100 protein-coding genes, 3 pseudogenes and 1 riboswitch are annotated in these 115,343 nt (G+C 66.0%); of the genes and pseudogenes, 55 read left to right on the forward strand and 48 right to left on the reverse strand.

The genetic code is table 11. The features are described from left to right. Positions 1–145 precede the first annotated feature (145 nt). Positions 146–1,147, forward strand: a complete 1,002-nt coding sequence (locus E0E18_RS07880; RefSeq protein WP_130840093.1) for a glycerol-3-phosphate dehydrogenase C-terminal domain-containing protein — start codon at positions 146–148, stop codon at positions 1,145–1,147. 113 nt (positions 1,148–1,260) lie between these two features. Further along, the gene (locus tag E0E18_RS07885) at positions 1,261–1,947 is read left to right on the forward strand and encodes a hypothetical protein (RefSeq protein WP_066585350.1); all 687 of its coding nucleotides are present in this window, start codon (positions 1,261–1,263) and stop codon (positions 1,945–1,947) included. Positions 1,948–1,994: 47 nt separating this feature from the next. On the opposite strand, the gene E0E18_RS07890 is transcribed toward E0E18_RS07885, so the two are convergent. From E0E18_RS07890 to E0E18_RS07915, 6 genes and pseudogenes are all read right to left on the reverse strand, one after another. Beyond that, the gene (locus tag E0E18_RS07890) at positions 1,995–4,649 is read right to left on the reverse strand and encodes an acyltransferase family protein (protein ID WP_130840095.1); all 2,655 of its coding nucleotides are present in this window, start codon (positions 4,647–4,649) and stop codon (positions 1,995–1,997) included. A 14-nt stretch (positions 4,650–4,663) separates the two neighbouring features. Next, positions 4,664–7,129, reverse strand: coding sequence for an acyltransferase family protein (locus tag E0E18_RS07895; protein ID WP_130840098.1), 2,466 nt, complete (start codon positions 7,127–7,129; stop codon positions 4,664–4,666). 293 nt (positions 7,130–7,422) lie between these two features. After that, positions 7,423–8,614: pseudogene (locus E0E18_RS07900) on the reverse strand (IS3 family transposase). Positions 8,615–8,901: 287 nt separating this feature from the next. Continuing rightward, positions 8,902–9,174, reverse strand: a complete 273-nt coding sequence (locus tag E0E18_RS07905) for a hypothetical protein (RefSeq protein ID WP_130840101.1) — start codon at positions 9,172–9,174, stop codon at positions 8,902–8,904. A 5-nt stretch (positions 9,175–9,179) separates the two neighbouring features. Continuing rightward, on the reverse strand, positions 9,180–9,443 hold the full coding sequence (locus E0E18_RS07910) for a hypothetical protein (RefSeq protein ID WP_130840103.1): 264 nt from the start codon (positions 9,441–9,443) through the stop codon (positions 9,180–9,182). Between the two features lie 113 nt (positions 9,444–9,556). Beyond that, positions 9,557–10,120, reverse strand: coding sequence for a recombinase family protein (locus E0E18_RS07915; RefSeq protein ID WP_337189536.1), 564 nt, complete (start codon positions 10,118–10,120; stop codon positions 9,557–9,559). A gap of 198 nt (positions 10,121–10,318) precedes the next feature. On the opposite strand from E0E18_RS07915, the gene E0E18_RS07920 reads away from it, so the two are divergent. The 10 genes from E0E18_RS07920 (at position 10,319) to E0E18_RS07960 (ending at position 17,869) form a co-directional block, all read left to right on the forward strand. After that, positions 10,319–10,915: a hypothetical protein gene (locus E0E18_RS07920; RefSeq protein ID WP_130840108.1), complete on the forward strand. Its 597-nt coding sequence runs from the start codon at positions 10,319–10,321 to the stop codon at positions 10,913–10,915. Then, positions 10,912–11,046, forward strand: coding sequence for a hypothetical protein (locus tag E0E18_RS14325; protein ID WP_272914247.1), 135 nt, complete (start codon positions 10,912–10,914; stop codon positions 11,044–11,046). The genes E0E18_RS07920 and E0E18_RS14325 overlap by 4 nt, the downstream gene beginning before the upstream one ends. 405 nt (positions 11,047–11,451) lie before the next feature. Beyond that, a complete protein-coding gene (locus E0E18_RS07925; RefSeq protein WP_130840110.1) occupies positions 11,452–11,841 on the forward strand; it encodes an SdpI family protein in 390 nt (129 codons plus the stop codon). Continuing rightward, entirely contained in the window at positions 11,834–12,511 is a 678-nt protein-coding gene (locus tag E0E18_RS07930) for a sporulation delaying protein family toxin (RefSeq protein ID WP_130840112.1), read from the forward strand. The genes E0E18_RS07925 and E0E18_RS07930 overlap by 8 nt, the downstream gene beginning before the upstream one ends. A 6-nt stretch (positions 12,512–12,517) precedes the next feature. Then, positions 12,518–13,063, forward strand: a complete 546-nt coding sequence (locus E0E18_RS07935; protein WP_130840114.1) for an SdpA family antimicrobial peptide system protein — start codon at positions 12,518–12,520, stop codon at positions 13,061–13,063. Continuing rightward, positions 13,020–14,072: a sporulation-delaying protein SdpB family protein gene (locus tag E0E18_RS07940; protein WP_130840116.1), complete on the forward strand. Its 1,053-nt coding sequence runs from the start codon at positions 13,020–13,022 to the stop codon at positions 14,070–14,072. Before E0E18_RS07935 ends, E0E18_RS07940 begins: the two co-directional genes overlap by 44 nt. 271 nt (positions 14,073–14,343) lie before the next feature. Beyond that, positions 14,344–14,811, forward strand: coding sequence for an FAD-dependent monooxygenase (locus E0E18_RS14485; RefSeq protein ID WP_419866061.1), 468 nt, complete (start codon positions 14,344–14,346; stop codon positions 14,809–14,811). Positions 14,812–14,943: 132 nt separating this feature from the next. After that, on the forward strand, positions 14,944–16,281 hold the full coding sequence (locus E0E18_RS07950; protein WP_130840120.1) for an ISL3 family transposase: 1,338 nt from the start codon (positions 14,944–14,946) through the stop codon (positions 16,279–16,281). Positions 16,282–16,337: 56 nt separating this feature from the next. Continuing rightward, positions 16,338–16,973, forward strand: coding sequence for an ABC transporter ATP-binding protein (locus E0E18_RS07955; protein WP_130840122.1), 636 nt, complete (start codon positions 16,338–16,340; stop codon positions 16,971–16,973). Positions 16,974–17,365: 392 nt separating this feature from the next. Then, positions 17,366–17,869 carry a hypothetical protein gene (locus E0E18_RS07960; protein WP_130840124.1) on the forward strand — a complete coding sequence of 168 codons (504 nt, stop codon included), beginning with the start codon at positions 17,366–17,368 and terminating at the stop codon, positions 17,867–17,869. Between the two features lie 27 nt (positions 17,870–17,896). On the opposite strand, the gene E0E18_RS07965 is transcribed toward E0E18_RS07960, so the two are convergent. Beyond that, positions 17,897–19,369 carry a phytoene desaturase family protein gene (locus E0E18_RS07965; protein ID WP_130840126.1) on the reverse strand — a complete coding sequence of 491 codons (1,473 nt, stop codon included), beginning with the start codon at positions 19,367–19,369 and terminating at the stop codon, positions 17,897–17,899. Between the two features lie 629 nt (positions 19,370–19,998). Between E0E18_RS07965 and E0E18_RS07970 the strand changes: the two are divergent. Continuing rightward, a pseudogene (locus E0E18_RS07970) lies at positions 19,999–21,190 on the forward strand (IS3 family transposase). Between the two features lie 196 nt (positions 21,191–21,386). On the opposite strand, the gene E0E18_RS07975 reads toward E0E18_RS07970, so the two are convergent. From E0E18_RS07975 to E0E18_RS08015, 9 genes are all read right to left on the reverse strand, one after another. Next, the gene (locus E0E18_RS07975; protein ID WP_237559692.1) at positions 21,387–22,292 is read right to left on the reverse strand and encodes an amidohydrolase family protein; all 906 of its coding nucleotides are present in this window, start codon (positions 22,290–22,292) and stop codon (positions 21,387–21,389) included. Between the two features lie 667 nt (positions 22,293–22,959). Then, positions 22,960–23,916, reverse strand: coding sequence for an aldo/keto reductase (locus E0E18_RS07980; RefSeq protein ID WP_130840128.1), 957 nt, complete (start codon positions 23,914–23,916; stop codon positions 22,960–22,962). A gap of 135 nt (positions 23,917–24,051) precedes the next feature. Beyond that, the gene (locus E0E18_RS07985) at positions 24,052–24,243 is read right to left on the reverse strand and encodes a hypothetical protein (RefSeq protein WP_066585358.1); all 192 of its coding nucleotides are present in this window, start codon (positions 24,241–24,243) and stop codon (positions 24,052–24,054) included. A gap of 224 nt (positions 24,244–24,467) precedes the next feature. Continuing rightward, positions 24,468–25,349 (reverse strand): hypothetical protein, encoded by an 882-nt coding sequence (locus tag E0E18_RS07990; protein WP_130840130.1) that lies wholly within the window; start codon positions 25,347–25,349, stop codon positions 24,468–24,470. A 159-nt stretch (positions 25,350–25,508) separates the two neighbouring features. Continuing rightward, positions 25,509–26,924: an alkylhydroperoxidase domain protein gene (locus E0E18_RS07995; RefSeq protein ID WP_130840132.1), complete on the reverse strand. Its 1,416-nt coding sequence runs from the start codon at positions 26,922–26,924 to the stop codon at positions 25,509–25,511. Further along, the gene (locus E0E18_RS08000; protein WP_130840134.1) at positions 26,921–28,714 is read right to left on the reverse strand and encodes a dipeptide ABC transporter ATP-binding protein; all 1,794 of its coding nucleotides are present in this window, start codon (positions 28,712–28,714) and stop codon (positions 26,921–26,923) included. Before E0E18_RS08000 ends, E0E18_RS07995 begins: the two co-directional genes overlap by 4 nt. After that, positions 28,711–29,529 (reverse strand): ABC transporter permease, encoded by an 819-nt coding sequence (locus tag E0E18_RS08005; protein WP_174217087.1) that lies wholly within the window; start codon positions 29,527–29,529, stop codon positions 28,711–28,713. The genes E0E18_RS08000 and E0E18_RS08005 overlap by 4 nt, the downstream gene beginning before the upstream one ends. Beyond that, on the reverse strand, positions 29,526–30,482 hold the full coding sequence (locus E0E18_RS08010; protein ID WP_066585367.1) for an ABC transporter permease: 957 nt from the start codon (positions 30,480–30,482) through the stop codon (positions 29,526–29,528). Before E0E18_RS08010 ends, E0E18_RS08005 begins: the two co-directional genes overlap by 4 nt. A 2-nt stretch (positions 30,483–30,484) precedes the next feature. Beyond that, positions 30,485–32,203 carry a TIGR04028 family ABC transporter substrate-binding protein gene (locus E0E18_RS08015; RefSeq protein WP_130840136.1) on the reverse strand — a complete coding sequence of 573 codons (1,719 nt, stop codon included), beginning with the start codon at positions 32,201–32,203 and terminating at the stop codon, positions 30,485–30,487. A gap of 200 nt (positions 32,204–32,403) precedes the next feature. Here E0E18_RS08015 and E0E18_RS08020 point away from each other — a divergent pair, with 200 nt between their 5' ends. From E0E18_RS08020 to E0E18_RS08075, 12 genes are all read left to right on the forward strand, one after another. Further along, on the forward strand, positions 32,404–34,413 hold the full coding sequence (locus E0E18_RS08020) for an FAD/NAD(P)-binding protein (RefSeq protein ID WP_130840138.1): 2,010 nt from the start codon (positions 32,404–32,406) through the stop codon (positions 34,411–34,413). A 5-nt stretch (positions 34,414–34,418) separates the two neighbouring features. Further along, positions 34,419–35,075 (forward strand): DNA-3-methyladenine glycosylase, encoded by a 657-nt coding sequence (locus E0E18_RS08025; protein ID WP_130840140.1) that lies wholly within the window; start codon positions 34,419–34,421, stop codon positions 35,073–35,075. Between the two features lie 184 nt (positions 35,076–35,259). Beyond that, positions 35,260–36,654 carry an ATP-binding protein gene (locus E0E18_RS08030; protein WP_066585374.1) on the forward strand — a complete coding sequence of 465 codons (1,395 nt, stop codon included), beginning with the start codon at positions 35,260–35,262 and terminating at the stop codon, positions 36,652–36,654. A gap of 325 nt (positions 36,655–36,979) precedes the next feature. Then, complete coding sequence (locus tag E0E18_RS08035) at positions 36,980–37,789, forward strand: class I SAM-dependent methyltransferase (protein ID WP_227871125.1); 810 nt, start codon at positions 36,980–36,982, stop codon at positions 37,787–37,789. Beyond that, the gene (locus E0E18_RS08040; RefSeq protein WP_130840142.1) at positions 37,782–38,249 is read left to right on the forward strand and encodes a cupin domain-containing protein; all 468 of its coding nucleotides are present in this window, start codon (positions 37,782–37,784) and stop codon (positions 38,247–38,249) included. Before E0E18_RS08035 ends, E0E18_RS08040 begins: the two co-directional genes overlap by 8 nt. Then, positions 38,246–38,977 (forward strand): helix-turn-helix domain-containing protein, encoded by a 732-nt coding sequence (locus tag E0E18_RS08045; RefSeq protein WP_130840144.1) that lies wholly within the window; start codon positions 38,246–38,248, stop codon positions 38,975–38,977. Before E0E18_RS08040 ends, E0E18_RS08045 begins: the two co-directional genes overlap by 4 nt. A gap of 39 nt (positions 38,978–39,016) precedes the next feature. Beyond that, positions 39,017–39,775 carry an MTB12 C-terminal domain-containing protein gene (locus E0E18_RS08050; protein WP_130840146.1) on the forward strand — a complete coding sequence of 253 codons (759 nt, stop codon included), beginning with the start codon at positions 39,017–39,019 and terminating at the stop codon, positions 39,773–39,775. A 9-nt stretch (positions 39,776–39,784) separates the two neighbouring features. Continuing rightward, on the forward strand, positions 39,785–40,534 hold the full coding sequence (locus tag E0E18_RS08055; protein ID WP_130840148.1) for an ABC transporter ATP-binding protein: 750 nt from the start codon (positions 39,785–39,787) through the stop codon (positions 40,532–40,534). Next, positions 40,531–41,346 (forward strand): hypothetical protein, encoded by an 816-nt coding sequence (locus tag E0E18_RS08060; RefSeq protein ID WP_130840151.1) that lies wholly within the window; start codon positions 40,531–40,533, stop codon positions 41,344–41,346. Before E0E18_RS08055 ends, E0E18_RS08060 begins: the two co-directional genes overlap by 4 nt. A 314-nt stretch (positions 41,347–41,660) precedes the next feature. Next, positions 41,661–42,686 (forward strand): alcohol dehydrogenase AdhP, encoded by a 1,026-nt coding sequence (adhP, locus tag E0E18_RS08065; RefSeq protein WP_066585394.1) that lies wholly within the window; start codon positions 41,661–41,663, stop codon positions 42,684–42,686. Positions 42,687–42,850: 164 nt separating this feature from the next. Beyond that, positions 42,851–43,471 (forward strand): TetR/AcrR family transcriptional regulator, encoded by a 621-nt coding sequence (locus tag E0E18_RS08070; protein WP_161972255.1) that lies wholly within the window; start codon positions 42,851–42,853, stop codon positions 43,469–43,471. Further along, a complete protein-coding gene (locus E0E18_RS08075; protein WP_237559693.1) occupies positions 43,468–45,012 on the forward strand; it encodes an MFS transporter in 1,545 nt (514 codons plus the stop codon). The genes E0E18_RS08070 and E0E18_RS08075 overlap by 4 nt, the downstream gene beginning before the upstream one ends. A gap of 8 nt (positions 45,013–45,020) precedes the next feature. Here the strand turns inward: E0E18_RS08075 and E0E18_RS08080 are convergent, their stop codons facing one another. The 3 genes from E0E18_RS08080 to E0E18_RS08090 all read right to left on the reverse strand — a co-directional run bounded on the left by E0E18_RS08080 (position 45,021) and on the right by E0E18_RS08090 (position 47,606). After that, positions 45,021–45,326 (reverse strand): YdeI/OmpD-associated family protein, encoded by a 306-nt coding sequence (locus tag E0E18_RS08080; protein ID WP_066585401.1) that lies wholly within the window; start codon positions 45,324–45,326, stop codon positions 45,021–45,023. Between the two features lie 172 nt (positions 45,327–45,498). Further along, positions 45,499–46,341, reverse strand: coding sequence for a hypothetical protein (locus E0E18_RS08085; protein WP_237559694.1), 843 nt, complete (start codon positions 46,339–46,341; stop codon positions 45,499–45,501). Continuing rightward, positions 46,338–47,606, reverse strand: a complete 1,269-nt coding sequence (locus E0E18_RS08090; RefSeq protein ID WP_130840155.1) for a cystathionine gamma-synthase — start codon at positions 47,604–47,606, stop codon at positions 46,338–46,340. The genes E0E18_RS08085 and E0E18_RS08090 overlap by 4 nt, the downstream gene beginning before the upstream one ends. A gap of 245 nt (positions 47,607–47,851) precedes the next feature. Here E0E18_RS08090 and E0E18_RS08095 point away from each other — a divergent pair, with 245 nt between their 5' ends. Then, positions 47,852–50,206, forward strand: coding sequence for a hypothetical protein (locus E0E18_RS08095; protein WP_130840157.1), 2,355 nt, complete (start codon positions 47,852–47,854; stop codon positions 50,204–50,206). 101 nt (positions 50,207–50,307) lie between these two features. Beyond that, positions 50,308–51,078, forward strand: coding sequence for a nuclear transport factor 2 family protein (locus tag E0E18_RS08100; RefSeq protein WP_066585409.1), 771 nt, complete (start codon positions 50,308–50,310; stop codon positions 51,076–51,078). 38 nt (positions 51,079–51,116) lie between these two features. On the opposite strand, the gene E0E18_RS08105 is transcribed toward E0E18_RS08100, so the two are convergent. Beyond that, on the reverse strand, positions 51,117–52,577 hold the full coding sequence (locus E0E18_RS08105) for an aldehyde dehydrogenase family protein (protein WP_130840159.1): 1,461 nt from the start codon (positions 52,575–52,577) through the stop codon (positions 51,117–51,119). A 209-nt stretch (positions 52,578–52,786) separates the two neighbouring features. Here E0E18_RS08105 and thiM point away from each other — a divergent pair, with 209 nt between their 5' ends. From thiM to E0E18_RS08135, 7 genes and pseudogenes are all read left to right on the forward strand, one after another. Beyond that, positions 52,787–53,581, forward strand: coding sequence for a hydroxyethylthiazole kinase (gene thiM, locus E0E18_RS08110; protein ID WP_130840161.1), 795 nt, complete (start codon positions 52,787–52,789; stop codon positions 53,579–53,581). A gap of 18 nt (positions 53,582–53,599) precedes the next feature. Further along, on the forward strand, positions 53,600–54,943 hold the full coding sequence (locus E0E18_RS08115) for an LLM class flavin-dependent oxidoreductase (protein WP_066585423.1): 1,344 nt from the start codon (positions 53,600–53,602) through the stop codon (positions 54,941–54,943). 5 nt (positions 54,944–54,948) lie between these two features. Continuing rightward, positions 54,949–56,067, forward strand: coding sequence for a sulfurtransferase (locus E0E18_RS08120; RefSeq protein ID WP_130840163.1), 1,119 nt, complete (start codon positions 54,949–54,951; stop codon positions 56,065–56,067). Further along, positions 56,034–56,300 (forward strand): annotated as a pseudogene (locus E0E18_RS14490) (GntR family transcriptional regulator); the annotation flags it as partial. The gene E0E18_RS08120 and the pseudogene E0E18_RS14490, both read left to right, overlap by 34 nt. 63 nt (positions 56,301–56,363) lie before the next feature. Then, the gene (locus E0E18_RS14165; RefSeq protein WP_237559695.1) at positions 56,364–56,834 is read left to right on the forward strand and encodes an FCD domain-containing protein; all 471 of its coding nucleotides are present in this window, start codon (positions 56,364–56,366) and stop codon (positions 56,832–56,834) included. A 117-nt stretch (positions 56,835–56,951) separates the two neighbouring features. Continuing rightward, a complete protein-coding gene (gene phoA, locus E0E18_RS08130) occupies positions 56,952–58,520 on the forward strand; it encodes an alkaline phosphatase (protein WP_130840168.1) in 1,569 nt (522 codons plus the stop codon). A gap of 113 nt (positions 58,521–58,633) precedes the next feature. Further along, positions 58,634–59,884 carry a dicarboxylate/amino acid:cation symporter gene (locus E0E18_RS08135; RefSeq protein ID WP_130840170.1) on the forward strand — a complete coding sequence of 417 codons (1,251 nt, stop codon included), beginning with the start codon at positions 58,634–58,636 and terminating at the stop codon, positions 59,882–59,884. A 49-nt stretch (positions 59,885–59,933) separates the two neighbouring features. Here E0E18_RS08135 and lepB read toward each other — a convergent pair whose 3' ends face one another. Both lepB and E0E18_RS08145 read right to left on the reverse strand, forming a co-directional pair. Beyond that, complete coding sequence (gene lepB / locus E0E18_RS08140) at positions 59,934–60,761, reverse strand: signal peptidase I (protein ID WP_237559696.1); 828 nt, start codon at positions 60,759–60,761, stop codon at positions 59,934–59,936. Positions 60,762–60,771: 10 nt separating this feature from the next. After that, a complete protein-coding gene (locus E0E18_RS08145) occupies positions 60,772–61,584 on the reverse strand; it encodes an ABC transporter ATP-binding protein (RefSeq protein WP_130840175.1) in 813 nt (270 codons plus the stop codon). A gap of 239 nt (positions 61,585–61,823) precedes the next feature. Here E0E18_RS08145 and E0E18_RS08150 point away from each other — a divergent pair, with 239 nt between their 5' ends. From E0E18_RS08150 to E0E18_RS08170, 5 genes are all read left to right on the forward strand, one after another. After that, positions 61,824–63,104: an alkane 1-monooxygenase gene (locus tag E0E18_RS08150; protein WP_110480821.1), complete on the forward strand. Its 1,281-nt coding sequence runs from the start codon at positions 61,824–61,826 to the stop codon at positions 63,102–63,104. 1 nt (position 63,105) lies between these two features. Beyond that, the gene (locus tag E0E18_RS08155; RefSeq protein ID WP_187119896.1) at positions 63,106–63,540 is read left to right on the forward strand and encodes a hypothetical protein; all 435 of its coding nucleotides are present in this window, start codon (positions 63,106–63,108) and stop codon (positions 63,538–63,540) included. 56 nt (positions 63,541–63,596) lie between these two features. Next, complete coding sequence (locus tag E0E18_RS08160) at positions 63,597–63,764, forward strand: rubredoxin (protein ID WP_130840177.1); 168 nt, start codon at positions 63,597–63,599, stop codon at positions 63,762–63,764. Positions 63,765–63,865: 101 nt separating this feature from the next. Continuing rightward, positions 63,866–64,042, forward strand: a complete 177-nt coding sequence (locus E0E18_RS08165; protein WP_066586241.1) for a rubredoxin — start codon at positions 63,866–63,868, stop codon at positions 64,040–64,042. 12 nt (positions 64,043–64,054) lie between these two features. Next, complete coding sequence (locus tag E0E18_RS08170; protein WP_130840179.1) at positions 64,055–65,293, forward strand: FAD-dependent oxidoreductase; 1,239 nt, start codon at positions 64,055–64,057, stop codon at positions 65,291–65,293. Here the strand turns inward: E0E18_RS08170 and E0E18_RS08175 are convergent. Further along, entirely contained in the window at positions 65,274–66,113 is an 840-nt protein-coding gene (locus E0E18_RS08175; protein WP_110480819.1) for an MTB12 C-terminal domain-containing protein, read from the reverse strand. The genes E0E18_RS08170 and E0E18_RS08175 overlap by 20 nt on opposite strands. Before the next feature lie 204 nt (positions 66,114–66,317). Here E0E18_RS08175 and E0E18_RS08180 point away from each other — a divergent pair, with 204 nt between their 5' ends. Then, positions 66,318–67,883, forward strand: a complete 1,566-nt coding sequence (locus E0E18_RS08180) for a carboxylesterase/lipase family protein (protein ID WP_130840181.1) — start codon at positions 66,318–66,320, stop codon at positions 67,881–67,883. On the opposite strand, the gene E0E18_RS08185 is transcribed toward E0E18_RS08180, so the two are convergent. Next, entirely contained in the window at positions 67,864–69,288 is a 1,425-nt protein-coding gene (locus E0E18_RS08185; protein ID WP_237559800.1) for a dicarboxylate/amino acid:cation symporter, read from the reverse strand. The genes E0E18_RS08180 and E0E18_RS08185 overlap by 20 nt on opposite strands. 323 nt (positions 69,289–69,611) lie before the next feature. Between E0E18_RS08185 and E0E18_RS08190 the strand changes: the two genes are divergently transcribed. Beyond that, positions 69,612–70,394 (forward strand): CPBP family intramembrane glutamic endopeptidase, encoded by a 783-nt coding sequence (locus tag E0E18_RS08190; protein WP_078057173.1) that lies wholly within the window; start codon positions 69,612–69,614, stop codon positions 70,392–70,394. Between the two features lie 4 nt (positions 70,395–70,398). Here E0E18_RS08190 and E0E18_RS08195 read toward each other — a convergent pair whose 3' ends face one another. The 3 genes from E0E18_RS08195 to E0E18_RS08205 form a co-directional block, all read right to left on the reverse strand. Then, positions 70,399–71,523, reverse strand: a complete 1,125-nt coding sequence (locus tag E0E18_RS08195; protein WP_237559697.1) for a GmrSD restriction endonuclease domain-containing protein — start codon at positions 71,521–71,523, stop codon at positions 70,399–70,401. Then, the gene (locus tag E0E18_RS08200) at positions 71,520–72,983 is read right to left on the reverse strand and encodes a glycosyltransferase 87 family protein (RefSeq protein ID WP_130840185.1); all 1,464 of its coding nucleotides are present in this window, start codon (positions 72,981–72,983) and stop codon (positions 71,520–71,522) included. The genes E0E18_RS08195 and E0E18_RS08200 overlap by 4 nt, the downstream gene beginning before the upstream one ends. A gap of 89 nt (positions 72,984–73,072) precedes the next feature. Then, positions 73,073–73,576 carry a Dps family protein gene (locus tag E0E18_RS08205; protein ID WP_066585455.1) on the reverse strand — a complete coding sequence of 168 codons (504 nt, stop codon included), beginning with the start codon at positions 73,574–73,576 and terminating at the stop codon, positions 73,073–73,075. Between the two features lie 149 nt (positions 73,577–73,725). On the opposite strand from E0E18_RS08205, the gene E0E18_RS08210 reads away from it, so the two are divergent. Further along, on the forward strand, positions 73,726–74,547 hold the full coding sequence (locus E0E18_RS08210; protein WP_066585458.1) for a PaaI family thioesterase: 822 nt from the start codon (positions 73,726–73,728) through the stop codon (positions 74,545–74,547). A gap of 30 nt (positions 74,548–74,577) precedes the next feature. On the opposite strand, the gene E0E18_RS08215 is transcribed toward E0E18_RS08210, so the two are convergent. Then, a complete protein-coding gene (locus E0E18_RS08215) occupies positions 74,578–75,642 on the reverse strand; it encodes a CNNM domain-containing protein (RefSeq protein ID WP_130840188.1) in 1,065 nt (354 codons plus the stop codon). Next, positions 75,639–77,051 (reverse strand): hemolysin family protein, encoded by a 1,413-nt coding sequence (locus E0E18_RS08220; RefSeq protein WP_110480814.1) that lies wholly within the window; start codon positions 77,049–77,051, stop codon positions 75,639–75,641. Before E0E18_RS08220 ends, E0E18_RS08215 begins: the two co-directional genes overlap by 4 nt. 106 nt (positions 77,052–77,157) lie before the next feature. Between E0E18_RS08220 and E0E18_RS08225 the strand changes: the two genes are divergently transcribed. Then, positions 77,158–78,252, forward strand: a complete 1,095-nt coding sequence (locus E0E18_RS08225; protein ID WP_130840190.1) for an aldo/keto reductase — start codon at positions 77,158–77,160, stop codon at positions 78,250–78,252. A gap of 18 nt (positions 78,253–78,270) precedes the next feature. Here E0E18_RS08225 and E0E18_RS08230 read toward each other — a convergent pair whose 3' ends face one another. The 6 genes from E0E18_RS08230 to E0E18_RS08255 all read right to left on the reverse strand — a co-directional run bounded on the left by E0E18_RS08230 (position 78,271) and on the right by E0E18_RS08255 (position 84,698). After that, entirely contained in the window at positions 78,271–78,828 is a 558-nt protein-coding gene (locus tag E0E18_RS08230; RefSeq protein ID WP_066585474.1) for a type 1 glutamine amidotransferase domain-containing protein, read from the reverse strand. Between the two features lie 24 nt (positions 78,829–78,852). Next, positions 78,853–80,373 (reverse strand): acetaldehyde dehydrogenase ExaC, encoded by a 1,521-nt coding sequence (gene exaC / locus E0E18_RS08235; protein WP_066585479.1) that lies wholly within the window; start codon positions 80,371–80,373, stop codon positions 78,853–78,855. A gap of 265 nt (positions 80,374–80,638) precedes the next feature. Beyond that, complete coding sequence (locus E0E18_RS08240; RefSeq protein ID WP_066585480.1) at positions 80,639–81,073, reverse strand: DoxX family protein; 435 nt, start codon at positions 81,071–81,073, stop codon at positions 80,639–80,641. 152 nt (positions 81,074–81,225) lie between these two features. Next, a complete protein-coding gene (locus E0E18_RS08245; RefSeq protein ID WP_066585482.1) occupies positions 81,226–82,008 on the reverse strand; it encodes a class I SAM-dependent methyltransferase in 783 nt (260 codons plus the stop codon). Between the two features lie 95 nt (positions 82,009–82,103). Further along, a complete protein-coding gene (locus tag E0E18_RS08250; protein WP_130840192.1) occupies positions 82,104–83,783 on the reverse strand; it encodes an ABC-F family ATP-binding cassette domain-containing protein in 1,680 nt (559 codons plus the stop codon). Positions 83,784–84,215: 432 nt separating this feature from the next. Next, a complete protein-coding gene (locus E0E18_RS08255) occupies positions 84,216–84,698 on the reverse strand; it encodes an SRPBCC family protein (protein ID WP_110480811.1) in 483 nt (160 codons plus the stop codon). A 73-nt stretch (positions 84,699–84,771) separates the two neighbouring features. Between E0E18_RS08255 and E0E18_RS08260 the strand changes: the two genes are divergently transcribed. The 3 genes from E0E18_RS08260 to E0E18_RS08270 are packed head-to-tail and all read left to right on the forward strand — an operon-like array spanning position 84,772 to position 86,500. Then, a complete protein-coding gene (locus tag E0E18_RS08260) occupies positions 84,772–85,701 on the forward strand; it encodes an SDR family NAD(P)-dependent oxidoreductase (protein WP_130840194.1) in 930 nt (309 codons plus the stop codon). A 4-nt stretch (positions 85,702–85,705) separates the two neighbouring features. Then, positions 85,706–86,176, forward strand: a complete 471-nt coding sequence (locus E0E18_RS08265) for a MerR family transcriptional regulator (protein WP_130840196.1) — start codon at positions 85,706–85,708, stop codon at positions 86,174–86,176. Positions 86,177–86,194: 18 nt separating this feature from the next. Continuing rightward, entirely contained in the window at positions 86,195–86,500 is a 306-nt protein-coding gene (locus E0E18_RS08270; RefSeq protein ID WP_130840198.1) for a hypothetical protein, read from the forward strand. 313 nt (positions 86,501–86,813) lie between these two features. Here the strand turns inward: E0E18_RS08270 and E0E18_RS08275 are convergent, their stop codons facing one another. Beyond that, positions 86,814–88,649 (reverse strand): ABC transporter ATP-binding protein, encoded by a 1,836-nt coding sequence (locus E0E18_RS08275; RefSeq protein ID WP_130840201.1) that lies wholly within the window; start codon positions 88,647–88,649, stop codon positions 86,814–86,816. After that, positions 88,649–90,439 carry an ABC transporter ATP-binding protein gene (locus tag E0E18_RS08280; protein ID WP_130840203.1) on the reverse strand — a complete coding sequence of 597 codons (1,791 nt, stop codon included), beginning with the start codon at positions 90,437–90,439 and terminating at the stop codon, positions 88,649–88,651. The genes E0E18_RS08275 and E0E18_RS08280 overlap by 1 nt, the downstream gene beginning before the upstream one ends. 221 nt (positions 90,440–90,660) lie before the next feature. On the opposite strand from E0E18_RS08280, the gene E0E18_RS08285 reads away from it, so the two are divergent. Then, positions 90,661–93,108: an acyltransferase family protein gene (locus tag E0E18_RS08285; RefSeq protein WP_130840205.1), complete on the forward strand. Its 2,448-nt coding sequence runs from the start codon at positions 90,661–90,663 to the stop codon at positions 93,106–93,108. Positions 93,109–93,225: 117 nt separating this feature from the next. Here E0E18_RS08285 and E0E18_RS08290 read toward each other — a convergent pair whose 3' ends face one another. The 3 genes from E0E18_RS08290 to E0E18_RS08300 form a co-directional block, all read right to left on the reverse strand. Then, positions 93,226–93,789, reverse strand: a complete 564-nt coding sequence (locus E0E18_RS08290) for an NADPH-dependent FMN reductase (protein WP_066585518.1) — start codon at positions 93,787–93,789, stop codon at positions 93,226–93,228. A 106-nt stretch (positions 93,790–93,895) separates the two neighbouring features. Further along, the gene (locus tag E0E18_RS08295) at positions 93,896–96,508 is read right to left on the reverse strand and encodes an ABC transporter permease (RefSeq protein ID WP_130841339.1); all 2,613 of its coding nucleotides are present in this window, start codon (positions 96,506–96,508) and stop codon (positions 93,896–93,898) included. Positions 96,509–96,529: 21 nt separating this feature from the next. Next, on the reverse strand, positions 96,530–97,279 hold the full coding sequence (locus E0E18_RS08300; RefSeq protein WP_130840207.1) for an ABC transporter ATP-binding protein: 750 nt from the start codon (positions 97,277–97,279) through the stop codon (positions 96,530–96,532). Between the two features lie 301 nt (positions 97,280–97,580). Here E0E18_RS08300 and E0E18_RS08305 point away from each other — a divergent pair, with 301 nt between their 5' ends. Next, a complete protein-coding gene (locus E0E18_RS08305; RefSeq protein ID WP_130840210.1) occupies positions 97,581–99,167 on the forward strand; it encodes an aldehyde dehydrogenase family protein in 1,587 nt (528 codons plus the stop codon). A gap of 244 nt (positions 99,168–99,411) precedes the next feature. Beyond that, on the forward strand, positions 99,412–99,615 hold the full coding sequence (locus tag E0E18_RS08310; protein WP_130840212.1) for a cold-shock protein: 204 nt from the start codon (positions 99,412–99,414) through the stop codon (positions 99,613–99,615). Between the two features lie 137 nt (positions 99,616–99,752). On the opposite strand, the gene E0E18_RS08315 is transcribed toward E0E18_RS08310, so the two are convergent. From E0E18_RS08315 to thiC, 4 genes are all read right to left on the reverse strand, one after another. After that, positions 99,753–100,328, reverse strand: coding sequence for a 1-acyl-sn-glycerol-3-phosphate acyltransferase (locus E0E18_RS08315; protein WP_130840215.1), 576 nt, complete (start codon positions 100,326–100,328; stop codon positions 99,753–99,755). After that, complete coding sequence (locus E0E18_RS08320) at positions 100,235–102,367, reverse strand: heavy metal translocating P-type ATPase (RefSeq protein ID WP_130840218.1); 2,133 nt, start codon at positions 102,365–102,367, stop codon at positions 100,235–100,237. The genes E0E18_RS08315 and E0E18_RS08320 overlap by 94 nt, the downstream gene beginning before the upstream one ends. Further along, on the reverse strand, positions 102,364–102,741 hold the full coding sequence (gene cmtR, locus E0E18_RS08325) for a Cd(II)/Pb(II)-sensing metalloregulatory transcriptional regulator CmtR (RefSeq protein WP_066585531.1): 378 nt from the start codon (positions 102,739–102,741) through the stop codon (positions 102,364–102,366). The genes E0E18_RS08320 and cmtR overlap by 4 nt, the downstream gene beginning before the upstream one ends. Then, on the reverse strand, positions 102,735–104,618 hold the full coding sequence (gene thiC / locus E0E18_RS08330) for a phosphomethylpyrimidine synthase ThiC (protein ID WP_130840220.1): 1,884 nt from the start codon (positions 104,616–104,618) through the stop codon (positions 102,735–102,737). The genes cmtR and thiC overlap by 7 nt, the downstream gene beginning before the upstream one ends. Continuing rightward, positions 104,617–104,726, reverse strand: a riboswitch (TPP riboswitch). (Overlaps the previous gene by 2 nt.) A gap of 111 nt (positions 104,727–104,837) precedes the next feature. On the opposite strand from thiC, the gene E0E18_RS08335 reads away from it, so the two are divergent. The 3 genes from E0E18_RS08335 (at position 104,838) to E0E18_RS08345 (ending at position 108,480) form a co-directional block, all read left to right on the forward strand. Continuing rightward, the gene (locus E0E18_RS08335) at positions 104,838–106,049 is read left to right on the forward strand and encodes a trans-sulfuration enzyme family protein (RefSeq protein WP_130840222.1); all 1,212 of its coding nucleotides are present in this window, start codon (positions 104,838–104,840) and stop codon (positions 106,047–106,049) included. A gap of 143 nt (positions 106,050–106,192) precedes the next feature. Then, positions 106,193–106,594 (forward strand): ArsR/SmtB family transcription factor, encoded by a 402-nt coding sequence (locus E0E18_RS08340; protein WP_110480801.1) that lies wholly within the window; start codon positions 106,193–106,195, stop codon positions 106,592–106,594. Further along, complete coding sequence (locus E0E18_RS08345) at positions 106,594–108,480, forward strand: heavy metal translocating P-type ATPase (protein WP_130840224.1); 1,887 nt, start codon at positions 106,594–106,596, stop codon at positions 108,478–108,480. The genes E0E18_RS08340 and E0E18_RS08345 overlap by 1 nt, the downstream gene beginning before the upstream one ends. Here the strand turns inward: E0E18_RS08345 and E0E18_RS08350 are convergent. After that, the gene (locus E0E18_RS08350) at positions 108,428–109,408 is read right to left on the reverse strand and encodes a carbon-nitrogen hydrolase family protein (protein ID WP_078057176.1); all 981 of its coding nucleotides are present in this window, start codon (positions 109,406–109,408) and stop codon (positions 108,428–108,430) included. The two genes, E0E18_RS08345 and E0E18_RS08350, sit on opposite strands and share 53 nt — an antisense overlap. Positions 109,409–109,585: 177 nt before the next feature. Beyond that, positions 109,586–110,227 (reverse strand): RBBP9/YdeN family alpha/beta hydrolase, encoded by a 642-nt coding sequence (locus E0E18_RS08355; RefSeq protein ID WP_130840226.1) that lies wholly within the window; start codon positions 110,225–110,227, stop codon positions 109,586–109,588. A 66-nt stretch (positions 110,228–110,293) separates the two neighbouring features. On the opposite strand from E0E18_RS08355, the gene E0E18_RS08360 reads away from it, so the two are divergent. The 3 genes from E0E18_RS08360 to E0E18_RS08370 all read left to right on the forward strand — a co-directional run bounded on the left by E0E18_RS08360 (position 110,294) and on the right by E0E18_RS08370 (position 112,098). Next, complete coding sequence (locus tag E0E18_RS08360; protein WP_130841341.1) at positions 110,294–110,671, forward strand: MerR family transcriptional regulator; 378 nt, start codon at positions 110,294–110,296, stop codon at positions 110,669–110,671. Between the two features lie 53 nt (positions 110,672–110,724). Beyond that, positions 110,725–111,042: a hypothetical protein gene (locus E0E18_RS14170; RefSeq protein WP_237559699.1), complete on the forward strand. Its 318-nt coding sequence runs from the start codon at positions 110,725–110,727 to the stop codon at positions 111,040–111,042. A 198-nt stretch (positions 111,043–111,240) separates the two neighbouring features. Beyond that, positions 111,241–112,098 (forward strand): DUF4261 domain-containing protein, encoded by an 858-nt coding sequence (locus E0E18_RS08370; RefSeq protein WP_130840228.1) that lies wholly within the window; start codon positions 111,241–111,243, stop codon positions 112,096–112,098. Between the two features lie 33 nt (positions 112,099–112,131). Here the strand turns inward: E0E18_RS08370 and E0E18_RS08375 are convergent, their stop codons facing one another. Together E0E18_RS08375 and E0E18_RS08385 are read right to left on the reverse strand one after the other, a co-directional pair. Further along, on the reverse strand, positions 112,132–114,204 hold the full coding sequence (locus E0E18_RS08375) for a hypothetical protein (protein WP_161972256.1): 2,073 nt from the start codon (positions 114,202–114,204) through the stop codon (positions 112,132–112,134). A 590-nt stretch (positions 114,205–114,794) separates the two neighbouring features. After that, entirely contained in the window at positions 114,795–115,139 is a 345-nt protein-coding gene (locus E0E18_RS08385) for a ribbon-helix-helix domain-containing protein (protein WP_130840235.1), read from the reverse strand. Between the last annotated feature and the right edge of the window lie 204 nt (positions 115,140–115,343).

The following is a 115,343-nucleotide window of genomic DNA, read 5'->3' on the forward strand; positions in this document are numbered from 1 at the left end:
TGTCGCGCGTGCTGTTATAAAGTAGCTACTCTGAGAATGTATTGTTCTATATGTGCACAGATGCTGCAGATACATTTGTCTGGGCAGCGCCAGTTCTGTATAAGCTTGAGACTGTATTATTCGCAGGCAGCGTCAGAAGGTGCAGATGTGCATAAGAGACAGCCCGGGAGCAGGGACGGGTGCGGGTACGGGAGCAGGTACAACCGGGAGGCGTCCTCTGCCTGCCCGGATCCTCACCCTGTTCAGCGGGCACGGCATGGGGCACGGCATCGGGTACGGTGTGGGGCACGGTGTGGGGGCTGAAGCGGGGCACGGGTTGTTCCGCGGCGTCCGGCACGTCGACGACGGTCGCCTCGTCGCCGCACTCGCCCGCACCGCCGCCGGCTACGGTGCCCGGGTGCTGACGTACTGCGGGGCCACCGGAATCCACACCGACGGCACCGTCGCCCGCGTCACCCTGACAGACACCCTGCCCCCCTGCACCGACCCGGCACCGGAATCGGCACCGGATTCAGGACCGGGTTCGGGACCTGCCACGGACCTGCTGAGGGAGGAACTGAGGCACCCCCTCCCCGAGGTCTTCCAGGTCGAGGCCGGGGTGATCATCGACACGACCGGTGACGCGACCGGCTCCCGGATACCGGACCCGGGCAGGACGATCCCCGGAGAGAACTTCCCCGGCACTGTCACGGCCCCGGAGGTCGGACACTCCGGATACCGGCTCGTCGCCGAGAGAGCCGTCGACGCCGCGGCCCGGTTCCTCGCCGGATCCGGGGTGACCGCCGGTCCGTGCGTCACGGCGTCCACCCCGGTCGTCGGCGCACCGACCGCGGAATCCTCCGCCGGGGTCGACCCAGCGGACCTCGACGGCCTTCCCACGTCGATGGTCGGCAGGTTCGGCTGTGAAGCCCCCGAGGTCCTCCGGGACGCCACAGTGGACAATCCCCTCGACACCGTCGGCCACAGCACCCACGACATCGACGTCGTCCGGGCGGAACTGGAGTTCCACGTCACCCACGAATGCGCTCTGACGGTCAGTGACCTGCTCGACCGGCGCACCCGCATCGGACTCGTCCCCGCCGACCGGGCAGCGTGCGAGGAAACGGCGCGTGAGATCCTCCGGGAGGTGCTTCCCACGCTGGTGTGAACACCTGCGGCATACTGGGGGCATGATCATCTGCCCGGGCTTCACCGACCTTCCCGCACCTCCGGTACCGCACGGAACCCCGGCGCACCGCCACTGAACATCGGAGGCACACCATGACCGAACCCGCTACCGGCCCCGTCTCCCCCGGAGATTTCATCGCACAGGTTGTTTTCCGGCACAACCCCACCACCAGTCCGCAGTGGTCCTATTACGGGATCAACGCCCCCCTGGCGGGATCCGCCGCGAAACTCTCCGAGGCGAAGTTCGCCGCGAACAGGGACCTGCAGTTCCTCTCGGGCGATCCCTCCCCTGAGTTCCGCAGTTACGCGGAATGGGCGGTGGACCAGGAGACCCGCCCCGAGGAGTTCCTCCACCCGACGGCCCCCGTGTTCGTACGCACCCTCCAGGACGAGGACACGAACCTGCGACTGCACCGGCAGAATCTGGCACAGGCGTACCTGGAGGGGATCCGGTCGGCACCGGAGCTGCGTGTCTCACTGCCTGAGGTGGTGGGTGCCGTCGCCCCCGGTGACGGGGACGCCGACAGTTCCGCCGACGGGCCCACAGAGGTCATCCTCGTCACCCTCTTCCCCGACGACCTGCTCGGGGACGCCCTGCTCAACCTCACCGCGCAGGATTCCGTGGTCTTCTGCCTGCCCGACGGGGACTCCCTGAGTTTCCTGCCCGTCCACGGGGCCGACGTGTGGCCTGAGGAGGGTCCCGGAATGCTGGAGCAGATGGGGCTCGACGAATTCGCCACCGTCCGCGACCTCATGGAGGTCAGCGACGACGACTCCTGACGGGCTGCCGGGGGATTCCCGCCAGGGGATTCCCGCCCGCTCCGGCGTCAGTATCCGTATCCGTAGCCGTACGGGTTGCCGTAGTAGTTGCCGTAGTACGCCGGGTCCGCCACCCCGCCGGGGATCACCGCACCGGTGTAGTCGTCGTACCCGTCGTAGTCGTTGTCCACGACCCCGCCGGTTCCACCCGTGTCCGGCACCGGTGCAGGCTCAGGGGCAGGTGCGGGGGCAGGCTCCGGTGCTGCCGGCGGACGTGTCGGAGACTGCGACGCCGGGCGCGACGGTGCTGTCGATCTGCCCGCACCGGAATCCTCCTCCAGCAGGGAGGGGTCAGCTTCGGTGTAGCCGGGTTCCAGCGGCTTCGGCACCCGGCGCACGTCCTTCGGCGCAGGACCGTCGGTGGTGTCCCCTCCTCCGGTGGCTGAAGGGCCCCGGGTGGCGGACGCCGAACCGCTGATCGACCCGCCGTCGTACATCTGGCGGTAGATCTCCGGTGCCAGCATCGCCGCGAAAAGGTTCGTCAGGTGCTGGGCGTCGCGGTAGACCAGCACATTGCCGACCACTCCCGGGCAGCGGGTGTCCGTGCACAGGGCGTCCGTGACATCCAGTTCGGTGATGTCCAGACCACGGTAGGCGCTGACCGCCGGGTTCACCGCGCTGACCGCCTCTTCCCGGTCGATGCCGCAGTCTTTCGTGGCGTCCCCCGCGGTGTACCGGCCCTCGGCGACGCATACCCGCACATTGCCCTGGACGCCGGGGCTGCTCATCACCCAGGGGGTGTCACGCATTCCCCAGGTGTGGATCCCGGCGTCCGACAGCTTCCTCACCATGTCCACGTACTCGGCGGGGACCTGGTCTGGACCGTCGCCCTGGATGGTCGTGGGACGGGTGACGGTCATGAAGACCCCGTCGGTCGGCGGATTGTCGAGGATGTACTGCTGGGCCTTCCTGTCCCACTCCGCGCACTCCGGATACTCGGAACCGTCCCACTTCGGCAGGTCACCCATCCCGAGCACACAGCCCAGTTTGATGACGGGCACGATCTTCACGTGCCGTTCCCTGGCGATGAGGTCCAGTGCCGGCAGGAAATGCTCCGAATGCGACCCACCGGCCAGGTACATGGTGCGCGATGATTCCGTGTCACCGTACTCGCACGGCTCGTCAGTGGTGTTCGTCATCTTCGTGAACACCAGGTCAGTGGTGTCGAACAGTGCGACGCAGCCGTCCTTGAGAGAGTCCGCCATCATCGGGTCGGCGTTGATCGGATCCGGGAGAACCTCCCCGACCTGAGGAACCGGGGCGTCGTCGAGCAGGGCCGCCGGCCCCGGGTACAGGGACTGGTCCACGTCGGCGACGGTGAGGGCCTTCGTCCTGCTCTCGTTGGCCGCCCGCACCCACGGGCTGAAACCCATGACGCCACCGGTGACCACCGCGAGAAGTACCGCGGCGACCGCCTTCGCCCGGCCCTTCCCCGTCCGTAACGGCCCGGCCAGGTACCCCCGCCGGAACAGCACCCACGACCGTTGAGGCTTGCGCTGCTGCTGCAGCGGACGTTCCACGAAACGGTAGGTGAGCTGGGCGAGCAGGAGGGACAGGGCCATGACGCCGAGACCGACCAGTGTCCCCCGGGTGCCACCGAGGGAGGCGGTGATGCCGTGGAGTCCACCTGACGCCACCTCCGTGGTGGAGTCCGGGGAGCACAGGTACGTCGCCAGGACCAGCAGCGGCCAGTGCCACAGGTACAGGCTGTAGGAGATCCTGCCCAGGAACTGGAAGGGGCGGGTGACCAGCAGGGCCGGGACGCCGACAGGGGCGGTGGTACCGGCCCTTTCGGCACTGTCGGCGTTGCCCGCCAGGATCACCAGGGCCGCGCCCGCCAACGGGATGAGGGTCAACGGTCCCGGGAACTGCGCGGCACCGTCGAGGAAAAGGCCGGTACCGATGATCAGCACCACGCCGACCACCCCCGCCGGCACCCGGACCTTGCGGGGAAAAGGACGATTGAGCAGGTACAGGCCGAAAATCCCGCCGAGACCGATCTCCCAGAACCGGGTCAGGGGCGAGTAGTAGTTCAGGCCCTGGTCCGTGGCATGCAGGTAGGCGGCGTAGATGAAACTTGCCGCTGTCGCGACGATGAGGAGGCCACGGGCCGGTGATCCACCCGCCCGCTTCCTCCGCAGCGTGGAGACCACCCCCACCACGAGAGTGATGACCAGCAGGCTTCCCGCGTACACCTGCATCTGTGCGGACATGGACCAGATGTGCTGGTACAGGCTGACGTCGGAACCGATGGCGGAGTAGTCCTCCCCCTCGGACGCCAGATGCAGGTTCTGGTGGTACAGCAGGGACGCCACGGCGTCCCCGGCGGTGTGCTCCCACCGCACCCGGGCGAACACCGCCACCGCCACCGCCAGGGTGACCCCCACCACCACGACGAGAGCCGGGTAGAGGCGACGGAAAATGCGGAGGAACGCCTGGACCACGGTGAGGCCCGCCGGGTTCAGGGCGTTGCGGATCTGCGGACCGAAGAAGAACACTCCCCCGACAAGGAGGAACACGTCGACACCGGAGGAGACCCTGCCGACGAAGACGTGGAAGACGACCACCAGGGCGATCGCCAGTCCACGCAGGCCGTCAATGTCCCTGCGGTGCAGGAGACTGCGTCGGCGGGGCTCCCCCGGCCTGTCGAGAGTACTGATCATGGCGGTGACTGAGCCTACCGCGCGGAGCCGTCAACAGTGGACTGCTGTGCCGGCGGGCTCCCCTGTGAGGTGGTGGCGGAAGTGGTGGCGGTGCCGTCATCCTCTGCGGCGGTACCGGCGTCATAGCCTTCCACGTAGCCTTCCTCGCCCGGCTTCGGCATGCGGCGCACATCCTTCGGCAGCAATTCGCCCGACACACCGGACGTCCCGCCGTTGTCGGCGACCGCCTTCTCCTGTGCGCTCTTCATCGCGGCGACCGCATCCGGGTCGAACATCTGACGCTCCAGCTCCGGGCCGAGCATCTGGGAGAAAACGTCAGTGAAATGCTGCCCGTCACGGTAGACCAGGACATTGCCGACGACCGCCGGGCACCGGCCGTCGCGGCACATCGAATCCGTCAGGTCAACCTCGGTCACATCGAGACCGTCCAACGCCACCAGCGCCGGATTCACCTCGGCCATAGCCAGGTTCAGGTCGGTCCCGCAGTCCTGGCCCGGGCCGTCACCGAGCAGTCCCTCCGCCACGCACAGGCGTCCATTCCCCTGCTCACCCGGGGCCTGCATGTTCCACGGGGTGTCGCGGACGCCCCAGGTGTGGATCCCGGCGTCCGACAGCTTCCTCACCATGTCCACGTACTCCGTGGGCGTCTGGTCCGGGCCGTCGCCCTCGATGGTCGTCGGACGGGTGACCGTCATGAACACCCCGTCAGTCGGCGGATTGTCGAAAATGTACTGCTGGGCCCTGGCGTCCCACTCCGCACACTCCGGGTACTCGTCACCACCCAGCCGCGGCAGAGGCATACCCAGCACACACCCCATCTTGAGGATCGGGACAATGCGGATGTGCTGCGACTTCGCCACCACGTCCAACGCCGGCAGGTAATGCTCCGAATGCGAACCACCTGCCAGATAGATCGTTCGACGCGAATTCACGTCACCGTAGACACACGGTTCCGAGGAATCGTTGAAATCGTGGGTCAGCACGATGTCCGTGTCACTGAACCGGGCGTAACACCCGTCATCCTGCGTCGGAGGCAGCATATGCTTCTCACTGCTCAGATCGGGACGCACCGGGACGTCGGAAGGAACCGGGGCGTCCTCCAGGAAGGCCCGCGGGCCCGGGTACTGCGCCGGGTCAAGGTCCTCGGCGTCCATCGCCGACAGGCGGGCATTCTCCCGGTACTCCATCACCGGCCCCGTGGACACCACCGCGGCACTGACCACCACCGCCGTACCCACCACAGCGACCGCAGGCCTGCTCCGCAACGCCTCCCGTGACGCCGGCCACCACGACCGCGTCGGCTTACGCGCCTCACGCAGCGGAGTCTCGATGTAGCGCTGGGTCAGCCACGCCAGTGCCAGGGACAGGACGATGACCGCCACACCGACCGCGACGCCCCTCCGGGGGCCCAGGGTCGCGGTGATGCCCTGCACCCCGGCGGTGCGCGTCGGCCCCGTCACCGTGGAGAAATGGAACGTGGCCAGGACCAGCAACGGCCAGTGCCACAGGTACAGGCTGTAGGAGACCCGGCCCAGAAACTGGAAAGGGCGGGTCACCAGCACAGCAGAGACACCCACCAGGTCACCGGACCGGTCGGCACGGTCGGACCGGTCGGCGACAGGATTACCCGCCAGAATCACCAGCGTCGCACCCGTCAGGGGGATCAGGGTCAACGGGCCGGGGAACTGGGCCGCGCCGTCGAGGAACAGTCCCGTCGCAATGATGAGGACAACCCCCACGATCCCGGCGGGGACACGGAACCTCGCCACACCCGCAGGCAGTTCCCGGTTGACCAGCCAGATACCCAGCAGACCGCCGAGACCGATCTCCCAGAAACGGCTCACCGGCGAGTAGTAGTTCCACCCCTGGTCGACACTGTGCAGGTACACCGCGTAGACGAAACTCGCCGCCGTCGCGACGACGAGCAGCAGATGAAGGACAGTCACCGCGCTCACCGCACGCACCCCGGAACCGTCCCGACGCCACCTGCGGACAAGCCACGCGACAACGACGATGACCACCAGTGACGCCAGGTAGATCTGCAGCTGCGCAGACATCGACCAGATGTGCTGGTACAGGCTCACGTCACGACCGACCGCGGCATAGTCCTGCCCCTGGGACGCCAGGTGGAAGTTCTGACGGTAGAGGAGGGACGCCGCGGCGTCCTGCGCCGTCTGCACCCACCTCGGCCGGGAATACACCACCAGCCCCGCCACCATGGTCACCGTCACCACCGTGAGGAGAGCAGGATAGAGACGCCGCAACAGCCGCACCACCGACTGGACCAGAGTCTGCCCGGTGGGACTGAGGGCATTGCGGATCTGCGGCCCGAAGAAGAAGATGCCGCCGACGAGCAGGAAGACGTCCACGCCGGAAGACACCCGTCCCACGAAGACGTGGAAGATGACCACGAGAGCTATCGCCAACCCTCGAAGGCCATCGACGTCCCGACGGTAGGAGCGGGGAGCGGTCGAATTCATAACGCCCATACACTACAGATGTGCGTGCCCGGACCGAAGTCAGATGACGAACACCGATGTCAGCGGGGCCGTGACGGTCAGGGGTGATGCAGGGTGGCGCCGAAGTTGTGGCAGAGTGACCGGGGACTGCTGCGCGGATAGGTGACAGGGTGTAGTCACGCCGTCAGTGCGACGGTCGTGTTCATGATGGTCTCGAACTCGATGGGCGTCAAACGGCCCAGGCGTGCCTGTCTGCGGCGTCGGTGGTAGGTCCGCTCGNGGGGACTGCTGCGCGGATAGGTGACAGGGTGTAGTCACGCCGTCAGTGCGACGGTCGTGTTCATGATGGTCTCGAACTCGATGGGCGTCAAACGGCCCAGGCGTGCCTGTCTGCGGCGTCGGTGGTAGGTCCGCTCGATCCAGGTGACGATCGCGATGCGCAGCTGCTCGCGGGTGGTCCAGGCTCGGCGGTCGAGGACGTTCTTCTGCAGCAGGGCGAAGAACGATTCCATGGCGGCGTTGTCCCCGCTGGAGCCGACGCGGCCCATGGATCCGACCAGGCGATGACGGGCCAGAGCGCGCAGGAACTTCCTGCTACGAAATTGACTGCCCCTGTCGCTGTGGACGATGCAGCCGGCGACGTCGCCGCGCATCGAGACGGCGTTCTCGAGCGCCTGAACGGCCAGGCGGGACTTCATCCTCGAGCCGATCGAGTACCCGACGATCTTGCCGCTGCAGGCGTCTTTGATGGCGCAGCAGTAGAGCTTGCCGTCGGCGGTCTTGTGCTCCGTGATGTCGACGAGCCAGAGCTGGTTCGGGGCGTCGGCGGCGAAGACGTGCCGGGTCCGGCCGTGCTCGTCGATGACGGCGCAGAGGTCGTCGTGGACCGGCGGTCCCGGCTTCTTGCCGTTACGGCCCCGCTTCTTCCCGAACGCGGACCACCAGCCGTTCGCTGAGGCGATCCGCCACGCGGTCCGGTCCGACATCGCCTCACCCGCGTCGCGGGCCTCGTCGGCCAGCAGCCGGTGCCCGAATTCTCCGGTCGTCGCGGTGTGCGTCGAACAGCGCGTTCGCGCGATACGCCTCCACCACCTCGCTTGTGGTGATGGGGTTCGCCAGCCACCGGTAGTAGGGCTGACGGGAGAGCTTGAGCACCCGACACGTCACCGTCACAGGGATCTGCTTCGGCGAGCTCCGTCACGAGCGGGTAGAACCTTTTCCCGGCAGGTTCGCCTGCGACAGGTACGCCGCCGCACGCCGGAGGACCTCGTTCTCCTGCTCGAGGAGCCGGTTCCGCTTGCGCAGCTCACGGATCTCCGCAGCCTCGGTTCGGGTCGTTCCGGGCTTGGCTCCGGCGTCGATGTCGGCGCGACGCAGCCACTTCTGCAGCGTCATGGGGTGAACGCCGAAGTCTTTCGCGATCTGCTCGATCGTCACTCCGGGCTCACGGTTCCTCGCGACGCGCACGACATCGTCACGAAACTCGGACGGGTAAGGCTTGGGCACAGCAACATCCTTCCAGGCCCACCCCACGGCAAGCCAGATCAGATGTCACCTACTCGCGCAGCAGTCCCAAGGATGTCGGAGGCCAGGGACTGCATCTCTGCAGCGGTCTGCTTCCATCCCTCCAGGACGCTGCTGTGGGCAGCTCGAACAATCCGCTTAGCGTCTTCGTCGCTGACGCCGGCGAAGACGCTCGAGAACGCCTCCCGGTAGCCGTAAGTGCCCCTTCATTGTGCTGAAGTCGACCACGGTCTTTCCTTTCGCAGTGGCAGTGAAGCGTCCCACCACGGTCAGTCACACTCAGGGGCGGCCAACCCGCCGATGCGCAGGAACTCCTCGCGCATCAGGCGGGTGCGCAGGATAAGGTCGTTCCGGTCAGTGTCCACCGCGTCCCTGGTGAACTCAGGCAGGGCCAGCCGGCGGTTGTCCCACCACTGTTTTTCCGCCTCGGTGTCGGCGGCACGGACGCGGTTGGAGTATGCCGCGCGAAGGCTGGCGGCGACGGACTTCATCACGTCGAACTCGGCGAAATAGATGCGACCCTCAGTAGGCTCCAGGAACATAGGAATCAGTTCTCCGTTCGTGGCTCAGCTGTCGAAAGCTGGGAAACCAGCGCGTCAATTTCCTCGTCGGTCATCCAGCTCGGCCCATCGCGTAGAACACGATCGGCAACGCGCTGCACCGCGTCAGTGGACGGTTCCCAGCCTGACAGGACGCTGCTATGGACCGACGACACGACGCGCTTGGCATCGGCGTCGCTCATGCCGTCGAAGACGGTCGGGAACGCCTCCCGGTATCCGTCGATACCCCTCAGTGTATTGAAGTCGACCATGGTCCGCCCTTCCTGTCACAGTGGTGAGGTGAGTCCTGCGAACTCTACTGGTCTCTCGGACGGCGAAGTGGTCGCCAAGCCGACGATGTTCGACAGGGATCTGGCGCTCGGGCCTACCGGCGGTCAGGGGACTTCTCGTCAAGATGCTTGTAGAGCGTTGACCGGGAGATTCCGAGTTCCCGTGCTGCACGTGCTTTCGGCATGCCGCGGGCGATGAGCTGTTTGGCCTGTTCGATCTTCTCAGTCGGCACAGGTGTCCTCCCCTTGTAGACGCCGCGGGCCTTGGCCCGGGCGATGCCGTCAGCCTGTCGCTCCCGGATGATGGATCGCTCAAACTCGGCAACAGCTCCGAGCATGCTCAGGAGGAGCCGGCTGGAGGGGGAGGGGTCGTCGGAGTAGGTCTGTCCCTCCTGGAGGAACTGGACCCGGACCCCGGAGGCGGTGAGTTCGTCGACGAGGGTGTGCAGGTCTCGTAGTGAACGTGCGAGCCGGTCCATGCTCACCACGGTGAGGGTGTCACCGGCGCGGAGGTAGGTCAGAACAGCATCGAGGCCGGGACGGTCGCGGGTGGACCCGGTGATGGTGTCGGTGAAGATCCGTTGGGCGCCGGCGGCGGTTAACCGGTCAGTCTGTCGGTCGAGGTTCTGGTCGGTGGTGCTGACGCGGGCATAGCCCACGATCTGTCCGCCAGGGTCTAGTGATTCAGACTGAACTGTGCTTCTAGACATGGACCACACCCTATCGGACAGGAGCGTTGACGGCGTCCCGATATGTACGTCTGGGGTATACCCTATATGGACACCACGATGAAACAGGGTTTGCGTTTTTTCTTGCTGACCCGCCCGACATGGTCACTGACCAGGAAGGACACTGCGATGATCACGCGAGACGAGGTCCGGGACACGCTACGCAAAGCGTTCCCGGCGGTCACCGACGCCGAGGCCGACCGGTACTACGCCACGGTCGAGACGGCGGTGAGTGTCAGGTACGACCGGAAGTACCAGTGGCTGCGGGGCAAATACCTCAGTGGGTTTGTCCGGTGGCCGGAGGGGATGGATCTGCAGGACATCTTCGACAGGATCCACTCCTACGTCGAGGGACAGGTCCGTGCGGACTACCTGGACGAGCTGTTCATGGTGGACGCCGAGGTTGAACGGTTCACTGCCGATGAGGTGGTGGACCTGGAGCAGGATGTCCTCAAGTCGTCGCCGGAGGCGTGGAAGACCCGGGCGTGCGACATGTTCCTGCGGCAGGACATGGGGGATCTGGCCGAGGATCTGTGGCCGCAGGAGCGGCAGACACTGTGGTCGGAGAACTTCTACGACCTCGCCACCGCTCTGCTGACCTCGCTGGAGTACCGCGGACTCGCCCTGCCGCAGGACCAGGAGGACCCGCAGGCCCGGGAACTGTACGTCCAGATCTATGACGCGATGGCCGACGAACACAACCGGCAGGGCAGGAGTGCATCATGACCACCACTGTCACTGCGGCGGCGACCACCGTCCTGGCGGAGGGGCCGTTTCCTACCGGAGGCTTCTGGGGTCCGTTCTGGATCGTTGGCGCCGTCGTCATGGTCGACCCAGCCTCCGTCGGCCGGCTGTGATTGATGTCTGGCTGAGCCCGGCGTGTCTACCGGGACTCTAGGGAACGGTGTCCGAAATCGGCTCAGCGAGACTATAGACGATATTACGAACAAGAGAAGGACTGCGAACACTCCCTCCCCCAACACATCCTCAGCCCCCTCACCATCGTGTCCCAGCCCAAAGATAAAGGCTGGGCTAACAGCAGGGAAGCGCGACGGGTGCTCACCGAACCACAGCAACAGCCTGACGTCGGCGGATGCTCATGTCCACTAATCAATAAGAACCTTCGCAAAACCTCTTGACACGGTGGCGTCGATATGGTAAGTTACATCACCAAATAAAAATTAAGAAAGGATAGGATAATCCCTCACAAATACTATTCTAAATATCCGGAAAGTTCCGACCATGAGTGAGGAGCTTAATAAATGGTGTTAGCACCCTCGCTCATTGCTGCAGTAGGAATATTGCTGCTTGGATACTTAGTTATTGACGTGGCAGAGTCTTCCCTAAAAGGGAAGAATCCACGAAATGGATCCTACGGAATTCGAACGCGAGAAACCAAAAAATCAGATGTGGCATGGAGCGAAGGGCACAAAAAGGCGGCTCCAATCCTCAAATCCACCGGCATTGTTTCAATTGGAATAGCGGCCGTCCTGATAGTAGTGGCTATATTTTTGAATTCATATCCAATATTCGCGATCATAGTTGGCGCATTGGGATATATTGTAATCCTTGCTGGTCTGATACGTGCGGCTATAGTTGCAAATTCGGCGGCTCGCAGGATAAACGAAATGGAAGGTGTTAAGAATGACTAAAATTGGAAAAAGAATAACTGTTACGATCGTAGCTTCATCTCTGTTGGTCGGGTGTGGCGCTGCTCATGCTCAGGGAGTGGAAAAGGGATCAGAAAAAGCATCCGTCGAGTCGGTCGCCAATAAGCAGAGTGTCAACGATAAAGATCTAGTTATGCTTCTGTTGACTGGAACCGGAAGTCTTGCCGATTCGCACCCGAATGTAGTTCGTGATCTCGGGTTTTCCGACGATCGGGAAAAGCCAACTCCTGAAGCTGCTGGCGATTTCGCTGACTACTTCTTGGCCGAGCACTCAGATTTCCACGATGATGTGGCAGAACCAGTAATTTCTGGAGACCCTCGTAGGGTTGAGGAGGCGCTCAAAGACGTTACTTCTATGTCCCGTGCGACCATCGATCACGTAGACAGTAAGGTCGAGCAGCCTCAGGTATCTGACTACAAGTGGAAAGGCCATGTGGGCCTTTGGCATGACGCGATTACGGCTGCGGAAGCACTCGCAAACGGCGTGGTCTATGCAAACGTCGCAGTCGCAACCATGCTGGTAGTTGCAGGTGCAGCCGCTGCCGTCGCAACGGTGGTCCTTGCTTATAACTTCAACAGTGACAAGGTTTCAAAGTTTGATCGTGAGCAGCAAATCGCAAAGCTTACGCAAGAGCTAAAGAAAATGTCGTAGGGAACGATGGCTGACAGGAATCACCCCAGAAGAATTGCAGTAATAGTGTCTCTGTTGGTGGCATTCCTTTTCTTCTTGACGTCGCTATTTTTCACTCTACCGCATAATGTAATCTCTAATGGTGCAAACTCATCTCTTCGAACGTTTTTTGTGGATTTGGCGCCGCAGAATTGGGCGTTTTTCACGAGATCTCCGAGAGAGGAGGAGTACGTACCTTATTCAAATGAAGAGCATTCATACATACTTGAAACCCCGCAAAATAAGTCCAGTAACATGTTAGGAATTTCTCGGGACCAGCGGGCTCAAGGTGTTGAGTTGGGTGCAATCGTAAGGGGTATTGAATCCTGGAATGAGTGTTCGTCGGAAAGCGAGTGCATCTCCGCCGGTCAAAAAGGAAAGGTAGATAGCATTCCTAGCATTTCAAATGACCCGACAATCTGCGGGGATGCACTGATTATGTCAAGAGAAATAACATCTTGGTCATATAGGGAAATTCTAGACGAGGAATATGAATACAACAAAGTCGGGCATGTCAACGTTAAATGCTCTTGATCGGGTATACGATTACGTCTCCGGGTTTCGTATCGACTATCGTCGACTTCAAATCGGGCGTAGCATAATAGCCGCAGCGCATCTAACGGTTATTGTATTCACGGGCACGGGGAATATCTTCGCGCCCCAACTCGGACTTCCGGATTTCCCTCACTGTGACTCTTTTTCTCAGACGGCATCTCTCTACTGTGTTTCGCCAGCTGGAAATTCATGGAACAATGTAATAGCTTCAGTTGTTCTCGTGTGGGTAATAACGGGATTCCTTCCTAGATACTCCTCGATATTGCATTGGTGGATATGCCTGTCCATTGGTATATCATGGAGTCTTCCTGATGGCGGAGAGGCTGTTGCGCGAGTTATTACGCTTTTGCTCATTCCTGTGTGTTTCGGCGACCGTAGAATTTGTGCCTGGTCGAAGCATTCGAGATACTCGAGGGTCGGAATTGCAAACTTCGTTGGGTTTGTATTTATCTGGGCTGTTAGAATTCAGGTAGCATATATATACTTCGACTCAACAATCGCAAAATTCGGTGTTCCGGAATGGGTTGATGGGTCAGCTGAATATTATATTGTTCGAGGTTCTATGTTCGGAACGTCTGGGCCGGCAGAAAGCCTAGTCCTGTGGTTTACGTCGCAGCCATGGGGGACGATACTCATGTCCTGGGGTGCCCTTGCTCTGGAAATGGTTATTGCCATCGGGATACTATTTAGCGGAAGCAAGGTAATTCGAAGAATCGTAGTAATATGTGATGTAGTCCTCCATGCTGGGATTATCGCATTGATGGGTCTTTGGAGTTTTGGGATCATTATGATCGGGTCGGTCGTTGTTTGTTGTTTGCCGCTAGTGAAGCGTGAAGATGAATATGAAGAAGGTATCCCGGAATCCAATTCAAAGAGTATTGATCAGCAAGCGTCGTCCGACGTCGCTGATGGGGCTCGGCAGGGGTCGGGAGACGAGTTGACGCACTCTAGCGGGACGGAGAATCACGTAAGGGTAGTCGAAACGTAGGAAACATGGTAGTGTAGATTTCTATGCTCGAATGTTAGTTACTAGGCTGATCGAGGAGTAATGATATGAGCGCAAAGCAGATTGATGCAGTTGTGAACAGGATGTTCTCCGATGTTGGTTCGGGGCTACATTGCTCGTCGTCTGCGGGGAGGGTTAATGCTGGTGGCTTCGTTACCGTTATTGGCGGGGGTCCGGCCTTCGTAACTGGAGGCATTCCGACTATTGGTCTTACTGTTTCGTAGCTGGGCGATCATTGCTTGACGTGCTGGTGGTGGGCGGAGGACCTGCGGGATTTTTGCTGACTGGGGAATTGGCTTTGTGCGGGGTCTCCGTGGCGTTGACCGAGTCTCTGGACGAGGTGGTGGCGGTTCCACGGGGTGGGTTGATCCATGCCCGGACTCGGCAGGTGCTTGCGCGGAGGGGTCTGGTGAGTCCTGAGTCAACGCGCACTTCGTGGCCGTACCACTACGGGTGTGTGGAGGGAGCGCTTACTCTGCGAAGTCCGGAGCACGAGTACGGTGCTGAGCCTCAGTACTGGCCGCAGGCGGAGTTCGTTCGGATTCTAGAGCGCCGGTGTCTGGACCTTGGGGTGCGTGTGTACAGAAGGTGTCGTCTTCGTACCGCGAGTTCTACTGGGGACTATGTCGAATCGGTGTGTGAAACGGCTGTCGGCAAAAAAACATTCAGAAGTCGGTGGATCGTCGGGGCAGATGGGCTCTTCCGGCTTAAGAGTGCGTAGCGGGTGTGAAGCCCTCGAAGTGGGCCACCACAACATGTAGGGACCATTGATCCCCAGGGGCCGGGAACGTGAAAGGACCCTGCGGTGACAAGATGAAGGTGTCTAATCACCACCTCGTCAACCACAGGATCCATGTCTCACCCTACCGTCACCTCTACCCCTGCCCCGAACATCGTCGCCGATACGATCTGCCGCACCGCAGAACTCGGCCTGTCCATCGACAACGCCGCCGACGCCGGGGAGGTGACCCACCTGTTCTGCCGCCCGGTCGCCACGGCCGTGGACATCACCTGCCCGCAGTGCCACCACGACGGCCGGGTCCGCGACCACGTCGAACGCACCCTCACTGACCTTCCCATCGCCGGGCACCCCGCCCTGCTGCACATCCGGGTACCCCGCCTGCAGTGCACGAACGACGACTGTGAGGTGACGATCTACCGCGCGGGACTGCCGACCACCGCCGCCCGGCGATCTTCGGTGACCCGTCGGGTGACCCGCTGGATCCTGCAGCGCATGGCGATCGACAAGTTGAGTGTGAAAGCCTGCGCCCGCGCGCTGGGCCTCGGCTGGGACACGGTGAACACCCTGGCGGTGACCGCGTGCCGCGCCCTGGCCTACGGTGAGGCGTCGCGTATCGACCACGTCCGTGTCCTGGGCGTCGACGAGCACAAGTGGAAACATGTCCGTGGTGACGGCTCGGCCTCGTTTGTCACCGTCATTGTGGACCTGACACCACAGGTCGACGGGGTCGGCCCGGCACGACTGTTGGACATGGTGCCTGGTAGGAGTGCTGAGGTGTTCGGCGACTGGTTGGCCGCCAGGTCGGAGGGTTTCCGGGACACGGTGAAAGTCGCCACGATGGACGGGTACACCGGGTATGCGAAAGCTGCTGGTGAGCACCTTCACCGGGCCCGGACGGTCATGGACCCGTTCCATGTCGTCCGCCTGGCCGCCGACAAGTTGGATGCGTGTCGCCGGCGGGTACAGAACGCCACCCTGGGGCACCGGGGGCGTAAGGGCGATCCGCTGTACGGGATCCGGCGAACGATGCTCACCCGGATCAGCTTCGTGACCAGGAAACGGGCCGAGCGCCTCGATGAGGTCCTCACCGCCGAGGAACACGTGGCAGTACAAGTGACCTGGAAAATGTATCAGGACCTGATCGCCGCGTACCAGGATGAGGACCGGCGGGCGGGGAAACTGCGACTCTACAAGCTCGCCAAGCGGTTACGTAAGGGTGTGCCCAACGAGCTCACCGAGCTTCGTAGTCTGGGTCGGACGTTGTGGAGGCGGCTGACGGACATCCTGGCGTACTTCGACACCGGGGCGTCCAACGGTCCGGTGGAGGCCATCAACGGAAGGTTGGAGCACCTGCGCGGTATCGCGTTGGGGTTCAGGAACAAAGCCAACTACATCTTCAGGTCACTGATCCACTCCGGAGGGCTTAAGAACCGAATCAACGCACTCTAAAACCGGAAGAGCCGATTATCAGCACTCGGCTATAGCTCTCTGCTAGTATATGCACTATGCCTCACTCTCCTACCGCCAGTCTGTACTTGGACTGCACCTTCGGTCATAGTCAAACGATCGGTTCAATTTCTACAGAAATATACCCAGGCGATTTTGTCGTAGTTACGGGTGCTAATGGTTCTGGTAAATCTACTTTAATCGATACTATTGCCGGAGAATTAGAGACGATAGATGGGGCAGTTCGTGTATCTGCCAAGGTGGGTGACGCAGGTGAGCTTCGGTTCCTCGACCCGGCCTCTCCCGATTCTGCTGGTTTGGTAACCAGGATCGCAGACCCCTCTTTTTTCCCAGAATATACCCTGGGAGAACACTTGGACCTGATCTCTATCCGGACTAGCATCGATGTGAACGAGATTTTGGACAGAGTGCTCGTTTGGGAACTGGAAGACCTTCCTGATACTTTACCTGCGAGACTGTCCAGCGGTCAGCGCCAACGTGCAAACCTCGCTCTCCAACTTGCCGTAGCCGCACCCGTTATTGTTTTAGATGAACCCGAGCGACATCTCGACATTTCATGGATAGAGGTTCTATGTGACCAGTTGCGTTTGATGGCAAGTGAGGGTTTTACGATTATAGTGGCCTCCCACTCTGGCGCAATTATAAATTCAGCCTCCAGGACGATTGAAGTATAATGATGGATTCCCTTACCTTCATGGTTGTCGTTCGCGCTGTGGCTTCAATGGCCGCTATCATTCTTTTATCTTACGTGGCTGAACGAATGTTTCCCCTTCGATCCGTCTCTAGGGATAGGTGGGAGTGGGATCTCCGTCCTTCGAAAATGTTTCCTGGTATTCATAGTTCCGGGTGGTTGCAGATAGCTGTTTTCTCTGTTGTCGGACTTGGGATTGGTGGGATAATACGGTTTGTTATGGGTATTGTTCCTCCTCGTAGGCTTCCAGAGGTCTTGGATAATGGTGTTACGCGGACAATGACTTTGACTTCTCCGATTCTGTTTGACTCGGAGAGGTCCTCTGAAATATATTCCGCTTCTTGGCTGCGAAGTTCTTCGATTGTTACTCGCGGAATGCTTCGTCCGAAGGTTTTATCTTTGATGCTCAGGAGGATTCGCCGACGCGGGTATCTGCCGATACTAATGGTTGTAGTGTCGCTACTTTGGTTTTCCGTTGGTCCAGTTTGTGGCTTATTTGGCCGAGTCGTGTTTTTGATCGGTTGGGGAGTTATTTCGTCAGCCGTCTGGCGTGCCACTAGATTGGATTTGCCCGGTGAGATGGTTTGGCGTTGGGTTATTATCTCGATATTGGCTTTGACTGGTTCTTGTTTTCAGTGGGCGAGTGGTGTGCCGTACCACCCAGTTCAATCTTTGGCGTGGTCATTTGTTTCGATTGTGTACTGTTCTTTAGTCCGAGGAAGAAAGAGGGAGAATAATAATTTCCTCTCTGTTGATACGGGTATTGGGGCAGCTATCCCTGTTGGTATGATTAGCTATTGGTTTTCTGGTGGTATTTCCTTGGTTCCAGCTCTGATTGCTGCCATCGCCGGAGATGTAGATGTCGTAGGATTGCAATAGCGGGCCGCATGACATACGTTCTTTACCCTAGAAATACTCTAAAGAGTGTAGTGCTGCGTTCATTCCTCCCATAAAGTGTACTCCAGCGCCAGGGGCTGTTGACGATGAGCAGAGATAGATCCCTGGAACTCCAGTGTTGTACGGGTTGGTGCTGAATCGAGGTCGAGCAAATAATTGAACAAGATTGTTTGCGCCGCCAGAAATGTCCCCGTCGACATTGTTTGAGTTGTGGGACTCCACCTTCGACGGAGGAGATGCAATCTGACTAATGATGATATCACGAAATCCTGGGGCGTTACTCTCAATCTGAGAAGTCACCAACTCGTAGGTTTCCTGTTCAGTTCCGTCCCACCCGGAAGGCACATGAGCGTAGGCCCACAGTGGGTTAATCGGCTTTCCGTTCATGGTTGTTGACCGGGTGGGATCGGCGAGATACTGCTGGCAGACCAGGGTGAACGGCTGCTCGGGGAGCCGTCCTTGCCAGCAGTCCTTCTCTGCTGCGGCGATCTGTTCTGCGGTTCCTCCAAGGTGGACGGTGCCAGCGCACTGTGCATCAGGTCTCGTCCAGGGAACGTCGCCTTCGATGACGTAGTCAACCTTGGCAACAGCAGGGCCCCGACGAAACTTGTTCCATTTTCTCGCGATGTTGTCTGGAAGGGCATGGCCGAGGATGGAAGCTGCGGTCTCTATGGAGGTGTCGAGAAGGATGATGTCGGCGTAGGCGATTTCTGCCAGTTCAGTGACTCGTTGCCCGGTGACGACCTTGCCTCCGAGGGATCCGAGCAGACCGATTAGGGCGTCGGCGATCGCCTGCGAACCCCCTACAGCGACAGGCCAGCCGTACTTGTGTCCAGCGACGGCGAGCATGGTTCCTGGAGCTGCGGAGCCGGGCAGGTTCAACGGGGTGAAGGCGTGGGCGGCGATACCGGTGAACAGAGCGCGGGCCTCGGGACTGCGGAACCGACGTGCTGACCAGGATGCTGGGAGGCCGGCGTTGATCCCGAACCCTGCGAACAGTAGTGGATGCCGGGGCACGTGGAGCATCGGGCGGAGGAACTCATCGGCGATGTTGTCGGCGCGGTCAGCGAGCGGTCCGAAGGTGGTGCGCCAAGCGCGGGTGTCCCAGTAGTTGCTGAGATCATCGGCAGTGCGAGAGGCTGCATTGTGTAGTGCAGCACTGCGATGTTTGTCAAGGATATGAACCATGTCCACTTTGGCAGTGGTGAACCGTAGACCATGAGCAGTGAGTTGGTCGACGTAGCGGTGGTAGAAGGGGCTGGCTTGGGCCAATGGGTGGGCTGCAGAACAGATGTCATGGATCACGCCAGGGATCATGAGCTCAGCACTGCGGGTCCCACCGCCGATGGTGTCCGCGGCCTCAACAACGGTGACTGCCACCCCTGCATCGGCGAGGATCACAGCAGCCGCGAGTCCGTTGGGTCCGGATCCGACGATAGTGGCGGTGCGAGGAGCACGACGGGTTTTGTTGGAGAGTGCCATAGCGTCGACAGTAGAACACAGCGGTTCAGTAGGTCTTCTTGCCTTATTACGAACAACTGAAGGACCTCGGTGATCAGCCGGGGGGGTCCTTCAGAAAGGACGCGGTGCGGCATACCTACAAACTTCATCTCGGCAGCCCCTCTTCGAAGAAGAAGTTGATGATGCAGGCGAGGAGATGATCGGTACAGGTCAGTGAGTTCGTCGACGAGCAGGGTGAGGATCGGAGATTCTTCATCGGCGTAGGAATTCGCGCAAAATGCATGCCTACCTGCGTAATGACAATGGTGTAAGGTAGCTCTCAAGCGCAAAGAAAGAGCGCCACCCGGGTTGCAGCCCTGGTGACGCTCGCTGGCCCCACGATTACCCCTCGTGGAGAAAGCCTCGCCGATGAGCATACCCACAAACGGCCCGGATGTCCCATCCGGGACTGCTGCGCGAGTAGGTGACATCTGATCTGGCTTGCCGTGGGGTGGGCCTGGAAGGATGTTGCTGTGCCCAAGCCTTACCCGTCCGAGTTTCGTGACGATGTCGTGCGCGTCGCGAGGAACCGTGAGCCCGGANGGGACTGCTGCGCGAGTAGGTGACATCTGATCTGGCTTGCCGTGGGGTGGGCCTGGAAGGATGTTGCTGTGCCCAAGCCTTACCCGTCCGAGTTTCGTGACGATGTCGTGCGCGTCGCGAGGAACCGTGAGCCCGGAGTGACGATCGAGCAGATCGCGAAAGACTTCGGCGTTCACCCCATGACGCTGCAGAAGTGGCTGCGTCGCGCCGACATCGACGCCGGAGCCAAGCCCGGAACGACCCGAACCGAGGCTGCGGAGATCCGTGAGCTGCGCAAGCGGAACCGGCTCCTCGAGCAGGAGAACGAGGTCCTCCGGCGTGCGGCGGCGTACCTGTCGCAGGCGAACCTGCCGGGAAAAGGTTCTACCCGCTCGTGACGGAGCTCGCCGAAGCAGATCCCTGTGACGGTGACGTGTCGGGTGCTCAAGCTCTCCCGTCAGCCCTACTACCGGTGGCTGGCGAACCCCATCACCACAAGCGAGGTGGTGGAGGCGTATCGCGCGAACGCGCTGTTCGACGCACACCGCGACGACCGGAGAATTCGGGCACCGGCTGCTGGCCGACGAGGCCCGCGACGCGGGTGAGGCGATGTCGGACCGGACCGCGTGGCGGATCGCCTCAGCGAACGGCTGGTGGTCCGCGTTCGGGAAGAAGCGGGGCCGTAACGGCAAGAAGCCGGGACCGCCGGTCCACGACGACCTCTGCGCCGTCATCGACGAGCACGGCCGGACCCGGCACGTCTTCGCCGCCGACGCCCCGAACCAGCTCTGGCTCGTCGACATCACGGAGCACAAGACCGCCGAAGGCAAGCTCTACTGCTGCGCCATCAAAGACGCCTGCAGCGGCAAGATCGTCGGGTACTCGATCGGCTCGAGGATGAAGTCCCGCCTGGCCGTTCAGGCGCTCGAGAACGCCGTCTCGATGCGCGGCGACGTCGCCGGCTGCATCGTCCACAGCGACAGGGGCAGTCAATTTCGTAGCAGGAAGTTCCTGCGCGCTCTGGCCCGTCATCGCCTGGTCGGATCCATGGGCCGCGTCGGCTCCAGCGGGGACAACGCCGCCATGGAATCGTTCTTCGCCCTGCTGCAGAAGAACGTCCTCGACCGCCGAGCCTGGACCACCCGCGAGCAGCTGCGCATCGCGATCGTCACCTGGATCGAGCGGACCTACCACCGACGCCGCAGACAGGCACGCCTGGGCCGTTTGACGCCCATCGAGTTCGAGACCATCATGAACACGACCGTCGCACTGACGGCGTGACTACACCCTGTCACCTATCCGCGCAGCAGTCCCCCGCACGGTGGCTGCACGGTGGCTGCACGGTGGCTGCACGGTGGCTGCACGGTGGCTGCACGGTGGCTGCACGGTGGCTGCACGGTGGCTGCAGAGTGGTCACGGGTGACTGCAGATTGGTCACGGGTGGCGTCCCCCCTGCTTCTCTCTCCGGCCCACCGTCTCACCCCAGCGCCACCGCCACCCTCCGGCGCAGGGCGGCTACAGCCCTGACGTCCCGGAGATCCCCGGCCGTGACCCGCAGCACCCGGCCACCGTCACGCTGCAAAACCGCCAGGACCCTCGAATCATGGTCACGCTGCGCCCGGCGCAGATGGTGCACACCGTCATAGAACAGGTGCAGCCCCCTGTCCTCCCACGCGAGATCGGGGGTGGTCAGCAGGGTACCGTCGTCACGGAAAACCGGGCCCTGGCTGTGCAGCCCCGGGGCCAGACCCCCCACCGCCAGTCGCAGCACCGTCTCCGGAGGCGACTCCGCCCCGATATCCGTGTAGCCCAGGACACGGGCCGCGTCCGTGGCATCCACCCCTCCCGGCAGCCCGAGCGCTGCCGGACTGCCCACCACCGTCGCCCCCAGAGCCTGATGGAAAGCATCACTGACCTGCACGCACCTCAGAAACTCCCGGGTGAATCCCGGACGCACCGTCGACAGGTCAGGCACCTGCCAGCAGCGGTCACGGGTGGCGTCCGGCACCGACACCCTGCGCAGCATCCGCGACAGGGTGGTCCGGGGATCCGTACGCAGCAGGTAGGGACGGTCGTCGAGCACCGGCGACGCAGCAGCGCGGTGACGCTCAATGTACCTGGTGGGGCACAGGATCACGTGCGGTGGGCATGCCGACCGGCGGGTGCCTTTCGGCGCAAGGAACTCGAGCTGCTCACCATCGACGAAGTACCTCATGCCGTAGAACACCGCAGCCGCGAAAGAGGTCGCGATGCGACGCGGATGCCGGATGAGGTGAGCCAGCACCAAGGTCGCCGGGTGGATCCGACGCCCGTACACGGTAGAAGATGACGTCTCAGGGAACTGCTGTTCATCGCGGATGAACATGCCGTAGTCGACGCTCACCCACCGGTCCCGGAGGGTCGCCCTGGACACTCCGAGACGCGTGAGTTCGGCACGGGTGAAGGGCCGGCAGTCGGGAACGGGAGAAGGAAAGTTGGACCGGCGCCAGGGGATCCTCCTGATGTACCAGTCCGTCGGTGTGCACTCGCGGTGAAGCGGGAGGAGAGCACCGGGAGTGACCGGGCCCGGTGACTGTGGTGGCTGTAGTGGCTGTGGTGGCTGTGGTGGCTGTGGTGATTGTGGTGGCGTGCTGTGTGCAGTGCGTTCGCGGAACCCCTGCCGCGATTCTCCCCCGGAGTTCATGGACGCCAAGTCAACTGCACTCCCGACGTCCTGTCACACCCTGTGTCCACAGGCTCGCCGACCCTGCGCCCACCTTGTGGACTCTCTGTGGATTCCCTACAGAAAAACCTCAGTCAGGTCTCTTCAGATACTCTTCGGACGTTCATGCCGTTCCCGCGGACTCTCTACGCGCACTGCAGGTATGCAGGGGATCTGACAACGTGGCGTCCGCAGGTTGTGTCAGAAGTCCGCGGGTTGTGTCGCTTTTCGCCCAGAACCGACACAACCCGCGGACTCAGAGCACAACCCGCGGACGCCACGCCCGAAACACGCCGCGCCACGCAACATCACTGCATCACACGGCACCGAACCTTCACCGAACGGCAGGTCAGAAGTTGGCGGACACCGCATCCAGGGCTTCGACCTCGTCATCGTCAAGGACGAGCGATGCCCCGGCGAGCAGCGGACCGACCTGCTCCACCGTCCGGGCAGAGGCGATCGGAGCCGTGACACCCTTCGCCCGCAGCCAGGCGAGGGCGATCGTCGCGGGCTCCTGCCCGCGACCCTCAGCCACGCTGAGGAGAGTCGAGACAACGGCGAAGGGGTCAGCCACACCTGCCAGGTATCCGGAGACCATTCCCTCACGAGACGTTCCGGCAATGTCCCCGGCAGAACGGTACTTGCCCGTGAGCAGGCCGGACGCCAATGAGAAGTAGGAGAACACGGCGACGTCATGCCCGGCAGCAGCCTGCTCGGTGACCACAGGTGCGTAGTCCTTCTCATAACCGGACCTGGCCAGCAGACTGTACTGGGGCTGGATCGCGACCGGGGCGGCGGGCGAACCTGCGGCGATGCGGAAGAACTCGCGCATCCGGTCCGGCGTGTAGTTCGACAGCCCGATGTGCTTCACCCTGCCGGATTCGACCAGCGCAGCGGCGGTGGCGACCTGGTCTTCGACAGACACGGATTCGTCGTCGTAATGGTAGTAGTACAGGTCCACGACGTCGGTCTGGAGCCGCTTCAGGGAGTCGTCGAGGTTCCGGTCGACCACGCCGCGCTCCAGACCCGGCGCCGACTGGATCGCGCCGACCTTGGTGGCGAGCACCACGTCAGAGCGCTTTCCGGACGCCGCGAACCACTGCCCGAGCACCCTTTCCGACTCCCCGCCGGACAGTCCCTCACCCCACTGGGAGTACATGTCGGCAGTGTCGATGAGCGATCCACCGCCGGATACGAAAGCATCCAGGACAGCTTGAGATTCCTCGGCGTCCGAGGTCCAGCCGAAGGTATTGCCGCCGAGAACGACGGGCAGGGCGTCTGAGAACAGGGAGGTGGTGTCAGTCATGGCCCCAGGCTACGCCGGTGACCCGGAGTGCTTCAGAACTTCGCTGTACTCCGACCGACTCCGACCGGCCCCTCCGACCGGGCCCTCCGACCGGGCCCCGGGCCCGGCACCGCATCGACAACCCCTCACGCGCCCTCACGCGTCGATGAGAAGCCACTCTCCGATGGACATGAACAACACGACAGGGAACAGTGCCACGAGAACACCTGCAAGAAACAGTTTCCATATGTCTCGGAACCTCCCCACCGCAGGGCTCCGCACCGCCCAGGCAACCCAGGCCACGACATAGCCGACGAGCGGGACCGAACACAGGAGTAGCAGCAGCATTCCTTCACCCGTCAGCGGATTCCTTGATACCTTGACGTCTCGCCGATCAACCATACCAAAAACGCCCTCAAGAAAAATGCGATAGCGGTCACTCAGTAGATCAGATGCCCACCAGCCAATTGCCAGTCCGGTGCCGACAAGGACAACCGCCAAAACTGTCCACAGTGAGACCCGTGCATCGCGACGCCTGTCCGGGTCATCAAGATTGCAGAACCTCACCGTCCCTAGACTGCCCTAAAACCGGTCACAGGGGCACTCTCTCCCTGGACCTCAAATGGTTTAGCAATTCCAAGTCTCATACCCTCGTACGCAACATTCACCATGTTCTCCTGCCACGCCCCCCACCGAGTATCGTGGTAGGCAAAATCATAGTGATCGAAGTAATAGACAACCTGCTCAAATTGAACATAGGTGACGCCATTGGGGTACGGCCGTGCAATAACCGTTGTCAATGTCGAAGAACTATGACGCCCAAGAGAATGCACATAGTCGCCACTGATCCCGGCAGTCAATCTCCATCTGGAAGAGTACGTATATTTCAGCGATGCCCCCCGACCCTTCGCAATCTGCACCGCTCGATTTATCGCATATTCCCTGTCCATGAGAACCAGTGGCCCCGGTGGATCCACGAATTCTCCGGGGCCACCCCTGCCGTAGTCCGTATTCATCTCTACCATCCACTGGTCAACAACTGCACTCGATAACACGAAGAGTTCGCCAGTATTGCCGTAATAATGATCCCACAAGCCGGCAGCATTGTATTCATGCAGTCCGCGCTCCAAGAACTGAATGCCAGCTGCTGCCGCTAGGAAATTTGCCTCCTTGACGTTATTTCCTTCTCCGGAACGGACTCCGTATTCAGAAAAGTCCGGCGGCCAGTACGCTGGATGGATTCCGTTGTCGTAAGTCCGAATCTGCAGATCTTCCCAGTCGAGAACTTCAACTGCTTCTCCGGAGTGATCCTGCCCATCAGCCGCCCGCAGACCCCTCACCAGACCACCGTCACCAGAGGACAATTGCCCGTCGGCGACCAGTTCGACCTTTCCACGCAACAGGACCGGTACATTCCAGCCGTCCAACGGTTCCCACTCATCACGCGCAGCCATCCAGCCACTCCTGCCACCATCGAAAAGGCTTGTTTACCTAACCTTACATACCCGTCATGTGAAGGGCAACGACGTGAAACTACGAGCGGGGAGAAGTCATTCCCCCACCCAGGTACATGACTTCTCCCCGTAGTCGTTCCGGCCGGACTGCACCGACTATCAGCGGAACCGCTTCGGCAGTTCCGGCTCGCCCAGGGACAGCATCAGACGGTTCGCCCAGTTGAAGAAGGACGCCGCGTTGATGACGTCGATGATCTCGGCGTCCTCCAGTCCGGCGTCCCGCAGGGAGGCGACGTGGGAGGTGCCGAAGCGCACCGGGAAGGCGGCCAGTGCGACCGAGGCGTCCCGGACCGCATTCCACAGGTCCGAGCCCAGGTCGGCGGTCACCCCCTCGTCGCAGAGGCGTTGGACGGCGTCCGCTTTCTCACGGGCGTCACCGTCGGAGGCGGATTCTGCGATGGTCCGTCCGGTGTGCACTGACGCGCAGTACACGCAGCCGTTGAAGCGGCTCGTCACCGCGGCGGAGAGTTCACGTTCAGCTCGCCCGACTCCGTCGGTGACGTTGAAGAAGATGTCCCGGTCGGTCAGTGTGCGCGCCTCGAGGGAGTCAGGGTCGCGGGCGAGCAGCCGGAAGTAGGCGGACTTCGCGCGCAGCGGGTCGACGAGAGCCTCTTTCTGCCTGTCGGTGAGGTCGGCCTCCTCCACCGGCGGGACCCACGGCACCCAGCCGAGTGAGTGGGTGACGAACCTTGCGGGTCGCACCAGGTCAGGGTAGGTGATGACCTCGAAACCGGCGTCCACCCCGGTCCCCGGCGCGGGGTCGGCGTGCAGCGGGCGGTGGGGGGTGTCCGCCTGGCGTGCGCCGATTGTCATGCCCGGCTGCCGGATGTCACCCTGGGGGACGAACTTTGTGGCGAGGACGCCGAGACCGTGTGCGGTGCGGATCTGGAAGGTGAGGAAGGACACGAGCTGGGCGAGGCGCACGACCTCGGTCGGGGACCATCCCACCGCCGCGAGCGGTCTGAGGCGTTCCGCCCGGGAGTCGCGCGGGTGCAGGACGAGCACATGACTGAACTCGAGTGCCGCGGACAGTCGTGGGCCGAAGGTGTCCCGCTGGCGGTCGAGGAGGCGGAACTCGGGGCCGGGGGCCGATTCGGCGGCGAGATCCGGTTCACGGTACACGCCGTAGGGTGCGGTGACCCCTGAACCGTGGACGTGAGCGCGTGCATCGGAGACGACGGCTGCCAGGGTGGTGAGGAACTCGTCGGCCTGTTCCGGGGTGGCGTCCCCGTCCAGTTCGTCGACGAGAAGGTCGGTGTAGAAGCTCGCGGCCCGGGCGCCGGCGGTGGCGCCTCCGTGCAGACCTGAGACGAATGCTGCCACGGCATATCGTTCGGCGAGGGTGAAGTCTCCCGGGGTCTCCGGTTCGAACAGGGCGTGGAACGACTGCTGTGCATTGTCGCGGGCCTGGGCACGGTTGTGGCGGAGGCGGGCGACCTGCCCGGAGATCTCCGAGTCCGGGTCGAGGCCGGCCAGGAAGTCGATGATGTCCGCGGAGGCGGTGGTTTCGGTCATAGGCCCAGACTAAGCCCGTCGGGGCGGAAACGGCGTCCGGGAATGGCGGCGAGCAGGTCCCGGGTGAACTGTGTGCGGGGACTGCTGAAGATCTCCCCGGTCGGCCCGGTCTCCATCTGACGTCCGTGGCTCATCACCGACACCGTGTCGGCGATCTGGCGGACCACGGACAGGTCGTGCGAGATGAAGATGTACGTCAGTCCGAGGTCCTGCTGCAGTTCGTCGAGAAGGCGGAGGATCTGGGCCTGCACCGTGACGTCGAGGGCGGAGACCGCCTCGTCGAAGACGACCAGCTCGGGGTCGAGGATCAGTGCCCTCGCCACGGCGACGCGCTGCCTCTGACCACCGGAGAGTTCGGAGGGACGCCGTTGCGCGATGTCCCCCGCCCCGGTTCCTGCCCCGGTTCCTGTACCGGTTCCTGTGCCCAGTGCCACACGTCCGAGGATGTCCGTGACCTTCTCGCGGATCGCGTCGGACGACAGGTCGGTCAGGTTCTTCAGAGGTTCGGCGAGGATCCTGCCGACGGTCTGTCGTGGGTCGAGTGAACTGTAGGGGTTCTGGTACACCATCTGGACGCGCCGTCGCAGTGCGCGGCGTCCTGCCCTGTCGAGAGTGTCGATCCGCAGGTCACCCTGTTCGCCGTGGAGGGTCACGGAACCGGAGTCGGGGTGCTCGAACGCGGTGACGATCCTGCCGAGGGTGGATTTCCCCGACCCGGATTCACCGACGACGGCGTGGGTGGTCCCCCTGGCGACGGTGAAGGAGACCTCGTCGACGGCGGTGGTGGAGCCGAAGGTCCTGCCCACAGAGTCCACGGTGAGCAGGATGCCCGACTGCGGTGTGCCGGACTCCGGTGTACCCGAGTGCGGTGTGCCGGGTTCGGCACCCGGGCGGTGACGCCGTGACCCGCGCTTGACCGTCGCCCCGGCAAGGGACGGGGCGTCGGACAGCAGCTGCCTGGTGTAGGGGTCGCGGGGGTGGGTGAGAACTTCTGCGGTCGGACCGGATTCCCGGACCTCCCCGGCCTGCATGACGACGAGGTTGTCGGAGCGGTCCCCGGCCACGGCGAGGTCGTGGGTGATGAACAGGATGCCGAGGTCGAGCTCCTCCTTCATCCGGTCGAGCAGATCGAGGACGGCCCGCTGGACGGTGACGTCGAGTGCACTGGTCGGTTCGTCGGCGATGATGAGGTCGGGTTCGGTGGCCACTGCGGCTGCGATGAGGGCGCGCTGCTTCATCCCGCCGGAGAGCTGGTGGGGGTACTGGCTGTACCGCAGTGCCGGATCGTCGATGCCGACCTGGCCCAGCAGGTCGAGGACCTTCCTCCTCCTGTCGGCCGCGGACAGCCGTACGGCGCGGGGGGCGATGCGCAGGCCCTCACCCACGGATTCGCCGACGGTCTTGACCGGGTTGAGGGAGTTGTTCGGGTCCTGCGGGATCAGTCCGATGCGCCTGCCCCTGATCCTGCGCCATTCCCGTTCCGTCAGTCCGGTGAGTGACTGTCCGTCGAGCCGGACGGTTCCTGTGCCCTCGGCGTTGCCGGGCAGCAGGCCGAGGACCGCCATGGCGGAGGTGGTCTTCCCGGAGCCGGATTCACCGACGATGGCGGTGACCCTGCCTTTCCCCACGGTCAGGGAGACGTTCTTCACCGCCGGGACGGTGCCGCCCCGGGTGCGGTAGCTGACCGCGAGGTCGTTGATCTCGAGCAGGGGACTGTCCCCGGGGGTGCCGGGCGTGCCGGGCGTGCCGGGGGTGTGGGAGGTAAGGGGTGCACGGTCTGTGCCGGTCATCGGAGGACCTTCCCGTCGATGCGCCGGAGCGCCTGACTGAGGTGGTTGGTGGCCAGGACGACCAGGACGATCGCCAGGCCGGGCAGGACGGTCAGCCACCAGGAGGTGGCGATGAAGTCACGTCCCTCGGAGATGATGAGTCCCCATTCCGGGGTGGGCGGCGGGGCACCGTAGCCGAGGAAGCCGAGGGTGGACAGCTGCAGGATCGCACTGCCGAACTGCAGGGCGGCGAGCGCGAGGACCGGGGTGAGGGAGTTCGGCAGGATATGACGCCACAGCACCGACCAGGCGGTGCCGCCGGAACCGTAGGCCGCTTCCACGAAATCGGAGGACGCCACTCCCAGGACCTCTGACCTGGCGAGCCTGGCGAACATCGCGACGTTGGTGACTCCCACGGCCACGGCGGCGTTCACGGTGCCGTAGCCGAGCAGGATGATCACCGAGAGGCTGAGCAGCAGGGCGGGGATCGAGAGGAGGACATCGACGACGCGCATGATCACCGCGTCGACCCGGCCACGGAAGGACCCCGCGAGCAGTCCGAGGAGGGTACCGACGACCATGCCGACGGCGACGGCGACGAGGGCGCCGGACAGGGAGTGCCTGGCACCCCACACGACCCTGGTGTAAAGGTCTCGGCCGACGGAGTCTGTACCGAACCAGTGCTCGCCGGAGGGGGCGAGCAGGGGGGCCGTGGTGCCGGATTCCGTGGGGTCCCCGGAGGCGAACAGGCCGGGGACGACCGCCCAGGCCACTGCGACGAGGACGACGATGCCGGAGAGCCAGACCCCGGGGCGGATGTGTGCGAGTTTTCTCATGCGCGTGCCTTCTTCGTGCGCAGTCGGGCGTCCAGTACCGGGTACAGGAGGTCCACGACCAGGTTGATGACGACGTAGACGGCGGCGGCGAGGACCACCACCGCCATGAGGACGGGAGTGTCCCTGTTGGAGACGGCGTCCACGGTCATCGCCCCGATACCGGCACGGGAGAACACGGCCTCGGTCACGACGGCGCCGCCGACGAGTTCGCCGAAGGTCAGTCCGGCGACGGTCATGGCGGGCAGCACGGCGTTGCGCAGGACGTTGCGCCACAGCACCCAGGCGGGCCCGGCACCGCGGGCCCTGACCACGGTGACGAAGGGCATGGCGGTGACATCGTCGATGCTGCGCAGCAGGACCTGCGCCAGCGGTGCCGACAGGGGCAGTGCCAGCGCCACCGACGGCAGGATGAGCTGCTGGACGGTGGTGGCGTGGATGACGGGCACCCATTCGAGGGAGAAGCTGAACACCTGGATGAGGATGATGCCGAGCCAGAATGCGGGCAGTGAGATGAACAGCGGGGGCACGGACCGGATCAGACCCGACAGCCGGCGGCAGAACGGGTTGTCCGGCAGCGAGGTCGCGGTGACCGCCACGACCACGGCGATGACCACGGCGAGCAGGAAGCCGGTGAGGGCCAGGGCGAGGGTGCCGGGCAGGGCGTCGAGGAGGGAGTCGGTGACGTCGGCCCCGGTGTGCAGTGAGTTGCCGAAGTCCAGGTGCAGCACCCCGGTCAGGGAGTTCCAGTACCTGGTCAGGACGGGTTCATCGGAGCCGTAGGCGTCCCTCATCTCGGCGATCTCCTCGGGGGAGAGACCGAGTTCCGGGTCCGCGTAGCGGGTGGAGACGGCGTCACCGGGAAGGGCGGTGAGCAGGATGAAGGCGAGGGTGAAGCTCGCCCAGAGGACGAGGACCGCGGCACCGGCGCGCCGGAGGACTGCTGTGAAGGTCATCTCTACTTCTCCCCGTTCCCTGCCGTTGTGTCTGCTGCCGCGGCCTGTCCGGCGTCGACGCTGGTCAGGTAGAACCACGGTCGGCCGATGGCCTCGGCCCGGAAGCCGTGCACATAGGGCTGCACCCCGTAGACCTGGGGTTCCTCGAACATCGGGAGGATGTACGCCTGCTCGGTGAGGTAGTCCTGGACGTCACCGGAGGCGTCGGCACGGGCCTGCTCCGTCGGCGAGGACGAGACCCTGCGCAGCAGTTCCTCGAGATGCTCGTCCCCGATCGATCCGTCCGGGTGCATGTTGAGCAGCTGGTTCCGGTCGTCGGAGTAGTACTGCGACTTGATGACGTCGTAGTCCGCCCGCCCGACCATCGTCACGTTGAGCTGGATCGTCGATTCGTCGGTCTGGGCGGCCTTCTGTGCGGCGACGTCGCCCGGGTAGAGCTGGACGTCGATGCCGATCTTCCTGAGCTGTTCCTGCACCATGGTCACCACTTCCCTGGTGCGCGGCTGGGCGGCGGCGTCATTGGCGGTGAGGGTGAGCCGTCGGCCGTCCCTGACCCGGATGCCGTCGGCACCGGGGACCCACCCCGCGGCGTCGAGCAGTTGTTCCGCCCGTGCGGGGTCGTAGATGTAGGCGTCCTTCTGTTCCCGGTAGCCCTTGGCGGTCGCCGCGAGGGCTGAGGTGGCCAACGGGTAGGACGCCGAGAACAGGGAGGACAGGATGCGTTTCCTGTCGACTCCGGCGATGATCGCCTGCCGGACCCGGATATCGGACAGCAGCGGGTGACGGAAACGGAAGTCGATCTGGTTGTTCACCCCGGCGGTCGGTGCGGAGAGGATGCCGATCCCGGCCTCTTCCAGGTGCTTCTCCTCGGGGGCCTCGATCTGCCGGGCGACGTCACCCTGCCCGGAGCGGATCCCGCCGACGCGGACACTGTCCTCCTTGGCGACGACGATGTGGACCGTGTCAAGGTCGGGACGCCCCGTGTTCAGGCCGCGGCGTCCCAGCTCCGGGGGTGCCCAGTTGTAGTCCTTCCGGGCGGAGAGGGTGAGTTCGGTGTCCCGTTCCTCCCCGGTGATGACGAAGGGACCGGAGCCGATGACGTTGCGGGCGTTGCCCGGGGCGAAGCCCTCGTCGGTGAGCTTCAGGGTGGCGTCCGCCAGCAGTCCGGCGTTGAAGGAGCTGGTCGCCTGGGGGAAGCCCGGTTCGGGGTCGGTGAAGTGGAAGCGGACGGTGTGATCGTCGAGGACCTCACCGTGGTCGTAGGTGCTGATCTGTTCGGAGGAGGTCAGTTTGCGGCTCTTGTCGCCCTTGCCGAAGAGGTCGAAGTTCGCCACGACATTCTCCGCGGTGAGGGGGGTGCCGTCGGAGTAGGTGACGTCGTCCCGCAGGTGGAAGGTGAACTCGGTGGCGTCTCCGTTGACCTCCGGGAGATCGGTGGCGATCCACGGGTAGAGCTCGCGGGTGTCGGGATCCTGCCAGAGGAGACGGTCGGTGATGTTGTTGACCACGCCGCCGTTCGGGTAGTAGCCCGCTGTCGGCGGGTACAGGGTCTGGAACGGCAGCGACTCGAGGTAGGTGAGTTCGTGGGGGGTGGGGCCTTCGTCGGTACCGCAGGCGGTGAGGCCGACGGTGGTGGCGAGGGCGGTGATGACCGCGAGGATCTTCGCGGGGAACCTTCTGTGGCCCGGGGTGTGTGTCAATGGTCTTCCCAAGATGGTCATTCTGTCCCGGCCGTTCAGGCCGGTGGAGTCGGTCCGGTGCTCCGGGGTGTCCCGGAGAATTCCGGGCGAACAGGACGGACAGACCTGTCTGTTTCGATTCAGCCTGTCATCGTATCACCGTGCGGCGTCCCCGCGCGCCCCGAGCCGCCCGTGAAGCCTGTCACAGGTCTCACGGGCGGGGGCAACTAGCATGGACCTTCATGAGCACCATTGCGGTAATCGGGGGAGGACCCCGCGGCATCTCCGTTCTCGAACGCATCGCGGCCCAGCTGGAAGCCCGGTCCGGGACGCGACCGGAGGGACAGGTCACCGTCCATGTCGTGGACGACACCGAACCCGGGGCCGGGAGGGTGTGGCGCACCGACCAGACACGCACCCTGTGCATGAACACCCTGGCGGACGCCGTGACCCTGTTCACCGAACCCGGGTCCAGTGTCACCGCCCCGGTGCTCGAAGGTCCGACGATGTACGAATGGGCGGAGCTGCTCCGGGGCGACACCCTCCCGACCGACGCCGACCCCGACGGCGCCAAGACCGCCCTCTACCGTTCCCACCCGGCAATGGTGCGCGGAGAGTTCCACAGTGAGATCGCCGGGATGAAGCCGGAGTCCCACCCGTCGCGCGCCCTGTACGGCGAGTACCTGCGGTGGGTGTTCTCCGTGGTGCTCAGCCGCCTCCCCCGGCAGCTCGAGGTGAAGGTCCACCAGGCCCGCGCCACCGCAATCACTCCTGTGACCTGCCCCGACGGTGTGGTCCGCGACGAGATCACCCTGACAGGACAGACCAGCGGGGACGCCACCGGCCCCGGAGGGACGACAGTCCTCGCCGACGCGACGGTCCTGGCCCCGGGCTGGACAGCCAATGAACCTGATGCCCTGGAGGGGTTCACGGCGACATCGGTGCAGATGCACCCGGAGCTCACCTGGGTGCGCCCCGCCAATCCCGCCGACCAGGAGGTCGCCGACCTGCCTGCCGGGGAGGATGTCCTGGTCCGCGGCCTCGGGATGGGGTTCTTCGACCTCATGGCGATGGCCACCGTCGACCGGGGCGGCAGGTTCATCCCCGACCCCTCGACCCGGTCCGGACTGACCTACCATCCTTCCGGACGGGAGCCGCGCCTCGTCGTGGCGTCCCACCACGGATACCCCTACCAGCCGAAACCTGTTCTCCACGCTCTTCCGTCCCCGGCTCCGGTGCCCCGTTTCCGGGCCGCGCTGGCCCGGCTCCCCGAGGACGCCCCGGCCGACTCCGTCGATTTCGGCGCGGAGCTGTGGCCGTCGATACTCCGGGACGCGCAGGCGGCCTACTACTCCACCCTCTTCGGCGGCACCTGCCCCGGACACGACGCCGACCCGGAGAGACTGGCGGCGGTCACCTCTCTCATCGACGATCCTGCCGTGGACCCGTGGCGTCTCCATGAGCTACCCGAGCTGGCAGCTCTCGTCCCTGACCCGGCGGACCGGTTCAACCTGGTGTTCTACGCGGATCCGGTGGCCGCCTACGACAGGGACGCCGGTGACTTCACCGCGTGGATCGCCGACCGGCTCAGCGAGGATCTCCACGAGGCCCGGCTGGGTACGAGGTCGGCGGTGAAGGCGGGACTGAAGGTCATCGGCGCGGTCCGCAAGGCCGCCGCGGTCGCCGACGAACCCGGTCGGTTCACCCTGCGGTCCCGCCGCGCGGAGTACGCCGAGCTGCGCAGGGTGGGCCAGATGGTCGGGTCGGGCCCGCCGGCGTTCCGCACCGCAGAACTGCTCTGCCTGGTGGATTCCGGTCACGTGAGGTTCCTCGGCGCCCACCCGACGGTGGTCGTCGACCCGGAGAAGCCCGCTTTCGCGATGAGTTCCCCCACGACCGGGGACGAGGTCGTCCACGCACAGACGCTGGTGGACGCCTGGCTGCACAAGCCCGATGTCCGGACCTCGGCAGATCCACTGACCCGTCAGCTGCGCCTGGAGGGTCGTCTGCGTCCCTTCGCACTGACGGACGCCGCCGGTGGTCCGGTGACCTCCTCACCCGAGGTCGACCTCGCCTCCGGCAGGCTGGTTCATCCGGACGGTTCCCTCGACGCCAGGGTTCACCTGCTGGGCATCCCGCTGCTGGACTTCCGGGCGGACATGACCATCTCACCGATGCCGCACACTGATCCGCTGATGCTGCAGGAGACGGATGCCGCGGCGGTGTCGGCGCTGCGGATCGCCCTGGGGTAGTCACGGTGGCGACGTACCCGGATCTCACGGCGTCCCCCGAGGTCGTCGCACCCCTGCTGCTCGGTGCGGTGCTGCGCCGGGTGTCCCCCGACGGACGTGCCGTGGCCGTGCAGCTCACGGAGGTGGAGGCGTATCCGGGGGCCGGGGACGCGGCGTCCCACACGGCCAACGGGTGGACGCCGCGGTGTGCGACAATGTTCGGCCCGCCCGGACACCTCTACGTCTACGCGAGCTACGGCATCCACCGGGCGGGGAACATCGTGTGCCGCAAGGCCGGAACGGGCGCAGGGGTGCTGATGCGGGCGGGGCGTGTGGTCGAGGGGCCGGAGGTCGCCCGGGCACGGAGGACCAGAATGAAGGACGGTGTTCCCGTGGTCCCTGACGATGACGCCCTGGCCCGGGGGCCGGGGAACCTCGGCGCGGTGCTCGGGCTGGACCTGGACCTCGACGGAGCGACGCTGGCGGTGGTCGCCGGTGAGGTCGGCGCCGGTGGGGTCGGCGATCATGCCGCGGAATTCACCCTCACTCCCCCGGCGTCCCCGGTGGAGTATGTCAGCGGTCCACGGATCGGCATCTCGAAGAACGTCGATGCTCCGTTGCGCTTCTGGATCCCCGGCGACCGCTCGGTGACCTCACCGCGGGGGCGTCCGAAAGGTGTGTGAGCCCCTGCCTGTCTCTACTTGAAGGCCTACTTGAAGGGTTACTTGAAGGCCCGGATGACAAGTGAACACAAGCTCTGACCTGGGGATACGAGGCTACGCGTCGCCAGATGAAGGCCTACTTGAAGGGTTACTTGAAGGGTTACTTGATAGATCTATCAAGTAGAAGTCGGTAGAGTTCCGTTCCATGGACACGCCAGTGTGGAACTGCACCACCGTGATCAGCGCACCCGAAGACCAGTGGTTCGACCGAAAAAGCTACCGGATCAGCGCCAAGGATCTGGCGAAAACCATCATCGCCTTCGCCAACTCGGACGGAGGAACGATCGCCGTCGGTGTCCACGGCGGCCAGTTAGAGGGAGCCCCGACCGCAGATCAGATGAGCAGGCTCAGACAGGTGGGAATTGAGCACGTCAGCCCGACGGTCCGCTACGGATTCTTCGTACTCGACTGCACCGACTCATCAGGCGCTCCGGCACAGGTGTGCCTGATCGACGTCCCCGCCAGCGAACGGGTCCACGAAAGTACTGACGGCAACTGCTACCTGCGGGTAGGCGATCAGTCCATGAAGCTCTCTTTCGACGACAGGCTGGAGCTCCAGTACAGCAAGGGAGAGCGTCAGTTCGACTCCCAGCCGGTGCGTGGCGCCGAAGTGTCTGATCTCTCCGACCAGGCCCTCGCTACCTATGCGTCCAGCATCGGCGCCAGCAGCGCCGAAACTGCCCTTTCCGGACGCCACCTTCTCACGAGGAGCGGCGACGTCACAGTCGCCGCCGAGCTTCTTTTCGGAACAGACCCACAGGAGTTCTTTCCGAACGCCGCTATCCGCGTCCTGAAGTTCGACAGCCCCCGGCGCGAAACCGGTCAACGACAGAACCTCGTCGAAGACGTTCGGATCGAGGGGAATCTTCCCACGATGATCCGCGATGCCGTCACCGCTATCCGGCGACTTCTACCGCGTCGACGACACCTCGATACCGGAGGCGCGTTCACCTGGGAACCGGTTCTCCCCGAAGATGCCTGGTTGGAGGGGATAGTCAATGCCGTGCTGCACCGTTCCTACAGCCTGGCCGGGGACCATATCCGCGTCGAGTTGTTTCCGGACCGCATCGAGATCACCAGCCCGGGAAGGTTCCCCGGGCTCGCCGACCCACGGCATCCGCTGAGTATCGCGAGATTCGCCCGTAACCCTCTCATCGCCCGGGTCGCCATCGACCTCGGGATCGGACAGGAACTTGGCGAGGGAATCCGACGCATCTACGAGGAAATGCAGGCCGGCGGCTTCACCGAGCCGGAGTACCGACAGACCAGCGGTACCGTCACACTGATTCTCCGCGTCGAACAAGCCGTAGACCCTGCGGTCATGGACCGCCTCCCCAAGCATGCCGACGAGGTTCTCGGCGTACTCCGCGAAACCCGGGCACCGATGGGCACAGGAGACATCGTCAACAGTCTGTCCATCAATCGCCCTGCAGTTCAACAGGCACTGAAAGCACTACGGGACGAGGGACTGGTGACCTGGGACGGCCGGTCGCCCCGGGACCCGCGGGCCACCTGGTCTACCCCTGACCCGTTGCACTGAGCCCCTCCAGTACCCCGGAATCGACTCCTTACCAGCGTGTAAAGGCCTACTTGAAGGGTTACTTGAAGGCCCGGATGACAAGTGAACACAAGCTCTGACCTGGGGATACGAGGCTACGCGTCGCCAGATGAAGGCCTACTTGAAGGGTTACTTGATAGATCTATCAAGTAGATCGACAGGATCGAGGTCACTGCACCACCGCATCACCGCATCAGGTGAGGTATCCCACACTTAGGCTCGCCTGCCTTCATATCAGTTATTATGAGCATAATCATCCTCATAAATAGCCGGCCGGTGTGGTCGGCGTCCCCCACGGAGGTCCCCTGTGCCAGACACCCTGCCCATGCCGGAACGCCCCGTCGAAGACCTGCCCGGCCACTGGCTGCTCGCCCGCCTCGGCAAGCGCGTTCTACGCCCCGGCGGCCGTGAACTCACCGAACGGCTTATCCACGCGGCACAGCCCGCCGGGGCAGACGTCGTCGAACTTGCCCCCGGCCTGGGGAAGACCGCCCGCCTGCTGCTTGACGCACACCCGGCGTCCTACCGTGGCGTCGACGAAGACCCCGAGGCGGTCGTGCTGACCCGGCAGGTCGTCGGCTCCGCCGGAGAAGTCTCCGAGGGCGAGGCCTCCCGCACCGGTCTCCCCGACAGTTCCGCCGACCTCGTCATCGGCGAAGCCATGCTCACCATGCAGGGGGCCAGAGGCAAGGACGCCATCGTCGCCGAGGCCCACCGGGTGCTCCGCGACGGCGGCCGGTACGCCATCCACGAACTCTGTCTGGAACCCGACACTCTCGACGACGACGCCAAGACCGAGATCCGCAGAGCCCTCGCCCGGTCCATCAAGGTCAACGCCCGCCCTCTGACCACACAGGAGTGGACCGGTCTGCTCACCTCCCACGGTTTCGAGGTCACCTCCGTCGACCACAACGGCATGGAACTGCTGAAACCGCGCCGCAACCTCGCCGACGAGGGAGTGAAGGGGGTGGCCACCATACTGTTCAACCTGCTGCGTCACCCGGGCGCCCGCAGGCGTGTCCTCGCCATGCGGAAGGTCTTCAACACCTACAGCGACAGTCTGGCAGCCGTCGCCGTCGTCGCCACGAAAGTTCCCGCCGGTGATTCCCGTGGGTGAGACCGGCAGCGGGTGGACCCTCCTCGACGGTCTGCAGGACGCCCATCCCGGCACCGTCCCACTGGCCGGCGACCTGCCCCACCACCGCAGTGACCGGGCGACGCCGTCAGTGAAGAAGGTCGGACAGCCCGACGGCTTCTCAGTGGTCCGCATCGCCTTCCGGGACGGTGACGTCATGGCCGACCACAGGACGGCACGACCGGTGCTCGTCATGGGGCAGACCGGGCAGGTCGAGGTCACGGTGGCCGGAGGACCGGCCGGCGGTAGAGAAGGCAGAGGAGACGGAGGCGGAGGGCGGGGCTGCGACGCCACCGTCACCCTGGGTCCCGGTCAGGCCCTGGGCATCAGCGCGGGACGGGTGCACAGCCTCCGGGCCACCGGCCCGGCCACGGTCACACTGCTCATACCGGGCGGGCCGGTTTCCGACGACGGCCGGACAGGGGGCACTATCATGACATGAGTTCCGCCACTGAACCGTCACCCCGGGGCAGGGTCCTCACCGCCGTCGAGGAGCACAACACCCGGACCGGAGGGTCCGTCACCGCCGCAGAACTGGCCGGCCGGCTGGGACTGCATCCCTCGACCGTCCGGTTCCATCTGAGAAGACTGGTCGAATCCGGACAGATCGTCGAAGAGTCCGGAACCTCGCCCACGTCATCGGCCGGTACAGGTGCCGACTCCGGCGACGGCCGGGGGCGTCCCCGCAAGCAGTACCTCCCCGCCCCCTGCACCCCGAAGGATTCCCTGCTGGCGGCCCTGGTCGAAGCACTGGCCGACTCGGATTCCGAACGCGAGGACCGTGCCGCGCAGGCCGGCCGGATCTGGGCGTCCACCGTCACCGGCCAGCCCACCGCCCCACGGGACAGCGACGAGCCGGACGACCCTCTGGACGCCGCGACCCGGGTCCTCACCGCCCTGGGTTTCGAGGTCCGCGAGACGGGCAGCATGCTCGGCACCCGTGAGATCCGGGTGTGCTCCTGTCCGCTGCGGATCCTCGGCCAGCACCGTCCCGAGGTCGCGCGGGGTATCCAACGCGGAATCGTGGAACAGGCGCTCGCCGCGTACTCCGGACGGCCCACCGACTGGAAGGTGACCTCCCGACCCGACCCCCGCTACGGCGACTGCGAAGTGGCCCTGCGGTTCAACCCCGCCACACCCGCCGGATCCTCTCCACCCGCCACACCCTGACACCCCGGGCCCCGGTCCGGGAGAACGGAAACAGACACCATGCCCGGACCAGACCCCTCCCGCCGTTCCTTCGACCGGACGACAGTCCTGCTCTCCGTCGTCGGGGCGGTGCTCGCCAGTGTCCTCATCATCACCTGCGGCATCCTCGCCCTGCGGCACGCCGGCGGAGGCGGACAGACCGTCGTCCTCGGCGCGGACGGCCGGGTCACAGAGTCGCCGTCGGCGTCCCGGGGAACCTCCTCCACCGCACGCACCTCCGCCTCCCCGACCTCGTCGACGTCGCCGACCTCCCCGACGACCTCCTCCGGCGTCCCGGCAGCCGGCGTTTCAGCCGGCCCGGCGTCAGCCCCGGGACCCGGCTCAGCTGACGGGGCGTCGGCGGCGGGAGACAACGGACCCTCCGGCACCGAAGGCGGAGCAGACACAGACGGCGCCACAGACGGTGTCCCGACCCCGACAGCCGCCGAACTCACCGACATCGTGCACCTGCTCACCGCCACCGACGCGCCCGACGAAGAGAAGCAGCGTCACCTGGAGAGCCCGGACGCCGTCATCGTCCCGCAGACCGTCTACCGGGCGGGACTGTTCCGCGCGCCCCGCGGCGGTTCGGAGGTCACCGGACCGGTGGAGCGCGACGGAGACACCGCCACCGCCGAACTCCACGCATGGTCCCAGGGCATCCCTGACGTGACCCTCCCGGTCACCTTCGTCTACCGCGACGGGACGTGGCGGCTGTCCAGTGCCTCGGTCTGCACCGGGGTCCGGACTGTCGGACTTCCCGTCTACTGCAACGCCTGAAAGGTCGCCGTGATCACCGCCACCGATCTGACCTGTACTTTCCGGAACCTGTCCGGCAGACATCCGGTCACGCCGCTGCGGGGTGTCAGCCACACCTTCCCCGACTCGCACGTGACCTACGTCCTGGGGCTCAACGGCACGGGGAAGTCCACCCTGCTCCGGCTGCTGTGCGGGGTACGGCGTCCGACCTCCGGGCGCGTCCTCGTCGACGGTCCTGCACCGGGCGCACCGGACTCCCCGGATGCGCCGGGACGGGTGACCGGCATGTTCCTCGACACCACCGCCGTACACCCCGGGCACACGGGCCGGCGACATCTCAGGTGGCTCGCCGCCGCCTCGGGTCTGGACGCCGCGGAGGCTGACCGACGTCTCACCCAGGTCGGCCTCGACGCGGTCGCCACGGACACAGTGTCCGGCTACTCCCTGGGCATGCTCCAGCGTCTGGGCATCGCCGGCGCCCTGCTGGGTGACCCACGCAACGTGGTCCTCGACGAACCCCTCAACGGCCTCGACATCGCCGGCGTGCTGTGGCTCCGCCGGCTGCTCCGCGACCTGGCCGACAGCGGGCGGTGCGTCATCGTGGCCAGCCACCACCTCGCCGAGGTGGAGAAGACCGCAGATTCGGTGCTGCTGCTGGAGGCGGGCAGGGTTGCGGCGTCCGGGACGGTCGCCGAGGTCCGCGGGGAACATGCCTCACTGGAGGACGCCGTGGTCACCCTGGTTCCCCGTGCCGCCGGATCAGCGGAGGTGCGTAGATGACTGCCTTAGGACGCAGTGCCACGGCCGAACTGGTTCGTCTGGGAGGACGCCGCGGTCCCCTTCTCCTGGCGTCCCTCCCCCTGGGCCTGGTCCTGCCGTTGCTGGTCAGCCTCGCCGTGGCGGCGGTCGCGGAGACCCTGCACGGGGATTCCGGTGACGGGTCGGCGGGCATCGGCGAGGCGTTGATCCGGGTGCGTGAGGTCGGTACGACCAACTCCCTGTTCTGGGTCATCTCGCTGGGCGTCACCGTCCATGCGGTGGTGGCTGCGTACGCCCAGTCCACCTCGACCCGGGGCGCGGCCGGGGAACTGCGCCGGCACGTACTGCCGCGGACAGGTGCGGACCTGTGCGGACGGTGGCTGGTCACCGGGATCGTCGCCGGATGCTGTTCCCTGGCGGCGACCGTGATTCTGCTGCTGGTCCTGCCGCGGGTCTTCCCGGGGGTCTACGGGACCGTGGACGTGGCCTCGGCCGAGGGGCTCAGATTCCTGTGGGCGGTGCCGGCCTACGCGGTGGCGGCGTCAGGGATCGGGGTAGGGGTCGGCGCCCTGGTGCGGGTGCCTGCGGCGTCGGTGGCGGTGCTGACCCTGTGGTCGCTGCTGGTCGAGAGTGCGGTGACCTACATCCCCGGTGGGGCGGAGGCACTGGGCTGGATGCCCTTCCTCAACGGCCAGTACGCGACCGGGCAGGAGATAGCACTGGCCCCCGCGTGGGGGCCGGACGGTGCCCTGCTCTATGTGTTTGTCGTGGCAACGGTCCTGGTGGGACTGGGTGCGGTGCGACTGAGGGCGGGGCAGAAGATTGAACTGTAGATACAACTGTGTGGATATATCCACTGACCGATTCCAGCAATACCCCGGTTGATTCATCTTCAAAACCACCCCTGTTCACCCCCACGGTCCAACGACGCGCCTCCGCATCACCCTCCGGTGGCCGCCTCCCCGGAGCACCCCCGCCACCAGTGTCTTTCCTGTCGCGCCGGAGCGGACACCCGGTCGACGGACAGTCCCCACGGGCCGGAGACGGACACGCATTCCGGGGAGTCTCCGGAAAGTCATGGCTGTCACACCGGGGCTGCTGTTAGCGTGCAGGACACACCACCCACCCCGACCGGAAGGACAACCCCGTGACCGAGACTTTCACCGGAGCCGTCGTCGAAGAGTTCGGCGCCCCTCTCGTCATCGAAGATGTCGCACTGCCCACCCCTGACCGCCACCAGGCACTCGTGAAACTCATCGCCTCAGGCGTCTGCCACACCGATCTCCACGCTGCCCACGGCGACTGGCCGGTCAAGCCTGAACCGCCCTTCGTGCCCGGTCACGAAGGTGTCGGGGAAGTCGTCGCCCTGGGGCCGGGGTCGCATTCCGTCGCCGTCGGTGACCTTGTCGGCAACGTCTGGCTCTGGTCGGCCTGCGGTGAATGCGAGCAGTGCCGCACCGGCTGGGAGACCCTCTGCCCCGACGCCGAGTACGGCGGATACACCGTCGACGGTTCCTTCGGGACATACATGCTGGTCGACACCCGCTACTGTGCCCGCATCCCCGCCGGTTCGGATCCGCTGGAGGTCGCACCGATCCTCTGCGCCGGCGTCACCGTCTACAAGGGACTGAAGGTCTCGGAGACGAAGCCCGGACAGTTCGTGGTCATCTCCGGGGTCGGCGGTCTCGGCCACATCGCCGTGCAGTACGCCAAGGCGATGGGCATGCGTGTCATCGCGGTGGACATCGCCGACGACAAGCTGGAGCTGGCGAAGAAGCACGGGGCAGAGTTCACCGTCAACGCCGGCGAGGTCGACCCTGCCGCCGCGGTCCAGGAGTACACGAACGGTGGCGCGCACGGTATCCTCGTCACAGCGGTCCACCCTGCCGCGTTCGGCCAGGCCATCGGCATGGCCCGCAAGGGCGGCACCATCGTCTTCAACGGACTGCCCCCGGGAGACTTCCCCGCCCCCATCTTCGACATCGTCTTCAACGGACTCACCGTCCGGGGCTCACTGGTGGGTACCCGCCAGGACCTCGAGGAAGCCCTGGACTTCTACGCACGCGGGCTCATCCACCCCACAGTGCACGAGTGCCGTCTCGAGGACGTCAACGAGGTCTTCGAGAAGATGGTGAAGGGACAGATCGACGGACGCATGGCGATCCGTTACTGAGATCCGTCACCGGCCGGTCCCCCGACCGGACCAGAGGCCGTCCCGTTGTGCGGGGCGGCCTTTTTCTGCGTCCACGCAGGCAGTGTTGTCCCACTCCCCGGACTGATGTACAAATGTCCATGTACATATGTACGTGTACGTCTGTACATCAGCAGAGGGAGACCATGACACATCCTGAACAGACCCCGTCCCCCACACCCGGACGCCGGGACCCGGAAGGACGACGCGCCGCCATTCTCCGCGCCGCCGCGGAACTGATCTGCGAATCCGGCGTCCACGGACTGACCCACCGCGCGGTCGCAGCACGGGCAGGCGTCGCGGTAGGGTCCACGACCAGGTACTTCACCACGATCAACGACCTGCGTGCCGAAGCCCTCCGCACCCTCGCCGACGACAACGAGCGGGATCTCGCAGGCATCGCCGACCTCATCCGGGACGCCGACCTCACCGACATCTCCTCCCCCGCCACCCGGCAGGTCATCGCCGACTGCGCCGACGTGCTGCACGGCTTCCTGTCCAACACCAGACAGGTGCACGCGACCCTGGTGATGCTGGGCACAGCGACCACCGACGCCCCTCTCCGGACAATCGCACTGCAGTGGTCTGACCAGCTCAGTGACCTGCTCGCCGCACAGGTGGGCACGGTACGCGCCACCGCGGCCGTCGCCTACATCGACGGAGTGACGGTCCATGCCGCCCTCCACGACACCCCGGTCAGCCGACCCGCCCTCGCCGCCGCCCTCACCGCCATCATCGGAATGCCCCCCACACAGGAGGACCAGTGACCACGCCCCGGACCGACTCCCGGCCACACCCGTCAGCACACCTCTCTCGCACCGCCAGGTGGGCCGCCACCGGCGTCCTCACCGCCAGCCTGCTCGTCATCACGATGGACATGACGATCCTCACGATCGCGCTTCCTTCGATGGCCGCCGAGATACAGCCGACCTCCACACAGCAGCTGTGGATCATGGACGTCTACTCCCTCGTCCTCGCCGGACTGCTCGTCCCCTGGTCAGCGGTGGCAGACCGGTGGGGCCGCAAGAAGATGCTCATGCTGGGCTACAGCTTCTTCATCCTCGCCTCCCTGCTCGTCGTCGTCGCAGACAGTGCCGCAGAGGTCATCGCCATCAGGGCCTTCCTCGGCGTCGGAGGGGCGATGATCATGCCCCAGACCCTGTCGATGATCCGGGTTCTGTTCACCGACCTCAGAGAACGCGCCACAGCCCTGAGCATCTGGGCGGCCATCTCCGGCCTGGGATCGGCCCTCGGCCCCCTGGTCGGAGGCATCCTCCTGGAACACTTCAGCTGGCATGCGGCGTTCCTCATCAACGCTCCGCTGATGGGGGCGGCGATCATCGCCGGGTACTTCCTCCTGCCCGAATCCACGGTCGGTTCCCCCGGCCGATGGGACTGGGTGGCCGCAGTCCAGTCGATGGTCGGCATGGTCCTCCTGGTCTGGTCCGTCAAAGAGTTCGGCAAGGAGGCGTCCCTCGCCGTGCCGGAGGCACTGGCCGCCTTCGCGGCCGCCGTCGCGGTACTCGCCTGGTTCACCCTGCGGTGCCTGCGGAGCGACTCCCCCCTGCTGGAACTGCGCCTGTTCCGCAGCCGCCCGTTCACCGCAGGGATCATCGCCGCACTGGGGTCGACGTTCGCCATGATCGCAGCACTGCTTCTCCTCGCACAGTGGCTGCAGCTCGTCGACGGAGCGGGCCCGGTCGAGACCGGCGTGAAACTCATCCCGGTGGCGGTCGCCGCTGCTCTCGCCTCGGTGGCGGCACCGGTGCTCAGCCGCAGAATCGGATCGCGCGGAGTTGTCGCGGGCGGGATCATCCTCGCCGGTGCCGGAATGCTGTACATGGGACTCTCCCCGTCCGGAGTGAGTTACCCCGTGATCCTCGTCGCCATGCTCCTCGTCGGCGCGGGAGTGGGGTCACTGGCCGTCGCCTCCGCCATGATCATGGGCGGTTCACCCGAGGACAAGGCGGGCAACGCCGGAGCCCTCGAGGAGGCGTCCTACGAGATCGGGGGCGTCCTCGGCGTCGCCGTACTCGGCAGCATCTCCGCGCTGGTGTTCCGTGACCACCTCGCCTCTCTCGCCGGGGGACTGGGACTGCCGGAGGAGCTCACAGACCCGGCCGGTGAATCCCTCGGCGCGGCGATGCACATCGCCGGGGAGGCCGGACTTCCCGATCTGGCGTCATCGGCCGCGGAAGCGTTCACGGACTCGCTCCAGACCGCCGGAATCGCCGGCGGCCTGCTGATGCTCGCCGTGGGTGTGGCCGTCTTCTTCATCACCCCGAAGGGAACACAGGCGGCGCACTGAGCTGTGGATCAGGCGCCGGTACGCTCACGGTGCCGGCACCCCGGCCAGCAGCACGGACGCCGCTTCCCCTCCTCCAGCTCCTCGCAGGTCCGGCGGATACGTCGGGCCCGTGTCTTCGCCTGCTTCGCATCCTCGACCCAGCAGATGAATTCGTTGCGTGCCAGCGGCGTGATGTCCTCCCACAGTTCAATGACAGGCCGGGCCACCGCCGACGCGCCGTCGTCGCCGGGTCCACGGTCACCGCCGAGGATCGCGTCCCGCAGGTCATCGGGCAGTTCGTGGACGACGCCACCGGAGACGTTCACTTCATTCATGGGCACGACGCTACCTGGAACGACGGAAAGGGACACGGAAAAGGACACGGAAAAGGACACGGAACGCGCAGGATCGGCCCGCACGTATTCACACACATTCACACATCACTGCACGCGAAGGCCCGGCGTGCGATCATCCGCACACTGCGCCACCCGGGGACCGGGCCGCCGGTCACACCCGGAAGTGCTGCACCGCGGCCCAGGCCGGATCAACGTCGTCGACCAGAGAGGCTTTCCCGAGCTCCCACGTCGAGACTGTCGCCCGCAGGGTGTTGAGGACATGGTCCGGGTCCGCGCCCGGGGACCCGAGATAGTAGTGCAGGACCACGACGTCATCCGTGCCCTCCCCTGCTGCCGCAGTGATGCTCCCGTCCCCCGACAGCCCCTCACCCGACCGGTGCACCACCGCGACCGGCAGCCCCGCCCTGTTCTCCCGCACCGTCGCGGTCAGGGCGTCCTCCAGAGCGAGAACCGTGGACCGCACCTGCGCCCCGGTGAGGTCGGACGCCGAGACCGGGTCGACATGCAGGGACACCGCGACATGCCTGTCGTGACCGGGTGCGACCGACGGGGCGAGGGGCACCAGGGTACGGACCACGGCCGGCGCCCCGTCGAGATGCATACGGAGTTCAGTCCACTCCGGATCCCCGTCCGGGTCGACGGCGTCCGACGCCATGCGCTCGACCATGGCATGTAACCCGCCCATCGTGACCGCGTGCGCGGGACTGTGGTCGGTGACCTCGACCGTGCCGATCCAGGTTTCGGCGACGACACTGCCGAGAGCGGCGTCCAGCAGCTCCCGCGCCACAGAGACATCCGGGGCCACGGTCGTCCCGGCGCTCCCGAAAAGGCCGGACCGCAGTGCCGCGGTCTTCGCCGAGCCCCAGTTGGGGTGCCACAGGGTGACGTGGAGGAGGGTGTGCCCCGAGCGGACACCGATGCGGCAGTCCGCCGGGTCGTAGACCAGACCGTCAGGGCCGGTCACAGGGCCGGTGGCAGGGCCGGTCCCCGTCACAGTGAATCCAGCGCCTGTGCCAGGTCAGCCAGAAGATCGTCGATGTCCTCGATGCCCACGGAGATCCGCACCAGATCATCCGGCACCTCGAGGGCGGAACCGGCCGCGGACTGGTGGGTCATCTTCGCCGGATGTTCCAGGAGTGACTCCACACCTCCGAGGGACTCTGCCAGGCAGATGAGCCTGGTCGACTCGCAGAACCGGAGCGCGGCGTCCTCCCCTCCGGCGAAGCGGACCGAGACCATCGCCCCGAATCCGGTCATCTGACGTGCCGCGACCTCGTGCCCCGGATGCGAGGGCAGTCCCGGGTACAGCACGGTCGAGATCTCCGGACGGGACTGCAGGAAACCGGCGACAGCGGCAGCGTTGGAACAGTGCCGGTCCATACGCACACCCAGGGTCTTGATGCCCCGGTAGGTCAGGTAGGCGTCGAAAGGACCGGGCACCGCACCCACCCCTCCCTGCAGGAAGAGCAGTTCACTGTCGAGATCCTCGTCGTCGGTGACGATGACGCCGCCGACGACGTCGGAATGGCCTCCGAGATACTTCGTGGTCGAGTGCATCACCACGTCGGCACCGAGGCCGAGGGGCTTCTGCAGATAGGGGCTGGCGAAGGTGTTGTCCACCACCAGCTTCGCCCCGTGCCCGGCGTGCTTCAGAGCTGCGGCGGTCGCCGCAATGTCGGTGATGCCCAGCATGGGGTTGGTCGGGGTCTCCAGCCAGACCAGCCGGGTGTTGTCCTGCAGCGCCGCGGTCACCTCTGCAGTGTCGGCGGTGTCAACGATCGAGCAGGTCACCCCCCATTCCCGGTAGGTGGTGTCGATGAGCCGGAAAGTTCCCCCGTAGGCGTCACTGCCGAGAATGAGATGGTCCCCGGGGCGCAGCAGTGCGCGCAGCAGAGTGTCGGTCGCCGCCATACCGGAGCCGAAGGCCCGCCCGAAACGGCCGCCCTCCAGGGCGGCGACGGCCTGCTCGACCGCGGTGACCGTCGGATTGCCGCACCGCGAATACTCGAAACCGCCACGCAGCCGCGCCACCCCGTCCTGGGCGTACGTCGTGGACGCGTACACGGGGACGTTGACCGCACCGGTCTGACTGTCCGGGGCATAGCCGGCGTGGATCGCGTTCGTGTTGAAGCCGAAGGGACGCCCCGACGCATCGGCGAGCCGGGACGCGGTGGCGTGGGATGCCTCGCGACGGGCGGCGGTACCGGCGTCCGCCCGGTTGTCGTGCTCGGTGTGCAGGGAGGGGTCAGCGCTGTTCATGCAGGGTTCTCCTGGGGACGGTGTCGGGGGCGGCGGACTGCGGTTCCACGTCCGGCCATCCTAGTCCGGCAATCCTATCGAACCGTCCGGACCGCCCGGACCGCCCCTGCCGCGGACCGCCCCCGCCGTACCGGATGCTGAGAAAAAGTACGGGGGTGTTCCGCGGGGGTTAAGGTAACACTTCCCTGGGAAGAGGGTTAGTACCCGTGCCATCACCGTGACGGTACTGACGAAAGGTTCTTCCCATGGCCCCTGTCTCCGGTTCCACCGGCTCCACCACCTCACCCGGATCCCCCCGCTCCGACAGCACCCCCACCGGCCGCGAATCCGCCGGTCGCCACCGCCGGGCACAGGCACCCCGGACCCCACGCCGGAAGGCGTGGCTCGCCGGCGCTCTCGGCCTCGGTACCGCTCTCACACTCGGCGCCGGGACGCTGGCGATCCCGACCGCCGCCGCCCAACGCTCCCTCGCCGACAGCTTCAACCCCGCCCAGCTCGATGAACTGCTGACCAACGACCTCATCCTCGACTACCTCGAGGTGTGCCGCTCCACCCCGGCCACCGAGGACCCCGCCGGCGACGCCACCGACCCTGCAGCAACGCCCGCCGACACAGCCCCAGACACAGCCGCCGGCACCACCACGGACCCCGGTCCGGTGGCCGTCGCAGACTGCAGCGGCTCCGACGGCAACGGAACCGCCGTGGTCCTGCCGGACAACATCGAACTCGGCAGTGCCGCGGAGAAACTCACCGTGGACCTCGGCGACGACATCAACATTCTCGGTAAGAAGTACGAGCTCGGTGAGCGCAATCTCTTCGAGATTCTCAGCGCGGCCGCTCTCGGCAGTGACACGGTCAAGGACATCATCAACGCCATACCTATCGGCAACGGACAGCACCTGCCCCGGATCGACCCGTCGAAACTCGGGGAGTACAGCTCGTATGAACAGGTCAGGTCCGATGCGGCACTCCCGGTGGACGAGAAGACCGAACGGTACTGCGACGGCTTCGAGCTCTTCGGGAGGTGCATCGGAAGCTGGAAGGAGAGGACCTATGACGCCAACCTCAAAAAGCGGCAGGAGGCCCTGAAGATCGCCGAGTACCTCACCGGACACACCTATGACGCCTCCGCCCCGGTCACGCTGCCGGAACTCGGGGCGACCTCCCCCCAGGGCTCGGCGACCGTCTCCGGCGACGGCGTCCAGGTCGCCGCAGCGATGCGGAACGGTTCGGCAGTGGCGGAGGCGAGGAAGTTCTTCGGACTCCCCGCCGTCGCACTGGCCGGCGCAGACAAGGGGCGCAGCTCCATCGCCCATTCCGACCTGGGCATCAGCACCGCCCTGAACATGGACACCGACGAAATCGGACTGACCTGGTTCGGCCAGCCGATCAACTTCGACCGGCTGAAGGAGTCCGGCATCACCGACCTCGCCGGCGACGAGGCCTCCGGCCTGCTGGACACGGCGGAGAACCTCAGCCTTCCCGCACTCAAGGAAGTCTCCTGCTTCGGACTGTCCGCCACCGCCACGGCGGAGGGACTTGGCTCGTGCACCAACATCCTCGGAACCTTCGACACCTACGAGGATCTCCGGGACCCGGTTGTCGGGGAGTCGCGGCAGTCCCAGGTCGGGATCACCGACCTTTCGTCACTCGTCCTGGGCAATGACGCCCTGGTCAAGCAGCTCACCGGCAAGTCGGAGACCACCCCGTTCCTCGACGACCTGGCGGAGAACCTCACCAGTGAGGAAGGCCGACTGAAGTTCGCCAAGGACTTCGTCCGGTTCACCCGCGACGTCCGCACCGAAGAAGTTGACGTGCCTGTGCTCGACGAGGACGGGCAGCCTGTCCTCGACGAGGAGGGGAATCCGAAGACGGAGAAGTCCACCCGCGAAACCACCGCGGCATGGCTGACCTCCGACTACGGACTGCGTGAGCCCGTGACCGTGGAGTGGCTCGGCCACCGAGTCGTCTTCTTCCCCGCGGTGGAGGTCAACGGCACCGAGCGTCCGAACATCCTCGGCACCCCGGAGATCGAGAAGATCACCGAGGACGCCGATGCGGGTCTGCTCCCGAAGATCAGCCTTGTGACCTGGGACAATGCTTTCGGTCTCGGCACGGTGACCCTCGATGACCTCTCCCGGCCCGACCGGATCTTCACGAACTGGGCGGAAAGCGTCACACTTCCGGACGATCTGAAGTGGATCGCGGAACTGGCCGCCGGCGACGACAACGCCGAGGACGAGACCACCGGAACCACTGAACCTTCTGAGGCCACTGAAACCACCACGACGGGCACCGAGTCCACCACCCCGGCGTCCTCCACCTCCGCCACCCCGGCCGAGGCAGTCCAGTCCGGGACGGCCGGATCCGTCAGCTCCGAACCGGTCGAGGAGTCCGGGGCAACCCGTTCCGCAGCACCGTCGGAAGCACCGTCAGCGGCACCGTCGGCAGCTCCTTCGAACACCGGGGCGTCCGACCCGGAGGAGACAGCCGGGGAAACCTCCTCGCCTGTCCCGGCGGAATCTGCACAGTCCACGGCCTCTGACGTGACGGCCCCGTCGTCCACCACTGCCGCAGCGGCCACCGCCACCGACGAATAGGCTTCCTGCGGTCATCTCCGGGAAAGGGTAGACACGGTGGGGAATCGGCACGCACGCCGTGCCGGGCATTCTGACCACCACCACCTCCCAGGGAGACCACCATGTCAGGAACCTACGGACAACTCGTCCTCGACGCCCACACCGCGCTGTTCGACCGCGGTGACACCGGCGTCCTGGACACCGCCTTCTCCGAGAACTTCATCGAGCATTCACCACTTGTCGCCGGCGACCGTGACGGGCTCCGGACCATGGTCGAGGGAGCCGGGGACGCTGTCGGGTACACCAACGCGAGAGTTCTCGCCGACGGTGACCTCGTCGCCCTCCACGGCCGCTTCACCGGCCTCGACGAGACTGACCTGGTCGGTTTCGACATCTACCGGGTCGCCGACGGAAAACTGGTCGAACACTGGGATTCACTGGTCCCTGTCGCCGCGCCGAACCCCAGCGGGCGTACGCAGCTTGACGGACCGGTCAAGGTCGACAGCTCCGTCGATTCGGAGGCCAGCCGTGCCACGGTGACGGAGTTCTTCACCCGCACACTCATAGGCCGGGACTACGACGGTTTCCGCCGGTACACCCGCGACGGGGTGTTCCTGCAGCACAGTCCGGACATCGCCGACGGGGTGGACGCCGTGATCGGCTACCTCGAGGACCTGAAGGCGAAGGGTCAGGGTCTGGTCTACGACAGGATCCACCGCACTGTCGCGGACGGGCAGTTCGTCCTCACACACTCGGAAGGGTCAGTGGCCGGGGTGCGTCATTCCTATGCGGAGCTCTGGCATCTCAGTGACGGTGTGCTCACCGAGATGTGGGACGCCGTCACCGAGGTACCCGCCGATGCTGAGGCCCTGCACGACCACGGCATCTTCTGACCTGGTTTCCTGACCCCCGCTCCCCGTGCCCCTGTGGGTTATTTTTTTACGGAGTAGAGGCGTTTGTTGACGAACTCGTCGATACCCAACGGGCCGAGTTCACGACCGTACCCGGAGCGTTTCACCCCGCCGAACGGCATCCCCTCAGTCTCCGGGGCGGACTGGTTGACCCCGGTCATCCCGGCGTCGAGTCCCTCGGCGAACGCCTCGGCCCGGCCCGGTTCCACCGCGAACACCGTCGACCCCAGTCCGTACTGGGTGTTGTTGGCCAGGGCCAGGGCCTCGGCGTCCGAACCTGCCCGGTACACGGTGACCACCGGGCCGAAGAACTCCTCGTAGTAGATCTGCGAACCCACCGGAATCCCGGTGACCACCGCCGGGGAGACGTAGAACCCGTCGGCGAACGCGCCGCCGACGCGGGTGCCGCCGACATGCACCGTCGCCCCGGCGGCGACGGCCCGGTCAAGCTGGTCGAGCAGGCCCTGCGCCGCCCGCTGCGACGACAGTGGACCGTAGGCCCGCTCGGCGGTGTAGTCACTGATCTGCGCGGGATCGCGGGGGCTGAGCCCGGAGACGATGTCGACGGCGGCGTCGACGAACCGGTCGTAGATGTCGTCGGCGACGATGATGCGCTTGTTGGAGTTGCAGGCCTGTCCGGTGTTCTCCAGGCGTACGGCCACCGCGTCGGCGGCGGCGGCGTGCACGTCCGTGGTCGACAGGATGACGTAGGGGTCGGATCCGCCGAGTTCGAGGACGGCTTTGGTCAGCGCGGCGCCGGCCTGGGCGGCGATCGCGGTGCCGGCGCGTTCCGACCCGGTCAGTGACACCCCCTGGACCCGGGGGTCGTTGATGACGGTGCTGATCTGGTCGTGGGTGGCGAAGATGTTGGTGTACACCGCTTCGGGGTGGCCGGTGTCGCGCAGGGCCTGGTGGATGATCTTCTCGATGGCCAGGGCGCAGCCGGGGACGGATTCGGCGTGTTTGAGCACGATGGTGTTGCCGGCGACGAGGTTGGGGGCGACGAACCGGGCGATCTGGTAGTAGGGGTAGTTCCACGGCATGATGCCCAGCAGGACGCCGACGGGGCGGTGCTGGATGACGGTGCGGGAGGTGTCGGAGTCGTCGAGGACCCGGTCGGCGCAGAGGGTGGGGCCGTTGTCGGCGTAGTAGGTGAAGATGTCGGCGGAGAATTCCGCTTCGCCGACGGCTTCGCCGAGGGGTTTGCCCATTTCGGCGGTGGCGGTGTCGGCGAGTTCCCGGGCGTGTCGGCGCAGCAGGTCGGCGATGCGGGCGGCCACGGCGGCGCGGTGGGTGACGGGGGTGGCCCGCCAGGTTGCTGCGGCTGCCGCGGCGGTGTCGAGGATGCCGGCCAGTTCGGTGTCGGTGAGGTGGGGGTAGGTGGCGGTGGTGGTGCCGGTGGCGGGGTTGACGGCCCGGTACACCGGCCCAGACGACGCAGACGACGCAGAGGCAGCGGAGGCGGTGGAGGTCTCAGACATGGTGTTCTCCTGGTGGTGACGGTGACGGATGGTCGTGTCCGCGAGGATAGTCAGTCCCGGCCACAGGCGTCGCAGCCCCGACCGCACGGGGTGCGGTCGGGCCCCACGGCGGGTATTCGGATCACAGTGCACGAATCCCTGCACCACCCGAAAACTCAAGTGTATCCATGTGTATACACTTACCAACTCGCCCGCAGGAGGCACGGAAGATGCACTTCACCACATATGACGCCCCACAAGTGGCCGCCGACTACACCACGATCGCCGAGAAATCCCCTTTCGTGTACGGACTCACCAACTACATCGCCGCCAACCTCAGCGCCAACGTCGTCCTGGCTGCAGGCGCAGGACCCGCCATCGGAGCAGGCGCCGACTGGACCAGTACTTTTCCCGCCACCGCCCAGGGGGTGTGGATCAACACTGCGACGGTCATCAGCAACAGTGAATCCGAGATAAGGACCGCCGCGCAGACGGCACACCGAGCGGGGACGCCGTGGGTTCTCGATCCTGTCGCCGCCGGGTCCGCCCCGGAGTACGACTCCCTGGTGAAGTCACTGCTGGCCTACCGTCCGACCGTCATCCGGGGAAACGCCAGTGAGCTCGTTGCCCTGGCAGGAGGGGAGGGACACGGCAGAGGAGTCGAGACGACTCTGAACTCTGACCAGGCAGTGGGGCATATCGAACAGCTGGCCCGCGATACCGGCGCCGTCGTGGCTGTCAGCGGGCCCACCGACTACATCACGGACGGCACCGCCACGGTGGCGGTCACCGGTGGAGACAGACGCCTCACCCAGGTCACCGGGGCCGGGTGCAGTCTCGGCGCCCTGACGGCCGCAGCCGTGGCAGCGGTGGAGGATCCCCTGCGCGCAACGGTCGCCTCACACGCCGCCTTTGCCCGCGCTGCGGAGATCGCGGCGCAGACAGTGGGACCGCACGGAGGGACCGGATCATTCGCCGTCGCCCTGGTGGACGGCCTCCACACACTAGCGAACGCAGACAACTGAAGCTGAGGAGTAACCGGAATGCAGTTGGCAGCCTTTCTCAATGCAGGAGCACAGGGAACTGTCGGGTGGCGGCATCCGAATGCACCCACCAGTTTCCTCTCTGCCTCCCACTACGCCACCATGGCCAGAATCCTCGAAGATGCCGGCTTCGACGTAGCTTTTGTACCCGATTCACTGACAGTGCCACGCAGTCTCGGCGACTCGTTCGAGCCTGCCGTGAAGTGGGGGACGGGGACCCCCCGTATGGACCCGGTCCCCGTTGTCAGTGTCATGGCGGCAGTCACCACCCACCTCGGCATCGCCGCGACAGCTTCCACCAGCTACAACCAGCCGTACTCGATCGCCCGGACTTTCGCCACACTCGACCACCTCAGTGGGGGCAGGGCAGGGTGGAACGTGGTGACGAGTTTCCAGGACGCCGAGGCCCAGAACTTCGGCTCACGGAGCCTTGACGCCAAGAAGGACAGGTACGGACGAGCCGAGGAGTTTCTCCGGGTGGTCACCCGGCTCTGGGACAGCTGGGACGATGACGCCGTACTGCTCGACAAGGACAACGGAGTTTTCGCCCGCCCCGATCTGGTCGATGAGGTATCCCACCAGGGGAGGTACTACTCGGTGAGGGGTCCGTTGGGCGTTCCCCGGCCACCACAGGGTTATCCCGTCCTGTTCCAGGCAGGAGCGTCCGACGCCGGCAGAGACCTGGCGTCGAGGTGGGCCGACGTCGTCTTCTGCAGTCATGAATCAATGGAATCCGCACAGGACTACTACCGGGACATCAAGGAACGCGCCAGGAAATGGGGCAGAGACCCCGAACAGGTGAAAATTCTCCCGGCCGCGACCGTGGTGGTCGGCGAGGACGACAGCGACGCCCGGGCGAAGCATGAGGCTTTCGCCCGTCTGGTGACACCGGAGGCAGGTCTTTCAAGGATGGCCTACCACGTCAACGTCGACCTCACCCGGTACGATCTCGACGGGCCGCTCCCCTCACTCGAAGAGGTAGGTGTCGAGGGCCACTACAAGGAGATCATGGAGTTCTCGCGTCGGGAGAATCTCACCATCCGACAGATCGGAGCGTGGTACGGGGCACGCACTGAAGGCGGAATGGTGGGTTCTCCGGTCCATATCGCGGATACCATGCAGAAATGGCTGGACAACAAGGCCGCGGACGGATTCATGATACAGCCGACCCATGTCCCCGGTTCGTTCCGAGAATTCTCCGACAAGGTCATACCCGAGCTCAGGAAGCGGGGTCTGGTCCGTACAGAGTATTCGGGAACAACTCTGCGCGACAACCTGGGACTGCCACGGCCTGCAAGGAACGAATGGATCCACCGGGCGGCCGTGAAAACTGAGGGACAGTGAGCACGATGCAGAGTTCTGTTCAGCGCACCACCGGAGCTGCACCGCAGTCTCCCCTGGTTTCCGTGGAATGGCTGGCCCGGCAGACAGGAGGCCTTCCGGGATCCGGAGATCGCGCACCCGACCGACCTGATGTCCCGGTCATCATTGACGCTTCCGTTCACCGCGACCACTCCCTCAAGGGCACGGACCGGCACTACTCCAGCGGGTGGAGCGACTACCTCTCGGAGCACATCCCGGGGGCACTCTTCGCCGACCTGCTCCTGGATTTCTCCGATTCAGGTTCCGGTTTCCTCTTCACCCGCCCGACAGAACGACAGTTCATCAGCGCCCTGAAGAGATCCGGGTTCCCTGTCTCCGACACGAATACCGTCCGGAACGACGGCCAGGCAGTGCACCCGGCGGCACTTCCCCCGGAATCTGAACCGGAATCTGAACCGGAATCTGAACCGGAATCTGACCCGGAATCTGACAAGGGGAGCGCGTCACCCGGGGACGTCACCCTGGTCATCTACGATCAGCTGAACGGAGCATGGGCGGCCCGGCTGTGGTGGCTCTTCCGCTCCTTCGGAGTGTCCGGGGTGAAAGTCCTGGACGGAGGCCTGGCCAGGTGGAAGAGCTCCGGCTACCGGGTGCGCTCAGGAGAGGAGCCCGGTCAGCGGCGGTACCTTCCGACCATCAGACTACGGGAGGAGGAACCCGCCCACATGTTCACTGAACTGGAACAGGTCGGGCACCTGAGTGACGGCCTGAGCTCCGGTGACGCCACGCCACACCGGGCCGGCACGACACGCACGGAGCTGGTGTGCGCCCTACGTCACGAACAGTTCGTGAAGCGCGACGGAGATCCTTCCACCGGTCATATACCAGGATCTGTCAACTTCCCCTATGCCGACACATTGAATCCTGACGGTACCGTCTCCGACGAGAGGACACTCGCTGTCGCCCGCTCTCTCGGACTTCGACCGGAGAATTCACCGTCTGAGAACCTGATACTGTACTGCGGAGGCGGGATAAATGCTGCGGGACTTGCTCTGGCATTGACGGCCAACGGATTCACCAACTTGAGTGTTTTCGACGGGTCCATGACTGAGTGGCGCGCCGACCCGGGCCGCCCGGTAGCCTGAAGGTATACCGGTGCTCCCCTTTCACCGGGTGCGTATTAACGGTCACGCATAATAAGGAGCGTATTCTGAACACCAGGGATTCAATATATCGGCAGATTCGGAGTTCGCTCGTCAGTGGAGAGTTCAGTCAGAATGACCTCCTGATACCTTCTGCACTCGGAGAGCAGTTCAATGCGTCCCGGACCCCGGTCAGGGAAGCTCTGGCGCTACTGGAACACGACGGGCTCCTGACCAGGGAGACCCGGGGGTACCGCCCCCGTATCCTGACGGTTGAAGAGCTGCTGGAGGTTTTCGAGGTGCGGGCTGTCGTGGAGTCCTCGGCGGCAGCCGCTGCTGCCAGGAAGTACGGCGACGTTGACCTTGCGCACTTCGAAAGATATCTCAGGGGCGCGGGACCGGCCGGTGACCCCTCGCCCGTACCCGGCGAGCCCGTGGGCGAAGAGAGATCAGAGGAGCTGACCCGCGCCGACCTGAACAGCTGGCACGAGGTTGTGAGGAATGCCGCACACAACCGGACCCTGGTGGACGTTCTCTCCCGGCTCGACGCACAGATAAGGGTCTCAGCTCCCTGGACCCTGCTGTCCGGCACCGGCGATTCCCGGCCGTTGGCCTCCCGGGTGAATGAGCACATGGACATCACGCGAGCCATCATGGACCGTGACGCGAGCTCCGCACGCGCGTTGATGCAGCAGCATCTCGACCGTGACCAGGAGGCGAGGATCGGTCAGCTGGTCGGGGCGGGCCGGCGCGCGCATCCGGTTATCTGAAAGATTCCCGAACCCGGTTACCGTGGTCGCCCCTGCCCCTACTGTTCACGGCAGGTTCACTTCTCCGCCTCTCGTGGCGTACCCACGGTTCACCAGGGGATCGTAAGGTCCGCCCCCGTGACCAACTCAAGAAGAAGAAGAGCCCTCGCCTCTGTCGCCACAGTCAGCGCCGCCACCCTCCTCCTCACCACCGCCTGCAGCAGCGGTGACGAGGACAGCAGCGCCAGCAGTGCAGAAGCCACCCACGCCGAGGCAACCCCCGCGGCGTCCTCGGGCGAACTTGCCGACCGTGCCGCCGAAGGCGACATCACCACACCAGGTGGTGCCCGCCGTCTCGACGGTGACCAGACCGATTTCATCCGGGGAGCCATGAAGGACGCCGGCGCCAAGAATGTCATCCTGCTCATCGGTGACGGCATGGGTGACTCCGAGATCACCGCCGCCCGCAACTACGCCGAAGGCGCGGCCGGCCAGTTCAAGGGCCTCGACGCACTCCCGGTGTCCGGCCAGTACACCCACTACTCGCTGAACAAGGACGGCTCACCGGACTACGTCACCGATTCTGCGGCATCAGGTACCGCCTGGGCCACCGGAACGAAGACCTACAACGGTGCGATCGGCGTGGACATCCACGGCGCACCCCACGAGAACCTCATCGAGAAGGCCAAGGCCGCCGGCCTGGCCACCGGTAACGTGACCACGTCGGAGATCCAGGACGCCACCCCCGCTGTCCAGGCCGCGCACGTCGCGCAGCGCAAGTGCTACGGCCCGGAGGACGCCGAGGCCTGCGGTGACGACCTGCTCGACAAGGGCGGCAAGGGTTCCATCTCCGAGCAGCTCCTCGAAACCCGGGCGGATGTCACCCTCGGCGGTGGTTCGGAGAGCTTCGACCAGACCGCCATCGCCGGCGAGTACAAGGGAAAGACCCTCATCGACCAGGCCAAGGAGCGCGGCTACCAGCTCCCGAAGAACGCCGACGAGCTCGCCGGCATCACCTCCGCCGACCAGGACGCCCCGGTTCTCGGCCTCTTCAGCGAGGGCAACATGCCGGTCCGCTGGGAGGGCAAGAAAGCGGAGAAGGAGGGCTACCTGCAGCCTGCCGAGAAGTGCACGGACAATCCCGAGCGCACCGCCGAGATCCCGAAGCTGGCGGACATGACCTCCAAGGCCATTGACCTGCTCAGCGCCAATCCCGCGGGCAAGGACAAGGGCTTCTTCCTCCAGGTCGAGGGCGCGTCCATCGACAAGCAGGACCACGCCGCCAACCCCTGCGGCCAGATCGGTGAGACCGTCGACCTCGATGAGGCTGTGCAGAAGGCTCTGGAGTTCGCGCAGAAGGACGGGGACACCCTCGTCATCGTCACCGCCGACCACGCGCACACCAGCCAGATCGTCGCCCCGGTCACGGAAGAGGATGTCGCCGACATGGCGAAGGAAGCCGGTGTCAGCGTGGACGAGGCCCGCGCCACCGTCTACCCCGGCCTGTCCCGGAACCTGACGACGAAGGACGGTTCGGAGATGACCGTCGCCTACGCCACCTCGGACAACCAGGATGTCGCCGACCAGGGTCACACCGGCACCCAGCTGCGCATCGCCGCCTACGGTCCGGGTGCCGCCAACGTCACCGGCCTGACCGACCAGACCGACCTGCACTTCACCGTCGCTGACGCGCTGGGACTGAAGTAGCCGGGAACCCGCCGCGCAGCTCTCCCACTACTCCCCGACCCCGGGGGGAGCGCTCACCGGCAGCCCTGCCGGCAGATTGATTCACGGAGTTTCGGCGTCCTAAGGTCTCCACCATGACGTCAAGGAAACTCCGCGGCAACCTGCTGTTCAGGATCATCATCGCCATCATTCTCGGTATCCTGTGCAGTCTTTTCTTTCCGGACTGGCTGGGGCGGGTGTTCGTGACGTTCAACGGACTGTTCAGCAATTTCCTGGGACTGTTCATCCCGGTCCTGATCTTCGCCCTGATCACCCCGTCCATCGCCGGTATCGGCCAGGGTGCCGGAAAATGGCTCGGCATCACCACCGGCATCGCCTACGCTTCAACGATCATCTCCGGGCTCATCGCCTTCGGCGTCGCCACCGTCACCTATGACAGGCTTCTCGGCGACAGCAGGCCCGACACTCTCGGAGACATCGACGAAGGTGCCCTGACCGCGTACTTCGACATCGAGATGCCGGCCCCGTTCGACATCATGACCGCCCTGATCCTCGCTTTCTGCATCGGTCTGGCGATGACCGGCGTGAAGTCCGAGGTCATCTACGCCGGGGTCCGGGAACTCGAGGGCGTCGTCATGAAGGTCATCAAGGTCTTCGTGATTCCGCTGCTCCCGGTCTTCGTCTTCGGCACCTTCCTCGGAATGGGCATGAACGGGACCCTCCTGGACGTCATCGGCTCACTGATCAAGGTTCTGCTGCTTGCCGTGGTGATGACGGTCCTGCTGGTCATCGGCCAGTACCTGGTCACCGGCGCAGTCACGAAGACCAACCCGCTCCGGGCGTTGTGGAACATGATGCCCGCCTACGCGACCGCGCTGGGGACTTCCTCGTCTGCGGCGACCATTCCCGTGACTCTCGAATGCACGAAGAAGAACGGGGTGACCGAGAACGTCGCCGGTTTCGCCGTTCCCCTGTGCGCGACGATCCACCTCGCCGGTTCGATGATGAAGATCACCCTGTTCGCTCTGGCGTTGATCCACATGTTCGACATGGACATCAGCACCGGGAAGATCATCGGTTTCCTGTTCCTGCTCGGCATCATGATGATCGCCGCACCCGGTGTTCCCGGAGGCGCGATCATGGCGGCTGTCGGCGTCCTGTCCGACCAGCTCGGATTCACGCAGGACCAGATCGCCGTCATGATCGCCGCTTACATCGCCATCGACTCCTTCGGCACCGCGGCGAACGTCACCGGTGACGGCGCCATTGTCCTGATCGTCAACAAACTCTCGGGGGGAAGCCTCGGGTCCGGTTCCGGCGTCGACTCCCGCGAGGCGGAGATCAACGAGACAGTCGCCGGGGAGATCACCAGGGCAAGAAACTAGGCGGGGAAACGGCAGGGGCACGAGTGTCCCGGCCGGGAAGAAGCGGCCGTCAGTCCACTGTTCCGATCCTGCTGACCGGCCACACCTTGAACCGGGCCTTGCCGATGACATTGTCGACGGGTACGGAACCTTTGTCCGGGTCATTCAGGTGGTAGCGCGAGTCCCTGGAATTGGTCCGGTTGTCCCCCATCACCCACAGCGCGTTGTCGGGGACGGTCACCGGCCCGAAGTACTCCCCCTGGCAGGCGTCGGAACCGGTCATCGGATCCACCGGGTACGCCCTCGGAGACAGAGTGTAGGAATCGTCGACCTTCTTCCCGTCGACCATGATCCCCGGGTCCCCCTGCCTGCACTGCACAGTCTGTCCACCGGTAGCCACGACCCTCTTGACCAGTGTGTACTCGTCAGGAGGGAGTATCCCGACAGTGGAGAGGACCTCCTGTCCGAAACGGATCACCGGGTTGCCGGAACGTCCGGACGTCCAGCCGTCCTCCCAGCCGGCAGGGGCGGAGAAGACCACCACGTCACCGGCGGCAGGTTCACTGAAACGGTAGGTCAGCTTGTCGACGACGATCCGGTCCCCGGTACAGCCGTCACAACCGACCAGAGTGGGCTCCATGGACTCCGAGGGAATCTGGTACAACCGTCCGACGAAGGTGTTGACCAGGCCGAGGACCAGCAGCGCGACCACCACGGTGACGAAGTACTCGAGCCACGCGGGGCGCTGTGGTTTACCGGGGTCCGGTTTACCTGAGTCTGGTTTACCGGGGTCTGGTTTACCGGGGTCTGACTGTGCCGCCTCTGCCTGTGTGCCGTCCGCCTGTGCGTCCGGGGTTCCGCCGGCCTGAGCACCGCTGCGTCCACTGTCTTCACTCACCTGTGCGAGCCTAGTCGCCGCCCGGCCCCGGGCCTTCACTGAAGGCGAACCAGCGGCCCCGGACCCGTTGCAGAGACACCTCGATACCGTAGAGTCTGCCGAGATTTCCTGCGGTGAGCACCTCATCGACCGGTCCGCTGGCGAGCACTCCACCGTCCCTGACCATGAGGACGTCCGTGGTGGACGCCGCGATCTCCTCCACATGGTGCGTGATCAGGACAGTGGTCAGGTCAGGCAGGGCTGCCCGCAGGTCATCGATGACCCGCAGCAGGATCTCCCGTCCGGGAAGATCAAGCCCCGTGGACGGTTCGTCGAGCAGCAGCATCTGCGGTTCTGTGACCAGGGCGCGGGCGGTCAACGTGCGGGCCTTCTCCCCCTGACTCATCTCGTGCCACCGACGGTCGGCCCTGTCACCCATGCCCACCAGGTCGAGCAGTTCCTCGGTTCGTGCACGGTCACCGGCGGTGTAGCCGAAGCGTCGGAGAAGGCCGTTGGACGCCGAGACCCCGGACAGCACCAGTTCCCGGGCCTCGAGATCATCGAACCTCTGGCGGGGATCGACGTACCCGATGATCCTGTGCAGTTCACGGACATCGGTGCGTCCCACGGTGCGGCCGAGGATACGGACTGAACCTGTGGTCGGGTAAAGGCGTCCTCCCGCCAGCTTCAGCATCGTGGACTTCCCTGCACCGTTGGGCCCCAGAACCGCCCAGTGGGTCCCGGTGGGGATGGTGACGCTGAAGTGTCCGACAAGGGTGTGGGGTCCCCGGCGGACCGTGACATCGTCAATGTCGACTGCCGTGGAGACGGTGTTCTCGGTCATGCGGGGCAGGGTACTACGCAGAAACTGGCAGCACGGGACGGAGGCTCCGGTCCGTGATTCCGCCAGTTCAGAGGGGCACGGTGATCTTTCTTCCGCGAGTTTCCCGAAAGTGGTTGTTGACGGCAAATGAGTATCGTATCGTGAACAACACAATCTGGAACGTGTGCTACAGATCACATCTGTAGCCCCGGAGGGCGCACACCACCTTCCGATCGACACCACCCTCCCGGAGGAGAACCATGACCACGACAGAATCCCGGCGGACCGCCGACGGCGGAGACGCCGCCGGCGACCCCGCCGGAACCAACGGACACCAGCTCACCGCCGAAGAACAGAAGTGGATCGACAAGAAGAAGTACGCCTGGGTCTTCAGCCTCTTCCCCGCCGCCATCCCCCTGATCCTCTGGGGTGGCGTCGAATGGATGAAAGCAGTGGACGCCCCGGAATTCTTCGTCCACGCCACCTGGTTCCTCGGCCCCGTCGCCGTCTTCATCCTCATCCCGATCGGCGACTTCGTCCTCGGAAGGGACGGAGAGAACGCCCCCGAGGAATTCGTCCCCCAGCTGGAGGAGACGAAGTACTACCGCATCATCTCCTACCTCTACTTCCCGATCATGCTCGCCAGCATCGTCCTGTGCTGCTGGCAGTGGACCTACGGGGGACTGACCTGGTACGACAAGCTCGGACTCGCCTGGTCCATGGGCATGACCTCAGGCATCGGCATCGTCGCCGCCCACGAGCTCGGCCACAAGAAAGGCAGCTTCGAACGCTGGCTCGGCAAGATCGTCCTGGCGATCCCCGCCTACGGCCACTTCTACGTCGAACACAACAAGGGCCACCACGTGAAAGTCGCGACCCCTGAGGACCCGGTGAGCTCCAGGATGGGCGAGAACGTCTACTCCTACCTGGTGCGCTCGATCCCCCGTCAGATACCGCGGGCCTGGAACGTGGAGAAGAAGAGACTCGCCAGAGCCGGTAAGAGCCAGTTCAACCTCGACAACGACGTCCTCAACGCCTGGCTGATCACCGTCCTGATCTGGGGCGTCCTCCTCGTCACCTTCGGTGTCGGCGTCCTCCCCTACATGATCATCCAGGCGGTCATCGGCATCGCACTGCTGGAGTTCGTCAACTACCTGGAGCACTACGGTCTGCTCCGCCGCAAGCTCGAGGACGGCCGCTACGAGCGGTGCTCCCCCGAGCACTCCTGGAACTCCGACAACCTCACCACCAACATCTTCCTCTACCAGCTGCAGAGGCACTCCGACCACCACGCCAACCCCACCCGCCGCTACCAGTCGCTGAGATCGGATGTCTTCGCCCCGGAACTCCCCGCCGGCTACGCCACCATGATCGCTACCGCGGCCATCCCGCCGCTGTGGACCCGGGTCATGGACAGACGGCTGATGCAGTACTACAACTACGACATCGAACGGGCCAACCTGCACCCGGCGAAAGCCGCCAGACTCCGCAGGAAGTGGAACCGCATCGCCGACACACGCCACAGCGCAGAGGCGGTGTGACATGTCTCCCCGTACCCCGTCCACCACCCGCCCGGCGGCACAGGAAACCGACCTGGATGCCCTGCGTGCCCGGGGAGGCGGCGACATCCCGGTCACCGCAGCACCCCCGCAGAAGAAGACCGACCCCACCCTGCACTACACACTGTGCGCGGCACTGACGGTCGCCGGGGCGGCAGTCATCGTCCTCGGCGTCCTCGGCGTCCTCGGGGCCACCGGGGTCACCGGACACTCCGGGTTCCCCGGTTCTGCACTGCTCGCGGAGATCCACCCCTGGTTCCTGCTGATCTCCCTGTTCTTCCTCCTCCCCGGGGTCGTGGGTCTCTACCGCGGCCCAGGTGAAACTTCGACCCATGTCATTCCACGGCCGAAGAACCGCAGACCTGTGGATCCGACCGCCGGTGCCGGCGGCGCGGCCGGACCGGCCCCCACCGCCTGACCCCGACCACCACTTCCACCCCGACCATCCCGCCGACGACACGAGGAGAAGAGACCATGGCCGTGTACATATGCCCCGGATGTGACTACCGGATCGACACAGCGACAGGGGACGCCTCAGAGGGCTTCAGCCCCGGATTCGACTGGGACAGAGATGTCCCCGACGACTGGTTCTGCCCGGACTGCGGCGTCCGCGACAAGGTCGACTTCGACCGCGAGTCCTGACACCGCCACACCACCCGCCACACCACCCACCACCACACCACTCGCCCGATCACACCACCCACACCGCCGAGAAAGGGACAACTGCCGTGAGCACCTCCACCATGACCGACTACAAGATCTGGGAATGCGCCCAGTGCGGCTACATCTACGACGAATCCAAGGGAGACCCTGAAGAGGGCTTCCCGCCCGGCACCCGCTGGGAGGACATCCCCGACGACTGGGAGTGCCCGGACTGCGGGGCCGCGAAAGCCGACTTCGACATGGTCCAGATCGGCTGAACGGGGTACCGCATGACACGCGTCGCGATCGTCGGAGGCGGCGTCGCCGCCCACACCCTCGTCTCCGCGCTGGTCACCGAGCACAGCAACCGGCCTTCCGGGGAGGACGCCCTGACCGTTGACGTCTTCAGCTCCGAACCCCACCTGCCGTACCGACGGCCCGAGGTCAACAAGGGGATACTGCTGTCCGGGAAAACTCCCGCGGACATCGCCCTGGCCGGCGGGATCTTCGACACCCCCGGCATCACGTTCCACCCCTCCACCACAGTCACCTCGGTCGACCCCGCCACCGGGACCCTCACCGCGGGAAACACCACCCACCACTTCGATGAGCTGGTCTTCGCCACCGGCGCCGGCCCGCGGCTCCTCGACCCCGGTGACCCCTCCAACGCCCACCTGCACGGGCGCGACATCCACCACATCCGGACCCCGGAGCACTCCCACGCGCTGCGCGACAGGCTCACCGAACTGGGAGACGGAAACACCGTGGTCGTCATCGGTGGTGGGGTCCTCGGACTCGAGGCAGCGGCCGCGGCGTCCTCCCTCAGCGCAGCTCAGGTGCATGTCCTCGAGATCGCCGACGAAGTGTGCACCAGGATTCTGCCTCCCACCGCCGCGCGGTGGCTGCGTGACAGGCACCGCGACCACGGCGTCACCGTGACCTGCGGCCTCCCCCCGGATGAGCTTGCCGGGGAAGTGACCCGCCTCGACCCCGCCCTCGTCATCGTCTCCGTCGGCGCCGTGCGGGACACCATGCTCGCCGAGGACGCCGGGATCGCCGTGGGGGAAGGCCTCGGCGGCGGTATCTGCGTCGACGAGTTCGGGCGGACCGCCGTACCCGGGATCTATGCCGCGGGCGACTGCGCGGAGATCCACACCGCGGACGGGAGAGTCATCCGCCCGGAGGACGACGGGTCCGCGCGGCTTCTCGCCGGGATCGTCGCCGCACAACTCAACGGCGGCCGTGCGGGTACCGCCTTCACCGACTCCCCCAGGAAAGGCTGGACGAGGCAGTTCGGCCACATGCTCAACACCGTGGGAACGACCGGACTCACCGCCGCACCAGCGGGAGGGGCCACGGGACGAGCATCCGGAGAGCTCACCGAAGAGGTCGTCCTCGACACGCCGGAGGAACTCATCGTGCTCACCCGCGACGGTGACACCGTCGTCGGGGTGACGACGGTGGGGCGCAGTGCGGAGGTCCGGGCAGCGAAAGCGTCGCTGGGGACCGTCAGCCCACTGAGCAGCTGACCCGGGCCTGCTGCGCGATGAGGCAGACGGACTCGTTGGTGAGCACCCACCGCCCGTCACGGGCCACGTAGTAGAGATCGGCCGGCGGCTTGGATCCCAGCCCGATCATGCTCATCTGGATCGTGGCCGTCATCTGGTCCCCGTCCACGACGACCGGGTCGACCATCTCGTAGCGGAAGATCGGGTAGTTGCGCATCTGCACCCCGGCGTCCCTGATGGTCTGGACACCGGCCGGATCCTCCAGGTTGGACGCGATGTAGTCGTCCGAGGCGTCCGCGGCGAGGATCGAGTCAAGCTGGCTCTTCAGCTCCGCGTTGGACGGCTGGGGCGGGATGTCCGACGCCCCGTCATCGAAGACCCCGGCCTCGGCACCGGCGGCATCTGCGGTGTCCGCACTTCCGTCACCGGAACCGGTGTCGTCGACAGGTGCAGGCACCCCTCCACCGTTGATCCGGGCCGGTTCACCACCGGTGGAACCGGAGGACGCTCCAGTTCCACCGGCGGAGCCCGCCGCACCCGCTGCGCGGCTCGTGGTAGCCGCTGCCGAAGTGGTCCGCTTCGCGGTGGTGGAGTTCGCGCCCTTCTTCGAGGTGACTCCCGCGGCATTCGCCGCGTCCCCGGAGATCACGGTCACCTGACCGTTGTCCGCGTTGGCGAACATGACGGCAGCTCCGACCCCGATGACCACCGCGGACGCCAGTGACGACAGTCCCACGGACAGTGCGACGGTCGCCCACCGGGTGGATTTCTCGCTGCGTCCGGTCCTGTCCTCCTGCGGGTCTTCCTTCTGTGACGTGCCGGGGTCCGTGTAGTCGGCCATGTGACTCTCCCTGTTGTACGGCCGCTGTCGCCGTATGGTCCTGGTTATCGGTTCGCATGCCTCCGGACAGACGGATAATTCCAGGTGAGACCGGGGAACAAGCTTGTCGATGCACATAGTAGTATAGGCTGTCCAAATGTCATACAGGTTCAGGTCATCTTTGATCCGTGGGAACCGCCGGACCACGAGCGATATGCTGAGCTGATGTGTGACGAGCTACCCAACCGCATCTCCACCGGTGTCTCCGCCCACGACCCCTGGACAGTCGAAACGACCACGGGGGCCGTCAGAGGCCATCAGATCACCGGCGCCGTCGCCTTCCGTGGTGTCCCCTATGCCCGGCCTCCCGTGGGTGAACTCCGCTTCCGGCGGGCCCGGCCCCGGGACCCGTGGCGAGGTGTCCTCCTCGCCGACCGTCCCGGCGACTACTGCGCCCAGTGGCGCAACCGCACCGTCGGATGGACAGGTTCGGAGAACTGCCTGTGGCTCAATGTGGTGGTCCCACGACCCGACGGCAGGTCGCCGGTGATCGACACCGGCGCGAACAGACCGGTCGTGGTCTATCTCCACGGAGGATCGAACATCCACGGTTCCGCCGCCGAACCTCTCCTGTCCGGGGAGCACTTCGCCGCCGCCACCGACGCCGTGTACGTGGCGGTGAACTACCGGGTCGGGATCTTCGGACAACTTGCCCTCGGTTTCGCCGACGACCTCGACTCCGGCCGCTTCGACTCGAACACCGGACTGTCCGACATCATCACCGCGGTGGAGTGGGTCCACGACAACGCGGAGGCGTTCGGCGGCGACCCGCACCGCATCACCGTCATGGGTGAATCCAGCGGCGGAGCGATGGTCACCGCCCTGTCGGCGGTACCGCGGATGAAGAACCTCGTGCACGGGTTCATCGCCCAGTCACCCGCCGCTGCGATGGTGCACACCCCCGACGGTGCCCGGCGTGCCGCGGACATGGCACTGGAGATCCTGCGCTCCGACGACGACGGAAAGAAGCCCCGCCCCGAAGGAACCGGGAAAGACCTGCTCACAGCCTCCCCCGAGGGTCTGGCCTGGCTGACGGAACGCACCAATGACGCGGCCTGGGGCCGGTGCGGCATCGCCGGGGGATTCGCCCCCGTCATCGACGACCTTCTCCCCGCCCACCCGCTGACTCCGGGCGCCCAGCTCGACATTCCCCTGCTCATCGGCACGAATCTCGACGAGTACGTGCTGATGCGCTGGGCCTACCCGTCAGCCCGGGCGTTCGCCACGGAGGCCCGGGACTTCGCCGAGAGCATCGACCCCGACCGGGCCCCCCGTGTGCTCGCGGAACTCTACGGTGACGGACGTCGGCGCGCCGACGCCGGACGTTTCCTCGGCGACGCCCTGTTCACCGCACCGGCCGTCAGAATGGCCTCCCAGCACCCCACCGGGAGGACGTGGATGTACCGGCTGGACCTGTCCACCCCCGCCTACGATCTCGCCGGAATCGGGGCGACACACGCTCTGGACCTGCCGGTACTGTTCGGCCGCTACGACTCAGGCCGGGGACCCGGCGCGCTGGCGCTCGGCGGCAGGCAGCGCATGGCCGCCACGACCGCGGTGATGCAGGACCGGTGGAAGAGGTTCATCCATGACGCCGACCCCGGATGGGAGCGCTACCCCGTCGGTCTCGCCACGCAGCTCTTCGACGCCGGCGAGCGCACGGTCACCGACCCGGACCCTCAGCTGAGAGAGGCCTGGGCCCCGGTGAACCTCACCGGGTTCCCGCGGTAGCAGACACACCGTCACCGGTTCCGCGGTCCGGGGTGGTGGCACGCCCGGCGTCCCCCACCTCTGAAGCCCTGTCGGTGTCGGCGTCGGCGTCAGCGTCGGTGTCGGCGTCAAGGTCGAGACCGTGGTCGCCCGCGGCGTCCCACACATCCCTGTCCCAGATACCCGCGCGCCTGGCCACCACCGTGGCGACCAGTGCCTGGCCGGTCACGTTCACGGCGGTGCGCCCCATGTCGATGATCGGTTCGATCGCCAGGAGCAGCCCCACACCCGCCAGCGGCAGGCCCAGGGTCGACAGGGTCAGGGTGAGCATGACCGTCGCGCCCGTCGTTCCGGCGGTGGCCGCCGAGCCGATCACCGAGACGAAGATGATGAGAAGGTAGTCGGTGAAACTGAGGTCGAGTCCGTAGAACTGGGCGACGAACAGGGCCGCGACCGCCGGGTAGACCGAGGCGCAGCCGTCCATCTTCGTCGTCGCGCCCAGCGGGACAGCGAAGGACGCGTAGGCCCGCGGCACGCCCATCGCCTCCTCTGCCACGCGCTGGGTCACCGGCATGACACCCATCGACGACCTGGTGACGAACCCCAGGGAGGTCACAGGCCAGACCCGACGGTAGAAGCCGACCACAGGCAGACCGTTGAACTTCAGCACCGCCGGGTAGATGACCAGCAGGACGATCGCCAGTCCGACATAGATCGCCAGCACGAACCTGCCGAGGGAACCCAGGGCGTCCCAGCCGTAGTCAGCGACCGCGTGGCCGATCAGGGCACCGGTTCCGACCGGAGCGAGACGGATGATCCACCACAGCACCTTCTGCACCACGGTGAGCAGTGACTCGGTGACATGCAGGAACGGTTCGGCGGACTTCCCCGCCTTCACCGCGGCGACGCCGAGGGCCAGGGAGATGATGAGCAGCTGGAGCACGTTGAAGCTCACCGAAATCTCCCCGTCGGAGGACGCCGAGGCCCCGAGACCCAGGAAGTTCCCGGGTACCACCGAGTCGATGAAGCCCATCCAGGATCCGGTGTGGGAGGGCTCTGCTGCGGTGGCGGCGTCAACGGAGGTGCCCGAGCCCGGCTTCATGACGAGTCCGACCAGGATCCCGGCCAGGACGGAGAAGAAAGCCGTGATGACGAACCATGCGAGGGTGCTCGCCGCCAGCCGGGCCGCGTTGGCGACCTTGCGCAGGTTGGCCACGGAGGTGATCACCGCGGTGATGATCAGGGGCGGGACCATGGTCTTGAGGAGGTCGACGTAGATCGACCCGGTCCGGTCCAGGAAGGTGGCGAGCCAGGGGTCGGCGCCGTCACCACCGGCGCCCTGGGCCCGGGCGACGAACCCGAGCGCCAGCCCGACGAGCAGGCCGAGGATGATCTGGGGGCCGAATCCGGTGAGCCACGAGGGCAGGTTCCGGTCCCGGCCTGCCGGGGATGTACGGGTTCCCTTCGGAGTACCGGGGGATGACCCGGTAAGGGATGACCCGGTAAGAGATGACTCGGTGTGAGGCAAGGTGTTCTCCTGACGTTCAGTCGGGCTCAGACCCGTTCCGGTTGTGAACAGATCTGTCTATTTCGGACCGCCACTCTACGCCTCCCCGCCGCCGCACGGTACCGTCTCCGCCGGGTTTCTGTGAGTTGCCTGGAAGATTCGTCCCGGCTCCATGCCAGAACCGCAGGTGAACCCCCCACAACTCGCCACCGACATGCGGACGGCACTAGCGTGAACAGGCAATGACTCTCTTACCGCGCACCTCACCTGCCACTTCACCGGCAGCCGCCGCCACAGCACACCGGACTCTCCCCGGCCTGCCGAAGATCCGGGTGCGGGACGCCGTCGACGTCACCGCCGTCGTCACCGGTCTCGTCGCCATCAACCTCACCGCCCACTTCACCTCGCTGAGCTCGGCGATGGCCACCGTCCCCGTCGGGGTCGCCTGCCTCGTCGTCATGGCGAAAGCCCGCGGTATGACGCTCGCCGACCTCGGTCTCGGACGGGGCACCCGGCGCAGGGGTCTCTACTACGGGCTCGGTGCGGCCGCCCTGGTCCTCGTGGTCGTCGCCGCCGCAGTCGCGCTGCCCGCGACCCGCGGCTTCTTCTTCAACGAGTCCTATGCGTCACTGCGTACCGCCCTCATCGCGGCACTCGTGATCATCCCCCTGCAGACCGTCCTCCCGGAGGAACTGGCCTTCCGCGGTGTCCTCCACGGGACACTGGCCCGCCTGGGCGGGACAAAAGCAGTGTTCATCGGAGGTTCACTGCTGTTCGGGCTGTGGCACGTCGCCAGCTCACTGAGCCTCACCGCGACGAACGTCGGACTGACCGCGCTTCTCGGGTCCGGTTCCGCCGCCCAGTGGGCGGGTGTGGGACTCGCCGTCGCAGCCACCGCCGGGGCCGGTGCCGGCCTGACCTGGCTGCGTCACCGGACCGGCAGCGTCCTCGCCCCCATCGGACTGCACTGGGCACTCAACGCCGTCGGGGCACTGGCCGCCGCCGCTGCCTGGCACTTCCTGTGAGCTTCTACTCGCAGGCCGTACCGTCGTCGTCACCGTCCATGCCGGAGCGGTAGCCCGGCTCACCCCGGTGCAGCGGGGCGGCTCCCGCAGCCCGGGCCGCCGCACAGTTCGCGTAGTACACCCCGGCAGGATCCACCGGAACACTTTCCGGGGAAGGAGCTGCCGGTGCCGGAGGAACTTCCGCGACGTCGCCGACCGGTGCGCCACCCGTTCCCGTGACATCACCGGTGCCGGTGGTCGTGCCGCCGACCGTGCCTGTCCCGGTGCCACCGCATGCCGAGAGGACCCGCACCATGGCGTCCTTCTCCGCCGGGGTGACCCACAGCGCGTAGGTCGCCTTCACCCCGATCTGCTTCGACACATAGGTACAGCGGAATGCCTTGTTCGCCGGTAACCAGGTCGCGGCGTCCCCGTCACTCTTCTGCTGGTTAGCGGGACCGTCCACGGCAAGCAGATTCGCGGGATCATTCGCGAACTGTTCACGGCGTTCCGGGGTGAGCTGCTGCGCCCCTTTCTGCCACGCGTCCGAAAGAGCGACGACGTGGTCGATCTGCACGGCACTGCTCGTGTCCTGTCCACGGACGAAGCCGATCGCCCGGCCGGTGTACGGGTCATCCAACGTCCCGGACAGTACCCGGCAGCTCCCCTCCTTGAGCGTGACACCGGTGAGGTCACGGGCGAGGATGTCGTTGCGGGTGTCGCAGCCGTTGCGGTCGACATCAGCCCACTCCTGGCCGAACTGTTCACGGCTGTACCCGGTCTTCGGCGCGCGGCCCTTGACCGGCAGAGTGTCCAGGGTGGCGAGCGCAGCGGCGACATCCCCGGAATCTCCCGCACCGGCCGGCGGTGCGGCCCCGTCAGCTGCCGTGCCGGTCGCCGGATCAGTCGCCGGGTCAGGGGACGTTACGGAGGCGGGGGCCGGCGCCGGGAATCTCACTGTGGGGGAGACCGCCACGTCCCCGGGAACGGAGGTCGACGCCGACGAAGCGTCCCCGCCCGCCGAACACGCCGACGCCGTCACAACGGCGGCCAGAAGGGCACCTGCCACCGCCACCTTCCGCAGAGGACGCCGAGGACCACCGGGCATGCCGGACGCAGCCGGGGTCACTCCCGTCGTAGAGCTGTTCACCTTGCGCTCTCCACCTGTACGCCCGCCCGGTCGCTCACTTTCGACGTCACCGGGCGTGCGGGCACGGGACGGGCCCTCCACGCCGAGACGCACAGCAGTGCCAGGCAGACGATGCCCGCCAGGCCCTGCATGTTGCCGTAGAGGTACTCCACCACCCCGAAGTCCGACAACGACCACGGGCCACTCTCGGAGAAGACCTGGTAGTGGTGGTTCGGGGTGCTCTGGTAGTCGACGTCGTCGAGTCTGCCGAAGGAGAGGTTCGCTGCGACGAGAAGTAGTGTGCCGACAGCGGTGGGCCAGTCCCACAGCTCCCTGCGGCCCGCCACCAGGACGGTCGCCTGGAACGCGAGCAGGGTCACGGCCACGATCACCCCGGTCCAGTGATGGGTCACCGCGATGGGAGAGGAGACGCTCACCGCCAGGACCAGGACCAGCAGCACGCTGACCGGACGCCCCGCCGCGGACAACCGGTACACGGCCCAGCCGGCGACCGCGGCGATGAGCAGCAGCCCGGGAACCATGACGGTCTGCGCGGTGTCCGGATCCATACCGGCACGGGTCAGCAGACCGGTGAGCGCCTGGTTCGGCGGGTAGCCCGGCCCGCCGCCACGCTCACTGTTGAAGAACTCCTCGGTCCAGAAGAACAGCGAGTCCGACGACCGGAAAACCCATCCGGCGACCACGGTGACAAGGAAGGCCGCGAAGGAACGGGCCAGGTCACCCCACCGTTTCGTCACGAGGAACACCAGTGCGTAGGCGGCAGGGGTGATCTTGATCCCCGCCGCCACACCGACACCGGCACCCCGCAGCTGTCGCGGGGTGTACCCCAGCAGGTCCACGGTCACCAGCAGCACGAGGAAGACGTTGATCTGCCCGTACATGAGATGTACCTGCAGGGGTTCGAAGAGCAGGGCGAAACCCAGTGCCGCCAGGCCCGCCACCGGCGCGGCCCTGCGGCAGCGCACGGCCGTGACATCCTGACCCGGCAGCAGGACGGTGGTGAGACGGTGAACCGCCATGGTGAGCACCAGCCAGGCTGCGATGAGGGACGCCCAGGTCCACACCATCTCCATGACCTGTTCATCCATCCAGGTCAGGGGGACGAACAGGACAGCGGCCACCGGCGGATAGATGAAGGCGAAGCCGGACCGGGACGGGAATCCCTCACCGTAGAGCGGAGCATGGTCCAGTATCGCCCGGCCGGCGTCTGCGAAGACGCCGACGTCCAGGAGGTAGGCGTCCCGCGTGTGCGCGAGCACTCCCCTGGTCTGCCAGATGAGACACACCAGCCCCAGGATCATGAATACTGCCCCGAAGACCTGCACGGCGGCGCGCCTGCGGGGGGTTAGCCCCGGGACAGTGTTGACACGGTTGTCAGCGTTGCCAGCGTTGTCACGGGCCTGGTTCGGTCCCCTGTCCGGATCCGGTGCAGGGGAGGTTGCGGGAGTCGAGGTCTTCATCGCCGGACGAGTTTACCCCGCGGAGCAGGGGCCACCCCCGCTGCTCCGTGCCCCGGCCGTGCCCCGGCCGCGGTGGAACCGGTCCCGGACTACTCTCCGTCCGGAAGGTTGCCCTCGCCGTTCTCCAGGTGCGCGCGGATGAACCACTGGAACTGCTCCATGGCACGGATCTGGCCGATGAACATGTCCTCGGTCACCGGATCGAGTTCGGCGAGAGCGGAATCCGCCTCACGGGAATCGGTGATGACCTTGTCGTAGACCTCGTTGAGGGCCAGGAGGTGCTGGGTGACCGTGCCCTTGTTCACCGGGTACTGCAGGGGCTCCCTGCCCGGCGCGTGGGAGTCCGGGGTGCCGATCGGCTCCCCTCCCAGGGCGGCGATACGCTCGGCGACTTCGTCGGCGTTCGCGCGGATAGCGTCAACCTCCGGGTCGATCATCTCGTGGACACCGATGAAGGTCGGCCCCACGACATTCCAGTGGGCGTGCTTGAGGATCAGATGAAGGTCGTTGTACGCGGTGAGACGTTCCTGCAGGATGTCGATGACCTGCTTGGCATTCCCCTCGGAAAGACCGGGGGCGGTGAAGTTACTCATGGTGTGTATCGCTCCTTCAGCGGGCATGTGGTGGACTGCCTTGTCCGTCTGTGTCGACGGACCCACTTCCGAGGGTATCGCGGGACGCGGCCGCGCGGTCGGCTTTTCACCCCCGGATGTGGCACCGGGAAGGTAACGTGAGCAGAACTATGTCCCGATCTGCGCCGTTCACAGTGCCCCGTGCCCTCCGCCGTCCCCTGAAGAGGTTCGAGAGGACCGTCGCCACGAGGGTCTTCTCCTCTCCCCGCTCCTTCGAACGGGGGCTGGCCCTGTGGCCGCCGTTGGCCGGTGACGGGGTGAAGGTCCGCAATATCGCAGACGACTGGTCCTACGGCGAGGTCGTGCTGCATCTCAGCCCGCTGACGCAGAACATGCACGGGGCGGCGTTCGGGGGGACCCTGTTCTCCATGACGGACTTCCTGTTCGGCACCCTCGTGATGAAGCGCCTGGGAAGGGACTACGAGGCGTGGACCCGCACCGGACAGTTCCAGTTCCTTTCCCCGGGACGCAACGGTGCCCGGATGACCGCCGAGGTCTCCGACGAACTGTGCCGGAGAATCCTCGACGACATCGCCGCCGACGGTTTCTCCAATGTCGCCTTCACCAGCGTGATCACCAACCCGGACGGGACGGTGGCCGGGGTGGGCCAGCAGGATCTCCACGTCCGTCCACGCAAGGGCAGGGAGGCCGCGAGGACGCCGGGGGCACCACGTGGGGTCGACCCCACGATGAAGGCCAGGGAACCCGAGGGCATGACCCTCGAACACCTGGTCACCGCCGCAGCATGGCGTGCCTGGGGCCCGGCGGGCACCGGTGAGCACGGCCTGCTGACCTCGGTCCTCTCCGCCGCCCGCCGGATCCCCTCCCCCGAGGACCAGGCCCGTCACGTGTGCGGGGAGATCCTGTCACGCGGGGCACTGACCCGCGGGCAGCTGCGGGAACTGTGCATCCCTGACCGGCTGCTGGGCTGAGCCGGCCTCACCGGGATACGGGCCCCGGTGTCAGGGGCGCGAGCCGGGTAGGACCACGGCGAGGATCTCCGGCAGGGTGACCGTCCGCATGCCGGTGCCCCCGCTCCCTGTGTCCCCGCTCCCTGGGACGCCCACGATCTGCTCGCCCTCGTCGCGCATCCTGCGCAGGGTCTCGTGCACCGGCATGTCCGCCGGGAGCACCAGCAGTGGCCGGACGAGACCGTCGACCTCGTCGACACCGGTGCCACGCGGGAGGGTGAGGGTGTCACGGACATGGACGAAACGACCCCGGCAGTTCGCGGTGCCTGCACCGTCAGTTTCCGCCGCAGTGCCGGAGGTACCGACGAGGATGCGCATCTGCCCGCTGGCGCGTGCGGCATCCTGAACCTGGCCGACGGTCGCCCCGGGGGGAAGCGAAGGGACGTCGTCGCCCGGGAGTTCGCCGAGAGCTCGTCGGGTGAGGTCCAGCGCGCCCAGCACGCGGTCCCGGTCCCCGGAGTCGAGGGAACCGGCGCGGGCCGAATGCTCCACCAGCTGCCGCAGGGACTCGGCGTCATGCCCGCTCGCCGCCGCCCGGTCGACCGGTTCGACACCCGCCCAACGGACCAGCCTGTTGGCCAGCCGGTTCATCCACAGCAGCAGGGGCCGCAGGATCCAGGCCAGGGCACGGGCCGGAACAGCGACGAGACGTGCCGCCCGGTCCGGGAAGGCGATCGCCCACGACTTCGGGGCCATCTCCCCCACCACCAGGTGGAGAAAGGTGACCAGGAACAGCGCGAGGAGGAAGGAGACCACGTAGGCGGCCGAGTCCGGCAGCCCCACCGCCTCGATCAGGGGCAGGATCCAGGAGGACACCGCCGGTTTGGTCACCGCACCGAGAGCGAAGGTGACCAGGGTGATGCCCAGCTGGGCGGCGGCGAGCATCACGGTCAGCTCGTCCATGCCCCGCAGTGCCGCCCGTGCGGTGACACTGGTGGCCGCCTGCTCCTCGAGCCTGCGTCGGCGGGCCCCCAGAAGGGCGAACTCGATCATGACGAAGAAGGCGCTGGCCACCAGGAGCGCCAGGGTGACGACAACCACTGTCACGGTGTTCACCGGTCATCTCCTTTCTCCGGCACCGGCCGGGGTGTCTCTTCTGCCGTACCTGAGCCGTCGACGGTGACGGTCACCCGCACCAGCGAGGGCACGTGCCGTTCAACGGCGAGGACCCTGAGGACGAGGGCCCGGGTCGGGGCGTCCTCCAGGACTTCGCGGGGATCCTCCGGCAGTTCCACCCGGACGACCTCCCCGACCTGGGGAAGCGTTCCCGCATACTCGATCACCAGGCCGGCGAGAGTCTCTGCACCGGACTCCGGCAGCAGGACGCCCAGGCCACGCGCCACCTCGTCAAGGTGCTCCTCACCGGGAAGGACCTCGCCGGTGGTCTCCGAGGCGCCGGAATCCGGGTCATCCCGGGTGAGGACCGCCACATCGTGCTCGTCGGTGAGCTCACCGACGACTTCTTCGGCGAGGTCCTCGACCGTGAGCACACCGGACATGCCCCCGTATTCGTCGATGACACAGGCCAGCCGGTCACTGTCCGAGGTCAGGGCGGTGAGTGCGTCCGGCAGCCGCATCGCCTCGGGGAGGATCACGGCCTCACGGACCAGTCCCAGGACCGGGGTGTCAGGGTCCAGGTCAGGGTCCAGGACGTCCTCGAGGTGGAGGACGCCGTGGATGACCTCGGTTTCACCGTTGCCGGACACCACAGGGTAGCGGGTGTGCTCGACGGACATGCGTCCGCGGGCGTCACGCACGGTCGTGTCCGCGGTGAGTTCACCGGTGCGTGACCTCGGGACCATGGCGTGGCCGACGGTGCGTTCCGGGAAGTCGAGGATGCGCTCGACCAGTCCCGACACTTCCCCGGGGAGGTCGCCGGACTCCCTGGCGTCGCTGACTATTCTCTCCAGGTCACGCGGGGTCGCGGTCGCGTCGACGTCCTCGACCGGGGTCACGCCGACGGCACGCAGCAGCGCGGTCGACGAACGGTCGAAGAAGGCGATCAGCGGACCGAAGACCTTCATGTAGACGGAGGTGGAGGTCGCCAACGCCTTTGCCAGGGGTTCCGGCGAGGCGATGGCGAGGTTCTTGGGGAAGAGTTCGGCGCCGACCATCTGTACGACGGTCGCCACGAGCAGGACGATCACGGCGACGGTCGCGGCAGGGCTGCCCGTCAGTTCACTGACGGCGTCCCCGATGAGGGGTTCCGCCAGTTCACCGACGAGAAGTCCGGTGACGGTGATGCCGAGCTGGGCCCCGGAGAGCATGAAGCTTGTCCGACGGGTGACGCCGAGTGCTCGGGCGGCTTTCCGGTCCCCCCGGTCGGCTGCCGCGGCCAATCTGGCACGGTCGACGGACATGTACGCGAACTCCTGGGCGACGAACCAGGCGTTCAGTGCTATGAGCACGAGAACAGCAGTAATTCCGGCGGTGAGCGTCACCGCCGCTGCAACGGTGGCGCTCATCGATGTTCACCATCGTCCATGGTGGACGATCAACTCCTTCGGTAGATGGCAGTGAACGAAGTTTACACAAATCACCGGGACCATGTGCAAGGTAGCCTCGGTCACCATGAGTGACGACGCCTCCCCCACACCTCCCACCGGCCCCACCTACCCTGACGTCTACCGTGCCTCCGGCACCCGTTACACCGGGACCGACAGCTCTGCCGCCATGCCCTACCGCCGCAGCGGCACCTCCGGGCTCAGGCTCCCCGCGATCACCCTCGGTCTGTGGCACAACTTCGGTTCCGACCGGCCCCTGGAGAACCAGCGGCAGATCCTGCGCCGGGCATTCGACCGTGGCGTGACGCACTTCGACCTGGCGAACAACTACGGACCGGTCCCGGGTGCGGCGGAGGAGAACTTCGGCAGGATCATGGCCTCAGATTTCCGGCCCTACCGTGACGAGATTCTGGTCAGTTCGAAGGCCGGCTGGTACATGCAGGACGGCCCCTACGGTTTCGGCGGCTCCCGGAAGTACCTGGTGGCCAGCTGTGACGCCTCACTGCGCAGGACCGGGCTGGACTACTTCGACATCTTCTACCACCACCGGCCCGACCCTGAAACCCCGGTGGAGGAGACCGTGGCCGCCCTCGACCACCTCGTCCGGTCGGGCCGGGCACTGTATGTCGGTGTCAGTTCATACTCCCCCACCCTGACACGTCGCGCCCAGGAGGTGGCCCGCGACCTCGGCACACCGCTGCTGATCCACCAGCCGAGCTACTCCATGTTCAACCGGTGGGTCGAGGACGGGCTCCTGGAGACCTGCGCCGGGGAGGGCATGGGCGTCATCGCGTTCTCCGCACTGGCCCAGGGGCTGCTCACCGACCGCTACCTCGACGAGATCCCGGAGGACTCCCGCCTGGGCAGGCACCGTATGGACCCCGGTTTCCTCACCGACGACACCCTCTTGGCCGTCCGCGCGCTCAACGACATCGCAGCGGGACGGGGCCAGTCGCTGGCACAGATGGCGATCGCATGGGTGCTGCGGCGCCCGGAGGTCACCAGTGCGCTGATCGGGGCGTCCTCGGTGGATCAGCTCGACGATTCCCTCGGTGCCCTGGACAATCTCACCTTCACCGACGCCGAGCTCGCGGAGATCGACCGTTACGCGGTGGACCGGGGTGTCAACCAGTGGGCGAAGGCCACGGAGTCGACTGACTGACAGGCCGGCCCGGGGGGGTCAGCGCCCGAAGACCTCCACCACGGCGGCGTTGAACGCGTCCACGTCCGTCCTGGTGCGTGAGGTGACCAGCGGCCCTGTGGTGGCGCCGTCGGTCACCCCGGTCCCGTCGTCGATGTGGACCTCCTCGTCGACCCAGGTCGCGCCGGCGTTCACCAGGTCGGTGCGCAGCGTCGGCGAGGAGGTGAGGGTGCGCCCACGGACGACGTCGGCGTCGGTGAGGATCCATGCACCGTGACAGATCGCGGCGACCGGCTTGCCTGCCCGCATCATCCCGCGGACCAGGTTCACCGCATCCGCGTCGAGACGGAGCTGGTCGGCGTTGCTGACACCTCCGGGCAGGACAAGCGCTGAGAAGGACGCCGCGTCCACGTCAGCGGTGACCATGTCGGGGGCGTAGGACGTCCCCCGCCGGCCGGTGATGAGACCGTCCCGGGGAGCGACGAACACGACCCTGCCACCGGCCTGTTCGACAGCATGCTTGACCTGGCTGACCTCCGCGTCCTCGAAGCCGGTGGTGGCCAGGACAGCGATCGTCTTCCTGCTGAGATCACTCATGCCACCACAGGCTACTCCGGGTCATCAGAAGAAACCGTCCGCGGTCTCCTTGTACGACCACAGCAGGTTCTTCGTCTGCTGGTAGTGGTCGAGCATCATCAGGTGGGTCTCCCTGCCGATACCGGACTTCTTGTAGCCTCCGAAGGCCGCGTGGGCGGGGTAGGAGTGGTAGTTGTTCACCCACACCCGTCCGGCCTGGATGGCGCGGCCGGCACGGTAGGCGGTGTTGGCGTTGCGTGACCAGACTCCGGAGCCGAGACCGTACTCGGTGTCGTTGGCGATGGTCATGGCCTCGTCAAAGTCCCTGAAAGTGGTGACCGCCACGACCGGACCGAAGATCTCCTCCCGGAAGCACCGCATGGAGTTCTCGCCCTTGAGGATGGTCGGTTCAATGTAGTAGCCGCCCTCGAGACCCTCCACGGTGCGGACGTGGCCGCCGGCGAGCACCTCGGCACCTTCGGCCGGACCGGACGTGAGGTACCCGGAGATCTTGTCCATCTGTTCCTGGGACGCCTGGGCGCCGATCATTGTCTCGGTGTCCAGTGGGTTTCCCGCTCTGATGGCCTTGACGCGTTCCACGACAAGGGAGAGGAACTCGTCGGCGATGTCCTCCTGGATCAGGGCACGGGACGGGCAGGTGCAGACTTCGCCCTGGTTGAGGGCGAACATGGTGAAGCCTTCGACTGCCTTGTCGCGGAAGTCGTCGTCGGCGTCCATGATGTCGGAGAAGAAGACGTTGGGGGACTTGCCGCCGAGTTCAAGGGTGACGGGGATGAGTTTGTCCGCGGCCGCCTTGTTGATGAGCTTGCCGACCTCTGTGGAGCCGGTGAAGGCGATCTTCGCGATCCTGTCCGAACCCGACAGTGCGACACCTGCCTCCTCCCCCAGTCCGTTGACGATGTTGAGGACCCCGGCGGGGAGCAGGTCGCCGATGAGGTCGATGACGTAGAGGATGGACGCCGGTGTCTGTTCGGCCGGCTTCAGCACGATGGTGTCCCCGGCGGCGAGGGCGGGGCAGATCTTCCACGCGGCCATGAGGACGGGGAAGTTCCAGGGGATGATCTGGCCGACAACGCCGAGCGGCTCGTGGAAGTGGTAGGCGACGGTGTTCTCGTCGATCTGGGAGAGGTGCCCCTCCTGGGCACGCAGGGCCCCCGCGTAGTAGCGGAAGTGGTCGACCGCCAGGGGAATGTCGGCGGCGAGGGTCTCCCGGACGGGTTTGCCGTTGTCCCAGGTCTCTGCGACGGCGACGGCCTCGAGGTTCTCTTCGATCCGGTCGGCGATCTTCAGCAGGATGTTGGAGCGTTCCTGGACACTGGTCCTTCCCCACGCGTCCGCGGCGGCGTGGGCGGCGTCGAGGGCGAGGTCGATGTCCGCGGCTTTTCCGCGGGCGACACGGGTGAAGACCCTGCCGTCGACGGGGCTGATGTTGTCGAGGTATTCGCCGTCCACCGGAGGCACCCACCGGCCTCCGATGTAGTTGTCGTAGGTGTCGCGGTAGGAGACGAGGGAACCTTCTGTGCCGGGGGCTGCGTAGACGGTCATGTGGTGGTGGTCCTCCGTTCGGGTCCGGACCGGACCCTCGAGTGCTGGTCGGATTGCTGCCGACCAACCTAACCGCAGTAAAGTGTGATGGCGACCACTATATGTTCATAATCTAACTGGCATCACACTCTTCGAGGTGTCCGCGCAGGTACCCGGCACTTAACAGTTAAGTGACAGAACAGAAACAACCCCCGTTCACGACAGAACGGGGGTGGTTACCAGGGGTGGCAGCTCCGGACAGTCCGGAGCCGGACGCCCCCGGAAATCAGGCCGCGCGCCGGCGGGCGAGAATGAGATGGTCCAGACTGAACCTCCCGCCACCGACGGCGGCGACGAGGGCCGTGCCCGCAGCCAGCGCCAGGACCAGCTCATAGCCGCCGCCGTCGACGAAGATGGTGCCCGCGTCGGCATGGACGAACCACCATGCGCCGAGCATGTCGAGGACAACCAGGACCCCGACCACCGGAGTGGCCAGCCCGAGAATGAGAAGGGCCCCGCCGACGAGCTCGACGGTGGCGGCGAAGATCGCCGCCGCGGTGGCCGCGGGGATACCCATCGACTCAAAGAAGGCGGAGGTGCCGTCGATAGTGTTCGTGAAGAACTTCTGCCAGCCGTGGGCGATGAGGATGACGCCGAGTGCGACGCGTGCGATGAGAATGACAATGTCTGAAGTCGTACGGGAGGCTCCGGTGGAGAGCATGACGCCCTTTCTGGAAGTAAGTAACGGACACCTCCACCATAGCGGATCTAGTTGACATGTCAACAAGCGGTGGTGCTGCTCACGGCGTCCCCGTCCGGCACAGCCGGATCACTCCCACCGGACGCGGGGTCAGTTCCACCGGACGCTCCGGGTCAGTTCAACCGGCCGACCCGGACGGTCACCGGCCAGGAGACCTGCCGTGGACGCCCGTTGTCCCCCCAGATCCTCACCACATCGGCACAGAAGTCACGGAACAGGTCCGCCCGCCCCGCCTCCTCCGCCCGGCGGACCGCCGACCACGTACCGATGTAACCGAGGAAAGCCTCAGGATCCAGGTCACGGTCGATACTCAGTTCAGGGGCCTCCAGTTCCTCGAAAGGGAAGTCAAGGGTGCGGTAGCCTTCGTCGACGAAATGGCGTCCCGGATCCCAGAACCGGCCGATCCCGTCGTAGTAGAACCGGCCGAAGAGCTCCTGCAGGTCAGCGTCCGAAATCCGCAGCACACCGTAGGTGACCAGCGCGATCACACCACCCGGCGCGGCAATGCGCCGGGCCTCGGAATAGAACTGCGGAAGATTGAACCAGTGCGCCGACTGTGCAGCGGTGACAAGGTCCACCGTGGCGTCCCGGACAGGAAGTCTCTCGGCCGGGGCGACCGCGTAGGTGACATTCGGGCACGGTGTGGCCGCGGCGATCTGCGACTCGCTAGGATCAAACGCCAGCACCCTGTCGAAATAGTCCGCGAGCTGTGTGGACAACTGCCCGGTACCGCAACCGACGTCGACGGCGAGAGCGGTGGACGGCGCGAGATCCGCCAGGAACGACGACACCTGCCTCGGATAACTGGGACGGTAGGTGGCGTACTCGGCACCTCCGGTGGACCAGTTGCTGGGTACGTCAACGGGACCGGTACCGGTGGCAGGTGAGTCAGTCATGTCCCCAGCGTACCGGCGGTCCCACAGAGTGGACAGCGAACACCTGACACTGAACAGAATCCCGCCGTACCCCTGCAGTGCAGGACCTCCCCGGCTCACAGTTCCAGGCGCGTACCCGTCCACCGTCGCCTCAGCCACCGGTCGTGCGAGGCTACGACGACAGCCCCCGGATACCCCGGGATCGCCTCCTCCAGTGCCGTGACCAGCGACAGCGAAAGATGATTGTCCGGCTCGTCGAGGAGGAGAACCTCGGGCGGGTCGGCGAGCAGCACCGCGAGCGCGACCCTGCGCTGCTGGCCCGTGCTCAGCTGCGCCAGGGGCCGGTCGACGTCCCGCTGACGGACCAGACCGAAGGTCGACAGGGGTACGGCGTCCGCCAGCTCCTCGCCGACGAGATCCCGGTAGGTGCGTTCGACGGTGCGTCCCGCCCCGCGGTCGTGCGGGTCCGGCAGGGTGACCTCCTGGGTGAGGTACCCGGTGCGGACCCCCGTGACGGTGAGCGAGCCGGAGTCCGGCACCAGCACCCCGGCGAGCACGGAGAGCAGCGTGGACTTCCCTGACCCGTTCGGACCTGTGACCAGCAACTTCTCAGTGCCGTTGAGGGTCAGGGACGTCTCGGCGAGACGCCCTGCCACGGTGATCCCGGACGCCACCACCACCGGGCCCCCGGACGCGCTCCGCGGCCCGCGGACACTGTCCGCCGCCGCGGTGAGCCCGGCGAAAGTCAGTGGCGCGGGCGGTCTGCGAACCTGCTCCTCCTCGAGTTTCTCCAGGCGAGAGCGGGAGTCACTGACCCGACGCGAGACGACCTTCGCGTTGCGGTCACCGTAGAACTTCTTCGCGATCCTCGACTCGGTCCGCGGTGCGGCACCCGCATGCCCGACCCGGTGACTGTCACGGACCCCGGCACGCATGCGTTTCAGCTCGGCCTGCTCGTCACGGTACCGCCTCTCCCACCGCACCAGCACGTCCCGACGGGCGGCGAGGTAGTCGGAGTAGTTACCGGTGTAACGGGTCACTCCCCCCTCGGCGCCGACCTGCGTCGGAGCGGGGTCAAGGTCGACCAGGGAGGACGCCGTGGCGTCGAGGAAGGCACGGTCGTGACTGGCGAAGAGCACCGGCCCCTTCCACGCGGCGAGGACGCTGACCAGGTAGGCCGTCGCGGCGTCATCCAGGTGGTTCGTCGGCTCGTCGAGCAGGAGGATGTCCGGCCTGTTGAGCAGCAGCCAGGCCAGCGACAGTCGCGCCCGCTGGCCGCCGGAGAGCTCCCCGGTCGGCCGGTTGCCGGGGACGTGTGCCAGGCCGAGTCCGGCGAGGGTGGCGGAGATCCGGGCGTCCGTCTCCCACACGTCGAGCTGTTCAGCCAGGTCAAGGGCCGCTGCGTAGGCGTCCGCGTCATAGGGGTCGGAGGCCTTGTCGAGTGCAGCGAGTGCCTGCCTTTCCGCGGCGACGGCGGACTCCAGGGCCTGCCCGATGGTGTCGGTCGGAGCGAAGGGCGCCTGCTGGTGGAGCAGTCCGACGCGTGCCCGGCGACTCCCGGTGCCGGTGTCGACGTGCCCGGCGGTGGTCGCACCCGGCGGCAGGGAACCGTGGACGGCGTGCAGCAGCGTGGACTTGCCCGAGCCGTTCTCCCCGATCAGGCCGGTCCGCTGTCCTGCAGGGACGGTGAAGGAAATGTCGGTGAGGATGCGGGCGCCGGCAATCTGGACGGACAGGCCGTCAATACGCAGGACAGCGTCCGGGGTGGAGGTGCGTGTGGAGGACTGGAGCAACATGGCGGAACTCCCTGAACGGAGAAAAGGTGTGCCCCGCCGGGCTGTGCCGACCGGTGGCCCGGAGCGTGATGCTCGACGGTGCGTCTGCCGGTGGCGCCTCAGGCGCGGGACGGTTCAGGGGGTTACTTCCGCATGACGCCCCACGCTAGCAGCGGATGAGCGCGTCACGCAACGGGGGGGGTCAGGACGGGTCCGTCCCCGGGTCCACCGCCGCCATCCCTTCGTTGAAGGGTACGAACGTCACTGGTCCGGCCCGGAGTTACCGGGCGAGTTCGGCTCCGTCAATGTCAGCATGGTCGCGTCCAGGAGAATCCGGTTCACGCTCCGCCGAGGGGCGGGGTCGGCATCATGTCCTGCACTCTGCGGAGGGTCGTCGTTCCCCGCAGATCGAAGAATCTTTCGACCCAGGTCGTCAGCCCCCGCCCACTCCGCTCATCCTTCGATGATCCGCCGGATGGCGTAGAGCGTCTCGGTGATGCCGTAGGTCGCGGCGTCCTTCCGGTCAGCCTCCTGGGCGGCGGCGTCCTCCCCGTACTTCTGCGCGAAGAACGCCTCGCCCTCGTCGGTGAAGCGGGTGAACTCGGTGATGACGGTGGCGTCGTCCCGACGGTTCACCGGCTCCAGCCGGTAGCCCCACACGGTGCCGGACGAGGTGACCTTCCAGGAGAATTCACGGCCGGGTTCCCAGGTCACGACCTCGGACATTGTCGACCACTCGCGCTCCGGGGTGCGGTTGTGGCCGGTGAACGTGGCACCGACGGTCCGGGCCGCGGGGTCGGTCGCCGCAGCGCCGTTCCACTCCGACCGGTAGCACTGGGGGCTCCACTCGCCGGTGCGGGTGACGTCGCTGACCAGCGCGAAAACCTCGGCGGGGGATGCTGCGACAGTGATGGAGTCACTGAGTTCGTAAGCCATGGAGTCGAGGGTAGTCGGGCGGGACGCCACAGCACTTGCCTTCGAGCGCGCTCGAATCTCTACGGTCAGCTCCATGACCGAACACAGCACCACTGCCCGCACCGCACATCACCCCAGAACCTGGCTCATCACCGGCGCCAGTTCCGGCATCGGACGCGCCCTCACCGTCGCCGCACTGGACGCCGGAGAATTCGTCATCGGGACTGCCCGGCGTCCCGAACGGTTCAACGATCTGGTGCACCGGTACGGAGACAGGTTCACCGCCCTCGCCCACGACGTCCGGGACACCGACCGCGCCCCGGAGATCATCCGACAGGCTTTCGACCTGACCGGACGCATCGACGTCCTCGTCAACAACGCCGGCGGTGGCCAGGTCGGCACCGCCGAAGAGATCGGGGACGCGGACCTCCGCGACATGCTCGACCAGCACCTCTTCGGCCCCGCAGCCCTCGTCCGCGCCGTCCTGCCTCACATGCGCGCGGCTCATTCCGGCACCATCGTGCAGATGAGCAGCCAGGGCGGACGCCTGTCCTTTCCGGCTGTCGGCAGCTACTCCGCCGGAAAGTTCGCCCTCGAGGGATGGTCCGAGGCTCTCGCCGGGGAGGTCAGGCCTTTCGGCATCCAGGTACTCATCGTGGAACCCAGCAGGTTCCGTACCGGGTTCAACGCTCCCGGCGTCCTGAAGACGGCGTCCGTGAACCCGAACTATGAGCAGGTCACAGGCGCGATCCGTGCCGACATGGCGGACGCCGACGGCCTCCAGGAAGGTGATCCCGCCCGTGCCGCGCTGGCCATCCGCCGCGTCCTCGACATGGAGGACGCGCCTCTGCGCCTCCCCCTCGGAGCGGAGGCGGTCGGCAATCTCACCCGCGCGTACCGGACAGCTCTCACGGACGTGGAACGCCTGGCAGAACTGTCGGCGTCCGCCGACTTCCCGGGGACGACCGCCCCGGTACGTGCCTTCCAGCGCAGCGTCAACGACGCGACCACAGCCGTAGACTGACGCCATGACCACCCGTGACCTCGTGGAACAGCTCCTGGCCCGCACCGCCGATGCGCCGGGGGAGGACACCGTCGACATCCTCCGTGACCTGCTCGATGACGCCACCGTCGATCCTTCCGATCCGCCGCTGGGCATCTCGGAGGCCGCCGCACTGGTCGGGCTGAGCACCCACACTCTGCGCTACTACGAGGACCAGGGTCTGGTCGGCCCGTCGCGGGACTCCACCGGATACCGTCTCTACCATCCCGCTGACCTGCGCCGACTCGTGTTCCTCACCCGGATGCGCCTCTCCGGGATGGGGATGACGGAACTGAAGCGCTACGTAGCCCTGGTTGAGCAGGGAGAGGCCACGTTCCCGGAACGTCGCGCGATCATGGTGGCGCAGCGAGACCGGATCCGGCGGCAGCTGAGGGAACTTACACTGGCGCTGGAGACCACCGAGTACAAGATCCGGGTGTACACACCGGAGAGGTGAGCTGGCTACCGTGGGGCCATGTGCACCTCACCGCGTACCCGCCGACCGCTCACCTCGGCGGCACTGACTGTCAGTCTCGCCGGCGCGCTGGCGCTGACCACGGCCGGAACCGCCGTGGCCGCCGAACTCCCGTCCAGTTCCGGGGTGCAGTCCCAGGTCAGCGGGGCGGTCGCGGACTCCGTCGAGTACGGCGGCTACGTCGCCGGCAGTGTGCAGGCGTTCTTCCGGCTGCCCGTCGACCAGGCGGTCTTCGGCAGTGCGGCCGCCGGGGCGCTCGCCCTGTGTCTGATCCTCCCGACTCCTGACGGCACCTGCGTCATCTGAACTGTCCGAGGAGTCCGAGGAGAGCGAGGAGAGCGAGGAGACACCGGGAGGACGCACCGTGTACGTCAAGATGATGAACGAGTACTCCGTCGACCAGCCGTTCTGGAACCCGGCGGACAAGAATCCGGACTCTGACCTGCCCTATCTCCTGTCCGACATGGACGATCCCCTCCCCAGCTTCCGGATGACCTCACCGCTTCCGGTGCCCCCACCCCGCCGACACCTCCCGACTCCGGGTCGGGCGCGTCAGGGTGGAAAATCTCGGCCGGACCACCCCCAGGCAGTCAACCTGGCGGGGCTGGGACGGGAAAAGCTACTCCGCGTCGCTCACCCCACCGGCGGCGAACTGGCTGCGGTACAGGTCCGCGTAAGCTCCGTCGACTGCAAGCAGTTCCGCGTGGGAACCCTGTTCCACGATCGAACCGTCGACCATGACGAGGATCCGGTCGGCGTCCCGGATCGTGGAGAGCCGGTGCGCGATGACGAACGAGGTCCGGTCCGCCCGGATCGCGTTCATCGCCTTCTGCACCAGCACCTCGGTACGGGTGTCCACCGACGATGTCGCCTCATCGAGGATCAGCAGTTCCGGGTTGCGCAGGAAGGCGCGGGCAATGGTGATGAGCTGGCGCTCACCGGCGGAGACTGAGCCCCCGTCCTGGGAGATCTCTGTGTCGTAGCCCTGCGGCAGGGCGTGGACGAACCGGTCGACGTACGCAGCTTTTGCCGCGGCGACGACCTCACTGTCGGTGGCGTCAAGACGCCCGTAGCGGATGTTGTCCATGACAGAGCCTTCGAAGACCACGGCGTCCTGCAGCACCATCCCGGTGCGTGAGCGCAGGTCCGCCCGGGTCATGTGGCGGGTGTCCACCCCGTCGAGCAAGATCTGTCCACCGGTGACCTCGTAGAACCGCATGATGAGGTTGACCAGTGTGGTCTTTCCGGCGCCCGTCGGTCCGACGATGGCCACGGTCTGACCAGGTTCCACGGTGAGGTCCAGGTGCTCGATGAGAAGGTCGGAGCCCTCTCCGCCGTAGCCGAAGGAGACATCACGGAACTCGACCCTCCCCGGCCTCTGCCCTGATCCGGTGCGGGGGGACTGTGCATCGGCCGGGTCCGGATCCTCCTCCTCGGCGTCGAGGAGCTCGAAGACCCGCTCGGTGGAGGCGAGCCCTGACTGCAGCATCGTCATCATGCCGGCGACCTCGCTGAGAGGCTGGTTGAATTCGCGGGAGTACTGGATGAACGCCGTCGCCGCGCCCAGGGTCATGGATCCTCCTGCCACCCGCAGACCGCCCACCACTGCGATGACCACGTAAGACAGGTAGGAAAGGAACTGCATCAGCGGCATCATCGACCCGGACAGGAACTGTGCCTTCGCACTGGCCCGGTACATCGCCTCATTGCGCCCGGTGAACTCCGCGGCCATCTGCTCCTGCCGGCCGTAGGCGACCACCAGTTCGTGACCGGTGAACGCTTCCTCGACATGGCCGTTGACCCGGCCGGTCTCGGTCCACTGGGAGACGTACTGGTGCTGTGCCCGGGTGCCGACCACACCGACGACAACCGCCGTCAACGGCAGTATCAGCAGTGCCAGCAGGGTCAGCTGCCAGGAGACGGTGAACATCATCACGACGACTCCGATGATCATCATCAGCGAGTAGACCAGCTGGCTGATGGCCTGCTGCAGGGCCTGCTGGACGTTGTCGACGTCATTGGTGGTGCGCGAGAGAATGTCCCCGCGCTGCCGGGTGTCGTAGTAGCTCAGGGGCAGCCTGTGGATCTTCCGCTCCACATCGGCCCGAAGGTCCACGACGACTGCCACCACCACCTTGTTGAGCACGTACCCCTGCAACCAGTTGAACACGCCGGCGACCAGGTACATGGCCAGCACGACCATGATCAGTTCACCCAGCCTGCCGTAGTCGATACCGGCACCCGGGTCACCGCGCCACATAGCCAGGACCCCGTCATAGATGACGTCAATGGCGTGACCGAGGATCTTCGGCGCCCACACCGTGAGTACGACGCACACGGTGAGCAGGACGAATACCCATGCCATCGCGGCTTTCCTGGCCCCGAGAAGCCCGGTCATCCTTTTCGCCGCCGATCCGATGTTCCGGATCTTCTGCGGCTGCTGCGTCTCGTCCATCAGTTCCCCTCCCCTGTCCCGGCACCGGTGAGCTGTGACTCCACGATCTCGCGGTAGGTGTCGCTGCTTTCGGTGAGCTCGTCGTGGGTGCCCCGGGCGACTATGCGTCCGGCGTCCAGAACGAGGATCTGGTCGGCGTCACGGACGGTGGAGACCCGTTGTGCGACGGTGACCACTGCGGCGTCGACCGTCCTGGGCTGGAGTGCCCGGCGCAGGCGGGCGTCTGTCGTGACGTCGAGGGCGGAGAAGGCGTCGTCGAAGACGTACACCCTGGGTTCCGCGACGAGTGCCCGGGCGATGCACAGGCGTTGACGCTGGCCTCCCGAGACATCTGTCCCGCCCTGGGCTATAGAGGAGGCGAGACCGGACGCCGGGGCTCCGCCGCCCTCACCGCCGCCGGTTGTCCGTTCCGCGACGAAGTCTGCGGCCTGGGCGATGCGCAGGGCGTCCCACAGCTGTTCATCGGTGGCGTCCGACGCTCCGAAGCGGAGGTTGGACGCCACGGTCCCGGAGAACAGGAACGCCTTCTGCGGTACCAGGCCGACCCTGGCGACAATGTCCGCCCGGGCCATCCTGGACAGGGGTACCCCGTCGAGCAGGATCTCCCCTGACGTCGGTTCGAGAAGCCGGGGGATCAGGTTGACCAGGGTGGTCTTCCCCGACCCGGTGGCCCCGATCACCGCGGTGGTCTGACCCGGCCGGACGGTGAAGGACACTCCGGACAGCACCGGCTGGTCCGCGCCCGGGTAGGTGAAGGAGACGTCCCGGAACTCCAGCTCACCGGCCAGGCGCCCGGGCCGGACCGGGTCCTCCGGCTCGGCGACGGTGATCGTGTGGTGGAGCACCTTGTCGATACGCCCTGCACAGACGATTGCCCTGGGGAGCATCATCGCCATGAACGACCCCATCATCACGGCGACGAGGATCTGCAGCAGGTACTGCATGAAGGCGGTGAGCGACCCGACCTCCATCTGACCGTCACCGACCCGGTGACCGCCGAACCACAGCACTGCGGCGGTGGCGATGTGCAGCACCATCATGATCACGGGTCCCATGAGCGCGAACACCCGGCCGACCCGTTCCGACACGAATCCCACGGCCAGGTTCGCGTCACGGAACCGGGAGGACTCGTGCCCCTCCCTCACGAAGGCACGCACCACCCGGATGCCGGCGATCTGTTCCCGCAGGACGCCGTTGATCGCGTCCACCCTGTCCTGCATCATGTTGAACAGGGGGACCAGCTGGGCGATCATCAGCCCGACGACGATGAGCAGCGCCGGCACGGAGACCCACAGCAGCCAGGACAGGCCGGCATCCTCCCTGAGCGCCATGACGATCCCGCCGATGCACATGATCGGCATGGTGACCATGAAGCTCAGTGCCATGGTCGTGACCATCTGGACCTGCTGGACATCGTTGGTCCCCCTGGTGATGAGGGTGGGGACGCCGAACTCCCCCATGTCCCGGGCCGAGAACCTGTCGACTGTCCGGTACACGTCCCGGCGGATGTCCCTGCCTATACCCATTGCGGCGCGGGCAGCGCACCACGTCGCAGCCACCGCGGTGATGACCTGCCCGAAGGCGACGGCCACCATGACACCGCCGGTGGACCAGATGTAGCCGATGTCACCGGTGGACACCCCCCGGTCGATGATGTCTGCGTTGAGTCCGGGCAGGTAGAGGGTCGCGAGAGCGGAGACTGTCTGGAGGACGAGAACTGCGGCGAGCAGCCCTGTGTAGGGGCGCGAATAGGAGCGCAGGAGTCGGAGCAGGTGCACGCGGTCGAACATACAGGCAGCACCGGACAGATAGGACACGGTAAGTTGCCGGGGGCAGGACGCCACCTGCGGAACCGCGGCCGGGCAACGGTACAGCGGGGGCAGGACAGGCGACTGTACGGGTGGGGTACCGCGGAGGGGTGGGCCACCTGCGTCGCTTTAATGTCTGTGAGAGGACGACTAGATTTGTCACTTCAGTCACACCACTCCCTACGGAAGTCTTCGCTCGACAGATGGCCCAGAAAACACCCCTCGTGATCATCCTGCCTGTACCGGCAGGCGCACCTCCGGCGCCCCGGTGGACGCCTCCGCCGACCCCTGTCGGGGACAGTGCGGCAGATGAGGCACAGGACGCTGCAGGAGAGGCCGGCTCACGGACAGACGGCGCCGGAAGCGAAGACACCGCGCCCGCCCCTGCGGTGAAGGGCACTGGTGAGGTCCTCATGCTCGCCGCGCCCACCGGGCCCCCTCCGGCACCGGGAACCGCACGCATCACGCGGGATCCTGACCGGGACGCCGTCGACGGTGCCGCAGCGAAGGCACCGGGCACCCGGGAACAGGAGGACCAGCCGGCCCAGGCAGCCCAGCCGGCCCAGGCTGTGGTGTCCCCCGGGGATCCTGCCGCAGATGCCACGCACCCGCCGTCAGACAGCTGGCCTGTCCGGACCACGGCAGCTGTCCCGGCGCCCGCCGTCACCGTCACCGGGTCCGGCGCCGACGACGAGTTCGCCTCCCAGGCGGTCCCCACCCGGGAACTCCCCACCCCGGAACCGCTGAAGCCCGGACGTATCCGCCGCGTACCCGGCCTCGACGGACTCCGCGGCATCGCGGTCGTCGCCGTCGTCGTGTACCACTTCTTCGGTGACCTCCTGCCCGGGGGATTCCTCGGCGTCGACATCTTTTTCGTCCTCTCCGGGTTCCTCATCACCGCCCTGCTGGTCCGCGAGACCGGCGCGACCGGCACCGTCAGCCTGAGAGAATTCTGGCGTCGTCGTGCCCGCAGGATCCTCCCTGCGGCCGTCACTGTTCTGGTGGCGGCCACCGCTGTCGCCGGTTTCATCGGCGGTGACGTGCAGGTCGCACTGGTTCCCCAGTTCGTGGGTTCACTGTTCTTCGCGAACAACTGGGTGCAGATCGCCCAGTCCCACAGCTACTTCGCGGACGCCACACCCCAGATCTTCATGCACTACTGGTCCCTGGCGATCGAGGAGCAGTTCTACGTCATCTGGCCGCTGGTGTTCCTCGGACTGCTGTGGACGGGACGCCGTTTCGGGCGCAACGGCCGCTCCGGCGACCGGCGGTTCCGACTCCCCGCCCTGGTCGCCACGGTGGGCGGACTGGCGTCGCTGGTGCTCATGGCGGTCCTGTACAACCCGGACGAAGACCCCAGCCGCGTCTACTTCGGCACGGACACCCACGCATTCGGCCTGCTCGCTGGCGTGGTCCTCGCGCTGCTGCTGACCACGGCGTCCCCCGGCTCCAGGGATTCATGGCCACTGCTGGATCCCGCCGGAGCCTCCGGACCCGGCACCGCCCCGGGCACCCGGACCGTGGGGGGTGTCCGGCTCAGCAGGATCACCGGGGTGTGTGCGTGGACCCTCGGTACAGCTGCATTCGTGGGCCTGCTCGCCATGCTGGTCCTGCTGCCGGACACCTCGCCGGTGACCTACCGTGGCGGGCTGTTCCTGGCGACACTCCTCACCGTCGCGGTGGTGGCGACCGTCCTGCGGGACGCCGGTCCGGTGGCCGCACTGCTGCGGCTGCGCCCGTTGCGCTACTTCGGTGAGAGGTCCTTCAGCCTCTACCTCTGGCACTGGCCGGTGGTGGTGTTCCTCAGGTACCTGCTGCAGCCGCCCGGATCGGACACCTCCGATCTGCTGGTCGGTGTGGCCGCCGTGGTGGTCAGCCTGCTGCTGTCGGAGGCGTCCTACCGGTGGGTGGAGAATCCGTTGCGTCGTCGCGGCTACCGCAGGGTGGTCCAGGCGATGGGTTCGACGAAGCTGATGGTGGTACCGGTGTGCATCCTGGTCGTCACCCTGTTCGCGGGATCCGCCCTGGGAGGGAGCCCGGAGAAGTCCGAACTGGAGCGGCAGCTCGACGCGCTCGCCGAGATGCAGAACGCCACTCCTCCGCCACCTCCACCGGGGGCCGTTCCCCCGGCCGGGATCCCCGACGGCTCAGAGATCACGGGGATCGGCGATTCGGTGATGCTCGCCTCGAGCCTGGCCCTGCAGTCCCGCTTCCCGGGGATGACGATCGATGCGGCAGTGTCCCGCCACTACTCGGGCGGGGAGGGAACCATCCAGGCGATGGTCGACAACGGAACCATGGGCAAGTACGTGGTGCTCGGCTTCGGTACGAACGGACAGGCCTTCGAGGGTGAGCTGGACAGGATCCGGGAGATGCTGGGCCCGGACCGGGTCATGATCCTCGTCGTCCCCTTCGGCTACGTCGACGGTGTCCAGGAGGCCGCCGACCAGGTCGTCGCCTATGCGGCGGCAACTCCCGGGGTCTATGCGGCACCGTGGTGCCAGCTGGCTCTGGCACACCCCGAGGACCTCATCGGCGACGGCGTCCACCCTGACGAGCAGGGCCAGCAGCTCTACGCCGACGCGGTGGAGTCCGGCCTGAAGCAGGCCGTGTCCGGGCAGAAGGACAGTTCGGTCAGCTGCCCCATGTGACCGCCTGCGACCTCATGCCACTTCCTGCGACCGCCGGACGTGCCCACGATCTGCCCCGGACCTGGCCCTGAACTGGCCCCGACCTGGACCGGTCGGGGTCACGGTCGGGGTCACAGGTCAGCGGGCGAGATTCTCCCGGACGACCTTGAATCCCTCCGCCCAGGCGAGCAGGTCGGTGAGCAGGGCGGGGAAAGTTCCGGTGGAGACGTCCTGGGGAGCGAACCGGCCGTCGGCGAAGTCGGTGAACAGCGAGAATGACGCCGTGGACCGGACGGTGGCGGCGCGGAAGTTGGCGAACACCAGCCGCCATGCCTCGACGGCGCGCACTCCCTTGTCCCCGCCGTAGGAGGCGAAGGCGACGGGCTTGTTGGCGAACTCGGAGCCGATGAAGTCGATGGCGTTCTTCAGCGGGCCGGGCACGGAGTGGTTGTACTCCGGAGTGACGACGATGTACCCGTCGAAGGGCTCGACGGCGGCTCCCCAGGCCCTGGTGTGCTCGTTGGCGTACCGGTGCGCGCCACCGGGGATCTCCTCGTCAAGGATGGGGAGGTTGTAGTCGTTGTAGTCGATGACGGCGTTGTCCACGCCGGCGGAGTCGAGCTGCTCCTTCACCCAGGCGACGACCTGGGGGTTGAGGGCGCCGGGTCGGTTGGATCCGGCGATGATGCCGATGCGGGTCATGTGAACTCCAATCACGGAAGACTCAAAAGTAGTTGACTGTTCAACTTGATTCCGGGCCCACTGTAATACGGTCGGGCCCGCAATGTGACCCCGGGCCCCCGTCCGGTCAGTCGGCGACGGCCTCCAGTGGTGGTGTACGGCAGGCCTTCGCCGCAGGCCATACCGCTGCCAGGACACCGATCACCGCGGAGGCGACGATCATTCCGCCGAGCTGCCCCCACGGCACTTCGATGGTGTCGAGTCCCTCCCCTGACAGCACCCTGAGGAAGGCCCAGCCCAGTGCCAGGCCGACGACGACACCGACGACCGCTCCGTACAGGGCGATCTGCACCGCCTCCAGGGTGATCATGCGGCGCACCTGGCCCCGGGTCACCCCGACCGCCCGCATCATCCCGATCTCCCGGCGTCTCTCGATCACGTTGAGGGCCAGGGTGTTGACGATCCCCAGCACCGCGACGATCACGGCGAGTGCGAGCAGGGCGTAGAGGATGTTGAGCATCTGGTCGACGAAGACCGCCTGCTGGCCGGCGAACTCGGCAGGGGTGAGAACCTGGACCACGATGAACGGATCCACGGCGTCCTCCAGGGCCTGCCGCATGTCCTCCCCGTTGCCGTCACCGTCGACGAATGCGGCGTAGAGCATGGGGCTGCTGGCGAAGGTCCCGGTACCGAATGCCCCCTCGTCGACGTACGGGGACAGTGCGGACCAGGAGACGACCAGGTCTCCGAGCAGGCTGTTGGGCTGGTAGGTGCCGAGCAGCTCGACCGTACCGAGCTCACGCTCCGGGGTGCCGGGGACGGTCGCACTCAACGGCACCTGCCCGCCCACGGTCCAGCCGTGGTCCGCGGCCGTGGCAGCCGAGGCGATGAAACCCGGACGGTCGAGGGTGACGTCCCCGGTGACGGGGGTGACACTCCCGGTGACGGTCGGATCGCCGTCGAAGAAGCCGGTCCCGCCGCCGTTTCCCACGGTGGCGGCGTCCCCGGTCCCGGCGACGGAGACCGGGGCGATGCCGAAGCCGGAGACCGCGGTGACGCCGCGGGTGTCTCTGGCGGCGTCCAGCGCCTGCCGGGGGATGGGGAATGACCCGTCGGACGGCCCGTAGAGCACCAGGTCGGACTTCACCGTCTCACCGACGAACCCGGTGATCGAGGCTTTCATCGACGCCCCCAGCATCCCGAACACCGCGACCAGCGCCACCCCGAGGGTCAGGGCGAATGCCGTGGTGGCCGTGCGACGTGGATTGCGGGAGGAACTGGTGGAGGCGAGTCTCCCGACCGTACCGAACGGCGCTCCGATGACCCTGCCGACCACGGGGACCACCAGCCGCGACAGTGCCGGGGAGACCAGGAAGACACCGGTGAGCACGCACAGTGCCCCGACCCCCACCAGGGAGGCCCTGATTCCGGTACCGGCCCCGTCGGACAGGACGCCGCCGAGACAGGCGAGCACTCCGGCGGCCAGCAGACCCACGCCGGTGACCGTCCGTCCCCGCAGGGAGGACGCCGTGGACTGGTCACCGGACCGCATGGCCTCGACCGGCCGCACCGCCCCGGCGCGACGGGCCGGCGCCCAGGCGGAGACCACGGTGACGAAGACGCCCAGGACCAGGGGGAGCACCACCGATCCGACGGTGACCTGCAGTCCGGTGTCCGGGAGTCCGGCGCCGGTGGAACCGATGACGGCGTAGATCGCCTTCGTCAGCCCGGCACCGGCGGCGACTCCCAGGAGGGACCCGAGGATCCCCACCACGACCGCTTCGGTGACCACGGAGCCGGTGAGCTGTCCGGAGGAGACGCCCAAGCTCCGCAGTAACGCGAACTCGCGGGTGCGCTGTGCGACAATCATGGAGAAAGTGTTGGCGATGATGAAGGTGCCGACAACCAGGGCGACGAGGCCGAAGGCCACGAGGAAGTAGTTGACGAAACTCAGGGCGTCGTTGACGGAGGCCGCCTGTTCCTCGGCGACCTGGCCTCCGGTCTTCACCTGCGCCGCGGAACCGGAGCCTGTGTCTGTGCCTGTGCCTGTGTCTGTCCGCAGGGCAGCGGAGACTTCGCCGGCAAGCTGTTCCTGGCTGACCCCCGGCTGCGCGGACAGGGAGAATCCGGTGGCGGTGCGCCCGTCGGTGAAGGTGGTGACGTACGCGGGTTCCTCCATCATCAGACCGAGGAATCCGCCGCCGTCGATGTCGATGTCGTAGATGCCGGAGACCGTGAGGTCGTGGACCCCGCCGACGTCGACCACGGTCAGGCGGTCACCGACAGTGATCCCGTGGTCACGCGCGGCGCTGGAGTTGACCACCACCTCCCCGTCCCCGCGGGGTTCCGTGCCCTCCACGACGGTGGCTGAGGGGCCCACCTGCCGGTCCGGCGGGTACCAGGCCATGGCGAAGGAGGGGGCACCACCTGTCTGCAGGGTTGAACCGTCCCGGGAGACCACCACGGTGGTTTCGGTGGAGATGTTGACCCGTGCGACCCCGTCCACACCCGCGAGGGTGTTCCCGAGGTCGAGGGGCAGACCGCCGGAGTTGTCGGCGGGTGCCACGACCACGTCGATGCCCCTGGTCGTGGATTCGGTGAGGGTGCCGAAGGTTTTCTGGAGTGAGGCGGTGAACATCAGCGCCCCGGAGATGAAAGCGGTGCCGAGGACGACGGCCAGGACCGTGAGGACGAGCCGGACCTTGTGGCCGGCGAGGCTCCTCAGGGACACCCGGCGCATGGTCGATGACGCGGACACCGTCTACATCTCCTCGATGCGTGACATCACCGACAGGACCGCTTCGACGGTGGGGTCGCGCAGCTCTTCGACGATGCGGCCGTCAGCGAGGAAGAGCACACGGTCCGCGTAGGACGCTGCGCGGGCGTCATGGGTGACGATGACGACCGTCTGGCCGTCGTCGTCGACGGAGGTTCGCAGGATGTCGAGGACTTCGGCGGATGAGTTCGAGTCGAGGTTGCCCGTCGGTTCGTCGCCGACGATGATCTCCGGGCGGGAGACGAGGGCGCGTGCACAGGCGACACGCTGCTGCTGACCACCGGAGAGTTCGGAGGGGCGGTGGGTCAGCCGGTCGGCGAGCCCGAGGCGGGTCGTGATCCGGTCGAACCAGGCTCTGTCGACCTTCCTGCCCGCGATGTCGGTGGGCAGGGTGATGTTCTCTGCCGCGGTGAGCGTGGGGACGAGGTTGAAGGACTGGAAGATGAATCCCAGCCGGTCTCTGCGTACCGCGGTGAGCGCGCGGTCGTTGAGGGTCGCCAGGTCGGTTCCGCCGAGGTACGCGGACCCGGAGGTGGGGGTGTCCAGCCCCGCCATGCAGTGCATGAGCGTCGACTTCCCGGATCCGGAGGGGCCCATGATGGCGGTGAATTCTCCTCGGATGAAGGAGACGCTCACGTGGTCGAGCGCGGTGACCTGCGTGTCGCCTGCCCCGTAGATCTTGGTCAGGGACTCGGCTCTGGCGGCGGTGTCTGCGTCGGAAATGGTCGCTGGCATGGGAGACCTTTCGGTGGATCTGGGGCGGGAGACCCGGGTGCTCCGGGTTAGTTGCCGGGTCAGTTCTCGGGTTCGTCTTCGGGCCCGACTTCGGACTCGTCTACCGAGGGTAGTGTGCCGGCAGGTGTCCCCGCCTCAGGGAAGTCCCCCATTCCCAGTCTCCCGCACCCTGGTTCTGGCTCCCGCACCGCCTCCGGTCCCGCCGTTCCCTCCCCTGGGGTGGCGCCGCTGACCTAGAATGTGCGGGACGGATACATGTAACGATCACTACATTTCACGATCTGACCCACTGGAGGTCCCCATGACCAGTCCGTTCACGGGCGATGACAGTGCCGGGGTACCGGACGGGTCCCGCCCCGGCGACGCAACGTCCCGCACCGGGGTGACCGAGTGTGACGCCGAGGTCGCCGGCACCGTCCCCGCCGTGGTGGCCCGGGCACGCGCCGCCTTCCGCGCCGGGGTGAACACCGGGCCCGACGCCCGGCGACGTAACCTGCAGGCCCTGCGCCGCATGCTCCGGGAGAACCGGAGCAGTTTCGAGGCCGCACTACACAATGACCTGCACAAAGGCAGGCTCGAAGCGGGACTGACCGAGATCGACGCCGTCCTCGGGGAAATCACCCACGCCCTGCGGCATCTGTCGTCCTGGCTACGCCCCCGCCGTGCCAGAACTCCGCTGCTGCTCGCCCCGGGCTCCGCGAAGCTCGTACCGGAGCCGCTGGGTGTCGTCCTGGTGATGTCGCCCTGGAACTACCCGGTGAACCTCACCCTGTCGCCCCTGGTGGGAATCCTGGCGGCCGGAAACACGGCGGTGATCAAGCCGAGCCCCGATTCGCCGGACACCTCCGACCTCATCGCTTCTCTGGTGCCCACCTACTTCCCCGACCACTGTGTCCAGGTCGTCCGCGGGGAGCTCGAGACCTCCCGCGCGGTACTGCGGGAAAGGTTCGACCACATCATGTTCACCGGGTCGGGACAGGTCGGCAGGATCGTGATGGAAGCTGCGGCGCAGCACCTCACGCCCGTGACTCTCGAGCTCGGGGGGAAGTCCCCCGCCTGGTTCGACGAGGACGCCCACCTCGACACCGCAGCGAGGCGTCTCGCCTGGGCGAAGTTCGTCAACGCCGGCCAGACGTGTGTCGCCCCGGACTATGTCATGACCACCCCGGACCGGGTCCCCGCCCTCGTCGCCGCACTGGAGAGGGCGGTGGAGGAACTGTGGGGAACCGACCCCTCGCACAGCGGCGATTACGGCCGGATCATCAACACCCGGCACTTCGACCGGTTGTCCGGCTGCCTGGACGAGATCGACGGGGAGGGGGCCGGGGAGGGTGCCGGGGCGTCCGGCACCGGACCGGAGGTGGCGTTCGGCGGGGTGCGTGACCGCGACAGTCTCTACATGTCGCCGACGGTGGTGACCTTCCCCACCGCCCGGTTTTCCGACGGGGACGCCGGGAGCACCCCCGCAGTCGGCACAGGTGCAGGGTGGGCCCTGTTGCGGGAGGAGATCTTCGGCCCGGTGCTTCCGGTCGTCCCGGTGGAGTCACGGGAACAGGCCGTGCAGCTGGTCAACAGCTGGGACAAGCCGTTGGCGCTCTACGTGTTCAGTGACGACCCCGACACCCACCGTTACTTCGACGAGGAGACCTCCTCCGGCGCGGTCGTGCACAATGCCGGCCTGATCCAGGTCGGCATCTGTTCGCTGCCGTTCGGTGGCGTCGGCGCCAGCGGAACCGGGGCGTACCACGGCGAGGATTCCTTCCGGACCTTCTCGCACATGAAGCCGGTGCTCACCAAGCCCCTTGTGCCCGACACATTTCCCCTGCTCTATCCGGGGACCCGTGAGCCTGTGCGGCGTCTCCTGGGGCTGCTGCAGCGCAGGGGCTAGATCAGGGTTCGGGACCGACGCCGGGATCCCTTTCTTCTGCAGTGTTGACGTGGAGGCCACTGACCTGTAGATTTGAACCCGGTTACAGTTTCTGAGTTGTTTTTCCCTTCCGGTGTCCGATCCGGTTTCGGAAGGAATCAAGTTCGCGGGAGTTGTCTACAGACACGAACTGATTCCCTACGGAACATTCGGTCAACCCGGTGAGCGGCAGTCGCCGCCCACTGACTTCAAAGAAGGAAAACGCATGATCAGCGGTACTGTCAAGTGGTTCAACGCCGAAAAGGGCTTCGGCTTCATCTCCCCGGACGACGGCTCGAGCGACGTCTTCGTCCACTACTCGGAGATCCAGGGCAACGGCTTCCGTAGCCTGGAAGAGAACCAGAAGGTCTCCTTCGAGACCGAAGCAGGGAACAAGGGACCGGCCGCCGTGTCCGTCACCATCCTCTAAGAGAATCCCTGACTGAGTGGAAACCCCGCCCCCGGAGAACATCCGGCGGCGGGGTTTCCCATGTCTCAGGTCAGGCCGGTACCGGCCCGTATCCGTGACCCGGTGCCGGCGGTCCGGTCAACCGCTCTTACTGCAGGTCACCGGAACTCGTTCTCGTCGCGCAACCTGGGCTCCACCCTCGCCTCCGGGGTGAAACCCGACTTGTCCCGGTAGAACTCCCGGATCCGGTCCATGTCCGACCCGACATCACCGGTGAGCGGGATCGTCGGCCCCAGACCTGTGGTCATCGTGTCGCGGTCGACGTAGCCGAGGGTGAGCGGCAGTCCCGTCTCGCGTGCGATCCGGTAGAACCCGGACTTCCAGTACTCGTGCGGTCCCCGGGTCCCGTCCGGCGTGATCACCAGACCGAACACCTCCCCCGAGCGCACCCTGGAAACCAGGTTGTCCACCAGACCGCCGGGGGATTCACGGTCCACCGGTATGCCTCCCAGCGCCCGCATGACCGGTCCCCGCCAGCCGCGGAAAAGACTGTCCTTGCCCAGCCAGAGGATCCGGAGACCCAGCTTCCACGCGATGCCGAGCATCAGGATGAAGTCCCAGTTGGAGGTGTGCGGGGCACCTATGAAGACGGAGGGACGCCCCGGCGCCGGTTCAGTGTCAAGTTTCCACCTGCTGAGCGTCCAGAATGCGGTGGCAATGCGGCGTCGTAGCATTCTTCGATGCTACATGCGTCCCTGTGCCCGGCGTCCCTGTGCCCGGCGTCCCTGTGCCCGGCGTCCTGTCTCCGTGTCCGGCGCCGGTCACCTGCCGCCCGCAGTCCGTTGGCGATCACCACCACTTCCGCGATCTCGTGGACCAGAACGACCGCGGCGAGTCCCAGCACCCCGGCCAGGGCGAGCGGGAACAGGATCACGATGATCGCCAGCGCCAGCACGATATTCCCGGTCATGATCCGCCGTCCCCGGCGGGCGTGCTCCAGTGCCTGCGGGAGCAGCCGGAGGTCACTGCCGGTGAAGGCGATGTCGGCAGATTCGATCGCGGCCGCGGAGCCTCCCGCTCCCATGGCGATGCCGACTGTGGCTCCGGCCAGAGCCGGCGCGTCGTTGATTCCGTCACCGACCATGGCGGTCGGCGCCTCTGCGGACAGTTCGGCCACGGCGTCCGCCTTGTCCTGCGGCAGCTGTCCGGCGTGCACCTCGGTGATCCCCGCTTCGTCTGCCAGGGCCCTGGCTGTCTGTTCGTTGTCTCCGGTGAGCATCACAGTGCGTATTCCGCGGGCGTGCAGCAGTCGGACAGTTTCGGCCGCCTCCGGCCGAAGCTCGTCGCGGACCCCGACAAGTCCCGTGACCCGCCCGTCGAGCTCGACCACGACCACGGTCATGCCGGCCCCTGCCATCGCCTCGGCGTCCCCGGCCATCTCACCCGAACCGAGCCAGCGCCCGTTTCCGACCCTCACCCGGGAGCCCCCGACCCTGCCCGTCAGGCCGAGCCCGGCGTTCTCGACGATGTCACCGGCGACCGGGATGTCCGGCCCTGCCGCGGCGGTGACCGCCGGGGCGAGCGGGTGGGTACTGTCGGCTTCCACCGCGGCGGCGAGACTGAGGACCTCCGCCGGGGAGAATCCTTCGACCGTACGGACATCGACGACCACGGGCCTGTTCCGCGTGAGGGTTCCGGTCTTGTCCAGCGCCACGGTCCGGACGGTACCGAACCTCTCGAAAGCCTCCCCGGAGGTGATGACCACCCCGAAGGTGGACGCCGCACCGACGGCACTGATCACCGTCACCGGCACGGCGATGGCCAGTGCACAGGGGGACGCCGCGACCAGGACCACCAGTGCTCTCTCGATCCAGATTCCGGGATCTCCGACCAGGGACCCCACCACCGCGACCAGAGCGGCGACGACCAGGACGAGCGGGACCAGAGGACGGGCGACGGTGTCCGCCAGGCGTGCCCTGCGACCTTTCCTGGCGTGGGCCTGCTGCACGAGATCCACGATCCTGGTCAGTGAATTGTCCCGGCCGTCCGCCGTCGCGCGGATCCGCAGGGTCGCCGGCCCGTTGACCACGCCGGCGGTGACCTCGTCACCGGGTCCGACACCCACCGGGACGGACTCCCCCGTCACCGCGGAGGTGTCGACGGCGGACCTTCCCGCGACCACGACACCGTCGGTGGCCACGCGGTCGCCCGCCGCGACGACGAGCACATCGTCGACGCGGACGTCCGCGGCCGGTACGGTCACCACGGTCCGCCCTCTGACGACACGGACCGTGTCCGGGACCAGTGCGAGCAGGGCCCGCAGTTTCTCCTTCGCACCACCCATCGCCCGGTCCTCGAGCGCCTCTGACAGGGAGAACAGGAAGGCCAGTGCTGCTGCTTCACCGACGTGCCCGAGGGCCACGGCACCTGCCGCGGCAATTGTCATCAGCAGTCCCACACCCAGGTGACCGTGCACCAGTCGGCGCAGTGCCCCGGGAACGAAGGTGGACGCCCCCGCCAGCAGGGCGATCCACTGCAGTACCTGGGACGCCACGGTGAGGTCCGTGTGGCCGAGAAGGTACCCGCAGACCAGCGCAACGGCACTGACCGCGGACGGCGCCAGGTCGGGGTCCCTCCACCACGCGGGCCGGTTGCCGTCAGGGGCAGGCGCCCCGGCGGTACCGGTGACGCCGGCAGTACCGGCACTACCGGCAGGGCCTCCGGTGTCCTTCTCTCCACCGCAGTCGTCTGCCCCGCAGCATTCCGCGCTCATGCCGGGGCCCCGTCCGAGGGGGTGCAGTCGGCGCAGCAGCCGGGCACGTCACACTCGTCGCTGAGGCATGCGGGCTCACCGTCGTCGACGGCGAGGACGACGTCGACGAGTGCGTTGAGGGCGGAGCTCAGGTGGGGATCAGCGATCTCGTACCGGGTCCGCCGTCCTTCCGGGACGGCGACGATGATCCCGCAACCGCGCAGGCAGGCGAGGTGGTTCGAGACATTGGTCCGCGTCAGGTCGAGGTCCCGTGAGAGCTGGGCCGGGTATCCGGGCTGTTCCAGCAGGCTCAGCAGGATCCGTGACCGCGTGGGGTCAGCCATGGCCCGTCCCAGACGGTTCATCACGTCCAGACGGGAAGAAATAGTCAGCATTCGCTGACTATACAGCGCATGCTGACCAATTGGCAACGGTCACTCCGGCCCGGAGACGTGGGGTCCGGAAGACGGACCGGGACGGCGGCCCCGCGGCGTCCTCCCCCGGTCTGCTGCCCGCACACGGCAGCGGCCTCTTCCTCCCCCGCCCCGTAGGTGTCACGGATATCCTGCGAGATCCGCATGGAGCAGAATTTCGGCCCGCACATCGAGCAGAAGCGGGCGTTCTTCGCAGGCTCCGCCGGAAGGGTCTCGTCATGGAACTCCCTGGCCGTGACCGGGTCCAGACCCAGCGCAAACTGGTCGTTCCAACGGAACTCGAACCGCGCCTTCGACAGGGCGTCATCGCGCACCCGCGCACCGGGGTGACCTTTGGCGATGTCCGCCGCGTGGGCGGCGATACGGTAGGTGATCACCCCGGTCTTCACGTCATCCCTGTCCGGCAGTCCCAGATGCTCCTTCGGGGTGACGTAGCAGAGCATGGCGGTGCCGTACCTGGCGATCTCCGTCGCACCGATCGCCGAGGTGATGTGGTCATAGCCCGGCGCGATGTCGGTGACCAGCGGCCCGAGAGTGTAGAACGGGGCGCCCTGGCACAGTCGCTGCTGCCGTTCGACATTCTCACGGACCATGTGGAGCGGGACATGACCGGGACCCTCCACCATCACCTGGACATCGTGGTCCCGGGCGCGCCCGGTGAGCTCGGCGAGAGTGTCAAGTTCGGCGAACTGGGCGGCGTCGTTGGCGTCCGCGGTAGACCCCGGGCGCAGCCCGTCGCCGAGGGAGAAGGTGACGTCGTAGGCGGCGAAGATCTCGCACAGTTCGTCGAAGTGCGTGTACAGGAAGTTCTCCCGTCGGTGGGCCAGACACCACCCCGCCATCACGGAACCTCCCCGGGAGACGATCCCGGTGACCCTGCCCGCGGTCAACGGCACGTACCGCGCCAGCACCCCGGCGTGGACGGTCATGTAGTCCACCCCCTGCTCGCACTGCTCGATGACCGTGTCCCGGTAGATTTCCCAGCTCAGTGCGGTGGCGTCCCCGCCGACCTTCTCCAACGCCTGGTACACCGGCACTGTACCCACCGGGATCGGGGAATTGCGCAGGATCCACTCCCTGGTGGTGTGGATGTCGTCACCGGTGGACAGGTCCATGAGCGTGTCCGCACCCCACCGGGCGGCCCACTCCAGCTTGGCGACCTCGTCACGGATCGAACTGGTCACCGCCGAGTTTCCGATGTTCGCGTTGACCTTCACCAGGAACGCGCGGCCGATGATCATCGGCTCCGACTCCGGATGGTTGACGTTGGCGGGGAGAACGGCCCGGCCGGCCGCCAGTTCGGAGCGGACCAGTTCGACGTCGCAGTTCTCGCGCAGCGCGACGAACCGCATCTCCGGGGTGATGATCCCCTGCCTGGCGTAGTGCATCTGTGTGACGGTGCGGCCCGGCCGCGCCCGGCGCGGCTCCGGGACCCGCCCCTTCCACTGCTGCGACGGAGAGCCCCGCCGCACCGCCGAACGCCCGTCGTCGCTGAGGCGGTGTCCCCGGCATTCATAGGTCTCCGTGTCCTGCCGCGCGCTGATCCATCCGGAACGCCACGGGTCGAGACCCTCCTCGGGTACGCTGCCGGGGCCCATGGTCCGGTAGACGCGGACGGGTTCATTCGGGGTGCCGTCCGGTGACGGGTCCAGGTGGATCTCCGTCACCGGGACGCGGATGCCGTGGTCGGCGTCCTCCACCAGTCCGGGACGGTGGGAGGGGTGCTGTTCCCTGCAGGGCACGTACCCGGTCTCCGCTCTCTCCCCCGGGTCCGTCGACTGCGGCGTGCCCGCCGGATCAGCGGCAGTGCCCTGCCTGTGGACATATGTGTCAGCCATGGCTGAGTTCCTCACTTCCTACGCCGGTGTCAACCGGATCAGGTTCTACGGTCCCGGACACGTCAGTCCGGTCTCAGCCCCTTTCCCGGGGCACCCGTGTGGTCACACAACGTGTAGCACGCAGGACTGTTGGAGAGCAAAATCACATCACCCCGGACAGGGTTTTCCCGCTGATCAGATACCTGGACCGTGCAGGTGGGAGGGCACTACCATGGCCCCATGACAGAACGCCCCAGCAAAAAACACCCCCGTTCCCTGTCTTTCGAGACGCAGAGCGTGCACGCCGGCAACTCGGTCGACCCCGGTACCGGGGCGATCCGTACACCACTGGTCCTGGCGAACTCCTACGCTCTGCCGGAGGACCCCTCGGAGGTGTCCTGGTCCGGTACCGAAGTCCCGCTGTACACCCGCAACTCCGGTGTCAACCAGATCGCCCTGCAGAAGAAGCTCGCGGTACTCGAGGGCGGGGAGGACGCCGTCGTCCTCGCCTCCGGTGTGGCGGCCCTGCACTCGGTGTTCTTCTCCTTCCTGCGCTCCGGCGACCACATCGTCGTCGCCGACGTGACCTATGAGGCCACCTGGCGGTTGTTCGCCGAGATCCTGCCACAGAAGTACGGGATCAGAGCCACGTTCGTCGACGCCTCCGACCTTTCCGCGGTGGAGGCGGCGGTCACCCCGGAGACAAAGCTCATCCATGTCGAGACGATCGGCAACCCGACCACGAAAGTCACCGACATCCGGGCGGTCGCGGACATCGCCCACCGCTCCGGTGCCCTGCTGAGCGTGGACTCCACCTTCACCCCGCCACCGTTGTACCGGCCGTTGGCCGACGGCGCGGACCTGGTGGTCCACTCGCTGACGAAGTACATCAACGGGCACGGGGACGCCATGGGCGGCGCCGTCATCGGTGCCCGGGAGCTGATCGACCGGATCAAGGCCGATGCGATGGTCGACGTCGGCGGCGTGATCTCGCCCACCAATGCGTGGCTGATCATGCGGGGTTCGGTCACCCTGCCGCTGCGGATCAGGCAGCATGTGGCCTCTGCCGCCCGGATCGCCGAGTTCCTGGAGGCCGATCCCCGCATCGCCTATGTCGCCTACCCGGGACTGGAGTCCCATCCGCAGCATGAGCTGGCGGAACGGCAGTTCGGGGGACGCGGTTACGGCGCCGTGCTGGCGTTCGCCCTCGACGGTGACCCGGACCTGCAGAACAGGTTCGTGGCGAACCTCGAGGTCATCACCAGTGCGGTCTCGTTGGGCCATGACGAGTCCCTCATCGTGCACGTCGGTACGTCAGGCCCGAGAGTGGCCGCGTACCCGGAGGGCTTCCGGACCCTCGGCCATCTCCGGCTCTCGGTGGGCCTGGAGAACGTCGATGATCTGCTGGCCGACATCGCAGCCGCCCTCGACGCCGTCCTTCCCCGGGCGTAGTTTTCCGGCGACAGGCTCCCCGGCCGCATCCGGGTCCCGGCCCCTCCCCTGCGGCCNNNGGCCCCTCCCCTGCGGCCCGGCCCCGCCCCTGCGTCCCGGTGCCGCCCCTTGCCCCCCGTCACCGTCAGGCTTAGTATCTGCGTATGCATGAAGATACTAAGAAGTGCACGCTCAACGCCGACAGCCAGTACGCGGACTTCGCCGCCGAAGTGTTCTCCCTGCTGGCGGACGCCACCCGCGTCCGGATCATCCTCGCCCTGCGTGCCGGCGAAAAGTCTGTCGGCGAACTCGCCGAAGCAGTCGGAAAATCCCCGACGGCGGTCTCCCAGCACCTGGCGAAACTGCGCTGGGGCAGAATCGTCGAGCCCCGCCAGGACGGAAACCGCGTCTACTACCGTCTCATCGACGAACACGCCCGCGAGCTGGTGACACACGCGGTGTTCCAGGCCGAACACGTCGTCAACGGCGTACCCCGCCACCACCGTACCGGGGAAGGCACCTACACCACCGACACCGGCGCTGCCACCGGACAGCAGGACGACTGATGCCCACCACCGCGGACGCCGGGACAGGGCGTCCTCCCGAGGTGCAGCGGCCCCTGTGGCAGAGAATCGACCGCACCGACCTGGCCCGGACAGTCTTCCTCGCCGCCTGCTCCGTCGCAGTCGCACTCGGAGCGACCTGGCCCTGGGACCGCCTCCCCGTGATCGCCGTCGTCGGACTCGTCGCCGGATGCTGGCCGATCCTCACCGAAGCCGTCCGGGACGCGGTCAACCGGCGCATGAGCATGGAACTGTCCATGCTCATCGCGATCATCGCCGCGGCCGCAATCGGTGAATGGACCACAGCGCTGGTCATCACCACATTCGTCCTCGCCGCGGAGATCCTCGAAGACCTTTCGATGGACCGCGGCCGCGGTGCCCTGACAGACCTGATGACATTCCTGCCGGACACCGTCCGGGTCCGTGGCGCCGGCGCGACAGTCACGACCGTCCCCCGCGACCAGGTGAGACCCGGACAGACAGTCGTGGTGCCGCCGGGAGGACGTATTCCCGTGGACGGCACCGTCACCGCCGGCCACTCCACCGTCGACCAGTCCCGGATCACCGGAGAATCCCTGCCCGTCGACGTCACCGTGGACGACACCGTCTTCGCCGGCTCCGTCAACCAGGTCGGAGCCGTGGAGATCCGTGCCGACCGGGTGGGGGCGGACTCCTCCTACGGACGGATCATGGAGGCCGTCCGACTGGCGCAGTCCAGCGAACCACCCGTACAACGGCTGGCCGACAGGCTTGCGGCATGGCTCGTCTACCTCGCTCTGGGCGGAGCCCTCGTCACCTACCTGCTCACCCGGGATCTCACGGCGACGATCTCGGTCATCGTCGTCGCCGGCGCATGCGGTATCGCCGCAGGAACCCCCCTGGCGGTGCTGGCCGCCATCGCACGCATCGCCCGCGCCGGAGCATTCGTCAAGGACGGGGCCCACCTTGAGGCACTGTCGACCGTGGACACGGTCGTCTTCGACAAGACGGGAACCCTCACCACCGGACGCCCGACCGTCACACGTGTCATCACCGTCCCCGGAGGCCCCGACGAGGACGCCCTGCTCTCCTACGCCGCGGCAGCGGAAAACTACTCCGAGCACCCCCTGGGCCGGGCCGTCGTCGCCCACGCACAGACACTCGGCCTACCGGTGGAGGCGTCGCAGAACTTCACCTACTCACCCGGACTGGGAGTGTCCGCGGAAGTCGGAGGACGGCAGGTCGCCGCTGGGAACACGGCATTCGTCCCCGGGGCCCCGGCGTCCTTCCCCGACGAGGTCGCCACCGCGGTACACATCGGCGTCGACGGCAGGTACGCCGGTTCTGTACTGCTCGCCGACGAAATCAGGCCGACCTCCTCCCGGGCTGTCGCCGACCTGCACGACGAGGGCGTGCGCACCATCATGATCACCGGCGACTCCGCCGGGACGGCCCTCGCTGTCGGCAGGGCGGTGGGCGTCACCGACGTTCGCGCCGACCTGCTCCCCGAGGACAAGACCACTGTGATCGACCGCGAACGGGCCGCAGGCCACCGGCTGGTGATGGTCGGCGACGGGGTCAATGACGCCCCGGCGCTGGCGAAAGCTGACGTGGGAATCGCCATGGGAGGGGGAACAGACATCGCCCGGGAAAGCTCCGACGTCATTCTCGTCAGCTCCGACCCCCGCGATCTGGTCACCACCCTGCGCACGGCCCGGCGGGCACGCCGGATCGTGACGTTCAACTTCATCGGGACCGTGACTGTCGACCTGGCAGGAATCGTACTGGCGGCATCCGGACTGCTCAGTCCGGTGGTCGCCGCCTTCGTCCATGTCGGGTCGGAGACGGCGTTCATCCTCAACTCTGCGCGGCTGATACCCGGGCGGCAGCGTCGAACTCCTCCGCGGTGAGGGGCAGTCCCTCCAGCTCCGGTTCCCGGAACTTCCCGTCAGTCAGGAGATCTTCGTAGAGTCTCCGGTACAGGGCGGGCCGGAAGTCGGTCGCTCCGTCGATCAGCGGGTTCGGTTCGAACTTCTCCCGCGTGGCCAGGCTGAGGTCGATCACAGCGCTGTACATCCTGTTCTCGATCGCCCGGGGATCGGTGAACGGCAGGCCGGTGTAGTACTCGGTGTCCCAGAACCGGGTAGTGGGCCCTATGATGCTCGACCCGCCCCAGAAGACGTTGCGGAGGTCGGTGCCGGCCAGATTCGCGGAGACGATGTAGATCTGGTTGGTGATCACCCCCGCCTCCAGTGTGGTGGACCCGAGGGCTGTTCCGTGGCATTTCGCCAGGGCAGTGCAGTTGACGTACAGGCGGCACCCTTTCGCTGCGTAGTAGCGCATCAGCTCCGGGAAACAGTAGGAGTCGTAGCAGATCCCCAGACCGACCGGACCCCACGGAGTGTCGAACATGAAGGGTGAGTCCCCCCTGGTGGCCCAGTTCGGTTCAGGTGAGGGCAGATGTATCTTGCGGTAGGAACCGATGATCCCCTCCGGGCCGCAGACGCAGGCGGAATTGTAGATCGTGTCGGGTTCCCCGGCGTCTCTCTCCGGCAACCCGAATGCGACGAACACCCCCAGCTCCGCGCTCTTCTCCGCGATCACCCGGGAACTGGGCCCGGGGACTGTCTCAGCGAGGAGGGTCTGCATCTTCCCGGCTTTCGGTTTGTCCGCTTCATCGTCGTATCCGGTGAGCGCCATCTCCGGGAAGACGACCAGACCGGACCCCTCAGCCGCGGCGGCCTCAATGTATCCGAGCATGCGGTTCAGATTGCGTTCCTTGTCCCCCCACTTCGCGTTGAACGACACTGTCGACACTCTCATGATGTCCTTGTCCATGGCTGCTTCCTCCGGACCTGCCCGGCATCGGGAACGGTACTGTCCTGATGGTCGGTCCGCCGCGTTGCCGTGCAGGGTCGTCGACGTCACCGGACGGTAAAACCTCTCTGCGCGCCCCTGCCCCGGGGCAGGGGCAAGAAGTTGCCGTCGGTGTTTCCGCCGCATCGGCTCCGACTGTCACCCGTCTGCGTCATCTGACCCGTCGGGGACACCGCCGAGGACGCCGAGAACCCCGGGGAAGGTCCTGAACCCGTCGGAGGAGAGAAAATGCCCGCCGCCGGGCACCACCCGGGCACGGACACCGAGCTGTACGGCCAGGCGGTCCGTCAACGCAGGGGGCACCAGGGGATCGACATCCGACCGGAGCACCACCGTACGGTCGATGTGGTCGGCAAGACCGGTGACGTCCTCCCCCACCCCGATGAAGTCATCCAGTTCCGGTAACGCGGGCAGCCGGTCAATGAATCCTGCGACGAGTACCAGCGAACCCAGCCTCCAGGAACCGGACCGTCCCTTCAGTTGCTCCGTTTCCTCCAGCGTCTTCAGATGACGCAGGGTGGCCAGGCAGCCGAGACTGTGGGCGACAACCGCGGTGCCGGCATCGGGAACACCGACCGTCCGGCGCAGGGCGTCCTTCCAGGCCCCGGGGTCCGGGTTGCGCGGGTCCGGCAGGGCAGGAACCTCACAGGGGACGCCGGTAGATTCCAGCTGGTCGGAGAGCCAACGGAACCAGTGATCGTCCGGCGAGGCGGAGTACCCGTGGATGACGGCCACCCGGCGGGGCACAGTAGGTGATGAACGGGTCGAATGCACTTCCATGGGACCGGACGATAGAGGTTGACGCCGACGTGAAGGTCAAGCCGAACCACAGTGAGGGAGTTGACGATGCTGATCAGGGAACTGGCGGAGCGAACCGGGGTCAGTCCGCGGGCGCTGCGCCACTACGAGGACACCGGCCTGCTGACTCCCGGGAGAAGTTCCGGCGGCTACCGACTGTTCACCGAAGACGACGTGGTGAGGGTCCGCCAGATCCGGAGGATGATCGACGCAGGTATGGGAACAACGCAGATCCGCCGCTACATCGACTGCGCCCGGAACGGGGACCATGGCTTCCAGCTGGACATGTGCCCGGACCTGCAGGCAGAACTCGATGAACTCGCAGTGCGGTTGTCTGAGGCCCGGCAGGCGATCCAGGCGAAACAGCAGAACCTCCGGGCGCTGACGGCGTCATCGCCTGAACGGCTCCCCGGCAGTCCCTGCTGAACGGGCAGCGAGGCAGTACCGCCCGGCTGTCAGCGGTTCTCTTCGTCGCGAAGGTGTCCCCGGCCGAACGGGGTTCCTTCTGCCCGGATGGCCCCGGGGTCCGCTTCCGTCCCGGGCGGGCGGAGGAACTCGGCGTCAGCGACAACTCGCTCGGCGGTGTGCTCGCCTGGTACTCACTCATCCACACCGGCCCGATGCTCGAGACCTTCGATCATGCGGTCACCACGGCCTGGTACTGGCCGGTGGACATGCTCCGGGTGAAGGTCGGGCAGCCGGGTTCGCTGTCACGCACGTGGAGAGCCGGTCGGAACCCGGATCGCGTGCACACGGGGCGATCACGGCAGTGCTGTCCTGACGCTGTCCTGACGTGATTTCTTGACCGCCGCCGAGTTCCGGGCACTGCACCACCGGGGGTGGGAGTGGAGCAGCCGACGGCACTACGGTTCCGGGGTGTCGACCACATGAGAGACCGGGCCGTCCGGGTAACGACATGACCGTGATACAGTCAATCTTCAGATAAGATTCATCTCACAATTAAAATACTTCCCAGAAGGCAGGATCTGAGAATTGTGACGATAATTGCAGGGTTGATTCAGAACCGTCCTGACCCGAACCTCACCGGTGACCGGCTCCGGCAGCAGATGCTCGCAGACTACCCGGATCTCAGTCCGACGCTTCTGTCGGTACATGCCGCCGACAGGCCAGGTGAGAATCACCCGGTCTATCTGACGTACGGCGACAGATTGATAGCGATGACAGGCGTTCCGGCTCCAGTGGGAGACGGTCTCGATCACATGGCTCAGGAGAGTCCGCTCTGGCCGGATGACGTTCCGACGCCTGGTAACTGTGGTGCGCAGAAGATCTTGACTGTTCTACGGCCCGACGACGATACTCTTTCGAGGTCGGAGGAGACGCGCCATATCGCGGCGATGGACGACGCAACGTTGCTGTCCAGGGCAATGGCCGCAGCCATCGCTGTGAGCGACAGTATCGCTGCCGTGTATTTTGCCAGTGCCGGACATGTGGCCGAACCGACGACATTCCGGGAGATGGCCTTGGAGGCACCCTCTGCCTCACTTCTCTCTGCCTGGGTTTCCCGGAACATTGCCGTCAGCCCTCACGGCGTAGTTTCCGGGTACACACGCGGGATGGACATGCTCGGCCTGATGGACATCGAAATCATCGAATCACCGGAGTCTGCCGAAGATACCTTCATGAGGTTGACCGCCATCTCCACATATCAGTTTCAGAACGGTCCGGTAATCGGTGACGGTGATTCCCTCGGCGGAACCGAGGACGTCGAGCTCCTGGCTTCCCACGCACCTTCGGTGAACACCCCTGCCAAGACGGTCCTCAGACTGACATTCGCCAACAGTGAGGAGGTGCCGGCACGACAGAAGAGGAAGCGATGGTTCCGGCGCAGGTAGCGCCGATGAAGAGTCCGGACCACCGACTCCCCCTTACACAGCCACCTCACGGCTGCACCACTCACCGGCAGAATCCCTCGTAAACAGTCGGAGCCTGGAATCAGCAACCCAGACAGTGGACGGGTCATCGACCTGGGCATGTGCCCGTCCATCCACCTCAGTCTGCAGGATCACCGACAACTCAGCAGCAGTGTCCGGCACACGACCCGGGTTGACCACAGCCAGCGTTCTACGATCTGAGAGGACGAGGAAACTCCCTGACACCGCCGGCCGTGCGGCCTGCAACTCGGTCGGCAGCGACTCCGGCAGACGTGACTGTCGGACCACCTCCAGTTGCCCGTCAAGATACCGGCACACCCCGTGTCTCCAGGCCAGTACCTGTTCACCCACCACCAGCAGTCCGGCCCGCGGAAGCGACCCGGAGACCGTCTCTTCCCTGACCCAGGTCAAGTCACCGTCATCGTATACGCGGCCTACACGCAGAACTCCGCGACTCATCGGGAAGCCGTACACTGCAGTCGGATACGGAGTCTCGACCCACTCCTCCACCTCGTCATAACGACTGACGATCCACACACCGCGCCCTTCATCCTCACCCGGAGCAGGCACCGCCTCGTCAACCTCATCGAGTACCGCTGGCCTGGAGGTGGCAGATTCCTCCACGACCGATCCGTCATCAGGCACGGTGAAGAATCTGCCCGCAGCACGGACACGGACAGCGTCTCCCGCGACCCTGTCGACGGTCACATCGAAGATGTCCACCTCGTTGACCCGAAGTGGCAGAGCCGCTGACGTCGCTTCCCCGCTCAGCAGGTCCGTCCGCCACACCAACGGAAGTCGCGCATCAGCTCTCCAGAGGATGCGTCTTTCACCTGCGGATACCACGAATCCCGGGGTCCACGTCGGGGATCCGTAGGGCGCTGGCTCCACCGGTTCTGCCGCGTACAGGTCCAGTGTGTACTGCACTGTGCTCACCCCGTAGTGCGCCGCACCCAGCAGCCAGAACTCAGGGAACGGGATCTTCGCCTCAACGACATCGACTCTGCGGCCCTCACCCACGAACTGCAGTCTCGAGACTCGGCCCCGCGTCGGTTGCAGCCCTGTGCCCGGACCGGCCGGCGGATCATGGTGCAGTTCGCCGGTCACCCGGACGGGTCCGGCGACCGGTCGGTCGGCGTCCCACCTGGCGACCCACCCGTCCCCACGCAACACGGTCTGCCAGACCGGATTCTCCGGGGTCACTGCGCGCGCACCGGGCATCTCCTCGGCCCAGGCATCGAAGGTCACCGCGTCTCCGCTCTCCGGATCCGTCTCCCGGAAGACGAGCTCCACTGCCACAGTGTCCCCCAGCACCGCCTGCGGACGACCTTCGTCCATCACATGCCAGGTGTGGACTGTGACCGGAAGAATCCGGTGTCCGGCGGGCTGTGCGGGGGCCGGCGTTGACAGGTGCTCCAGCTCAGCGAAGAATTCGGCGCGCAGTCGCGAAGAATCCCACGGGCGGCCCCTCCGGACCTCGCCCGGCCAGCGGAAGCTCTCCTCCGGCACTGGTACTCCGATGACCGGGTCCACCAGCTCACCGCGACGACCGTCCATGTGAAGTGCCACCATGACACCTGATCCCGCATCTACTATGACTTCGACGTGAGCTCGGCGTCCCACACTTCGGGCCACCCATGCCTGCCCACCTGCCCACATGCCTGAAGTGATCTCCGCGCCATCCCCCAGGCTGTCGAAGATGCGGGGGTCACGTCGGATCAGCGGTTCGACCGCGCCGGCGACAATGAGCTGAACTCGGCCGGCCATCTCCTCTGTCTCAGCCGGAGGGGCGATATCCATCCCGCGGACCACGGTGTGCCGGCCGTCGACTCGTGACAGAGGCTCACCGTCTTCCCCTGTGATCGCCCACTTCTCCCCCTGCGCCTGGAACCGGTAGTCCCCGGCGGGGAGTCGAAGAATCTCCGCGGGCTGTCCCGTAACCACGGTGAAGTTCTGCGGATGAGCTTCATCGTGCAAACGCAGAACCGCAGTGACGGGGACGGTGCGTCCATGGACCACCAGGTCCCGCAGTTCGTCGATGCCCGGAACTACAGGCCTTCCATCCATGATGCCATCCTAGTTTCGCTTCCCGGGAAACCGTGTTCACGGGCCCACGGTTCCTCGCGACACGGACCACGTCATCACGGAACTTGGTGGGACAGGGCCTTGGCACGATGCCATCCTTCCAGGCCGACCCTCGGGCAAGCCAGATCAGATGCCACCTAACCGTGCCGCAGACCCCTGTGCAGCGCCGCAGCCTCTGCTGTCGTCAGCGGACACGGTAAAGCTTGGAGTGTGGCACTCAAGATCATCAGTATCCACCCTGCCGCACGTGCAGCCGTCGCCGGAGCCCACTTCAGCGCCGCAGTGTTCCTGTCTACCCAGTGCCAGAAAGTAATTATCTCGCTCTACTGCCCTAGTCCGTTTGAAGCTCCTCTCCCCGAGCAAGTCAGGCCGGCCTTGGAGGGCGGGCCGGCCGGGCCGCAGGACCGCAGGGCCGCAAGGCCGGCGAACACAAGCCCGGTCACGCTCCGCGCGACCGGTCCGACACCCCGGGCCCACCCCGGCCAACACCGGGGCGGGGATCGGAACTACTCGCCGTCCTGGTCGCCGACCAAGCGGGGACCACACCACCGGCTCCGGGTGGTGTGGTGTGGTCAGGCTGCGGTGGGGGTGTTGAGGTACTGATCCAACGCTGCGCGGATGACCTCGCTGGGGCTGAGATTGTGCCTGGTGGCGTAGGTGTCCAGGGCAGAGTTCAGGTCGTCGGGCAGTCTGACCTGTCGGCGGGGGGAGTGCCCCTTCTTCGACGATTCACCGTCGAGCCGGGGACGTCCTGCGCGGCGGAACATGTCGAGCGCCTCGCGTCCCTCGGGGGTGTCGCTGGGTGTGGTGGTGTTTTCCAGGGCAGTGACTGCCGCATCTGATTCTGCCCAGGCGGACATGTCGCGGTCGATCGCGGCAAGGTCGTCGGCGGTGGTGGCGTCGGTGTTCTCGGTCATGGTCACCACTGTCCTTTCCTGTCAAAGTATCGCTTCATTTTCTCGCCTGCGAACATGCAGTGGAATGTGCGTACATTCTGTCCGGGTCCCACGGTGAACAGGACTTCGATGTCCTCACCGGTGAGTGAGGGACCGATGGCCAGGTGTGGTTTCCGGCCGTCTGTCCAGGACCTGTCGAACTCCGGCTGATAGTGAGAGGGTTCT

Origin of the sequence: Corynebacterium neomassiliense (assembly GCF_900626215.1) — a bacterium.
Lineage (GTDB): Bacteria > Actinomycetota > Actinomycetes > Mycobacteriales > Mycobacteriaceae > Corynebacterium > Corynebacterium neomassiliense.

Excerpts from the sequence above, each read along its gene's own strand:
- E0E18_RS08355 (WP_130840226.1), bottom strand. The coding sequence starts at position 110,227 with ATGGAAGTGCATTCGACCCGTTCATCACCTACTGTGCCCCGCCGGGTG.
- E0E18_RS08205 (WP_066585455.1), bottom strand. The coding sequence starts at position 73,576 with ATGAGTAACTTCACCGCCCCCGGTCTTTCCGAGGGGAATGCCAAGCAG.
- E0E18_RS08155 (WP_187119896.1), top strand. The coding sequence starts at position 63,106 with ATGTCTCCCCGTACCCCGTCCACCACCCGCCCGGCGGCACAGGAAACC.
- E0E18_RS07895 (WP_130840098.1), bottom strand. The coding sequence starts at position 7,129 with ATGAATTCGACCGCTCCCCGCTCCTACCGTCGGGACGTCGATGGCCTT.
- E0E18_RS08135 (WP_130840170.1), top strand. The coding sequence starts at position 58,634 with ATGACGTCAAGGAAACTCCGCGGCAACCTGCTGTTCAGGATCATCATC.
- E0E18_RS08150 (WP_110480821.1), top strand. The coding sequence starts at position 61,824 with ATGACCACGACAGAATCCCGGCGGACCGCCGACGGCGGAGACGCCGCC.
- E0E18_RS08295 (WP_130841339.1), bottom strand. The coding sequence starts at position 96,508 with ATGCGCCGGGTGTCCCTGAGGAGCCTCGCCGGCCACAAGGTCCGGCTC.
- thiC (WP_130840220.1), bottom strand. The coding sequence starts at position 104,618 with ATGGCTGACACATATGTCCACAGGCAGGGCACTGCCGCTGATCCGGCG.
- E0E18_RS07950 (WP_130840120.1), top strand. The coding sequence starts at position 14,944 with ATGTCTCACCCTACCGTCACCTCTACCCCTGCCCCGAACATCGTCGCC.
- E0E18_RS07985 (WP_066585358.1), bottom strand. The coding sequence starts at position 24,243 with ATGCTGCTGCTACTCCTGTGTTCGGTCCCGCTCGTCGGCTATGTCGTG.
- E0E18_RS07890 (WP_130840095.1), bottom strand. The coding sequence starts at position 4,649 with ATGATCAGTACTCTCGACAGGCCGGGGGAGCCCCGCCGACGCAGTCTC.
- E0E18_RS08320 (WP_130840218.1), bottom strand. The coding sequence starts at position 102,367 with ATGAGCGCGGAATGCTGCGGGGCAGACGACTGCGGTGGAGAGAAGGAC.
- E0E18_RS08275 (WP_130840201.1), bottom strand. The coding sequence starts at position 88,649 with ATGGACGAGACGCAGCAGCCGCAGAAGATCCGGAACATCGGATCGGCG.
- E0E18_RS08100 (WP_066585409.1), top strand. The coding sequence starts at position 50,308 with ATGTCAGGAACCTACGGACAACTCGTCCTCGACGCCCACACCGCGCTG.
- E0E18_RS08310 (WP_130840212.1), top strand. The coding sequence starts at position 99,412 with ATGATCAGCGGTACTGTCAAGTGGTTCAACGCCGAAAAGGGCTTCGGC.
- thiM (WP_130840161.1), top strand. The coding sequence starts at position 52,787 with ATGCACTTCACCACATATGACGCCCCACAAGTGGCCGCCGACTACACC.
- E0E18_RS08115 (WP_066585423.1), top strand. The coding sequence starts at position 53,600 with ATGCAGTTGGCAGCCTTTCTCAATGCAGGAGCACAGGGAACTGTCGGG.
- E0E18_RS07995 (WP_130840132.1), bottom strand. The coding sequence starts at position 26,924 with ATGACCGAAACCACCGCCTCCGCGGACATCATCGACTTCCTGGCCGGC.
- E0E18_RS08300 (WP_130840207.1), bottom strand. The coding sequence starts at position 97,279 with ATGCCAGCGACCATTTCCGACGCAGACACCGCCGCCAGAGCCGAGTCC.
- E0E18_RS08315 (WP_130840215.1), bottom strand. The coding sequence starts at position 100,328 with ATGCTACGACGCCGCATTGCCACCGCATTCTGGACGCTCAGCAGGTGG.
- E0E18_RS08170 (WP_130840179.1), top strand. The coding sequence starts at position 64,055 with ATGACACGCGTCGCGATCGTCGGAGGCGGCGTCGCCGCCCACACCCTC.
- E0E18_RS08265 (WP_130840196.1), top strand. The coding sequence starts at position 85,706 with ATGACCACCCGTGACCTCGTGGAACAGCTCCTGGCCCGCACCGCCGAT.
- E0E18_RS08105 (WP_130840159.1), bottom strand. The coding sequence starts at position 52,577 with ATGTCTGAGACCTCCACCGCCTCCGCTGCCTCTGCGTCGTCTGCGTCG.
- E0E18_RS08245 (WP_066585482.1), bottom strand. The coding sequence starts at position 82,008 with ATGACTGACTCACCTGCCACCGGTACCGGTCCCGTTGACGTACCCAGC.
- E0E18_RS07960 (WP_130840124.1), top strand. The coding sequence starts at position 17,366 with ATGCTTCGTCCGAAGGTTTTATCTTTGATGCTCAGGAGGATTCGCCGA.
- E0E18_RS07935 (WP_130840114.1), top strand. The coding sequence starts at position 12,518 with ATGGCTGACAGGAATCACCCCAGAAGAATTGCAGTAATAGTGTCTCTG.
- E0E18_RS08010 (WP_066585367.1), bottom strand. The coding sequence starts at position 30,482 with ATGACCTTCACAGCAGTCCTCCGGCGCGCCGGTGCCGCGGTCCTCGTC.
- E0E18_RS08165 (WP_066586241.1), top strand. The coding sequence starts at position 63,866 with ATGACCGACTACAAGATCTGGGAATGCGCCCAGTGCGGCTACATCTAC.
- E0E18_RS07930 (WP_130840112.1), top strand. The coding sequence starts at position 11,834 with ATGACTAAAATTGGAAAAAGAATAACTGTTACGATCGTAGCTTCATCT.
- E0E18_RS08350 (WP_078057176.1), bottom strand. The coding sequence starts at position 109,408 with ATGGACAAGGACATCATGAGAGTGTCGACAGTGTCGTTCAACGCGAAG.
- E0E18_RS08080 (WP_066585401.1), bottom strand. The coding sequence starts at position 45,326 with ATGAATGAAGTGAACGTCTCCGGTGGCGTCGTCCACGAACTGCCCGAT.
- E0E18_RS07925 (WP_130840110.1), top strand. The coding sequence starts at position 11,452 with ATGGTGTTAGCACCCTCGCTCATTGCTGCAGTAGGAATATTGCTGCTT.
- E0E18_RS07920 (WP_130840108.1), top strand. The coding sequence starts at position 10,319 with ATGATCACGCGAGACGAGGTCCGGGACACGCTACGCAAAGCGTTCCCG.
- E0E18_RS08305 (WP_130840210.1), top strand. The coding sequence starts at position 97,581 with ATGACCAGTCCGTTCACGGGCGATGACAGTGCCGGGGTACCGGACGGG.
- E0E18_RS08060 (WP_130840151.1), top strand. The coding sequence starts at position 40,531 with ATGACTGCCTTAGGACGCAGTGCCACGGCCGAACTGGTTCGTCTGGGA.
- E0E18_RS08200 (WP_130840185.1), bottom strand. The coding sequence starts at position 72,983 with ATGAAGACCTCGACTCCCGCAACCTCCCCTGCACCGGATCCGGACAGG.
- exaC (WP_066585479.1), bottom strand. The coding sequence starts at position 80,373 with ATGACCGTCTACGCAGCCCCCGGCACAGAAGGTTCCCTCGTCTCCTAC.
- E0E18_RS08335 (WP_130840222.1), top strand. The coding sequence starts at position 104,838 with ATGACAGAACGCCCCAGCAAAAAACACCCCCGTTCCCTGTCTTTCGAG.
- E0E18_RS08020 (WP_130840138.1), top strand. The coding sequence starts at position 32,404 with ATGAGCACCATTGCGGTAATCGGGGGAGGACCCCGCGGCATCTCCGTT.
- E0E18_RS08030 (WP_066585374.1), top strand. The coding sequence starts at position 35,260 with ATGGACACGCCAGTGTGGAACTGCACCACCGTGATCAGCGCACCCGAA.
- E0E18_RS08225 (WP_130840190.1), top strand. The coding sequence starts at position 77,158 with ATGAGTGACGACGCCTCCCCCACACCTCCCACCGGCCCCACCTACCCT.
- E0E18_RS08070 (WP_161972255.1), top strand. The coding sequence starts at position 42,851 with ATGACACATCCTGAACAGACCCCGTCCCCCACACCCGGACGCCGGGAC.
- E0E18_RS08050 (WP_130840146.1), top strand. The coding sequence starts at position 39,017 with ATGCCCGGACCAGACCCCTCCCGCCGTTCCTTCGACCGGACGACAGTC.
- E0E18_RS07955 (WP_130840122.1), top strand. The coding sequence starts at position 16,338 with ATGCCTCACTCTCCTACCGCCAGTCTGTACTTGGACTGCACCTTCGGT.
- E0E18_RS07910 (WP_130840103.1), bottom strand. The coding sequence starts at position 9,443 with ATGGTCGACTTCAATACACTGAGGGGTATCGACGGATACCGGGAGGCG.
- E0E18_RS08210 (WP_066585458.1), top strand. The coding sequence starts at position 73,726 with ATGTCCCGATCTGCGCCGTTCACAGTGCCCCGTGCCCTCCGCCGTCCC.
- E0E18_RS07980 (WP_130840128.1), bottom strand. The coding sequence starts at position 23,916 with ATGACTGACACCACCTCCCTGTTCTCAGACGCCCTGCCCGTCGTTCTC.
- E0E18_RS08385 (WP_130840235.1), bottom strand. The coding sequence starts at position 115,139 with ATGACCGAGAACACCGACGCCACCACCGCCGACGACCTTGCCGCGATC.
- E0E18_RS08090 (WP_130840155.1), bottom strand. The coding sequence starts at position 47,606 with ATGAACAGCGCTGACCCCTCCCTGCACACCGAGCACGACAACCGGGCG.
- E0E18_RS08000 (WP_130840134.1), bottom strand. The coding sequence starts at position 28,714 with ATGACCGGCACAGACCGTGCACCCCTTACCTCCCACACCCCCGGCACG.
- E0E18_RS08160 (WP_130840177.1), top strand. The coding sequence starts at position 63,597 with ATGGCCGTGTACATATGCCCCGGATGTGACTACCGGATCGACACAGCG.
- E0E18_RS07990 (WP_130840130.1), bottom strand. The coding sequence starts at position 25,349 with ATGGCTGCGCGTGATGAGTGGGAACCGTTGGACGGCTGGAATGTACCG.
- E0E18_RS08375 (WP_161972256.1), bottom strand. The coding sequence starts at position 114,204 with ATGGATGGAAGGCCTGTAGTTCCGGGCATCGACGAACTGCGGGACCTG.
- cmtR (WP_066585531.1), bottom strand. The coding sequence starts at position 102,741 with ATGCTGACTATTTCTTCCCGTCTGGACGTGATGAACCGTCTGGGACGG.
- E0E18_RS08285 (WP_130840205.1), top strand. The coding sequence starts at position 90,661 with ATGGCCCAGAAAACACCCCTCGTGATCATCCTGCCTGTACCGGCAGGC.
- E0E18_RS07885 (WP_066585350.1), top strand. The coding sequence starts at position 1,261 with ATGACCGAACCCGCTACCGGCCCCGTCTCCCCCGGAGATTTCATCGCA.
- E0E18_RS08360 (WP_130841341.1), top strand. The coding sequence starts at position 110,294 with ATGCTGATCAGGGAACTGGCGGAGCGAACCGGGGTCAGTCCGCGGGCG.
- E0E18_RS08250 (WP_130840192.1), bottom strand. The coding sequence starts at position 83,783 with ATGTTGCTCCAGTCCTCCACACGCACCTCCACCCCGGACGCTGTCCTG.
- E0E18_RS07965 (WP_130840126.1), bottom strand. The coding sequence starts at position 19,369 with ATGGCACTCTCCAACAAAACCCGTCGTGCTCCTCGCACCGCCACTATC.
- E0E18_RS08175 (WP_110480819.1), bottom strand. The coding sequence starts at position 66,113 with ATGGCCGACTACACGGACCCCGGCACGTCACAGAAGGAAGACCCGCAG.
- E0E18_RS08015 (WP_130840136.1), bottom strand. The coding sequence starts at position 32,203 with ATGACCATCTTGGGAAGACCATTGACACACACCCCGGGCCACAGAAGG.
- E0E18_RS08045 (WP_130840144.1), top strand. The coding sequence starts at position 38,246 with ATGAGTTCCGCCACTGAACCGTCACCCCGGGGCAGGGTCCTCACCGCC.
- E0E18_RS08190 (WP_078057173.1), top strand. The coding sequence starts at position 69,612 with ATGACTCTCTTACCGCGCACCTCACCTGCCACTTCACCGGCAGCCGCC.
- E0E18_RS07940 (WP_130840116.1), top strand. The coding sequence starts at position 13,020 with ATGAATACAACAAAGTCGGGCATGTCAACGTTAAATGCTCTTGATCGG.
- E0E18_RS08230 (WP_066585474.1), bottom strand. The coding sequence starts at position 78,828 with ATGAGTGATCTCAGCAGGAAGACGATCGCTGTCCTGGCCACCACCGGC.
- E0E18_RS08005 (WP_174217087.1), bottom strand. The coding sequence starts at position 29,529 with ATGAGAAAACTCGCACACATCCGCCCCGGGGTCTGGCTCTCCGGCATC.
- E0E18_RS08145 (WP_130840175.1), bottom strand. The coding sequence starts at position 61,584 with ATGACCGAGAACACCGTCTCCACGGCAGTCGACATTGACGATGTCACG.
- E0E18_RS08280 (WP_130840203.1), bottom strand. The coding sequence starts at position 90,439 with ATGTTCGACCGCGTGCACCTGCTCCGACTCCTGCGCTCCTATTCGCGC.
- E0E18_RS08340 (WP_110480801.1), top strand. The coding sequence starts at position 106,193 with ATGCATGAAGATACTAAGAAGTGCACGCTCAACGCCGACAGCCAGTAC.
- E0E18_RS08270 (WP_130840198.1), top strand. The coding sequence starts at position 86,195 with ATGTGCACCTCACCGCGTACCCGCCGACCGCTCACCTCGGCGGCACTG.
- E0E18_RS07880 (WP_130840093.1), top strand. The coding sequence starts at position 146 with ATGTGCATAAGAGACAGCCCGGGAGCAGGGACGGGTGCGGGTACGGGA.
- E0E18_RS08345 (WP_130840224.1), top strand. The coding sequence starts at position 106,594 with ATGCCCACCACCGCGGACGCCGGGACAGGGCGTCCTCCCGAGGTGCAG.
- E0E18_RS07905 (WP_130840101.1), bottom strand. The coding sequence starts at position 9,174 with ATGTTCCTGGAGCCTACTGAGGGTCGCATCTATTTCGCCGAGTTCGAC.
- E0E18_RS08240 (WP_066585480.1), bottom strand. The coding sequence starts at position 81,073 with ATGCTCTCCACCGGAGCCTCCCGTACGACTTCAGACATTGTCATTCTC.
- E0E18_RS08180 (WP_130840181.1), top strand. The coding sequence starts at position 66,318 with ATGTGTGACGAGCTACCCAACCGCATCTCCACCGGTGTCTCCGCCCAC.
- E0E18_RS08220 (WP_110480814.1), bottom strand. The coding sequence starts at position 77,051 with ATGAGCGCCACCGTTGCAGCGGCGGTGACGCTCACCGCCGGAATTACT.
- E0E18_RS14325 (WP_272914247.1), top strand. The coding sequence starts at position 10,912 with ATGACCACCACTGTCACTGCGGCGGCGACCACCGTCCTGGCGGAGGGG.
- E0E18_RS08290 (WP_066585518.1), bottom strand. The coding sequence starts at position 93,789 with ATGACCCGCATCGGCATCATCGCCGGATCCAACCGACCCGGCGCCCTC.
- E0E18_RS08260 (WP_130840194.1), top strand. The coding sequence starts at position 84,772 with ATGACCGAACACAGCACCACTGCCCGCACCGCACATCACCCCAGAACC.
- E0E18_RS08120 (WP_130840163.1), top strand. The coding sequence starts at position 54,949 with ATGCAGAGTTCTGTTCAGCGCACCACCGGAGCTGCACCGCAGTCTCCC.
- E0E18_RS08255 (WP_110480811.1), bottom strand. The coding sequence starts at position 84,698 with ATGGCTTACGAACTCAGTGACTCCATCACTGTCGCAGCATCCCCCGCC.
- E0E18_RS08095 (WP_130840157.1), top strand. The coding sequence starts at position 47,852 with ATGGCCCCTGTCTCCGGTTCCACCGGCTCCACCACCTCACCCGGATCC.